Below are 84,473 nucleotides of genomic sequence, written 5' to 3'. Positions count from 1 at the left end.
GGACATCAGTCATTACTTGATGCACCGTTACAACTGGATCAGACCGCATCAATACAACGACGGGCTACCACCTGCGGTGGCCGAAGAAAAACTTAACCCACTGTCCGGGATGGGTTGACCACTACAATTCCGCGAAAAGCAGGCCGATTTACGGACCGAGCACACGCACAGAGGAGGGCATGTTTTCCTTCGTGCAAGCCGAAGGGACGACTCATCGGTCACAGCTGACCTCCCCGCACGGCGCTGGCGTGGCGAACTCCGCACACAGGCGCAGCAAGACAGGATCGATGCTCGTCTGCTTAGGGACGTACAGCACGACGCCGTAGCCGCTATCACTCAGGACGAAGACCATTTCGTAACAGCAGGGATGCTCGTCCAAGTATTCCCAGGCGGGACGGAATGCCCGATGCCCGTATGGGGTGTCCGGGTAGCTACCCGTCCCGATCGCACAACCCGTACGTCGCTCTAGCGCCTCCAGGTTGTCACCAGGCTCGGCCACGACGATGATGCCGATCAGGTCGGGATCGTAGGGTTGGTCGCGGCTCAGCGCCGCGAAGCGCTGATCGACCAGGGCGCGCAGTTCGGCGTCGTCGATCTCCTCGCTCGCGCGAGGGTCACGCAACACTTTCATCGTCGGCCTCTACTGCATCAGTGCGCTCGTCATCAGCCACAGCACTATCGCCGACGTCAGGCGCAGGCGTTCGCCCCTTGCGCTTGCTGGTGGGCTTACCTTGTTTGCTGGGCTCGGCCTCGGGAGCGCCGGCCTTGGCGAATGGAACATAGGCCTCGCCGGCCGCTGAAAGCATCGCCTGCTTCCATTGAGACCAGTCGCCGCTCATCACATGCTGATGTGCGGCCTCCGGGGATGGAGCCAGTAGGCCCTCTGCACGCAGCACGGCCGCCAGAAAGCCCGCATTGTTGGCGGAGCGGCTGATGAAGGCTTGGCGCAATTGCTTGGACAGCAACGGTGCGGACGGATCGTTGATCGCTTCAGCAACCGCCTCGACACGAGCGAAGGGCACGATTTCCGTCGAGAACCAGCCACCGCCCTCGTTGCTAACCAGTGTTAGGTAGAGCTGATCACGCTTCGGGTCGGTAAGGATGCGGTAAGTGATCCTGCCGGCGGCATGCTTTCCGGTCTTGCTGGCCTGGGCCAGTTTCAGGGAGAGGTACGCGGGGGTATCAACCATGAGAGACTCCTGGAATAAGGCGGAAATACAAAAGCCCCCAAGGTCACTGGGACCTTGGGGGCTTCGTTTGTTGGGGTGATTAGCTGATCGCGTTGTCGACACACCGCTTGTCGCGGTGGGGAAGTCAACGAATCGACAGGTTGAACTCGAAGTCGCGCCGCGTGGCTACATAAGCCAGTACGGGCACGAGTACGGTCGCCCAGGGACCCGCAGCAGCGGGCAGAGCGGCCATGCGGATGACTTGAGGCAAAAGGGTAGTAAGCACATGTGACTCCTTGCGGTTCGACAAGAGAAAACGCGGTAGGACGACTGCCTTCGCGCATGCGGTCCTGAGACCAGCAGGATCATATTGAGTCGAGACCCGGGACCATTACGCCAGGAATGGATTGCAGATGGCCAAGGCCTTGTCCGTGCCTGGCTCGGTGAGGACAACAACCGGCGCACGCCCAGGTAGCCGCCATACCCGAACTAGGCCAGCCTGCTCCAGCGAGCGCAGTTTGTCGTAACAGGCGTCACGAGAAATGTTCCAGTGCTCGAGAGATCGGCGGGTCAGCGGAACTGCTGACTTGCCGTAGGTGGCGGCAAGCCAAGAGAGAGCGATACTGAGGTGAAGTGCCTTACCGCTCAACTGGGCAGCTTGCGCCAGCCAGTCGTATCGAGCCGGGCAAGCATTTTTCGGTGAGTGAGGTGCAGGGGCTCGTGGCATAAGTAGTTGGCCGCAGATGATGACAATCTGCTGTTCCCGACAGGGGAGGCTGTTGGCCTCCCCTCCGCCCCCCGCTGGGGGGTAGGGATATCAGGGTAATTAGGGAGCGGCGCCACTGCGATTCCAGCGGCAGATGAATGAGCGAAACCTGTTTCGCATGCCCTTTCCCTGACACCCCTGACTTCCCTTGAGGAGTACGGATAGCCGGCGACCAAAGCCCACGACGAACGAAGTAAATTCGATTATCTATCTTCGTCCTGTTCCCCCTCCGCACTATTCCGCTCTGACCTCGTTTCAGACATCAACCGATCATAATGAATAGTGTAGAAACGGACGCCCTTGAACCCGAGCACGCTCAGAGAGTGCTTCGCCTTCCTGTTCCCTTTCTCGGGTCGATGAAGCAGCCCGTCAGCCTCAAGTTGGCTCAAGGCAGCCTCCTTCGGCACCATGCCACAAGCCTCTTCAAGCTGCCTGTCGGTCAGGAGTATTTTGCTCCTGCTGAAAATCCCTTGCGGGCGACTAACAATAGGCATGCCCGGATCCTCAAGCAACTCATCGTGGTTGATGAATGCGCTGTGATTACGAATCACGTAATCACGGATAGACTCGATTGCACGCTGCCCCTCCGAGATGCTCGATGCACCTGCGAGCCATGCATCTCGAATCGCTCTTACCGCCGACCAAACCTCGTCCACCTCGAAGGGAAGAACATGCTCACATGCCAGCTGCCCGATTAGCCCCACGAGCGCTAGTCGGCGCATAGCGCGAATCTGTGGCGCGGTTAGTTTACGCCCCGCCAGCTGAACTTCCGCGCATAGTCTTTGCTGCTCCTCGTCCAACGCGGCCCGCCAATCACTTAGCAAATCTTCAAAGCTGGTATAGGTTTCAATTACCTCCTGAACAAAAGCCGGCCCAGCAACGCCATAGACTCTTCCGCAAGCCTCTTTGACTTCGTCTATCAGCTGACGCATATCCTCGACGCCGGCTGTTTCGGCTGCCGGCAGTTGGTCGACGGGTACGTCAATGACCCGAATTAGTTCGCCAGTACGTGCTCGCCGCTTTTGATCCGACTCAATTTTGTCCTGGATAGATATCTCGCCGGTAGACAAGACAAAGATGGACCACGTGAGCGCAGTTCTACGCCCTCCGGTCTCGGTCATTCTGGCCTTACCAGCCCCACCGACCAGATTATAGATATCCTGACCAGAACCACTTCCGAGTTCGTCCAAGGCCAGCAGCATATGAGAGTGAGTTGCTGCAACTGTCTCCATTGCATTCGGCGTGCTGTGCCAGCGCTCCATCAGAATCGGCTCGCCAGCCGCTCGCTGCGGATCCGCCCCCCGCCCCCAAATAGAAAGCCCGAGCTGCAAAGCAGTAGTCTTCCCACTGGATGAGCTGCCATAGAAGTTCAGCCCGCCATTCTCAAGCCCGATCGGCGAAACGAAAATCGAGGCGAGCCCGGCGCATATACAAAATACGTGGAGCGGGCTTCCACGCAGTTGTTCTACGTAGCCCTGCCACTCCTGCAATGTTCCGCTCGCATCATAGGCGGCCAGGCTTGGCCCTTCGACTATCGGCCGAAATACGAACTCATTGACGCGCGAGGCCGCATCACCATCAGCCCCCGGTACGAGTATCCGCTTGGGCAACATGAAGCCAAGAGCTTCTGGTTGTGAACTAGTCGCCGGCATACGAAAGAAGCCTAGGCGGCGAATCGTGGTGACTTTCGGAAGAGTGCACTGACCAGCGCACTCAGCCAAATACACTCGGAAGGACCTATCGCTCGCCAACACTACCAGCCCGTTGTCGGCAAACTCTCGGATTACCCCCGTGATCCCATTTCCAGACAGGTTCGTATACGGAATCTCAAGCAAGCGCTCATCCCCGTCTGGGGTCAGCATATGGAAACTCGCAGACCACTGCCCTCCTACCGGGTCCCGCGCCTGGACAGACACCCAGCAAGGAGCCGAGGTCAGCCTAATCCAATCATCCCCATCCTGGCCGTACACGCCATTAATACCAACACGGAATCCCTCCGGCACTAGCCGTGGAGAAAACGAGGCGGGAAGTAGTTCAATACTGCTGGGCATTGGTTGTTTCCTTGGACAAGAGTTGGCGGCCAAGCGAGCCAACGCCAGGCCAAAAAATGAGGTTTCAATGCGCGGAAAGATCAACCACTCCGCCGCCAACACATGCTCGAACATGCTGCGAAACTCTGTCAAACCAACCAAAAATGCAAAAAAAGCAGCAGAAATTCAGGGAATTCAGGGAATTCAGGGAGTCGCTCACCCAGGGGTGCATCGTGGGCGCGGCGTAATCGGATGCGTGCCTGGGAACCCATGGTCCGCCTGGGATTTTTCGACGTCCGCCCTCCGAAGCCAGGCTGGCGCGCGAGTTTCCGGCCTCTGGCGCGCCCAACAGAAGCAGAGAGCACGTCCGAGAACAGCTGATACGCAGCAAACCAAGCGACAGGCGGTCGTTTTTTGGCGACAGATGACATGCGCGCCAGTAGTGCCTAAGCGCCCCATTTCTGCCGCCACTTTCGTTTTCCAGGGAACCAGTCAATATTTCTCGGTTTACGACTACCGAAAGCGTGAGAAGCGAGGTGCGGAGCTTCGCCATGATGCAGCTCACAAAGCCCGTGCCTTCCCTGACTTCCCTGACTTCCCTGCCTTCTCTGCTCGGACCACTTCGCTTGGAGCAGCCCAGAGCGATCCGAGCATCAGCCGGTCCTCTACTGTTCCTCAAAAGCCTACGGCGACCGAAAACTGCCCTTCTACGAGTCGATTTCGCCAAGACCAGACCGGGACTCAGCCGGTCCATCGCTGGTTCCCCGGCGCCGATTGTTAGTTCGGACGGTCCGAACAGGTGCGTCCGACCTCGTCTAAGGCATCGCTCGCCACGTTTTCCAGGCCAATCTCTAAATTCACCAAGCCAGTGCGGCAAATCAGCCCGAACCGGACAGACCTCTAGTGGCCCTGCCCTTCCTCGGCCTCCCTCCAGTCTGCTGAAAGCATCGCGGCCTGCCGGCGTCTTGAAAATCCCCGTGTCGGCGGTTCGATTCCGTCCCTGGGCACCATACATAGCTTTCAGGTAGTGCCAAAACCACCCGAAAGCCTACAAAGAACCCGCCTAGTGCGGGTTTTTTGTTGCCTGCAGTTTTTCTGTTTTTCGAACTCGAACCGGCTTGACGGTTTCGCGCGCGGGCGGAGTCGCGTGACCGCCGATCCGCTCCAGATCGACATGCCCTGCAAGGCGCTGGCCGGCTGCGCGCCGCGCCGATATTGCACCTGCGCGACAGGCAACTGCAGCCAGGCGACAACCGTGACCGCACGAGCAAGCAGTGCCCGGTAAACGGCTTGGCGGTCAGCGAAACGCTATGCTAGCGTGGCGCCATGCCAGGAAGGCCCAGACCACTGCCAGAGCGCATTCGCACACGATAGAGGACCCCCCATGGCCGAGGCCACGCCAGCGCTGGAAATCCGCAACTTGCACAAACGCTTCGGCGACCTCGAGGTCCTCAAGGGCATCTCCCTGACCGCCCAGGATGGCGATGTGATTTCCATCCTCGGCTCTTCCGGCTCGGGCAAGTCCACTTTCCTGCGCTGCATCAACCTGCTGGAAAACCCGCACCAGGGTCAGATTTTCGTCGCCGGCGAAGAGCTCAAGCTCAAGCCTGGGAAGAACGGCGAGCTGGTTGCCGCCGACAGCAAGCAGATCAACCGCCTGCGCAGCGAGATCGGCTTCGTCTTCCAGAATTTCAACCTGTGGCCGCACATGAGCGTGCTCGACAACATCATCGAGGCGCCGCGCCGGGTGCTCGGCCTGAGCAAGGCCGAGGCCGTCGAGCGCGCCGAAGCCCTGCTGGCCAAGGTCGGCATCGGCGAGAAGCGCCATGTCTACCCCAACCAGCTCTCCGGCGGCCAGCAGCAGCGCGCGGCCATCGCCCGCACCCTGTGCATGGAGCCCAAGGTGATCCTGTTCGACGAGCCGACCTCGGCCCTCGACCCGGAGATGGTACAAGAAGTGCTTAACGTGATTCGCGCGCTCGCCGACGAAGGCCGCACTATGCTGCTGGTGACCCACGAGATGAACTTCGCTCGCCAGGTGTCCAGCGAGGTGGTGTTCCTTCATCAGGGCCTGGTCGAGGAACAGGGTCCACCCGAGCAGGTATTCGACAACCCACGCTCGGCGCGCTGCAAACAGTTCATGTCCAGCAATCACTAAATGGAGCTACATCGCATGCAGAAGTATAAGAAGATCCTGCTGGCTGCGGCCGCCACCCTCGCCTTCGGCACCAGTGCCGTCGCCGCAGACAAGCTGAAGATCGGCACCGAAGGCGCCTACCCCCCCTTCAACCTGATCGACGCCAGCGGCCAGGTGGTCGGCTTCGACATCGATATCGCCAACGCCCTGTGCACCAAGATGCAGGTCGAGTGCGAGGTGGTCACCTCCGACTGGGACGGCATCATTCCGGCCCTGAATGCGAAGAAGTTCGACGCCATCGTCGCCTCCATGTCGATCACCGAGGAACGCCAGCAGGCCGTCGACTTCACCGACCCCTACTACACCAACAAGCTGCAGTTCATCGCGGCCAAAGGCAGCGACTTCAAGACCGACGAGGCCAGCCTCAAGGGCAAGGTAATCGGCGCCCAGCGTGCCACCATCGCCGGCACCTGGCTGGAAGACAACCTGGGCGACGTGGTCGACATCAAGCTGTACGACACCCAGGAAAACGCCTACCTGGACCTGACCTCGGGCCGCCTCGATGGCGTGCTGGCCGACACCTTCGTCAACTGGGAATGGCTCAAGAGCGACGCCGGCAAGGGCTTCGAGTTCAAGGGTGACCCGGTATTCGACAACGACAAGATCGGCATCGCCGTGCGCAAGGGCGATCCGCTGCGCGAGAAGCTGAACAAGGCGCTGCAGGAAATCGTCGCCGACGGCACCTACAAGAAGATCAACGACAAGTACTTCCCGTTCAGCATCTACTGAGCAGCCTGCTCTGCGTCGCCCGCCCGGGCGACGCAGGCTTCTGAGCCCCCATGACTTTCGACCTCTACGGATTTGGCCCGGCCCTCGCCGCCGGCACCCTGATGACCATCAAGCTGGCGCTGTCGGCGCTCAGCCTGGGCCTGGTGCTCGGCCTGCTCGGCGCACTGGCCAAGACTTCGCCGTTCAAGCCGCTGCAGTGGCTTGGCGGCACCTACTCGACCATCGTCCGCGGCGTGCCCGAACTGCTCTGGGTACTGCTGATCTATTTCGGCACGGTCAACCTGATGCGCAACCTGGCCGACCTGCTCGGCCTCGATAGCCTGGAGCTCAGCGCCTTCGCCGCGGGCACCATCGCCCTCGGCCTGTGCTTCGGCGCCTACGCCACCGAGGTGTTCCGTGGCGCCATCCTGGCCATTCCCAAGGGCCACCGCGAAGCGGGTCAGGCCCTTGGCCTGTCCAAGGCACGAATTTTCTGGCGCCTGATCCTGCCGCAGATGTGGCGCATCGCCCTGCCCGGCCTGGGCAATCTGTTCATGATCCTGATGAAGGACACCGCCCTGGTCTCGGTGATCGGCCTGGAAGAGATCATGCGCCGCTCGCAGATCGCGGTGACCTCGAGCAAGGAACCCTTCACCTTCTTCCTGGTCGCGGCCCTGATCTACCTGTGCCTGACCATCCTCGCCATGATCGGCCTGCACTTCCTCGAGCAGCGTGCCGGCCGCGGCTTCAGCAGGAGCGACGCATGAACTGGGAAGTGATCATCAAGTGGCTTCCGCGCCTGGCAGAAGGCGCGGCACTGACCCTGGAACTGGTCGCCATCGCGGTAGTCGCCGGGCTGATCCTGGCGATTCCCATGGGCATCGCTCGCGCCTCCAAGCACTGGTACGTGCGCGCCCTGCCCTATGGCTACATCTTCTTCTTCCGCGGCACCCCGCTGCTGGTGCAGCTGTTTCTGGTCTACTACGGCCTGGCCCAGTTCGAAGCGGTGCGCCAGGGGCCGCTGTGGATCTACCTGCGCGACCCTTACTGGTGCGCGATCATCACCATGACCATGCACACCGCGGCCTATATCGCCGAGATCCTGCGCGGGGCGATCCAGTCCGTACCCAACGGCGAGATCGAGGCCGCGCGGGCCCTGGGCATGTCGCGCTGGCAGGCCATGTTCTACATCATCCTGCCGCGCGCGGCACGCATCGGCCTGCCGGCCTACAGCAACGAGGTGATCCTGATGCTCAAGGCCAGCTCCCTGGCCAGCACCGTGACCCTGCTGGAACTGACCGGCATGGCGCGCACCATCATCGCCCGCACCTACCTGCCGGTGGAGATCTTCTTCGCCGCCGGCCTGTTCTACCTGTTGATCGCCTTCATCCTGGTTCGCGGCTTCAAGCTGCTGGAACAGTGGCTGCGCGTCGACGCCTGCCAGGGCCGTTGAACCAAGGGGGCATGCGCCCCCTCGCGGCCAGCCGGTAAATCCCCATGAACGACCAGACGCTAAGCGGCGATGTCTTGCTCCAGCGCTTTCGAGCGCTGGATGAGTTCCTGCACGTCCATCAGGAGCTCTGGCGCCCACGCCCCTTCATCCAGCACCGGCAGCTGCCATGGGAAAACAGCCACCCCGAACTCGGCCGCTGGCTGAGAACGCGCTCCCTGGCGCAGGCCGAAGCCGCCCACGGCCAGCCGCAGCTTCTGCAGCAGGCGCCGCCTCCGTTTCCCGAGCTCGCTCGCCAGTCCGCCAACCTGAGCCTGATTGGCGACTTGCCGCAACGCGCCTCCGCGCCGCCGCCCGCTCGCCTTTCCGTCGACGTACCGGGGCGCAAATGGCAACAGATCCGGGCCTTCGCCGATAGCCTGCAATTTCAGCAGGCTCCACAGCACTGGCTCGATTGGTGCGCCGGCAAAGGCCACCTCGGTCGTCTGCTGGCCCAGGACGGCAACCCGCTGACGTGCCTGGAGCACAACCCGGCGCTGATCGCCGCCGGCCGCCAACTCAGCCTGCGCCAGGGCCTGGCCGCGCAGCACCGGCAACAGGACGTATTGGCCGCCGATGCCATCGAGCAGCTCAAGGAGGAACACAGCCCGGTCGCCCTGCATGCCTGCGGCGACCTGCACGTGCGCCTGATGCAACTGGCCAGCCGCGTCGGCTGCCGGCAACTGGCCATTGCCCCCTGTTGCTACAACCGCATCGACAGCCCCCACTACCAGGCGCTGTCCGGCGCCGCCCAGGCCTCCGGCCTGCAACTATCCCTGGATGACCTGGCCCTGCCGCTCAGCGAGACGGTTACCGCCGGCGCCCGAGTGCGCCGCCAGCGCGACCTGTCGATGGCCAGGCGACTGGGCTTCGACCTGCTGCAGCGCCAACTGCGCAACATTGACCAGTACCTGCCCACCCCCTCGCTGCCGACCGCCTGGCTGGAAAAGGACTTTGCCGACTACTGCCGCGACCTGGCCGCGCTGAAGGAGCTGCCCGCTCCAGCGGCGACCACCGACTGGCCGAGCCTCGAGCGCCAGGGCCAGCAACTGCTGGCCGAGGTTCGCAACCTGGAGCTGCTGCGCGCCCTGTTCCGTCGTCCACTGGAACTCTGGCTGCTGCTCGACCGAGCCCTCTATCTGCAGGAGCGAGGGTACGACGTGCGCCTGGGCCGCTTCTGCTCACACAATCTCAGCCCGCGCAACCTGCTGCTGCTGGCCGAGCGCCCCGCAGTTGCCCACACAATCTGTGGATAACTGTGTTGATAGATTCTGGGCAAAACGCTCCAGCGCCCCGCCGACAGGCGTCTTCAGCGCCTGCCTGTTTTTTATCCAGGCAACAAAGATCAACAAAAACAGGTATTTATAAAATACCGCGACCTGGCGCACAGAATCGTCCGGCGATCAATCGGCCGCCCAATGACTTGTGCATAAGGATTTTCCTAGTCATTCGCCAAACCGCTTAACACGCCTTTACTCGGACACTCGAATGGATATAATGGCGGCCCTCCAGCGCCGGTATAGCTCAGCTGGTAGAGCAACTGACTTGTAATCAGTAGGTCCCGGGTTCGACTCCTGGTGCCGGCACCATCTAAATCTACGACTTAGGCTCACCGCAAGGTGGGCCTTTTTCGTTTTTGCTCAATACTTCTCCGTCCATGACCTCGCTCCGCCGGGCTCATTCGGAAGAAACAACCGGTGCGGTAGAGCCAAATCCATCGGATAGAAGCAAGCAAGGTGCCACTGGGCAGTTGGGTTTCCAGGCAGTGGATGACGCTGAGCTCATCACCGGAAGCCCCGCCAGGGGGTTACATGCGCCACTTAGCGGCCAACTGCTACTGCTACTGCTACTGCTACTGCTACTGCTACTGCTACGACAAAATCATGGTACCGCCTACTACCTACAGTAGAGGCTTCCGGGGTTACGCCCCTAGCCCCAATCAGTAGCCGTTCTGCCTGAGCGTAACCTGGCACGGTGGCGCTCCCTGCTTACGTATGCGCCAGTTTTTGGCTGATCGGCTTGGCCCTGGACGCTCTCGCCTGTTTGCTGGTCGGCGCATTTCTGTTCACGACCACATCCACGCCAAAATGCAAGACGCACCCCAAGACGAGTGAGCCCTGTATCTCAGCCAAGGGCCTCTTCGGCCATAATCGGCCCTCCGCCACAGGACAACACATGACAATTGTTAACAATTGTACGATAATCGCCTCTAGGATTCCGGAGCGGACACCGTAGGCCGGCAGTACCTAGCAACGCATGGCCTGCTGGCACTGCGCATCCAAGGGCTGAAGTTGTAGTCCAACGCTTCCCCCATCTATCTGCCGAGAGATACCAAAGAACATCAACCAAGATGTATTCACCTTTCTACAATCCAGCGGTTGATTCGGCTTACTACAGCCTTTAGTGATTGGAGTTTCCAAATGCCTGCAAGTAGCACGATTTCAAAGCAGAGCTTCGATGTGCAGACGGCCAACATTCTGCGCGAGATGATCGTCTCAGGCAGCCTGGAGGCGGGCTCACGCCTTACCGAAGCCAAACTCACGGAGCAATTCCACGTCTCGCGCGGCACGATCCGCGCTGCATTGCAGAAACTACATAACGAAGGCCTGGTCTCGCAAGTGCCCTACACGGGCTGGCATGTGATCGCTATCGATGCCCAGGACGCCTGGGAGCTGCATAACCTGCGCCGGGTGCTGGACGGCCTGGCCGCTCGCTTGGCGGCCGAGAACCTCAAGCCCGAAGGAGCCCAGCAACTCGAGGCCGCCTACCAGCACCTCTGTAAGCTGTGCGAAACCGATGACGCCAAGGCCATCGCCAATGCCGACTTCGAGCTGCATAAGCTGATCGTGTCGCTGTCCGGCCACCGCCGGCTGCAGGAACACTACAAGCTGACCGAGCAGCAGATCCGTGTCTTCATCGCCTCCTGCGACTCTGAGTTTTCAGACTACCGCAACATCGGTCACCGTCACGCTGCGCTGGTGCAGGCCATTTTGTCCGGGGATGGGGACGCGGCCGAGCGCCTTGCCAAGGAACACAATGCAACCCAGGGCGATGCCCTGATCAGCAGCCTTCGCCAGACAGAACTGCAGAAATAGTCCTCCAGCGGTGCTTCAGCCACCGCCCGCCGCGCGGCCGGAGGCTGAAGTGCAACCGGCCCTGATCAGTCGATCAGGCGATCCGGCCGCTTGCCTTCGCGCTCATAGTGAATCGGCATTGCATATCCGTAGAACTGCTTGGCGCGCTCGGGCCGATTGACGCTTTCGGGGTCGAGAACATAGGTCGGCAGCGCGGTAATCCAAGCTCCCTTGCCCCTGACCTCCGTGACCCGATGCAGCGAATAGCGCCCCTTGAACAATTGCAGGGCGCCTGGCAACCAGATCAGTGTATTGACCCGACTGCGGTCGCCTTGCAGTACAGACCGCACGTCATCGATACGCTCGTCATCGAGTGTGCGCATATTCGGCACATACTCGAACTCCCCGCCATCCTCCGGTTGCTCTACCGAGACACTGACGGTGAATTCATTGCCATCGAAGTGCCAGGGAAAGTAGTGACCGTCCTCCATGATCGCGTAGGGACAACGCGCCAGGGGATCGGCCCACTGATAGATCGGCCAGACACCCACGCACTCTCCGACAAACCGCGTCATCGCATCCCAGTCATAGAGGGCACGCAGGTCTGAGTCGGCTTCGAGGATATCGGAGTTGATGAAGCCACTGGTGCGTCGCTCAAAGAATCGCTTGGGATGATCCAACGGCAAACTGGGGTCATCCTTGGTCATATAGGGGTTGTGGCTATGCTGCGACCAGTAGGTGCGCTCACGCAGGCGGTAGGCTTCGGCACGCATGCGGGCAACGGCTTCGGGGCGGATGAAATCGGGCACGACACTGCAACCGGTCTCATCCAGTTGCTTACGGCACTGGGCAATCAGCGCCTGGGTCTTGGGACTGGCGAGCTCATGGATGGGGTAGCGATCCAGGTCGATGATGCGGGCCATTGCTTCGGTGATTTGCGGGGTGTTGCAGGTGACGGCAGACGTCATGGGGGGACTCTCCAAGGGCCAATGTGTGATACAGCGGCCGGCATCATTCACCCCCCTAGCAAAACCAAGCAAACAAATATAATTGCGCTCATCCATCGATTTTTTAAATACCAACAGACCATCTAAGCCCCCTCTTCCAGCGACCACCCTGCCCCGCTCGCCGCGGTTGGACAGGTGTCAGCCCTGTCTGCCTGACTTGTCCATATCCTGGGCAGCCACCTCCTTGAGGATGCCCTTGGCCAGCGTCAGCAACTCGAGATCGAGAGGCTCCTTAGGGTGCAGCAGGTAAACCGGCCGCTGGAAGGTCGGGGCCTTTTCGATCAGGTGCAGTCGCCCTTCCTTGAGCAAGGGCTCAATCGTGCGCTCGGAGAAGTAGCCCGAGCCACCATGCTTGAGCACGTAGTCCAGGCCGATCATGCTCAATCCCACCGATAAACGCGGCGCTCGGGTCTCCGGATAGGCCAGGTTATGTGCTGCGCGGAACTCGGCGCCCCAGTCGACGAATACATAATCCGGCTGCCACTGCTTGGACACCTTGCGCGGGGTGGTAGAGGCCAGCACCAGGGTGTCCTCCATCAGCAATTCGCAGGACAGTCCGGGTTGCTGGCGAGGGATATAGGTCATGGCCAGGTCGATCAGTCCGTCGGAGAGATCGGCCAACAGGTTTTCCGAATAGTCGGCAACCACCCGGGTACCTACATGCGGGGCGGTCGCCTGCATCTGCTCGACCCAGGCCGGCGCGATGCGCTCCCAGTGATTCATCTGCACGCCAAGGGTGACCACCGCATTGAGCGCCTCGGGCAGCGCCACCTCCTGGCGCGCCTGCTCCCACGCCCTGACGGCCGCATGGGCAAAGCGATGAAAGTGGCGTCCGGCCACGGTCAGCTCGGTGCCCTCGCGCTTGCGAACGAACAGCGGACGCCCCAGTTGCGTCTCTAGCACCTTGATACGCGCACTGACGGTCGACTGGGTGACGTGCAAGCGATCGGCCGCCAACTGAAAGCCGCCGCTCTTGGCGACCTCCAGAAAAGCCTTCATATGATTGATATTCAACGACTTTTCCTCTGTGAATCGAATTATTGAATAGGGGACCGCAAATAAAATCGTTTTTCTAATGTAAGCATTTTCCAGATGATCCGGCCATGCGCCAAGCGCGCCGCAACCCCAACGACTTTTGCCCGGAGACACCGCCATGACTCAAGCCGCACAAGCCCTCGCCGACGCCGCCAGCCGCCCCGCGCTGGAGGCGATCGTCGACCTCGACCGCTACCCGATTCACCAGCCCGAGAACCCGCTGACCATGGCGCTTGTTGCACAGTGCCGTGCAGAACTCGATGCGGTGGGTTGCTGCTGCGTGCGTAACTTTGTGCGTCCCGAGGCGATCGCCCGCATGCTCGCCGAGGCCGAGCGTCTCAAGCCGCAGGCCTTCTGGTCCGAGACCACCAACAACCCTTATATGACCAAGGACGACCCCTCCTTGCCCGAGGACCACCCGAAGCGCATCTTCAACAAGCGCAACAATGGCTTCATCAACTCGGACATCCTCGAGGAAACTTCCGACCTGCAGGCGGCCTACGACTCCGACGAGATGCTGCGCTTCGTCTCCGAGTGCCTGGGCGTCGCACCGATCTACCGCTGGGCCGACCCGCTGGGGCGCAACCCCTACAGCGTGATGGAGCCGGGCCATGAGTTCGCTTGGCACTTCGACGGCAACGAATTCACGGTCAGCATCCTGGTTCAGGGCGCCGAGAAAGGCGGACTGTTCGAGTACTGCCCGGACCTGCGCACCCCGGAGGACGAGAACCTCGAGGCCGTCACCAAGGTGCTGCGCGGTGATCGCGGTCCCGTACGGGTGCTGGATCTTCAGCCCGGCGACCTGCAGATATTCAAGGGCCGTTTCTCCATGCACCGGGTGACCCCGATCGAAGGCAACCGCACCCGCTACATCGCCCTGCCGACCTACGTACTCGACCCGCACAGCGTCAACCGCCCGGAGCGGGCCAAGCAGTTCTATGGCCGCGCCGAGCCAATTCACTACGAGCGCGAAGCTCAACGCCCGGATCGCCTGCTCGACTGATTCGCATCGCTCCCCTTAAAGCGCCCTCTGCGAGACCGGTCGGCGCTTTTTTTTTGACTGCCCGCAGCTGACACGCCAGCCCCCGACTCAGGAGCATCTACATGAGCAACGCCGACATGATCCGCCTGGCCCATACCTCTCCGGTCATGCGTTTGACCGATACCGAGGCGCAAATCGACATGCGCCGCCTACGCGGCTATCGCCTCGGGCGCATCCGCGAGCAGTTGGTCGCCCGCGACTATGGCGCCTGCGTGCTGTTCGACCCGATCAGCATCCGCTACGCCACCGGCTTTCGAAACTACTCGCTGTTCCAGATGCATATCCCCTGCAACTACCTGTTCATCCCGGCGCAGGGCCCGGTGATCCTCTATGAATCCGAGTCGGCCTATCACATCGCCAACGGACTGGAGACCATCGACGAATGCCGCCCGGCCCTGCAACTCAACTACTTCTTCGGTGGCAGCCGGCAGCAGGAGTGGGTCAGCCAATGGGTCGGCGAGATCGCCTCGCTGCTGCATGAGCACGGCGGTGGCAACCGGCGCCTGGCCATCGGCCGCACCGACGCGCGCATTCCATTGGCGCTGGCCACTAGCGGCTACACGCTGTTCGATGCCCAGGAGCTGGTGGAGGCCGCGCGGCTGATCAAGTCCCGCGAGGAAGTCCTGTGCATGAACCACTCGCTCACCGTGGCCGAGGTCGGCATCGCGCGCATGCGCGAAGCCCTGGTGCCGGGCATGAGCGAGATTCAACTGTGGTCGATCCTGCACCAGACCAATATCGCCATGGGCGGCGAATGGATCGACTGCCGCCTGCTGTCTTCCGGAGACCGCGCCAATCCCTGGTTGCAGGAGGCCAGCGAACGGATCATCCGCCCGGGCGAACTGGTGGCCTTCGATACCGACATGATCGGCCCCTTCGGCTACTGCGCCGACGTCTCTCGTACTTTCCATTGCGGCCCCGGCAAGCCCACTCCTGCCCAGCGCCGGCTCTACCAACTGGCCCGCGACGAGATCTATCACAACCTCGAGCTGATTCGCCCCGGGGTCAGCTTCCGCGAACTCTCGGAGAAGGCCTTCAAGCCGCCAACCGAGTTCATCGCCAACCGTTACCCGTGCATTGCCCACGGCATCGGCATGTGCGACGAAAACCCAAGCATCTTCTATCCCCAGGACTTCGAGCAGCACGGCTACGATGGCGTGATCGAGGAGAACATGACCCTCTGTGTAGAGAGCTACATGGGCGCCGAGGGCGGTTTCGAGGGCGTCAAGCTGGAGCAGCAGGTGCTGGTCACCGCCAATGGCTGCGAAGTGCTGTCGCGCTATCCGCTGGAAGACGACCTGCTGGCCTGAGGCAGACCCGGCCGGTGAGCCTGCCCAGGCCCACCGGCCTTTCAGTCCGACTAGAAATGCTCGATATCCGGACGCAGATCCAATTCGAAGGTCCAGGCCGAGCGATCTTGCTGGATCAAATGCAGGTAGCTGTCGGCAATGGCCTCGGCCTTGAGGGTGGTCGCGGGGTCACCGCCAGGCGCGAAGATCACCCCGTCGATGATCACGTGAGCGACATGAATGCCCAGGGGACCCAGTTCGCGAGCCATGGCCTGGGCCAGGCCGCGCTGGGCCGACTTGCTCGAGCCGAAGGCGGCGAAGTGTGCACCCGGTTTCACCGCCGAGGTGGCGCCAGTAAAGATGATCGTGCCCCTGCCTCGCGGTCGCATGCGCAACACCGCCTGCTGGGCACAGAGCATCGCCCCCAGGCAGTTGACCCGCCAGAGCGCCTCGAAGTCCGCGGCCGTGGTGTCCAGCAGCGGTTGGCTGAGGAAGGCGCCAGCGGTGTAGACCATGACCTCAGCGGCACCGAGATCGCGCTCGATGGCCCCGAATGCCTGACGCAATGCCGCCTCGTCGGTCAGGTCGCAGCCATACATGCGCATGCGGCCTCCAGCGTGGCCGATCTCCTGGGCAAGCCGCTCGCCGACCTTCGGGTGTCGAGCCAGGCCGGCTACGGCATAGCCCGCCGCTGCCAAACGTCGACAGAGCGCACTGCTCAAGCCGGGGCCGACTCCGGCTACCACGGCGACGGCTTGCTCACGGCTCATGGGTCACCTCCTCCGGCGCTAGCAGGGCTAGCTCCAGTTTAGGTCGCTCAGCAGAGGTTGCCGCCGCTGAAGGCCTGGCCCTTGGGGATATCGCGGTACTCGGCGAAGACCTGCTCCAGCGGCACCCGCAGTGCCTGCGCCACCACCATGGCCGTGGCCTTCAGTACCGCCGCCTTGAGCTCGGGGGTACGCCCCTCCAGGGCGGTGATCGAGATCAGCGGCGCGGCGCGCCCAGCCTCCGACGCGCTCCAGACACAGTCGCCTTCGGCGTAGGTTCCCGGGGCTACCGGCTGGAAGATCGCCCAGCAGTAATTCTGCGGGATGCCCAGAGCATCGGCGGCGGCGGCCGTGCAGCGGGTCAACAGCTGACCGATCTCGCAGCTTGCAGGGGCGATGGCCTGGATTCTGATGGTCGGCATTCGAACTACTCCTCGTTGGTGAGTTGCAACAACTATTTATTTACGTGCGCCCCTGCACATAGGGCGCGTGAGCGGTCAGGCCGCCGTCGAGTACGTACAGCTGGCCCGTGGCAAAGGACGCCTCGTCCGAGGCCAGCCAGGTCGCCAGGTTGGCGATGTCCTGCGGGCGGCCGAGGCGGCCGACCGGATGTTGGGCGATCACGGCCTCTTCGGCTTCGCCCGGGTCTGCCTGACTCTTGAGGTAGGCGTCCATCATCTCGCTACGAATCCAGCCCGGGCAGATCGCGTTGCAGCGAATGCCATCGCGGCCGTAATCCACCGCGATCGCCTTGCTCAGCGCGTGTACGCCGCCCTTGGAGGCGCAATACGCTGCAAGGTCCGGATCGGCGGCGAAGCCATCGTAGGAGCCGATATTGAGGATGAGCCCGCCGCCGGCCTGACGCATGGGAACCAAGGCCGCCTTGGCGCAGAGGAACACCCCCTTTAGGTTGATGCCCATCAGCCAGTCCCACTCGGCCTCGCTGGTCTCACCGATGGGCTTTTCCAGCTGCACCCCCGCGCTGTTGACCAGCAGGTCGAGGCGACCGAAGCGCTCGACGGTAAAGTCCACCAGCGCCTGGACGTCTGCGGCTTTGGCCACATCCGTAGGACAGAACAGCGCGCCACCGGCCAGCGGCGGATCGGGCTCGCTGCGCCCGGCCACCACCACTTGCCCCCCCTCGGCGACGAAGCGCTCGACGATGGCCCGACCGATGCCACGGCCACCGCCGGTGACTATCGCGACCTTGCCCGTCAGCCTGCCTGCCATTTTCCACCTCCAGCCGTCAGTAACCCCTGACAGGGTCGTAGATCGGAAAGGGTTGTTCGCCGGCCTGCACCCGCTTGATGTTGTCGGCCATCAGCCTGGCGGCCGAGTGGGCGTAGTTGATGCCGGCGATATGCGGGGTGACGAAGACCTTGGGGTGGCTCCACAGCGGACTTTCCGCCGCCAGGGGTTCGCTGCGAAACACATCCAGCGCCGCCGCTTCCAGGTGACCGCTGTCCAACGCTTGCACCAGGTCCTGTTCCACCAGGATCGGCCCGCGGCTGATATTGATCACGCAGGCGCCCGCCGGCAGCAGGGCGATACGCTCGGCGTTGAGCAGATTCTCCGTGGCCGGGGTGAGCGGCAACACATTGATCAGGATGTCGGTACGCTGCAGAAACTCGCGCAAGCGCTCATCGCCCTGGTAGAACTCGACGCCCTCGACGCTGACCGGATCGCGCCCCCAACCGGCGACGTCGAACCCCAGGTCGCGCACGAACTTCGCCGCCACCGCGCCCATGGCGCCCATGCCGAGAAAGCCAACCCGACGCTGCGCAGGATCGCGATGGGGATGACGGCGCCAGAGTTTCTTCGGCTGGTCCTGCTGATAGCGGTGGTAGTTGCGGTGAAAGTGGATCACCCAGTGCACCGCGTGCATGGCCATGTCGCGGACCACCAGATCGTCCACCAGACGCACGATAGGCACGCCCGTCGGCAAGTCCGGGTCGCGGATGATGTGCTCGACACCGGCGCCGAAGGACAGGATCGCCTTGAGGTTCGGGTAATTGCGCAGATCGCCCACAGGATGCATCCACAGGGCGACGAACTCGATTTCGGCCGGATCGCCGACCTCGGGAAAGACCCTGAAATTCAGATCGGGAAGGTGCTTGGCGAACTCCTGGCGCCAGGACTCGGGGTTCGCGCCTGCGTAGCTGAACAGCAATGCCATGGTGGCCTCCGCTAGGGATTAGGGGGTGGGTCAGCGAACGCGGAAGCGGTCCACGGCATCGGCATCGAAGCTGAAGCCCAGTCCCGGGCGCTGGGGAATGGCAATCAGGCCATCCTTGATCTCAATCTGTTCCCGGTACAGCGGCGAGAACCAGGACACGTGCTCGACCGAGATGCAATTGGGCGCCGAGCCGGCGATGCTCAGGCTCTGCTCGGTGAAGATATGGGTGGAGACCGGCATGTTGTGGGCCGCGGCCAGACTGGCCGTGCGGCGAAATTCGGTGAGCCCGCCGATGCGCTGCAGGTCGGGCATCAGGATGTCCGCCGCCTTGGCATCGATCATCGCGCGTATGCCGTGGCGGGTGTACTCGGTCTCCCCCGAGGCGATCGGCATATCCAGCGCCGCCGCCACGGCGGCATGGCCCTGGTGATCGTAGGAGGCCACCGGCTCTTCGAACCAGCCCAGGTTGAAGGGTTGCAGCATCCGCCCCAAGCGAATCGCCTGGTAAGGCGTGAAGGCCTGGTTGCCGTCGGCCAGCAGTTCGATGTCCGCGCCGATCGCCTCGCGCACCGCCGCCACACGGGCTACGTCGTCCTCCATGCGCGCCTTGCCCAGGCGGATCTTCATCGAGCGAAAACCCTGGGCAATGAAACCGCGGGCTTCCTCGACCAACTCGTCGATGCTCTGCGACAGCCATAGCCCGCTGCTGGCATAGGCCTTGACCGAATCGCGGTAGGCGCCGAACAGCTTGTAGACCGGCTGCCCCGCCGCCTTGCCGATCAGGTCCCAGCAGGCCGTGTCCAGCGCCGACATGGCGCCGATGGTGATGCCCTCGTGGCCGATGGGGTTGATCTCGCGCCACATGCCGTCCCACATCCGCTCCACATAGTGCGGGTCCTGCCCCACCACATGGTGGGCCAGGCTCTTGATCATGCTGTCGAAGATGCCGAGGCGCGCGCTGTTGAGGGTGAAGATGTAGTTCTCTCCAGTCAGGCCGCTGTCGGTATCCAGATAGACCAGCAGGCAACCCACCGAGCGTGTCTCGTGAATGGCCGTGATCAGCGGTTTATCCAGGGGCACCTCGACTTGCACGGTACGCAGATTCGTAATCTTCATTTGCATCGTTCCCGATTCACTTGATTTGAGCGCCTCGCCGAGGCTCGGCACTTGCCATGCAAGGGGCTCGGGCATCCGTTACCGCGACGCCAAGGAGCAAACCCTGCTGCTTGCGGTCACAGCATAGTGCCGTTGATGATGGTTGACAATCATCAATTATCGATCTACAAAGAGCACACGTTGCTACCGAACCTCGTCGATCGAAGGCACTGAACGCTCAACCCGGACGCTGGAGTTGCTTGTGAAAATTACCCGCATCTCGATCTACCGAAAGCCGCTCAGCTATGAGAGCGGCGCGTTCGCCTGGGGGCGCGGCAATGTGATCGAGTCGAGTTCATCGACGATCGTGGTGGTCGATACGGACGCAGGGCTGAGCGGCGTTGGCGAGTTTTGCCCGTGCGGAGAGAACTATATGGTGGCGCACAGCGAGGGCACCGAAGCCGCTGCTCGCCTGCTGGCACCGCGCCTGATCGGCGAAGATCCGCGCCAGCTATCGCGCATCGAGCGTTTGATGGACGGCGTGATTCTGGGACATGGCTATGCCAAGGCGCCGTTCGATGCCGCCTGCTGGGACATCCTCGGCAAAGCCACCGGACAACCCGTATGGATGCTGCTTGGCGGCAAGCTAACCGACGGCGCGCCCATGTACCGCTCGGCGCCCCAAGGGGCCGCGGCGCAGATGGCCGACGATCTCGAGCGCCTGCGCCACAACGGCTACCACCAGTATCAGATCAAGGTCGGTAACGACTGGAAGGCCGATGTGGAGCGCATCCGCGCCGTGGTACCGCTGCTCCAGAGCGGCGAAAAGGCGATCGCCGATGCCAATCAGGGCTGGTACATGGATGAGGCCATTCAGGTGGCCCGCGCCACCCGCGGACTCGACTTCATCATCGAGCAGCCGTGCCACAGCTACGAGGAATGCCTGCAGGTCCGCCGCTATTTCGATCAGCCGATGAAGCTGGACGAATGCATCACCGACCTGCGCATGGCCGAGCGGGTAGTGGCCGACCGGGCCTTCGAATACGTGTGCCTGAAACTGTCCAAGCAAGGCGGGCTATCCAAGGCCAAGCGCATGCGCGACTACCTGATCGACCACGGCATCAAGGTCGTGAGTGAGGACACCTGGGGCGGCGAAATCGCCACCGCGGCCGTGGCGCACTTCGCCGCCTCGACGCCGGCCGACTTTCTTCTCAACACCACCGACCTGCATAGCTACAACAAGGAGCGCACGGGTTCTCCGGCCCCTCGGGTGGCGCAAGGCAAGCTCTACGCCAGCGATATGCCAGGCCTTGGTGTGGAGGCCGATCTCGAATCGCTCGGCGCACCGGTCGCCGTTTATGGAAGGCAGATATGAGCGCCGAGGCTATGAGGTCGAAGAGGCCGGCGCCTTACTGAACCGCCGATTGCAGCGGTTCCACTCCCCAGTCGCTGTTATCGAGCTATGCATGGGACCCCGTGCCAAAAACGCGTCAGGCCCAGTGATAGTCAATAGAAAACAAGTACAAGAGGTAAATCATGAGCACATCCATCAAAACCCTCAGCGCGCTGGCCGCCTGCATCCTGTCCGCCAATGCGCTCGCGGCTCAAGGCAAATGCGAAATCGACGAGACGATCCAGATCGCCGATATGAGCTGGGCCTCGGCCTCGACCATTGCTCATGTGGAGTCGAAGATTCTCGAGCATGGCTTCGGCTGCAAGACCGAGTTCGTCCCAGGCGAGACCGTCACCACCGCCACCACCATGGTCAAGAAGGGTCGCCCGCACATCGCCCCGGAACTCTGGAGCAGCAATGCCAAGAAGCTGCTCGCCGAAGGTGAGCAGAAAGGCACCGTCAGCGTAGCCGGCCAGGTGTTTGCCGACGGCGGCGTTGATGCCTGGTGGGTGCCCGAATACGTCGTGGAGCAGTACCCGGACATCAAGTCGGTACAGGACATGGCCCGCCATGCCGAGCTGTTCAAGGCGTCCGGCTCGGACAAGGGGCGCTTCTACAACAGCATTCCCGGGTGGTCCAGCGAAGCGCGCAGCAGCAACCTGATGAAAGCTTATGGCCTGGATGAGCAGTACGACGTCTACTCGGCCGGCTCCGGTGCCGCTCTCGATGCGGCCATCGTGTCGAACTACAAGCGCAAAAAGCCGATCTTCTTCTTCTACTGGGCGCCCTCGGCGGTTCTCGGCAAGTACGACATGGTCAAGCTGGAGATGGACGCCTATGACCCGGCCAACGACTCCTGCAACGCCGAACCCAATTGCCAGGCACCGGCCAAGAGCGGCTTCCCTGTGGTTGAGGTGAACACCGTGGTGGCCAGCAAGATCAAGAACGACGCGCCGTCGATCTATCAGTTCCTGAGCAGCGTCCAGTTCGAGAACGACACCGTGAACAAGCTGCTGGCCTGGGGTGAGGACAACAGCGCCGACCCCGAGCAGACCGCCGAATACTTTCTGAAGAACCATCAGGACATCTGGACCGCCTGGGTGCCCAAGGATGTCGCCGACAACGTACTTGCCAAGCTCAAGTAACCACCAGCCACCCGGCGCGACGGCAGTCGCGCCCGACTGACGCGAGGCACTCCGCCATGTTTCCAGAACTGATAGACCCCCGTTACTTCCGGGGCGCCGTCGACGATGCCATCGAGCAATTCGTCATCCAGTGGGCGACCTTCCTCGAAGAGGCGTTCAATCCCTTCCTGCAATTGCTGGACTTCTTCGAGTCCCTGTTGCTGGGCAGCCCCTGGTGGCTGATCGTCGGCCTGGTTTCCGCCGTGGCCTATGCCAGCGCGCGCAAGCTCTCCCTGACCGTGGGGATCGTCGCCGCCATGCTCGCCATCGGCTTTCTCGGCCTCTGGGAAGACGGCATGCGCACCCTGGCGCTGATGCTGGTATGCACCCTGGTGGCCACCGTCATCGGCATTCCGCTGGGCATCCTGATGTCCTGGTCCAACCGCTTTCGCGCGCTGATGCTGCCGGTGCTGGACATCATGCAGACCATGCCCAGCTTCGTTTACCTGATCCCGGCCATCATGCTGTTCGGCCCTGGCAAGATTCCTGCGGTACTGGCCACCGTGGTCTATGCGGTGCCGCCGCTGATCCGCCTGACCGACCTGGGCATTCGCCATGTCGACGGCGAAATCATCGAGGCGGCCCAGTCCTTCGGCGCCAACCGCCTGCAGAAGTTGTTCTGGGTACAGATTCCCCTGGCCCTGCCGAGCATCATGGCCGGCATCAACCAGGCCACCATGATGGCCCTGTCGATGGTGGTGATCGCCTCGATGATCGGCGCCCAGGGCCTGGGCTTTCAAGTGCTGCAGGGCATCACCCGCCTGGAAGTGGGCCGCGGCCTGGTGGCCGGCCTGGCCATCGTCATCCTGGCCGTGGTCTTCGACCGCATCACCCAGGCCTTTGGCAAGCGCGCTCAGGCGCACCTGCACACCAACAGCTGATTGGGTAGGACTATGAGCAGCAATTACAAGATCGAGATCAAGAACATCTACAAGGTGTTCGGTGCGGATCCGACCGCCGCCATTGCCAAGATCAAGGGCGGCGCCAGCAAGAGCGAGATCCTCAAGCAGACCGGCAACGTGGTCGGCCTCAACGACGTCTCGATGGCCATCGAAGCCGGGCATATCCATGTGATCATGGGCCTGTCCGGCTCGGGCAAGTCGACCCTGATCCGCCACTTCAACCGCCTGATCGAGCCGACCAGCGGCCAGGTCCTGGTGGATGGTCAGGACGTACTGAAATTCAGCAAGAAGGAACTCGAGCACTACCGCCGGCACAAGGTCAGCATGGTGTTCCAGCGGTTCGGCCTGTGCCCCCACGACACGGTGCTGGCCAACGCCGCCTTCGGCCTCAAGGTACAGGGCGTGGCCCGCGCCGAACGCGAGGAAAAAGCCTGTTACTGGCTGGAGCAGGTCGGTCTGGCTGGGGTCGAGAAGCACTACCCGCGGCAACTGTCCGGCGGCATGCAGCAGCGCGTCGGCCTGGCCCGGGCGCTGGTCAACGACCCCGACATCCTGCTGATGGACGAGGCCTTCAGCGCCCTCGACCCGCTGATCAAGAGCGAGATGCAGGATCAGCTGCTGGTCCTGCAGAAGAAGCTGAACAAGACCATCGTGTTCATCACCCACGACCTCGACGAGGCGCTGAAGATCGGTGACCGCATCGCCATCCTCAAGGACGGCGAGCTGGTTCAGCAGGGCACCCCATCAGACATCCTGATGCGTCCAGCCACGGACTACGTCAAGGAGTTCATCGGCGGGGTCAATCGCTACAAGGCGATCCGCGTCAGCCACCTCGTGCGCAAACCGGCGCTGAGCATGGTCAATGCAGGCGATAGCGCCATTCCGCGCCGCGCCCCTGCTCAGCATGTGCTCCTGAACCAGTCGCTGGACGATGTGTTGCCGCTGATGATGCAGAGCGATGACGCCCTGGCGGTGCAGAACGACAAAGGCACGCTGGTCGGCTACCTGGACAAGGCCGATGTGATGGCCGCACTCAACCGCTGAGCATTCCGCTGCGCCAGCGCGCAGAGCGGCCGGGCCGTTAAAACCAGCCCGGCCAACATTCCCCAAACCAATTGGCAGCCAGCGCCCGCTGGCCGCCTCGGGTGCATCCGGCAACACCGCAGTACCGCAACATTCGTGAATACATCTACAACAACTAGAGGTGAAGCATGAATACACGCGCGAAAAAGCTCTCGTTCCTGGCCGCGTCTCTGCTCTCGGCCGGCGCGCTGAGTGCCCAGGCAGCCTGCCCGGTTGCCGAGACGATCCAGATCGCCGACATGAGCTGGGCCTCGGCCTCGGCGATCGCTCAGATCGAATCGAAGATTCTCGAACTCGGCTATGGCTGCAAGACGGAGCTGATTCCCGGCGAAACCGTCACCACCGCCACCACCATGGTCAAGAAGGGTCGGCCGCACATCGCACCGGAGGTATGGAGCAGCAACATTGCCACGCTGCTGGACGAGGGCGTGCAGAAGGGCACCGTGAGCATCGCTGGCAAGGTCTTCGCCGGCGGTGGAATGGACGCCTGGTGGGTGCCCAAGTACGTGGTCGATCAATACCCCGACATCAAATCTGTTCAGGACATGGCCCGTTACAGCCACCTGTTCAAGAGCCCGAATGGCGACAAGGGACGCTTCTATAACAGCCTCCCCGGTTGGTCCAATGAAATCAGGAGCACCAACCTGTTCCGCGGCTATGGCCTGGACCAGCAGTACGAGATCTACTCGGCAGGTTCCGGCGCCGCGCTGGACTCGGCAATCGTGTCCAACTACAAGCGCAAGAAGCCGGTGTTCTTCTACTACTGGGCACCCTCGGCCATCCTGGGCAAGCACGACATGGTCAAGTTGGACATGAACCCGTACGACCCGGCTAACGACTCCTGCAACGCCGAAGCCAACTGCCAGAACCCGAGTGCAGGCGGCTATCCGGTGGTCGACGTCAACACCCTGGTGTCGAGCAAGCTCAAGGATGGCGCGCCGGAGCTCTACCAATTCCTCAGCAAGGTCAGCTTCGAGAACGATACGGTCAACAAGCTGCTGGCCTGGGGCGAGGACAACAAGGCCGATCCCGAGGAAGTCGCCCGCCACTTCCTCAAGAACCAGCAGGATATCTGGACATCCTGGGTGCCGAAGGAGGTGGCCGAGCAAGTGATCGCCGGCCTCAAGTAAGACACAAACGACGGGCGCGACCCAGGTCGCGCCCGTCATTTGCCCTATGCCCTGACTCGCCTCACCACCCGACCTCCTCTTGCCGCTCGCTCTCGATGCCGTCTTCCCTCCATTCGATCATTGGCCTTGACCCTGCCTAGGGCGGGCTCACCTTCCTCTGCCGGTGCCCGATCGGGCAGCTACTCACTACATCCTGTATGCCGGCATAACGTCGCGCCCGAGCCACTGCGGCGAAACAATGAGCGCCTCATACAGCGCCGGTAAAATTGGCTGCGGCCACGACAACAGCGACCCTGATGCAATTGGCATTGGCCGCTGCCCGATGATGCGACACGAGTTACAGGTAGCCGCCGATGTGGCCGCTCGGGTGTACCCAACAGCCTGGCCAAGCTCCGTAACGCGACAGGCGTGCGGGGCCCAGCGTCAAGGCTGCGCCTGGCGTGTAGCCTCTGCCTGCCCGGCAGCGGCAGGTGTCTCTTGCTGCGCCGCAGGCTGGCCGCCCGCGGCCTCCTGAGCCATGGCCAGCACCACCTGGCTGGCCGCGGAGGCGAGCGGCACGCAGGTCCCCTGCTCGTCCAACGGCACGGGACGGCGCCGCGTCATGCGGTAGAGGGTGAACAGGCCGATGAGCAGGTGCACCGCCGCCAGGTAGAGGTAGAAACCATCGGCGCCGAGGCGCCCCATGCAAGCCGCCGCCAGGCTCGGCCCCAAGGCCGCGCCGACGCCGAATGCCAGCACCAGGTGACTGCTCGCCGCCACCATCTGCCGCGGAGTCAAGGCGTCGTTGGTATGGGCCACGCACAGTGAATAGAGCGGAAACGACAGGCCGCCGAAAAGGAAGGCGACAGCCAGCTGCGCCGACAAGCCAGTACTGGCCAGCGCCAGCAGCGCCATGGCGGCCGACAGTCCGCTCACCAGCAGGATCACCCGGCGCCTGTCGAAGGCATCCGAGAGGCGCCCGATAGGCCACTGCAGCGCCACACTGCCGACATAGACCAGACCCATGTACAGAGCGATGTCGTCCAGCCCCAGGCCGATCTGCTCGGCGTAGATAACCCCCATCCCCATAACCGCGCCGGTGGACAGGCCGGTGCCGACACAGCCGAGCAGGCCCAGGGGCGAGCGCCGATACAGGGCTCGCAGATTGAGGTGTTCGGACGCGGCAAAAGCCGGTGCCGGGCTGACGCTCAGCAGCACCGGCAACAGCGCCAGCGACACCAGCACGGTAATCAGGATGAACAGGTCGAAGCGCCCAGGGTCCGCCAGTTTGAGCAGCATCTGGCCGCCGGCCATGGCCGCCATGGTCACCACCATATAGAGCGACAGCAGGCACCCGCGCGTGGCGTTGCTGGCCACGTCGTTGAGCCAGCTCTCGGCGACGACGAACAGCCCGGCGATGCAGAAGCCGCTGACCAGGCGCAGGCCGCACCACAGCCAGGGGTCGATGAACAGCGGATGCAGCACCACCGCGCTCGACGCCAGGGAGGCCAGCGCGGCGAAGACCCGTACATGGCCGACCCGCGCGACCATCCTGGGGGTTAGGGTCGAGCCGGCCAGAAAGCCCATGAAGTAGACGCTCATCAACAGCCCGGCGACCTGGGTAGAGAAGCCCTCCAGGGAGGCGCGCAGGGCGATCAGCGACCCCTGGAGGCCGTTGCCCATCATCAACAGGCCCATGCTCAGCAACAGTGCCCCAGCCGCCCCCGCCCGCGTACTCATCGCCTTCTCCTGTCGCCCGGCCTCACCGGCCCATGGGATAAAAAAAGCCCTGGAATCCAGGGCTAAAAGCACCGAAGTGCCACTATGTCATTCATGAGCGAGCGCTGGCGCCCGCTCTGCGCTCACGCACGCAGGGGCTTGTCGTTGGCCTGCTCCAGCAGCTTGACCGCCATCAGGTGCGGCGCCTTGCCACCGAACTGATCGACCGCCTGGGCGTAGATCTTCTCGACCTGCTCGCACATCGGCAGTTCGGCCGAGACCTGGCCGGCCAGCTCCAGGGTCAGGCGCATGTCCTTGAGGGCCAGGCCCAGCTCGAAGGTCGGGTCGTAGTCGCCATTGAGGATGCTCGGGCCGTAGCGGTCGGCCACATAGCTGCGCCCGGTGCTGTTCTGGATAATGGCCAGCATCTTGTCCGCCGGCACCCCGCCCTTGACGCCAAGCATCAGCGCTTCGGAGAGGGCCACCGAATGCAGGTAGCAGAGCACCACTTGGGCGATCTTGGCGACATAGCCGGCACCGGCCTCGCCCAGATAGTCGATACGCTTGCCGATGGCCGCAAAAATCGGCTGACACTGCTCGAAGGTTTGCCGATCGCCCCCCACCAGCACCGTCAGGGTGCCGGCCGCCGCGCCCTCGGCACCGCCGGAGATGGGCGCATCCAGGGTGCGGATGCGCTTGGCGTCAGCCAGGGCACGCACTTCGCGCCAGACCTCCAGATTGTTGGTACTAAGCTCGATCCAGGTCGCGCCCTCGCGCATCAGCGCGATCAAGCCGTCTGGCGAGGCGGCAACCTGCTTGATCACGGCCGGGGACGGCAGCGAGGTCATCACCACATCGGTCTCGCTGACCGCCGCCTCCAGGCTCTCGGACCAGTGAGCACCGGCCTCGACCAGAGCCTTGGCCTTGTCCGGATCGACATCGTGGACATTCAGGTCGAAGCCGGCCTTAACCAGGTTGGCGGCCATCGGCGCACCCATGTTGCCCAGACCAATAAACGCGATCTTCATTACTCGTTCTCTCCCAAATCAGACAGTCAACTGTTTACGTAAAGGACTTGCGCCTATTGCATAGAGGCCACCGGCGACCACCAGCGCAGCACCGGCCAAGGTCCATGCATCGGGAAACTCCCCGAACACCAGCAAGCCAATGAGCATGGCGAACACCAGCAAGCTGTAGTTAAAAGGTTGCAGGACCGCGGCCGGGGCATACGCCAGCGCCTTGATCAGCAACAGGTGAGCGGCAATGCCGCTGACCGACAAAATGCCCATCAACCCCCACTCCTCAGGGGCGGGGTCCCGCCAGGCCGGCAGGCCGAAGGCACTGGAAGCCAGCGCACCGACCACGGCCATGTACAGCATGTTGGTGGTGAAGCCGTCCGTTTGGCTGACCCGGCGGGTAACCAGGTTGTAGACGGCGAACGACAGAGCCGCCGACAGTGGGATCAACGCGGCGGGCTCGAACAAACCGAGCCCCGGGCGCAGGATCACCAGGGTACCGAGGAAACCGACCGCCGCCGCCAGCCAGCGGCGCAGGCCGACAAACTCCCCCAGCCACAGCCGCGCCAGCGCCAAGGCCAGCAGCGGAAAGATCGCAAAGAGCGCGTGACTCTCGGCCAACCCCAGATAACGCAGGCCCAGGCTAAAGATGGCGATCTCGCCCACGGCCAGCAACGAGCGCAACAGCTGCAGCCAGGGGAGACCGCTGCGCCATGCCGCGCCCACACCGCCGTGCCAGTGGCAGTAAACCAGGGCGAAAACGACGAACAACCAGTAGCGCAGCATGACGAACTGGGCGACGGCAAATTCCTGCACCAACACCTTGGTGATGGCGTCCTGACTGGCGAATACCAGCATCGCCAGCAGGCACAACCCGATGCCACGGGCCACACCGGGCTCCGTGCCATCAGCCCGCGCCTTCACCAGTGCTTCGCTCATCGCTACTCTCCCACGCGCCTGTTGCGCTCGCCATTCGGTTACCCGCCTGCCGGATCAAGGCCAATGACTCAGGGGGCTGCCTTACGACGGCCCCTAGGATCACTGACGCGGATAGAGGGTTTCCGTGTGCCCATCGACGCCGACGATCTGACCCGAGACGTGCCGGCCATAATCGGAGCAGAGGAAGCAGATCATGTCGGCGATCTCCTCCGGGTCGACATAGCACTGCATGGACACGCCGATGCCATAGAGCCGGCGGACTTCTTCGGGATCTATCCCTTCCGCCTCGGCATGGGCCTTGATGACCCGCTCCATACGCTCGCCGTTGACGTTGCCCGGCACGATACCGTTGACCCGAATGTTGTCCGGGCCCAGCTCCATGGCCAGGGTCTTAGTGAAGCCGGTGACCGCCCACTTGGCCGCCACATAGGGACTGCGATTGGGGAACCCCATGATTCCGGCGGCCGAAACCAGATTGATGATCACCCCGCCCTTCTGCTGGCGGAACACTGGGACGGCGCGCCGCGCGCAATAGAACTGCGAGTCGATGCACACGCCCATGGTGGCGCGCCACTCCTCATTGGTGACCTTCTCGACCGGCTTGGTCGGCCCGCCGATGCCGGCGTTGTTGACCAGAATGTCGAGACCGCCTGGCAGGATCTCATCGAACATGGCATCGACTGCGTCCGGGTTCGAAACGTCGGACACGAAGGTCTTGATGCCATCGGGCAGGGTCGACAGCGCCTGCTCGTCGACGTCGCAGGTGAACACCTGGGCGCCGAGCTTGTGCATGGCCAGCGCCGTGGCGCGGCCCATGCCGGCACCGCCGGCGGTAATGAAGGCGCGCTTACCTTGTAGGGAAACGTGCATATCGGACTCCGATCAGGAAATGGCTGGGCTCAGTACTTGTAGGACGGATCGATGCGGTCGACCTGGCGCAGCAGCGCCGGCCACTCGTACTTGCCGGGAACGAAGGCTTCATACTGCTTGGCCGCCTTTTCCCACATGGCCGGGTCGGTCTCGGCCAACGGCAGACCGGTAGCGCAGGCCTGCAGCATGTTGGCGCAAGCGCGCACCAGGTAATGCATGTTCATGAAGGCCTCGCCGGCCGTCTCGCCTACGGTGAGGAAGCCGTGATTGCGCATGATCAGGCACTTGTTCCGGCCCAGGCTCTCGGCGATGCGCAGGCTTTCGTCGGTGTCGACCGACAGACCTTCCCACTCGTGGTAGCCGATCTTGCCGTAGAGCATCGAAGAGTCCTGCACCAGGTGCACGACGTCTCGAATCGCAGTGGCAGCCAGGCCGGCCGGGGCATGCGAGTGGAATACAAACAGCGCGTCGGGGATGGTCATGTGGATGCCACGGTGAATCACGAAACCGGCGGTGTTCACCTCGGGCGGGCCGTCCAGCACGTTGCCGTGCTCGTCGATCTTGATCAGATTGGAAGCAGTGATCTCGGTGTTATGCAGGCCAAAATGATTCATCAGGAAATGATGATCGGTGCCAGGCACGCGCGCGGTGATGTGGTTCCAGACGATATCGTCGTAACCGTAGACATTGGCCAGGCGATGCATCGCCGCCAGGTCGACACGGACATTCCACTCGTCCTGGGTAAAGCGCGGCTTGGCCGAAGTGGCCCGTTCGAATTCTGCCATCTGTAAATCCTCCGCTAACTGTCACTGCATTGGGGAATCCGCACTCGCTTGGCGGCATGGGCAAAAACTACCACCATGGTTAATGGTTGACAATCATTTATTAACAAGAAGAGTCTCGCCCTTGCGCTATGCCCTTGGCGCACCGCGATCACGGCACGAATAGCGGTCCACGAAACGGAAAAGAGGGTGTCCGATTTTTTGTGTAACCGGCTCATGAGCGACACTCCCTAGGTGGCACGATCTGATTCGATGGCTTTGCTGAGTCTGTGGTCGGCGCATTGGCTCCCCGCTGCGGCCTGCAGGCTTCGCCATTTCGCACTGCGGAATGGAAGGGCTGAATGCCAGGGTAGCGAGGCTTAGGCAGTTTTTGCGGCATGCGCGGGATTCCAGGGCATGCTGACCTGCTTCATTAGCGCCGCTGAAGGTAGGCGAGCCCTCCGGTTGTGACTCGCACCAGCAGCATGCCTCGGTAGTGGTGTCGGCGCGCCTCAACCACTGCCGAATCCGCACGCTGACTGTTTCTTGTTCAGTGATAGTGGCGGCTGCGGCGGCGAGACCAAGGCAAACAGATGAGTACCCATCTGAGTACTTTTTGATGTTTTACAAAAAGATAGCGCCTTTATTTGCAGGGCATATGGGCTATCGGTTCGACTCCTGGTGCCGGCACCATCCAAATCTACGACTTAGGCTCACCTCACGGTGGGCCTTTTTCGTTTCTGAGGCGCTTTCGTATCTGTTTGCTGCCTATCAAGGCAGTAAGCAGGCAATAGCGAAGCGGCACCCAACAGACTCGCAACGACTTGAGCGGATCTCCCCGGTAGAGCTGGTGATCACCGTCCAGGAAGACTACGAACAGGAACTCTGGCCGCCTGCTTCATCGAACGACGCTGCACGCGCAAGGCCTATCGCCAGGTAGACAACCGCCGGGATTGCCATGGCTGCACCACTGCAACTGCCACCAGCCTCCCGCCAGCCTCGTCAACCCGCCAATCAGCCGCGTGGGGCGATGGCATGCTTGTGCAGCTTGCGGTAGAGGGTGTTGCGGCTGATGCCCAGCTGTTTGGCGCTGCGCGTCATGTGCCAGCGCTGACCCTCCAGCACCGCGAGCAGGGCGCTGCGCTCGGCATCCTCCAGCGGTGTGGCGGGCGGGTTGACTGCGCCCGGATCGGCCAGGGCCGGCAGCCGGCGAATCTCCGCCGGCAGCTCAGCATGGCCGATCAGCCCTCCCTCGCACAGCGCCACCAGGGTGCGCAGTACATTGCGCAGCTGGCGCACGTTGCCCGGCCAGTGGTAGTCGAGCAGCGCCTGGCGGGCGCGTTCTTCCAGGCGCAGCACCTGGTCACGGGCCTCCTCGTCGAGCAGGTGCTGCAACAGCTGGGCCTTGTCGCTGCGCGCGCGCAACGGCGGCAAATCGATGGCCAGGCCGTTGAGGCGGTAATAGAGGTCCTCGCGGAACTGCCCGGCGGCGACCTGCTGGCTCAGGTCGCGGTGGCTGGCGCTGATCACCCGCACATCGATCGCCTGCGCCACCCCGCCGATGGGCTCCACCTGGCGCTCCTCGAGCACGCGAAGCAGGCGCGTCTGCAAGGCCAGCGGCATGTCGCCGATCTCGTCGAGGAACAGGGTGCCGCCGTCGGCCTGCTGCAGCTTGCCGCGCATGCCCTCCTTGCGCGCGCCGGTAAAGCTGCCGCCGCGGTAACCGAACAGTTCACTCTCGATCAGGCTCTCGGGAATGGCCGCACAATTGAGGGCGACGAAGGGCTTGCCGCCACGCGAACCAGCCCGGTGCACGGCCTTGGCGAAAGCCTCCTTGCCACTGCCGGTTTCGCCGCCGATCAGCAGCGGCACGTCGCGCTCGTAGACCCGCAGGCTGCGGCGGAAAGCCTCCTGCAGCGCCGGGTCGGCCAGGCACAGGCCGGGCGCGACCACCGCCCCCGGCGCGCCCGCCTGGGCGCTGCGCCGCGGCTGCCCTCTGAGCATGGCGAACAGGGCCCGGCCCTGCTGGCTGTACAGCGGCCAGCTGGCACTCGGCTGCGCCGAGGCACGGCCGAGCAGCTCATCGAGGCGGCAGTCGAACACCTCTTCCAGGCTGCGCCCGAGCAACTGGCTGCGGTCCAGGCCGAGCAGGTTGATCGCGCTCTGGTTGACCGCGCGCACCCGGCCATTGCCGTCGAAGGCCAGCAGGCCCTCGCTGAACAGGCCGATGTACTCGGCCTGGGCATGGAAACGCAGCAGCCACTCGCCCTCGAAGCTGCGCAGGAAGTAGCAGCCCTCGATGGCCTTGGCCGACAGGTTGACCAGGGCCATGGTGTGGAACTGGCTCTGGCGCGAGACATCGTGGCGCGCCGAGGACACGTCGAGCACCGCCAGCAGTTCGCCATGGGGATCGAACACCGGGCTGGCCGAGCAGGTCAGCCCGGTGTGGCGGCTGCGGAAGTGCTCGTCCTGATGGATGGTCAGTGGCTGGCGCTCGACCAGGCAGGTGCCGATGCCGTTGGTGCCCTCGCAGGCCTCGCTCCAGTCGGCGCCGAGCCACAGGCCGGCCTGCTCGAAGGTGCGTTGCTCGGCCTGTTCGGTGACGCAGTTGAGGATCACCCCGCGGGCATCGGTGAGCAGCACCGCGTGGCCGGAGCCGGCCAGCTGGCGGTGCAGGCTGTTCATCTCGCCATTGGCGATCTCCAGCACCTGTCGGGAGCGCTCGCGGCATTCGAGCATGCGCGCATGCTCCAACACCGCCGGCGCCATCGACTGCGCGGGGTCGAGGCGATGCTGCTGCAGGCAACGCAGCCAGGAGCGTGCCACCGAGGGGTCGGCAGCCGGACCGGCCAGCTGCGCCTTGCCTTGTGCCAGGGTCAGCACCTGCTGAACGTGGCGGTTCAGGGCGTTGTTCATTGTTATTGTTCTCCACCGCGTCAACGGCTACGTCGGCCAGCATCCATCAGGCCGCGGCACATTGCAACGACGGCCAGGGCCGCACCAGGCGGACTGTCCCGCGTAGGTGACAGAGTGTCACCCGGGGTTGTCCCCGAACCGCGACAGTGCCCTCCCGGGAGCACCCGGGGAGCCGGCCGAGGGGCTGCAAACGGGCGATATGGCAACCTGGCCCAGCCCTTGCTCTTGGCAGATCAAGCGCAACAGCGCGTACTCCCTACAAGCACAAGAGCCAGGAGATTCACCATGCGTTATGCCCAACCCGGCACCCCCGGCGCCGTCGTGTCCTTCAAGTCCCGCTATGGCAACTACATCGGTGGCGAGTTCGTCGCCCCGCTGGGCGGCCAGTACTTCACCAACACCTCGCCGGTCAACGGCCAGGCGATCGCCGAATTTCCGCGTTCCGCGGCCGCCGACATCGAGCTGGCCCTGGACGCCGCCCATGCCGCCGCCGATGCCTGGGGCAAGACCTCGGCCCAGGAGCGCTCGCGGGTGCTGCTGAAGATCGCCGAGCGCATCGAGGCCAACCTCGAGCTGCTGGCCGTCACCGAGACCTGGGACAACGGCAAGGCCGTGCGCGAGACGCTGAACGCCGACATCCCCCTGGCCGCCGATCATTTCCGCTATTTCGCCGGCTGCATCCGCGCCCAGGAAGGCAGCGCCGCCGAGATCGACGAGCACACCGCCGCCTACCACTTCCACGAGCCGCTGGGCGTGGTCGGGCAGATCATCCCGTGGAACTTCCCGCTGCTGATGGCCGCCTGGAAACTGGCCCCGGCCCTGGCCGCCGGCAATGCCATCGTGCTCAAGCCTGCCGAGCAGACCCCGCTGGGCATCACCGTGCTGCTGGAACTGATCGGCGACCTGCTGCCGGCCGGCGTGCTCAACGTGGTCCACGGCTTCGGCAAGGAGGCCGGCGAGGCCCTGGCCACCAGCAAGCGCATCGCCAAGATCGCCTTCACCGGCTCCACCCCGGTGGGCTCGCACATCCTCAAGTGCGCCGCCGAGAACATCATCCCGTCCACCGTCGAGCTGGGCGGCAAGTCGCCGAACATCTTCTTCGAGGACATCATGCAGGCCGAGCCGGCCTTCATCGAGAAGGCCGCCGAAGGCCTGGTGCTGGCGTTCTTCAACCAGGGCGAGGTGTGCACCTGCCCATCCCGCGCGCTGGTGCAGGAGTCGATCTACCCGGCGTTCATGGACGAGGTGATGAAGAAGGTCCAGCAGATCAAGCGCGGCGACCCGCTGGACACCGAGACCATGGTCGGCGCCCAGGCCTCCGAGCAGCAGTTCGACAAGATCCTCGGCTACCTGGAGATCGCCCAGCAGGAAGGCGCCGAGCTGCTCACCGGCGGCAAGGTGGAGCAACTCGGCGGCGACCTGGCCGGCGGCTACTACATCCAGCCGACCCTGCTCAAGGGCAGCAACCAGATGCGCGTGTTCCAGGAGGAAATCTTCGGTCCGGTGGTCGGGGTGACCACCTTCAAGGACGAGGCCGAGGCCCTGGCGATCGCCAACGACACCGAGTTCGGCCTCGGCGCCGGCCTCTGGACCCGCGACATCAACCGCGCCTACCGCATGGGCCGGGCGATCAAGGCCGGCCGCGTGTGGACCAACTGCTACCACCTGTACCCGGCCCACGCCGCCTTCGGTGGCTACAAGAAGTCCGGGGTCGGCCGCGAGACCCACAAGATGATGCTCGACCACTACCAGCAGACCAAGAACCTGCTGATCAGCTACGACATCAACCCGCTCGGCTTCTTCTAGATCACCTGAGCCACACAGCGCCGCCTTCGGGCGGCGCTTTCGTTTGTGCCCGGCTCAGGCGTCGCGCCACTGCCGCGGACTCACCCCGAACCAGCGGCGGAAGGCGCGCGAGAAGGCGCTGGTTTCCGAGTAGCCGAGCAGGGTGGCCAGCTCGGACACCGGTCGACTGCCCTGGCGCAGGTAGTGCAGCGCCAGCTCGCGGCGGGTCTGCTCGACCAGCTGGGTGAAGCTCAGGCCGGCGTCGCGCAGGCGCCGCTGCAGCCCCAGGGCGGTCAGGCCCAGCTGTTCGGCGATCTGCTCCAGCACCGGCTCGCCGCGCACCAGCGCCAGGCGGATCTGGGTGCCGGCGTCCTCGACCAGGCTCGGCCCGGCATCCTGCTCGCCCAGGCGGCGAATCACGTCCTGCACCAGGAACAGCAGGTTGGCATCACGCTCGGGCATCAGCCGGCCCTGCAGATCGCCCTTGGACACCAGCAGCGAGTTGCACGGCCGACCGAACTGCACCGGCGCGCCGAACACCTCGGCATGCTCCTGCCACTGCTCCGGGCGGCGGTGCTCGAAGGTCAGGGCCCGCGGCGCCCAGCCTTCGCCGAGCACATGGCGCAGCAGGTTGGTGACCATGCCCATGGTCAGCTCGGCGTCCTGGCGGCGATCGAGAATGGCGTCGTGCTGCACCTGGTAGTCGAAGCGGTAACACTCGCCGCAGTCGACCAGGCGGATCAGGCTGCTGTGCTGGTGAAAGGGGAAGGCCGCGGCGAAGTTGCGCAGGGCGTCTTCCAGGGTCTCAGAGCACAGCCCGACATAACCCAGCAGGCCCAGGGCCCGGGGACGAAACTGCTGGCCGTAGCGCAGGCCGAAGTTGTCGCAACCGGACTGCCGCGCCGCCTCTTCCAGCACCTGGCAGTAGCTGGTCAGCGGCAGGCTGAGGGTGGGATGGCGCAGCTGCTCCGGGTCGATGCCGGTCCGGCCGAACACCCGGTCGAGGTCACCGCCCTGATCGGTGATGAACCCCTCCAGACCGCTGGCGGCGGCCGACAACACACCGACATTGCTGGCTGGGGCGAGGCTGGCACTGGCAAACAGGGACTGGCTCATGGCGGCGACCGGCTGCTGGCTAAGGGTGAAGCACTCAAGCAAATCCCGTGCCTTGGCCCTCGCCTGCGCCCCGCCAATGCCTCCTCGGCGCCCCTGCCTCGAAGCGGGGCAAAACGCGCAGGCCGCGCCCCGTCTCGGCGCGAGCAGATTTGACCGCAGGCAACCGTCACGGTCAGCCAGGGTCAAGTTTCGCCGTCCGCCTCGTCCTACCATCGACCTCAGCCAACCGTGCATGCCTTTGGGCAGAGGAATGAGAAAAATGACTACGCAACTGAAACCGACATTGGGAACCTTGCACCTCTGGGGCATCGCCGTCGGCCTGGTGATCTCCGGCGAGTACTTCGGCTGGAGCTACGGCTGGGGCACCGCCGGCACCCTGGGGTTCCTGATCACCGCCCTGATGGTGGCGGCCATGTACACCTGCTTCATCTTCAGCTTCACCGAACTGACCACCGCCATTCCCCACGCCGGCGGCCCCTTCGCCTACAGCCGCCGGGCCTTCGGCGAGAAAGGCGGTCTGATCGCCGGCATCGCCACCCTGATCGAGTTCGTCTTCGCCCCGCCGGCCATCGCCATGGCCATCGGCGCCTACCTCAACGTGCAGTTTCCCGAGCTGGATCCCAGGCATGCCGCCGTCGGCGCCTATCTGGTATTCATGGGCCTGAACATCCTCGGCGTGAGCATCGCCGCCACCTTCGAGCTGGTGGTCACGGTGCTGGCGGTGGCCGAGCTGCTGGTGTTCATGGGCGTGGTCGCCCCGGGCTTCAGCTTCAGCAACTTCGCCCTCAACGGCTGGGCCGGTGAGAACAGCTTCAGCAGCGCCTCGATCGCCGGGATCTTCGCCGCCATTCCCTTCGCCATCTGGTTCTTCCTGGCCATCGAAGGCGCGGCCATGGCCGCCGAAGAAGCCAAGGACCCCAAACGCACCATCCCGCGCGCCTACGTCAGCGGCATCCTGACCCTGGTGTTCCTGGCCATCGGCGTAATGATCATGGCCGGCGGCGTCGGCGACTGGCGCGAGCTGTCGAACATCAACGATCCGCTGCCGCAGGCGATGAAGGCGGTGGTCGGCGAGCACTCCAACTGGATGCACATGCTGGTGTGGATCGGTCTGTTCGGCCTGGTGGCCAGCTTCCACGGCATCATCCTCGGCTACTCGCGGCAGTTCTTCGCCCTCGCCCGCGCCGGCTACCTGCCGCGCGGCCTGGCCAAGCTGAACCGCTTCCAGACCCCGCACCGGGCCATTCTCGCCGGTGGCGTGGTGGGCATCGCGGCGATCTACAGCGATGGCCTGGTCAACCTGCAGGGCATGAGCCTGACCGCGGCGATGATCACCATGGCGGTATTCGGCGCCATCGTCATGTACATCATGAGCATGCTCAGCCTGTTCCGCCTGCGCAAGATCGAGCCGCACCTGGAGCGCAGCTTCAAGGCCCCGGGCTACCCGGTGGTACCGGCCATCGCCCTGGGCCTGGCCCTGGTGTGTCTGGTGGCGATGGTCTGGTTCAATGCGCTGATCGGCTTGATCTTCCTCGGCATCATGAGCGCCGGCTATATCTACTTCCAGTTCACCGCCCATCATCGTGCCAATGCCCCCGTGGATGCGCTGCTGAGCCAGGCGTAAGTACCACTGCCCCGCTGCGGCGCGAGCCCGGCGGGGCATTTCCGTCCCCAGGAGTATTCCTCTGTGAGCAGTTTCTCCCATGCCGTCGGCGGCCTGACCTGGCGTTTCGACAGCCTCAAGGAAGTCATGGCCAAGGCCAGCCCGGCCCGCTCCGGCGACTACCTGGCCGGTATCGCCGCCAGCAGCGACGGCGAGCGGGTGGCGGCGCAGATGTGCCTGGCCGACATCCCCCTAAAGCACTTCCTCGACGAGGCGCTGATCGCCTACGAGGACGATGAAGTCACCCGCCTGATCATCGACAGCCACGACCGCGCCGCCTTCGCCGCCGTCAGCCACCTGACCGTGGGCGGCTTTCGCGACTGGCTGCTCGGCGAGGCGGCCGACGAGTCCAGCCTGCGCGCCCTGGCCCCCGGCCTCACGCCGGAGATGGCCGCCGCGGTGTCGAAGATCATGCGCGTGCAGGACCTGATCCTGGTGGCGCAGAAGATCCGCGTGGTCACCCGCTTTCGCAACACCGTCGGCCTGCGCGGGCGCATGTCCACCCGCCTGCAGCCGAACCATCCGACCGACGAGCCGGCCGGGATCGCCGCCAGCATCCTCGACGGTCTGCTCTACGGCAACGGCGATGCCATGCTCGGCATCAACCCGGCCAGCGACAGCATCGCCGCCATCTGCGAGATGCTGCGCATGCTCGACGGCATCATCCAGCGCTACGAGATTCCCACCCAGGCCTGCGTGCTGACCCATGTCACCACCTCGATCGAGGCGATCAACCGCGGCGTGCCGCTGGACCTGGTGTTCCAGTCGATCGCCGGCACCGAGGCGGCCAACGCCAGCTTCGGCATCAGCCTGAAGATCCTCCAGGAGGGCTACGAGGCCGGCCTGTCGCAGGGTCGCGGCAGCCTGGGCAACAACCTGATGTACTTCGAGACCGGCCAGGGCAGCGCCCTCTCGGCCGGCGCCCACCACGGCGTCGACCAGCAGACCTGCGAGACCCGCGCCTATGCGGTGGCGCGCCACTTCAAGCCATTCCTGGTCAACACCGTGGTCGGCTTCATCGGCCCGGAATACCTGTACAACGGCAAGCAGATCATCCGCGCCGGCCTGGAGGATCACTTCTGCGGCAAGCTGCTGGGCCTGCCGATGGGCTGCGACGTCTGCTACACCAACCACGCCGAGGCCGACCAGGACGACATGGACACCCTGCTGACCCTGTTCGGCGTGGCCGGGATCAACTTCATCATGGGCATCCCCGGCTCCGACGACGTGATGCTCAACTACCAGACCACCTCGTTCCACGACGCGCTCTACGTCCGCCAGAGCCTGGGCCTGAAGCCGGCACCGGAGTTCGAGGACTGGCTCGCGCGCATGGGCATCTTCACCCAGCTTGATGGCCGCCTGCGCATGGGCAGCCAGTTGCCGCCGGCCTTCCGCCAGGCGCTGGCCCAGCTGCGCTGAGCGCGCCCGGAGGATATTGCCCATGAACGACGACGCCCCGAACATCGACAACCCCTGGCAGGAACTGCGCCGCCTGACCCCGGCGCGCATCGCCCTGGGCCGCGCCGGCACCAGCCTGCCGACCCGCGCCCAGCTGGATTTCCAGTATGCCCATGCCCAGGCCCGCGACGCCGTGCACCTGGCGTTCGACCACGCGGGCCTGAGTACTGGCCTGAGCGACCAGGGACACAGCAGCCTGACCCTGCACAGCGCCGCCGCCGATCGCGACACCTACCTGCAACGCCCGGACCTGGGCCGCCGGCTCAGCCAGGCCTCGGTCGAGCGGCTGCGCCGCCAGCGCGACGAGCACCCGGGCGGCTATGACCTGGCCGTGGTGGTCGCCGATGGCCTCTCGGCCCTGGCCGTGCATCGTCACGCCCTGCCCCTGCTCGCGCGCATCGACGAACTGGCGCGGGCCGAGGGCTGGTCGCTGTCGCCGGTGGCCCTGGTCAGCCAGGGCCGGGTAGCGGTGGCCGACGAGGTGGCCGAGCTGCTCGGCGCGCGCATGGTGGTGATCCTGATCGGCGAGCGCCCCGGGCTCAGCTCGCCGGACAGCCTCGGCCTGTACTTCACCTATGCACCCAGGGTCGGCCTGACCGATGCCTACCGCAACTGCATCTCCAACATTCGCCTGGAAGGCCAGAGCTACGGCATGGCCGCCCACCGCCTGCTGTACCTGATGCGCGAGGCCTGCCGGCGGCAGCTGTCCGGGGTCAACCTGAAGGACGAGGCCGAGGTGGCGACCCTCGAGCCAGGCGCCGCGGCCGCCATCGGCCGCAACTTCCTGCTCGGCGAACCGGACAGGCTCGCCGAGGCGGCCAGCTAAGCTATTAGTCTTCATCTGCACTGCCGGCCCCTTGATGGCGGCCGGTCCATCACGGCGACGACCCAAGGCAGTTGTACAGGAACTTCGGCAGCAACCTGTCGCTGCTGGGCTGGCTGTTCGCCACCCTCTCCGTCACCATGCGCGGGCCCCAAACCATCCCGCTGGGCCGCGGCGAGGGCGGCCAGGCGCCTGACCTGACGCCCTACGCGGACAGCGGCCGGCGCGTGCGACTGGCGCAAGCCCGCGCGATCGTGGTCTGCCGTGGCGAAGCACTGCCGCTTGCAGCCGCGGCGCGCGCGTAACAAGCTAGCGTCATGCGTCCAGTAGCCGGCATGGCGGGCGAATCAGCACGGCTCGGCCAGCGCAATGGACTGATCGAGCCAGACTCCCCCGCCAGCGGGCATCGACCAAGAGGACAACTTCTCCATGCGCATACTGGTCACCGGCGGCGCCGGCTTTATCGGCTCGGCGCTGATTCGCCATCTGCTCGACGGCAGTGAGCACCAGGTGCTCAACCTCGACAGGCTGACCTATGCCGGCAATCTCGAGTCGCTGGCCGAGGTGGCGGACCATCCGCGCTACCAGTTCCTGCGGGCCGATATCGGCGACCGGACCAGCGTCGCCGCCGCCCTGGCGCGCTTTCAACCCGACGCCATCATGCACCTGGCCGCCGAGTCCCATGTCGACCGCTCGATCGACGCCCCGGCGGATTTCATCCAGACCAATATCGCCGGCACCTACCAGCTGCTGGAGGCCGTTCGCGCTTACTGGCAGGGCTTGCCTCAAGGGCGCCGGCAGGCGTTTCGCTTCCTGCAGGTGTCCACCGACGAGGTGTACGGCGACCTCGCCAGCGACGCGCCGCCCTGCGCTGAAGACACCGCCTATGCCCCCAGCTCGCCCTACTCGGCGAGCAAGGCGGCGGCCGATCACCTGGTGCGCGCCTGGCAACGCACCTATGGCGTGCCGGTGCTGCTCAGCAACTGCTCGAACAACTACGGCCCCCGCCAGTTTCCGGAAAAGCTGATTCCGCGGATGATCCTCTGCGCCCTGGCCGGCGAGCCATTGCCGGTGTATGGCGACGGCCAGCAGGAGCGCGACTGGCTGTACGTCGAGGATCACGCACGGGCGCTACTCAGGGTGGTAAGCGCAGGCAAGGTCGGTGAAACCTACAATATTGGCGGAGACAACCCGCAGAGGAACCTGACGGTGGTGCACAGCCTCTGCGCCCTGCTCGACGAGCTGGCGCCCCGCCCCCAAGGCCGCCCCTACCATGAGCTGATCGGTTTCGTCGAGGACCGCCCCGGTCACGACCGGCGCTATGCCATCGATGCAGGCAAGATCCACCGCGAGCTGGGCTGGGCGCCGCAGGAGAGCTTCGCCAGCGGCCTGCGCAAGACCGTGCAGTGGTATCTGAAAAACCAAGAATGGTGTCGCCACGTGCAGGACGGCAGCTATCGCGGCGAATGCCCGGGGGCGCCGCGATGAAGGGCATCATCCTCGCCGGCGGCTCCGGCACCCGCCTGTGGCCGATCACCCTGGGGGTGTCCAAGCAGCTGCTGCCGGTCTACGACAAGCCGATGATCTACTACCCCCTGTCGGTGCTGATGCTCGCCGGCATCCGCGACATCCTGATCATCTCCACGCCGCACGACCTGCCGCAGTTCGAGCGCATGCTCGGCGCCGGCAGCCAGTTCGGTGTGCGCTTCAGCTATGCCGAACAGCCCGCGCCCCAGGGCCTGGCCCAGGCCCTGCTGATCGGCGAGTCGTTCATCGGCGCCGACCCGGTGTGCCTGATCCTCGGCGACAACCTGTTCCACGGCCAGCACTTCAGCGAAATGCTCCGGCGTGCGGCCGCTCAGCCCAGCGGCGCCACGGTGTTCGCCTACCGGGTCAAGGATCCGCAACGCTTCGGCGTGGTCGAGTTCGACGCCCGCGGCCAGGCCCTGTCGATCGAGGAAAAGCCCCTGCAGCCGAAGTCCGGCTACGCCGTCACCGGCCTGTACTTCTACGACAACCAGGCGGTGGCGCTGGCCAAGACGTTGCGCCCCTCGGCCCGCGGCGAACTGGAAATCACCGACCTCAACAATGCCTATCTGGCGCGCGGAGCACTGCGCGTCGAGCGCTTCGGCCGCGGCTTCGCCTGGCTCGATACCGGCACCCCGGACAGCCTGCTGGAGGCTTCGCAGTACGTGCAGACCATCGAGCATCGCCAGGGCCTGAAGGTGGCCTGCCCCGAAGAAATCGCCTACCAGCAGGGCTGGCTCGACCGCCAGCACCTGCTCGCGCAGGCCCGCGCCCATGGCTCGACCGAGTATGGCCGGTATCTGCTCGATCTGGCCGAGGAGCCGAGGTGAACGTCATCCAGACCGAACTGCCCGAGGTGCTGCTAATCGAGCCCAGGGTATTCAGCGATGAACGCGGTTTCTTCTTCGAGAGCTTCAACGCGCGTCGCTTCGAAGAGGCGACCGGTCTCAGCCGCGACTTCGTCCAGGACAACCACTCGCGTTCGCGCCACGGCGTCTTGCGCGGCCTGCACTACCAGCTGCAGCAGCCCCAGGGCAAGTTGATCCGGGTCGTCGCCGGCGAGGTCTACGACGTCGCGGTGGACATCCGCCGCCACTCGCCGAGCTTCGGCCGCTGGGTCGGCGTGCACCTGTCCGCCGAGAACCGGCGCCAGCTCTGGCTGCCCGAAGGCTTCGCCCACGGTTTTCTGGTGCTCAGCGAGTTCGCCGACGTGCTGTACAAGACCACCAACTATTACGCGCCGGCCCACGAGCGCTGCATTCGCTGGGACGACCCGAACCTGGCCATCGGCTGGCCGCTGGCCGGGACCCCGCTGTTATCGGCCAAGGACCAGGCCGGCGTCAGCCTGGCCGACGCCGAGTTGCTGCCGTGAGGATCCTCCTGCTCGGAGAGCGGGGACAGCTCAGCCGTGAGCTGCAACTGCGCCTGAGCGGGGCCAGCGAACTGCTGATCGCCGGACGCCAGCGCCTCGACCTGGCCGATACTGCAAGGATCCGCCGGTACGTGCGCGCGCTGTGCCCGCAGCTGATCATCAACGCCGCCGCCTACACGGCCGTCGACCGGGCCGAAGGCGAACCGCAACCGGCCTTCGCGCTCAATGCCACGGCGCCAGGGGTGCTCGCCGAGGAGGCGGCCAGGCTGGGCGCGCCGCTGATCCACTACTCCAGCGACTACGTGTTCGACGGCTGCAAGCCGGCGCCCTATGTCGAGACCGATGCGCCCAACCCGCTCAACGTCTACGGCCGGAGCAAGCTGGCCGGCGAGCAGGCGATCCAGGCGGTCGGCGCCGCCCACCTGATCCTGCGCACCAGTTGGGTGTATGCCAGCCACGGGCATAATTTCCTGCTGACCCTGCAGCGCCTGCTGCGCGAGCGCGACGAACTGCAAGTAGTCGACGATCAGCTGGGCGCGCCGACCTGGGCCGGCAGCATCGCCACTGCCACCGGCCAGCTGATCGATCAGTGGCGTCGCGGTCGGGCCGGCCCCTGGGGCCTGTATCACCTCTGTTGCCAGGGCGAAACCTCCTGGTTCGGCTTCGCCAGTGCCATCGCCGAACAGCTGCGCGGCAAGGGCCAGACGGTCGCCCGCCTGCTGCCGATCCCCAGCAGCGCCTACCCGACGCCGGCCCGGCGCCCGCTCAACTCGCGCCTCGATTGCAGCCGCCTGCGGCGCGACTGGCAGATTCAGTTGCCGGACTGGCACGACGCCCTGCTGGAGTGCCTGGCGAGCCCGCGACGGGCCGCCCCAGCTAAGCCTTGAAGCGCTGCACCTGCTGCTGCAGGCTGCTGGCCAACTGCGCCAGATCGCGACTGGCGAGCTCGCTCTGCTCGGCGCCACTGACCACGCCCTGAATGCTGTCGTTGAGGCTGCTGATGTTCTCGCTGATCTCGCTGGCCACTGCCGTCTGCTCCTCGGTGGCGCTGGAAATCTGCGCGTGCCATCGGCGATACCCTCGATGGCTCCGGCGATATGCGCCAGCACCTCACCGGACTGGCGCGCGTGCTCGACGCTTTGCTGGGCCTGCTCGCGCGCCTGATGCATGGCGCCGACCGCCTGGCGCGCGCCGTTCTGCAGCGCATCGATCATGCCGCGGATCGACTCGGTCGCCTGCTGGGTGTTGCTCGCCAGGCTGCGTACCTCATCGGCCACCACGGCGAAACCGCGCCCGGCCTCGCCGGCGCGCGCCGCCTCGATGGCCGCGTTCAGCGCCAGCAGGTTGGTTTGCTCGGCAATGCTCTGGATGACCCCAAGCACCTTGCCGATTTCATCGCTCTGGTTGTGCAGGCGATCGATCACCTCGGCCGCCTGCTGCACCGACCGTGACAACTGCTCGATGCCCTGCAGGTTGGCCTGTACCAGGGTGCTGCCCTGGCGCGCGTCCTGGCTCGCGTCGGTAGCCGTGCGCGCGGTGTTCAGTGCCGTGCGCGCCACCTCCTGCACCGCCACGCTCATCTCGTGCACGGCGGTGGCGACCATGCCGGTCTGCTGGCCCTGCTCGGCTGCGGTACCAGTGACCTGGGCACTGATCGCATTCATCTCCTCGGAGGACGCCGCGAGCTGGGTCGCGGCATCGCCGAGGTGACGGATCAGCCCCTGCAGATGCTCGAGCAAAGTGTTGAAGGCCTGCGCCGTGACGGCCAGCTCATCGTGCCCCTCGACCCGGGCCCGCAGGGTCAGATCGGAGGAACGCTGCACCTCGCCGATCAGCGCGCTCAAGCCGCGCAGCGGGCGGATGATCGACAGACCGATCGCCAGCGCCGCGCCCAGCACCAGCAGCAGTGCCACCCCGGCCAGCATCAGAAAGCTGCTGCGCATGCCGGCGTACTGCTGCACTACCCGTTCATTGAGCTGCGCCCCCTCATCCAGCTGCAGCTTGATCAGCGCCTCCAGCTCACCGCTCAAGGGATCGATCACGCCATACAGGCGCTCGCTGAACGCCTTGGGCTCCTGGGCGCGCAGCTGGCCATTGTCGACTTCGCCGAGCAGCTGGTCGGTCAGCCGGTTGGCCTGGGCGAACATCGGCTCGATGCGCCGGACCCGCGCGCGCTCGTCTTCGGTCAGGTGGGTCGCGGTGTAGGCGGCCCAGGCCTGATCGGTGCGCTGGCGCGCATCCTTGAAGTTCTGCCGCAGGGTAGTCGCATCGAAAGCCCCCGCCCGGTACTTGTGCGAGGCATCGACGATGCTCACCGCATAGGCATCGGCAATGGTCTTGATCTGGCTGATTGGCTGCATCCGGTCGGTGAACAGCTCCTGGAAGCGCTGATTGAGCTGGCCGGCATTGGTCAGGGCCAGCAGCAACATCAGCAGCGGTATCAACGCCAGGATCAACAGGCGGACGCGAACGCTGAGTCGATTGAGCATCGCGGGACCTCCACAGGGTCAGGACTGCGCCGGTCGATCCCTGTGCTGCGCGGGCAGACTCACGTACGCACGCGGCGTCACTGCCTGAGTCCGCTTGCAGTATGGCGTATATATTGCGGCTTGCCCGGCGCCCGCAATCCGGCCAACCTAGGCTCAACAGCGCCATCCCGATAGAGCCATCGCCGCCATGCCCTCATTGCCACCCGTCCCACGCCGCCCTCGCTGGCGCAACCTGGCCCTGCTCGCCCTGCTGCTGATGCCTCTGCTCCTGCCCTTGCAGCACATGGCCGAGCGCTACTACCGGGACGCTCTGACCGAGCAGAACGGCCAGACCCTGGACCTCTATGTGGCCAACCTGCTCGGCACCCTCAACCGCTACGAGGTGCTGCCGCCGATCCTCAGCCAGTTGCCGAGCCTGCGCCAGCTGCTCCAGCACCGCGACGACGACCAGCGCCGCGACCGGGCCAATCGCCTGCTGGCCGGCCTGCAGCAGCAGACCGGGGCCGACGTGATCTACCTGATGGCCCCCGATGGCCAGACCCTGGCCGCCTCCAACTGGAACCAGCCCGACAGCTTCGTCGAACGCAACTTCTCCTATCGGCCCTATTTCCGCGAGGCCATGCAAGGCCGTCCCGGGCGCTTTTTCGGCCTCGGCACCACCTCCGGCAAGCGTGGCTACTTCTTCGCCGCCGCGGTGCGCGAAGGCGAGCAGATCCTCGGGGTGATGGTGGTCAAGGTCGATCTCGACCATACCGAGACCCTCTGGGGCAATCGCCCGGCCCAGCTGCTGGTCACCGACAACTACGGCGTGGTGATCCTCACCTCGCAGCCGGAGTGGCGCTTCCATGCCACCCGCGAGCTGGACATCGCCGAGCGCGCGGCGATCGCCGATACCCAGCCCTATCGCATCCAGTCGCCTCCGCCGCTGCAACTCGAACCCGGGGCCTGGCTGCGGCAGAGTCGCAACCTCGAGGATATCGGCTGGACCGTCAGCACCCTCACCCCCCAGGCCCTGCTCGACCGCTCGGTGCGCACCGCCGTGGCCTCCGGCGGCGCCGCGCTGCTGATGTTCCTGCTGCTGCTCGGCCTGCTGATGCAACGCCGGCGCCATTACCTCGAACGCATCGCCCTGGATGCCCGTGCCCGCCAGCAGCTGGAGCAGCGGGTACTGGAGCGCACCCACGACCTCGAACTGCTCAACAGCCGGCTGCGCCAGGAGGTGCTGGAGCGCGAGCAGGCCCAGCAGGAACTGGTGCGCGCCCAGGACGAGCTGGTCCAGGCCAGCAAGCTGTCGGCACTGGGCACCATGAGTGCGAGCATCAGCCATGAGCTCAACCAGCCGCTGGCGGCGATCCGCAGCTATGCCGACAACGCCGGCGTGCTGCTCGACCACCAGCGCAGCGAGGACGCCCGCGGCAACCTCAGGCTGATCAGCGAACTGACCGAACGCATGGCCTCGATCATCGCCCACCTGCGCGCCTTCGCCCGCCGCGACCGTCACGCGCCCGAAAGCGTGGCCCTGCAACCGGCGATCGACGACGCCCTGGCGCTGCTGGCCAAGCGCCGGCGGGCCATGCAGGTCGAGCTGATTCGCGACCTGCCGGAGGCGACGCTGTGGGTTCAGGCCGGCGAAACCCGGTTGCGCCAGGTGCTCGGCAACCTGCTGGCCAACGCCCTCGATGCCCTGAGCGAGATCGCCCCGCCGCGGCGCATCTGGATCAGCGCAGAAACCAGCGCCGAGGGCGTCGACCTGCACCTGCGTGACAACGGCCCGGGCTTCTCCGAGGCCGCCCTGCAGCGCGCCCGCGAACCCTTCTTCACCACCAAGACCAGCGCCCAGGGCCTGGGCCTAGGTCTGGCGATCTGCGACAGCCTGATGCGCGCCCTCGGCGGTGAGCTGCTGTTTGCCAACCACCCCGACGGCGGCGCCCAGTTGACCTTGCGCCTGCGCGCCGCCGAACATGGCCTGCATCACGCACGCAAAGATGTCGCCAGCGAGAGCTAGCCAGGCATGAGATGTGCAGTACGCACCGACTCATACCCGCCTGCAGAGGACTTGACCCCATGACCACCGCCGATGCCCGCACCCAGGTCCTGCTGATCGACGACGATCCGCACCTGCGCCAGGCCCTCAGCCAGACCCTCGACCTGGCCGGGCTGAAGGTGGCCAGCCTGGCCGATGCCCGCGGCGTGGCCGAACGCATCGGCCGTGACTGGCCGGGGGTGGTGGTCAGCGACATCCGCATGCCCGGCATCGACGGCCTGCAGCTGCTCGAACAGCTGCACGCGCAGGACCCTGAGCTACCGGTGCTGCTGATCACCGGCCATGGCGACGTGCCCCTGGCGGTCCAGGCGATGCGCGCCGGCGCCTACGACTTCCTCGAGAAGCCCTTCGCCAGCGAGGACCTGCTCGACAGCGTGCGCCGTGCCCTGGCCCTGCGTCAGCTGGTGCTGGAAAACCGCAGCCTGCGCCTGGCCCTGGCCGATCGCCAGCAGCTGTCGGCGCGCCTGATCGGCCAGTCGCCGGCCATCCAGCGGCTGCGCGAGCAGATCGGCGCCCTGGCCAATATCGGCACCGATGTGCTGATCCTCGGCGAAACCGGCGCCGGCAAGGAGGTGGTGGCGCGTGCCCTGCACGACCTGTCCAGCCGCCGCGGCGGCCCCTTCGTCGCCATCAACGCCGGCGCCCTGGCCGAGTCGGTGGTCGAGAGCGAGCTGTTCGGTCATGAGCCCGGCGCCTTCACCGGCGCGCAGAAGCGCCGCATCGGCAAATTCGAGTTCGCCAACGGCGGCACCCTGTTCCTCGACGAGATCGAGAGCATGAGCCTGGAGGTGCAGGTCAAGCTGTTGCGCCTGCTGCAGGAACGGGTGGTCGAGCGCCTCGGCGGCAACCAGCTGATCCCCCTGGACATCCGGGTGATCGCCGCGACCAAGGAAGACCTGCGCCAGGCCGCCGATCAGGGCCGCTTCCGCGCCGACCTCTACTACCGGCTGAACGTCGCGCCACTGCGCATCCCGCCGCTGCGCGAGCGCGGCGACGACATCCTGCTGCTGTTCCAGCACTTCGCCGACAGCGCCAGCGCCCGCCACGGCCTGCCTGGCCGCGAACTGCAGCCGGCCCAGCGCGCCCAGTTGCTGCGTCACCCCTGGCCGGGCAACGTGCGCGAACTGCAGAACGCCGGCGAGCGCTTCGCCCTCGGCCTCGACCTGGACCTCGGCCAGGAGGCGTCCAGCGCCGCCCCCACGCAGGCGACGCCGCTCGCCGGCAACCTCAGCGAGCAGGTGGAAGCCTTCGAGCGCGCGCTGATCGCCGCCGAACTGACGCAGGCGCACAACTCGCTGCGCAGCGTGGCCGAGGCCCTGGGCATCCCACGCAAGACCCTGCACGACAAGCTGCGCAAGCACGGACTGAGCTTCGCCGATGCTGGCGGAGGCTCGCCAGAGGACCTCGAGTAGCTGGCGGATTTCCGCCAAGCCCGCCGCACTCCACCCGCCCCAGGCCCGCTCGTGGCCACCGCGCCGCATCCCCGGCGCCACCCGAAAGGCCGTGCCGGCAAGGCCTGGGTACGCTTTGCCAACTTTGCGTCGGGATCCTTGCCCCGGCCTGGCATGGCGGTTGCTCTAGCTACCTGCAGGCGATCCTACAAGTACAAGTCCAGGCCTTCGCTGCCCAGCGCCCGTCGTTTTCCGGCAGGCCGCCTAGACTTGCTCTTGTTCGCCCGTACCCGGCGCCGCGGCGCTCACTGCGATAAACACAACAAGAGGAAGCACTCGTATGTTCAAGTTCACTGCCAAGGCGCTGGCGTGCGCCCTGTCCCTGACCATCGCCGGCCTGGCTCAGGCGGCCGATCCTATCGTCATCAAGTTCTCCCACGTGGTGGCCGAGAACACCCCCAAGGGCCAAGGTGCGCTGCTGTTCAAACGTCTGGCCGAAGAGCGCCTGGGTGACAAGGTACGGGTCGAGGTCTACCCGAACTCCTCGCTGTTCGGCGACGGCAAGGAAATGGAGGCCCTGCTGCTCGGCGACGTGCAGTTGATCGCCCCGTCCCTGGCCAAGTTCGAGCAGTACACCAAGCAGCTGCAGGTGTTCGACCTGCCGTTCCTGTTCAATGACATCGCCGCGGTCGACCGCTTTCAGCAGAGCCCCGCAGGCCAGGGCCTGCTGACCTCCATGGAAGGCAAGAACATCACCGGCCTGGCCTACTGGCACAACGGCATGAAGCAGCTGTCGGCCAACAAGCCGCTGCGCGAGCCGAAAGACGCCCGCGGCCTGAAGTTCCGCGTACAGGCGTCCGCCGTGCTGGAAGAGCAGTTCAAGGCCGTGCGCGCCAACCCGCGCAAGATGAGCTTCGCCGAGGTCTACCAGGGCCTGCAGACCGGCGTGGTCAACGGTGCCGAGAACCCCTACTCGAACATCTACAGCCAGAAGATGCACGAGGTGCAGAAGTTCATCACCGAGTCCGACCATGGCGTGCTGGACTACATGCTGATCACCAACACCAAGTTCTGGGACGGTCTGCCGGCAGACGTACGCAGTGAACTGGAGAAGATCAACGTCGAGGTGACCGCCGAGGTGAACAAGCAGGCCGACGCGCTGAACCAGGAAGCCAAGCAGGCCATCCTCGCCGCCGGCACCACCGAGATCATCCAGCTGACCCCCGAGCAGCGCGGCCAGTGGCGCGACGCCATGAAACCGGTGTGGAGCAAGTTCGAAGGCGAGATCGGTGCCGACCTGATCAAGGCCGCCGACGCCGCCAACCAGTAGGACGGGCCAGCCGCGTTGCGGCCTGACCCAGCGGCAGCGGCGGCGCCCAGCCCCGCTGCCGAACCCTTGCGGCAGGGCATGCCTGCCGGGTCTGCCCCATTGCCTCCCCCCCTGGAGATGTTATCGATGAACGCCTTGCGGCGCGTCTGGGACCACTTCGAGGAAGGCTTCATCGCCTTCCTTCTGGGAATCATGACGCTAGTGACCTTCGTCTACGTGATCCTCAACAACCTCTACACCCTGTTCTACACCCTGGGTGACTACTTTGGTGGCAACGAAACGCTGCTCGCCATCGGCGACAGCGTGATCGAGATGGCCCAGGCCATGACCTGGAGTATCGCCCTGACCAAGGCGCTGTTCGCCTGGCTGATCTTCTTCGGCCTGGCCTACGGCGTGCGCACCGCCGGGCATATCGGCGTGGACGCCCTGGTCAAGCTGTGCAGCCGTCCGGTGCAACGCATCATCGGCCTGATCGCCTGCCTGTGCTGCCTCGGCTACGCCGGCCTGATCAGCGTGGCCAGCTTCGACTGGGTGCGCACCCTGCTGGTCGCCGACATCGGCGCCGAGGACCTCGGCCACTACGGCATCCAGCTGTGGCATATCACCCTGATCGTGCCCTTCGGCTACGCCATGGTGTTCATCCGTTTCCTGGAAATCTTCGTGCGCATCCTGCGCCACCAGCAGACCGGCCTCGGCCTGGCCGACGAGGCCGCCGAAGCGATGAAACTGACCGAGCACGAGGAGCCCAAGCAATGACCATCCTGTTCCTCTTTATCCTGCTGTTCCTGCTGATGTTCATCGGCGTGCCCATCGCCGTGTCCCTCGGCCTGGCCGGCTCGGTCACCATCATGCTGTTCAGCCCCGACTCGGTGCGCTCGCTGGCGATCAAGCTGTTCGAGACCTCCGAGCACTACACCTTGCTGGCGATCCCGTTCTTCCTGCTGTCCGGCGCCTTCATGACCACTGGCGGCGTGGCCAAGCGCCTGATCGACTTCGCCAATGCCTGCGTCGGCCATATCCGCGGCGGCCTGGCGATCTCCGCGGTACTGGCCTGCATGCTGTTCGCCGCGCTGTCCGGCTCCTCGCCAGCGACCGTGGCGGCCGTGGGCTCGATCGCCATCGCCGGCATGGTCCGCTCCGGCTACCCGCAGGCGTTCGGCGCCGGCATCGTCTGCAACGCCGGCACCCTGGGCATCCTGATTCCGCCCTCGATCGTCATGGTGGTCTACGCCGCCGCCACCGAGCAATCGGTGGGCAAGCTGTTCATGGCCGGGGTGATGCCCGGCGTGCTGCTCGGCGTGGCGCTGATGACCGCGATCTACATAGTCGCGCGCAAGATGAACCTGCCGGCCATGCCGCGCGCCAGCCTGCGCCAGTTCCTCGCCACCGCCCGCGAGGCGATCTGGGGCCTGCTACTGATGGTGATCATCCTCGGCGGCATCTACTCGGGCATGTTCACCCCGACCGAGGCCGCGGCGGTGGCGGCGGTCTATGCCGGCTTCGTGGCGCTGTTCGTGTACAAGGACATGCCCATCCGCGAGTGCCCCAAGGTGCTGCTGGAGTCCGGCAAGCTGTCGATCATGCTGATGTTCATCATCGCCAACGCCATGCTCTTCGCCCATGTGCTGACCACCGAGCAGATCCCCCAGACCATCACCGCCTGGGTGATCGAGATGGGCCTGCAACCCTGGCAGTTCCTGCTGGTGGTGAACATCGTGCTGCTGATCGCCGGCGCCTTCATGGAGCCTTCGGCGATCATCCTGATCCTCGCCCCGATCCTGTTCCCGATCGCCGTGCAACTGGGTATCGACCCGATCCACCTGGGCATCATCATGGTGGTGAACATGGAGATCGGCCTGATCACCCCGCCGGTGGGCCTCAACCTGTTCGTCACCTCGGCGGTGACCGGCATGCCGCTGACCCAGGTGATTCGCGCGGCCTGGCCGTGGCTGATGCTGCTGCTCGGTTTCCTGATGGTGATCACCTACATCCCGGCCGTGTCCATGGCCCTGCCGAACTGGCTGGGCATGAACTAAAGACTGCTACTTCGGTACCTTTGTACCTTTCAGCCCGGCCGGAGTGCCGGGCTTTTTTCTGCCTGGCGAAACGCCAGAGACGCCGCATGCGGCGCCTCTGGCGGCTCCTGCGGGCCTCAGGCCGCGCTCTGCCCCTCCTGGGCCAGGGCCCTGGCCTGTTCGCGCAGGACGAACTTCTGCACCTTGCCGGTACTGGTCTTGGGCAGGGCGGTGAAGACCACGCAGCCGGGCACCTTGAAGCGCGCCATGCGCTGCTGGCAGAAGGCGATCACCTCCTGCGCGCTCAGCTCGCACCCCGGCTTGGGCGTGACGAAGGCGCAGGGCGTCTCGCCCCACTTGTCGCTGGGCATGGCCACCACCGCCGCCTCGAGGATCTGCGGGTGCCGATAGAGCACGTCCTCCACCTCGATCGAGGAGATGTTCTCGCCGCCGGAGATGATGATGTCCTTGGAGCGGTCCTTGATCTCGACGTAGCCGTCCTCGTGCCACACCGCCAGGTCGCCGGAGTGGAACCAGCCACCGGCGAAGCACTCGGCGGTGGCGCTGGGGTTCTTCAGGTAGCCCTTCATCACCACGTTGCCACGCATCATGATCTCGCCGATGGTCTCGCCGTCCTTGGGCACCGGCTGCAGGGTTTCCGGGTCGGCCACCATCAGGCCATCGAGCAATGGCGCGCGTACGCCCTGACGGGACTTGAGGCGTGCGCGCTGCTCGGGGCTCTCGGCGTCCCACTCGGCCTTCCACTCGCAGGCCACGCTGGGCCCGTAGGTCTCGGTCAGGCCGTAGACGTGGGTGACGCGAAACGCCAGGGCCTCCATGGCTTCGATCACCGCGGCCGGTGGCGCGGCGCCGGCGGTCAGCACCTTGACCGGCTGGGTCTTCAGCGCCTTGAGCTCGTCGCTGGCATTGGCCAGCATGTTCAGCACGATGGGCGCGCCGCAGAAGTGGTCGACGCCGTGCTCGGCGATCAGCGGGTAGATGGCCTCGGCGCGCACCTGGCGCAGGCACACGCTGGTGCCGACATAGGCGGCCAGGGCCCAGGGGAAGCACCAGCCGTTGCAGTGGAACATCGGCAGGGTCCACAGGTACACCGGGAAGCGACTCATGTCCCAGCACATGGCGTTGGACAGCGCATTGAGGTGGGCGCCGCGGTGGTGATAGACCACCCCCTTGGGATTGCCGGTGGTGCCGCTGGTGTAGTTGAGGGCGATGGCCTGCCACTCGTCGGCCGGCAGCTGCCAGGCGTAGTCCGGGTCGCCTTCGGCGAGTAGCGCCTCGTAGTGGAACTCGCCGATCAGCTGGCCACCGGCGTACTCGGGATCGTCGATGCCGATGATCAGCGGCCGCTTGGGCAGGTGGCTGGTGGCGCGCTGGACCAGTTCGCCGAACTCCTTGTCGACCAGCAGCACCTTGGCCTCGCCATGCTGCAGGATGAAGGCGATGGCCTCGGCATCCAGGCGGGTATTGATCGCGTTGAGCACCGCGCCGCACATGGGCACGCCGAAGTGCGCCTCGAACATCGCCGGGCCATTGGGCGCGACCACCGCCACCGTATCGCCCAGGCCGATGCCGCGCCGAGCCAGCGCCGAGGCCAGGCGGATGCAGCGGCTGTAGGTCTCGCTCCAGGTCTGCCGCGCGGCACCGTTGATCAGGGCGAGGCGGCGCGGGTAGACACTCGCCGCCCGCTCGATAAAGCTCAAGGGGCTGAGTGCCTGGAAGTTGGCCGCATCGCGCGGCATGCCGTATTCGTAGGGGTTGACGCTGTGCATTGTTGTTCTCCAGGTCACGATTGCGCTGGAGAAACCCTAGCAGGAGTATGGTCTTGGGTAAGCGCTACCTTGGTCGAAGCAGTGACTCGTAGGTCATAATTCGCGTCAGCATAGGCATCCGAACAGTCGAGCCGACGCTCACTCCGTGGGTCTTCCCCACGCTAGAGGGCGCACGGCCCACGTGACAAGCCCCTGCCAGCGTCACCCCGGCTTGTCCTGGCGTACTTATTTGAAGGAGTTCCCGCGTGAAGTCTCGTTTACCCGTGATTGTTGGTTTTGGTGGCTACAACGCAGCCGGCCGCAGCTCCTTTCACCATGGCTTCCGCCGCACCGTGATCGAGTCGATGGACAGCCACGCGCGCCAGGAAACCCTCGCCGGCCTGGCGGTGATGATGAAACTGGTGCGGGTGGTCGACGGTGCCTACCAGGCCGCCGACGGCAGCGCCCTCAGCCTGGCCGAGATCGACAAGCGCTTCGCCGAACAGATCCTCGCCTCCACCCTGGTGCGCCGCATCGAACTGCAGCACCTGGATGTCGAAGCCGCCCACTGGCAGAAGAGCATCAGTGTCAGCGCCGTCGCTGGCAGCCCGCTGAGCTTCGTCAGCAACCGCAAGCAACTGCCCGAGCCGCTGCCGGCGAACTGGTCGGTGGAGCCGCTGAACGCCACCGAGGTGCGCGTCACCCTGCACGACAGCTGCGAATTCAAGGTCGACAGCTACCGCGCCCTGCCGGTGAAATCCGCCGGCCAGTTGCCCACCGGCTTCGAGCCGAGCGAACACTACAACTCGCGCTTCCACCCGCGCGGCCTAAGCATGGCCATCGTCGGGGTGACCGACGCCTTGCGCTCGATCGGCCTGCCCTGGCAGTCGATCGTCGACCGGGTCGCGCCGGACGAGATCGCGGTGTTTTCCAGCTGCATCATGAGCCAGCTCGACGAGAACGGTTTCGGCGGCCTGATGCAGTCGCGCCTCAAGGGCGGGCGAGTCACCGCCAAGCAGCTGGCCCTGGGCCTGAACAGCATGTCGGCGGACTTCATCAACGCCTACGTGCTCGGCAGCGTCGGCACCACCGGCAGCATCACCGGCGCCTGCGCCACCTTCCTCTACAACCTGCAGAAGGGCATCGAGCAGATCGCCACCGGCAAGGCCCGGGTGGTCATCGTCGGCAGCAGCGAGGCGCCGATCAATCAGGAATGCATCGAGGGCTATGGCGCCATGGGCGCCCTGGCCACCGAGGACGGCCTGCGCCAGATCGAGGGCCGGGACGAGGTCGACTTCCGCCGCGCCAGCCGCCCGTTCGGTGATAACTGCGGCTTCACCCTGGCCGAGGCCTGCCAGTTCGTGGTGCTGATGGACGACGAACTGGCCCTGGAGCTGGGCGCCGACATCCACGGCGCAGTACCGGACGTGTTCATCAATGCCGACGGCTTCAAGAAATCCATCTCCGCTCCCGGCCCGGGCAACTACCTGACCGTGGCCAAGGCCGTGGCCAGCGCCGTGCAGCTGCTCGGCATCGACGCGGTGCGCCAGCGCAGCTTCGTCCACGCCCACGGCTCCAGTACCCCGGCCAACCGGGTCACCGAGTCGGAATTGCTCGACCGCATCGCCGCCACCTTCGCCATCGAACAGTGGCCGGTCACCGCGGCCAAGGCCTTCGTCGGCCACTCCCTGGCCGCCGCCAGCGGCGACCAGGTGATCTCGGCGCTGGGCAGCTTCAAGTACGGAGTGATTCCCGGGGTCAAGACCATCGACACGGTGGCCGAGGACGTGCACCAGCAGCGTCTGAGCATCGCCACTGCGGATCGCCAGGTCGGCACGCAGGCGCTGGACGTGTGCTTCATCAACTCCAAGGGTTTCGGCGGCAACAACGCCAGCGCCCTGGTGCTGGCACCCCATGTGGTCGAGCGGATGCTGCGCAAACGCCACGGCGAGGCCGCCTTCGCCGACTACTGCGCGCGCCGCGAGCAGACCCGCGCCAACGCCCAGGACTATGACCAGCAGGCGCTGCTCGGGCAACTGCAGATCATCTACAACTTCGGTCATGACCTGATCGACGATGCCGCCATCGAACTGGGCAGCGAGGGGCTCAAGGTGCCGGGCTTCAACCAACCGCTGCGCTTCAAGGCAGACGATCGCTACAGCGACATGCTCGACTGAGCCAAGCGCCCACCCTCGCCATCCAGGGTGGATGGCGCCGTTTACATCCGCCGTCAGACGGCGGATCGATGACGCGCGATCCAGCCTACGGACTTGTCGTCAGTCCAGCGCGCGTGCCAGCTGGATCAGCTCGGCGCGCCAGGCGGCTGCCGCCGGCAAGGCCAGGAAATAGGGGTTGAGCAACGACTCGCGCGCCTCGTAGCTCAGCACCTCGCCCGCCAGGGTCAGCACTTCGCCCCCGGCGCCTTCGAGCACGCCCTGGGCCGCGGCGGTATCCCACTGCGAGGTCGGCGCCAGGCGCGGGTAGCAATCGGCCAGGCCCTCGGCCAGCTGGCAGAACTTCAGCGAACTACCGACGCTGGCCAGCTGCAGGTCGCCGAAGCGTTCGCTCAAGCCCTCCAGCAGGCGTTCCTGGGCCAGGCTGGAGTGGCGCCGGCTGGCGACCACGGTGAAGGCGTCTTCCGGCGCCAGGCGCACGCTGATGGCCTCATCGGCACCGCCGGCCTCGGCGCGCCAGGCCCCAAGGCCAGCACCGCCGTGGTAGCAGCGCCCCGTGGCCGGGATGCCGACCACGCCGAACACCACCCGGCCGCGTTCGATCAACGCGACGTTGACGGTGAACTCCTCGGAGCCGGCGATGAATTCCTTGGTGCCGTCCAGCGGGTCGACCAGCCACCAGCGCTGCCATTGCGCGCGCTCGCCCAGGGCGATGTCGGCGTCCTCCTCGGACAGCACTGCGATGCTCGGATCGAGGGCGCTCAGGCCGGCGGCGAGGATGTGGTGGGCGGCCATGTCGGCGGCGGTCACCGGCGAGGCATCGGCCTTCTCGGTGACGGCCACGCCGGCACGCCAGTAGGGCAGGATCGCCGCGCCGGCCTCGCGCACCAGTTGCACCACGGCGGGGATCAGCGGATGGCTCACAGGCTCAGGTCTCCGCGCTGGGTCAGCAGGTCGCGCGCCAGGTACAGCGCCGCCAGGGCGCGGCCCTCGCTGAACTGCGGGTGCTGGACCAGGCTCGACAGCTCGCGCAGGTTGACCCTGTCCACCCGCATCGGCTCCGGCTCGTCGCCGGGCAGGCTTTCCGGATAGAGGTCGCGAGCCAGCACCACCTGGATCTTCTGGCTCATATAGCCGGGCGACAGACTCAACTCGGCCAGCAGCTCCAGCTGCCTGGCGCCGAAGCCGGCCTCCTCCTTGAGCTCGCGCTCGGCCGCTACCAGCACGTCCTCACCCGGCTCGATCAGCCCCTTGGGCAACGACAGCTGGTAGTCGTCGGTGCCGGCGCAGTATTCCTCGACCAGCAGCACATGCTCGGCATCGGCCAGGGCCACTATCATCACCGCCCCGTAGCCGCGGCCCTTGCCCACCAGCCGCTCGTAGGTTCGCTCCACGCCGTTGGCGAAACGCAGCTGCAGCTCCTCGACACGGAACAGGCGACTGCTGGCGACTATCTCACGAGCGAGTACGGTGGGCTTCTGACGCATGGGACGGCTCCTGGCAGCAGTGAGGCGAGTTATCATACCCTGCCTGTCCCGATTATCCCTGCGGCAGATTGTGCGATGACGACGGTTGCTAACCGAATCGCGACAACTGCCACAACCTGCGCACAAGAAGCCACCATGCCGCCATTGCCCTGGAGCGAGATCGATACCGTCCTGCTGGATATGGACGGCACCCTGCTCGACCTGCATTTCGACAATCACTTCTGGCTGCAGCACCTGCCGCAACGCTACGCCGAGCACCACGGCATCAGCCGGGCCCTGGCCGAGGCCGAGCTGCTGCCGCTGTTCCGCGAGCACGCCGGCCGGCTCAGCTGGTACTGCACGGATTTCTGGAGCCGCGAGCTCGTGCTTCCGATCCGCGAGCTCAAGCGTGAGGTCGCCCACCTGATCGCCCTGCGCCCCGACGCCGACACCTTCCTCCAGGCCGTGCGCGCCGCCGGCAAGCGGGTGGTGCTGATCACCAACGCCCACCGCGACTCGCTGTCACTGAAGCTCGAGCGCATCGAGCTGGCGCCCTACTTCGAGCGCATGATCAGCTCCCACGACTACGGCTTCGCCAAGGAAGACCAGCAGTTCTGGTTCGCCCTGCGCCAGGACCTGGATTTCGAGCCGCCACGCAGCCTGTTCATCGACGACAGCCTGCCGGTGTTGCGTAGCGCGCGCACCTTTGGCATCGGCCATCTGCTCGCCGTGCGCCAGCCGGACAGTCGCCAGGGCCCCAAGGACACCGAGGAGTTCGCCGCGGTCGAGGACTATCGCGCACTGTTACCTTGAAGCCTATCGATGGGGCAAAAGCGACCCGAGGTTAGCCGGATTCGGCATGCCCCTACGCAGCATTAGACGCCTGCGCCCCAGGGGCTTAGGCTAGCTCCACAACCACCGGAAAGCCCTCAGACATGCCGCGTCCCACCGCCAAACCCAACGTCGATACCAGCCCCGCCAGCCCGGTGCACGAGCACGGCTACGTCGAGCTGGACCCGGCGGCGCAACCCGGCCAGGCGGCGCTGGCCGAGGAATGCGCCCTGGCGATCGCCTACAACGGCATCAATCACGCGGTGATGATGGTCTCGCCGACCGACGTGGAGGACTTCATCGCCGGCTTCAGCCTCAGCGGCGGCCTGGTCGATTCCATCGACGAGATCTACGACATCCGCCTGCAGCGCATCGGCGCCGCCATCAATGCCGAGGTGGACATCAGCAGCCGCGCCTTCTGGGCGCTCAAGCAACAGCGTCGGCAGCTGGCCGGCACCAGCGGTTGCGGCCTGTGCGGCGTCGAGGCGCTGGAACAGGCGCTGCCCAAGCTCGCGGCGCTGAGCGCCAGCCCACTGCCGCCGCCCGCGCACCTGGATGCGTTGCGCGATCGCCTGGCCGACGCGCAACGCCTGGCCCGCCATAGCGGCGCCCTGCACGCCGCGGCCTTCATCGATGGTAGCGGCGCGCTGCGCCTGTGCCGCGAGGATATCGGCCGGCACAACGCCCTGGACAAACTGATAGGCGCGCTGCTGCGCGAACAGCTGGACCCGCGCCAGGGCTTCGCCGTGGTCACCAGTCGCTGCAGCCTGGAATTGATTCACAAGTCGGTGCGCGCCGGCATCGGCACCCTGCTGAGCCTCTCCGCACCGACCGACCTGGCGGTGGACTGGGCGCGGCGCCATCGGCTCAACCTGATCCACCTGCCACATCGCAGTGCGCCCAGGGTCTACAGCCCGGCGCCACCGCAAGCAGACGCAGAGGCCTGAGCGAGGCAAACAGGCCGGCCCCTTTCGCCAATGGCCCTTGGTGGCCGCCAGGCTGAACCAGGCCCCTGTCCAGAAGCCGGATGGCCATCAGGGTGGGCAGCGGCCTGGTCTTGGGCGCTATGCAGGCGCCTTAATAACAGTCAGCAGGCAGGTGCGGCGATGCGCTCGACGGTTACGTTCATGTTAAGCAACTCGACCGGATCGCCGAACTGCGTATAGATGGCCACGTCGGCCGCGTCGCGACCATAGGCGACGGCAATCCTTCCCCCCCGCCCATCATCCTGGGTTGGATCGAAGGTATACCAGCGCCCGCCTACGAAAGCCTCGAACCAGGCATGCAGGTCCATCGGCTGCAGGTTTTCAAGATAGCCGACGACCATCCGCGCCGGAATCGACAGCGCACGGCAACATGCAATTCCCAGATGCGCCAGGTCGCGGCAGACAGCCTCTGACCTCTCGTTGACCTCGCAGGCACTGATGATCTGCTGACCCGATCCGGGCGTATAGGCGATCGTCCGGCGAATATAATCCACGATCGCGCTGCATTGATCGTATCCGGGGGAGCATCCAGCAACGATGGAAGCAGCCAGCTGGGTGCAGCGATCAGACTCGCAGAAGCGACTGGGCAACAGGAATGGCAGGGTTTCTTCGGGTAGCCGCTGCACCTCGACAAACTGGGCGCCGGGCGCGGAGTCAGAGGCCTCGGCTACATCGACATCAAACGAGGTGTTGACGGTGAATGGTCCGGCTGGCGCCATCAAACGCTGACACAGGTTGCCAAATGGGTCGGTGAACTCGATCGCCGACACGCTGGGCGTCAACAGGTATTGTTCGCGGCCGATCCACTGCTGCCAGCCGCTGCGCGGTCGCAACATGAAGATAAACGGCGTCGCAACCAGATTGTTGAATTCAAGCAAACAGGTAGCACGCATCCACATATAAAGCCTCTACCGTTGCAGAACATCAGATTAACCAGCCACCGGCGGTGAGTATCATCCATTGCGCGGCTGAACGCCTTACCAGGACTTCATTGCCCCATATCCACAGGTGGGTGAGCTGCCGACTCGCGCCGGCAGGTGACGGCGCCCGGCGCAAGGATCCTCGCCCGGCTCGCCCAGAACCGCGCATCGTCCCTCGCCGAAAACAATCGGCCCGCAGGGTGCGGGCCGATGGTTAGGCGCTGCGCCTGACCGAGGTCAGAACGCCGATCAGGCACGCTTGGCCGTCGGCTCGATCTGCCCGCGCAGGCCTTGCAACGTCGCCAGGACAAACTCGCTCAAGTCTTCGCCGCCACCGGCATCGACATGGGCGTAGAGCGCGGTGCGCATCTGCGGGTCCCATTGGCGCCTGAGGTGCTGGGCGAACTCCTCGCGCGCCTGCTCGGGGTTGGGTTGGGAGGCGAAGAAGGCGCCGATCTGGTTGGCCATCTTGATCAGTTGCGTGGCATTCATGCCCATCTGCACACCTCGATGCGCTGAAGAGAAAACGGGAAGCGCCGGCGGGCCACAACGGCCCGCCGGCGGGTTTTACAGCTGGGTGACCTTGATCCGCGGCAGGAACTCGACCTGCTCCTTGGTGAAGGCCTCGAACTCCTGCTGCCACTCCGAAGGCACCTCGACCTTGCGCACCTGCACCGCGGTGACCTTGTACTCCGGGCAGTTGGTGGCCCAGTCGGAGTTGTCGGTGGTGATCACGTTGGCGCCGGATTCCGGGTGGTGGAAGGTGGTGTAGACCACCCCAGGCTGCATGCGCTGGGTGACCTTGGCGCGCATCACCGTCTCGCCGGCGCGGCTGTTGATACCGACCCAGTCGCCATCCTTGATCCCGCGGTCCTCGGCATCCACCGGGTGCAGTTCGAGGATGTCCTCGGCATGCCAGGCCTTGTTCGAGGTCCGCCGGGTCTGGGCGCCGACGTTGTACTGCGAGAGGATGCGGCCGGTGGTCAGGATCAGCGGACGCTTGCGCGAGGTGCGCTCGTCGCTGGCGATGTACTCGGTGACCATGAAGCGACCCTTGCCACGCACGAAGGCGTCCTCGTGCATGATCGGGGTGCCTTCCGGCGCCTCCTCGTTGCACGGCCACTGGATGCTGCCCATGCGCTCGAGCTTGGCATAGCTGACCCCGGTGAAGGTCGGCGTCAGGCTGGCGATCTCGTCCATGATCTGCGACGGATGGGTGTAATTCATCGGGTAGCCCAAGGCATTGGACAGGGCTACCGTCACCTCCCAGTCTTCCTTGCCGGCCAGCGCCGGCATCACCTTGCGTACCGGCGAGATGCGCCGCTCGGCGTTGGTGAAGGTGCCGTTCTTCTCCAGGAACGAAGCGCCCGGCAGGAACACATGGGCGTACTTGGCGGTTTCGTTGAGGAACAGGTCCTGCACCACCACGCATTCCATTTCCTTCAGCGCGTCGGTGACGTGCTGGGTGTCCGGGTCGGACTGGGCCGGGTCCTCGCCCTGGATGTAGATACCCTTGAAGGTACCGGCATGGGCGGCGGCGAGCATGTTGGGGATGCGCAGGCCCGGCTCGTCGAGCAGCTTGACGCCCCAGGCGGCCTCGAACTGCGGACGCACCACAGGGTCGGAGACGTGGCGATAGCCCGGCAGCTCATGGGGGAAGGAGCCCATGTCGCAGGAGCCCTGCACGTTGTTCTGCCCGCGCAGCGGGTTGACCCCGACGCCGGTGCGGCCGATGTTGCCGGTGGCCATGGCCAGGTTGGCGATGGCCATCACGGTGGAGGAGCCCTGGCTGTGCTCGGTGACGCCCAGGCCGTAGTAGATCGCCGCGTTGCCGCCGATGGCGTACAACCGCGCGGCCGCGCGCACCTCGGCGGCCGGCACGCCGGTGGTGGCTTCCAGTGCCTCGGGGCTGTTGCGCGCCTCGCTGACGAAGCTGCGCCATTGCTCGAAGGCCTCGGCCTCGCAACGCTCGGCGACGAAGGCCTCGTCGACCAGACCCTCGCTGACGATCACATGGGCCAGGCTGTTGAGCAGGGCGACGTTGGTGCCCGGGCGCAGCTGCAGGTGGTGATCGGCCTTGATGTGCGGGCTGCGCACCAGGTCGATGCCGCGCGGGTCGGCGACGATCAGGCGGGCGCCCTCGCGCAGGCGGCGCTTGAGCTGCGAGCCGAACACCGGGTGGCCATCGGTGGGGTTGGCACCGATCACCAGCACCACGTCGGCGGCCAGCACCGAGTCGAAGTCCTGGGTCCCGGCCGACTCGCCGAGGGTGACCTTGAGGCCGTAGCCGGTCGGCGAGTGGCAGACCCGTGCACAGGTGTCGACGTTGTTGTTGCCGAAGGCGGCGCGTACCAGCTTCTGCACCAGGTAGGCCTCTTCGTTGGTGCAGCGCGAGGAGGTCAGGCCGCCGACCGCGTTCTGCCCGTACTGGGCTTGGATGGCCTTGAAACGCTCGGCCGCATGGCCGATGGCCTCGTCCCAGCTCACCGGGCGCCAGGCCTCGTGGATGCTGTCACGGATCATCGGCGTCTTGATGCGGTCCGGGTGGGTGGCGTAGCCCCAGGCGAAGCGGCCCTTGACGCAGGCGTGACCGTGGTTGGCGTGGCCGTCCTTGTTCGGCACCATGCGCACCACTTCGTTGCCCTTGACCTCGGCCTTGAACGAGCAGCCGACGCCGCAATAGGCGCAGGTGGTGATCACGCTGCGCTCGGCCTGGCCCATCTCGATCAGCGACTTCTCCATCAGGGTGGCGGTCGGGCAGGCCTGCACGCAGGCGCCGCAGGACACGCACTCCGAATCGATGAAGTCTTCGTCCTGGCTGGCGGCCACGCGCGAGTCGAAGCCGCGGCCGTCGATGGTCAGGGCGAAGGTGCCCTGCACCTCCTCACAGGCGCGCACGCAACGGTTGCAGACGATGCACTTGGCCGGGTCGTAGCTGAAATAGGGGTTGGATTCGTCCTTGGGCTCGGCCAGGTGGGTCTTCACCGGGTCGTAGCGCACTTCGCGCAGGCCGACTACGCCGGCCATGTCCTGCAGCTCGCAGTTGCCGTTGGCCGAACAGGTCAGGCAGTCCAGCGGGTGGTCGGAGATGTACAGTTCCATGGTGCCGCGACGCAGTTCGGCCAGCTTCGGGCTCTGCGTGCGCACCTTCATGCCCGGCTCCACCGGGGTGGTGCAGGACGCCGGGAAACCGCGGCGGCCTTCGATTTCCACCATGCACAGGCGGCACGAGCCGAAGGGTTCGAGGCTGTCGCTGGCGCACAGCTTGGGCACGGCGATGCCGGCTTCCTGGGCGGCGCGCATCAGCGAGGTGCCGGCCGGCACGGTGATCGGGTTGCCGTCGATTTCCACCGTCACCGGGGCGCCGGTGCGAGCGGGGGTGCCATAGTCGAGTTCACGATACAGGGCCATGAGGACGCCTCCGGATCAGCGGGCTTCGGTGGCGTCTTTCGACACCCCGAAGTCCTCGGGAAAGTGGTTGATGGCGCTCATCACCGGGTAGGGAGTCATCCCCCCCAGGGCACAGAGCGAGGCGCCGAGCATGGTGTCGCAGAGGCTTTTGAGCAGTTCGATGCGACCTGGCTGCGGGCCTTCGGAACGGGCGACGATGATCTGCTCGAGCAGCTCCTCGCCACGGGTCGAACCGATCCGGCAGGGCGTGCACTTGCCGCAGGATTCCACCGCGCAGAACTCCATGGCATAGCGCGCCATGTCGGCCATGTCGACGGTGTCGTCGAACACCACGATGCCGCCGTGGCCGAGCACTGCGCCGAGGGCGGCGAAGGCCTCGTAGTCCAGCGGGGTGTCGAACTGCGACTCGGGCAGGTAGGCGCCCAGCGGGCCGCCGACCTGCACCGCGCGGATCGGCCGGCCGCTGGCCGAGCCGCCGCCGTATTCATACAGCAGCTCGCGCAGGGTGACGCCGAAGGCCTTCTCGATCAGGCCGCCGCGGGCGATGTTGCCGGTCAGCTGGATCGGCAGGGTGCCGAGCGAGCGGCCCATGCCGTAATCCTTGTAGTAGGCGCCACCCTTGTCGAGGATGATCGGCACCGAGGCCAGCGAGATCACGTTGTTGATCACCGTCGGCTGGCCGAACAGGCCCTCGATCGCCGGCAGCGGCGGCTTGGGCCGCACGGTGCCACGCTTGCCCTCGACGCTCTCGAGCAACGCGGTTTCCTCGCCACAGATGTAGGCGCCGGCGCCGCGGCGCAGTTCCAGGTGGAAGGCCTTGCCGCTGCCGAGCACATCGTCACCCAGGTAGCCGGCGGCGTAGGCGCTGGCGATGGTTGCCTGCAGCGCGGCCTCGGCATGCGGGTATTCCGAGCGCAGGTAGATGTAGCCCATGGTGGCGCCGACGGCCAGACCGGCGATGGTCATGCCCTCGATCAGCACATAGGGGTCGTCTTCCATCACCATGCGGTCGGAGAAGGTGCCGGAGTCGCCTTCGTCGGCGTTGCAGACGATGTACTTCTGCTCCGCCGCGCAGCCGAGCACGGTGCGCCACTTGATCCCGGTGGGGAAGGCCGCGCCGCCACGGCCGCGCAGGCCGGATTCGGTGACTTCGGCGACGATCGCCTCGGGGGTCATGCCCAGGGCGCGCTTGAGGCCACGGTAGCCGTCGTGGGCGATGTAGTCGTCCAGCGACAGCGGGTCGGTGATGCCGGCGCGGGCGAAGGTCAGGCGCTCCTGGCGCTTGAGGTAGTCGATCTCCTCGGTCAGGCCATGGCCCAGGGCATGTTCCTTGCCTTCGAGAAAACCGGCGTCGAACAGCCCGGCAACGTCCTTGGCCTTGACCGGACCATAGGCCACGCGGCCGGCCGGGGTGGCGACCTCGACCAGGGGCTCGAGCCAATGCAGGCCGCGCGAGCCGTTGCGCACCAGCTTGATCTCCAGGTTGCGCGCCTTGGCCTCGGCGGCGATGGCCTGGGCCACCCGGTCGGCGCCCAGGCTCAGGGCGGTGGCGTCGCGCGGCACGTAGACGGTCAGGGTAGTGTTATTCGCCTGGCTCATGCGCCGGCCTCCTGTTCTTCCAGCAGGGCCAGCAGGCCCTCGGCATCGACACGGCCATGCAACTCACCGTTGAGCATGGCATTGGGCGCGCAGGCGCAATTGCCCAGGCAGTACACCGCCTCGAAGGTCAGGCTGCCGTCCTCGCGGGTCTCGCCCAGCTGCAGGCCGAGTTTGTCCTGCAGCTCGGCGGTCAGCGCCTTGACCCCCATCGACTGGCAGGCCTCGGCCTGACACAGCTTGAGGTGCTGACGACCCGGCGGGGTGGCGCGGAAGTCGTGGTAGAAGCTGACCACCCCGTGCACTTCGGCGCGCGACAGGCAGAGCTCCTCGGCGATCATCGGCAACAGCTCCGGCGGCACGGCGCCGAGGCGGTCCTGGATGTCGTGGAGGATGGGCAGCAGGGCGCCCGGTTGCCCGCGGTGCGCGGCCAGTACCTCACGGGTAACAGCCTGGCACTGCTCGGGGTCGAAGCGCTGGGGAAGAGTGGCCATGTTCGAAACTCCAGCCGGCGCAGAGAGCCGGTACTGTCGGGGAGATAAACCGAACCACTCACGGCTGATGGTCGGCTTATCTCGGGCGCTCCGCTGAAGGGTCGCCATATATGAAGTAAAGTTCTTATACTCGGGCGCAGAAACGCCAGATAAGGCAAGTTATCATGGGCTATTCCGCGATCAAATATGAAGAGCTGTGCACATGATCCGTATTGAAATTCAACCGCACTGGCGTTTCCACCAGAGCGACGGCAGCACCCTCGACCCCCAGGGCCTGGACCTGCTGCAGGCGGTGCATGAAACCGGCAAGCTGACCGAGGCTGCCGCCCGGGTCGGCTACTCCTACCGTCACGCCTGGAACCTGCTGGCCAAGTGGCAGGAGTTCTTCGGCAGCCCGCTGATCGCCCTGCAACGCGGCAAGGGTGCCCAACTCACCAGCTTAGGCGAAAAGCTGCTGCGCGCCGACCAACGCATCAGCGCGCGTCTGACTCCGCAGCTGGACAACCTCGCCGGCGAGTTGGAGATCGAGCTCAACCGTGCCCTGCAGGCCACCCGCCCGGGCCTGCGCATCCATGCCAGCCATGGCTTCGCGGTGGCCGCGCTGCGCGAGTGGCTGGAGCAGGACAACCGCTGGCAGTGGGAGCTGCAGTTTCGCAGCGGGGTCGAGGCGATGCTCTCGCTGCAGCGCCAGGACTGCGACCTGGCCGGGCTGCACGTGCCGGCCGGGCCGCTCGGCGCGCTGAGCATGAGCCGTATCCAGCCCTGGCTGCGTCCGGAACACCGGGTCATCACCTTCGTCGTGCGCACCCAGGGCCTGATTCTGGCGCCGGGCAACCCGCAGCAGATCTCCCGCCTGGCCGACCTGCAGCGTGCCGGCCTGCGCTTCGTCAACCGTGAGCGGGGCTCGGGCACGCGCATGCTGCTGGAAAGCCTGCTGCAGCAGGCGCGGATCGAAAATGCCAGCATCAACGGTTTCTACAACGAGGAGTACACCCACGCCGCGGTGGCCGCCTATGTCGCCAGCGGCATGGCCGACGCCGGCTTCGGCGTCGAGGCGGCGGCGCGCATGTTCGGCCTGGCCTTCGTTCCCCTGGCCCGCGAGCACTACTGCCTGCTCTGCCACGAGGACAGCCTGGCGCTGCCGGCGATGGCCGCCCTGCTCGAGGTGCTGCAGCACCCCGAGTTCCAGGCGCGCATCGGCCAGCTGCCCGGCTACTCGCTGAGCCGGCCCGGCGAGGTGCTGCCGCTGGCCCACGCCCTGGACCTCTGGGGCAAGGAGAGCCTGCTCTAGGAGCGGGCAGCACGATGGCACTATCTATGTGTTCGGCCTCGCGCCCACGCCTGCTCGCCGCCGCAGCGCTGCTCGCCGGCCTGTTCGCCGGCGTGGCCTGGGCAGAACCCGATCTGCGGGTCTGTCAGCATCAAGCGGAGAAATATGCCTACCGCATCGAGCTGAGCAACCTGCTGCTGGCCCGCACCGCCGAGCGCTATGGCCCGCGGCGGATTCAGCCCAGCAGTACGCCCGACCCCACCCAGGAGCGCTGCCTGGAGTTGCTGCGCGACGGTCAGGTGGATCTGGCCTATGTGCCGCCGACCGAAGCGCGCCTGCGCGACTTCCGCATGCTCCCGGTGGACCTGCACAAGGGCATGCTCGGCTATCGCGTGCTGTTGATCCACCAGGCCGACGCCGTCCGCTTCGCCCGGGTCAACAGCCTCGCGGACCTGCGCCAGCTGCGCGGCGGATTTGGCAGCCAGTGGGGCGACTTCGCCCTGTTCGCCCGCAATCGCCTGCCGGTGGTAGGCATGGCCAATCCCGACAACCTGCTGCCGATGCTCGCCAGGCGTCGCTTCGACTACTACCACCGCGGCCTGCACGAGGCCTGGCGGGAGCTCGAGGCGCAGGCCGAACGCTACCCGCAGCTGATGGTCGAGCCACACCTGGCCCTGGTCTACAACCTGCCGGTGTATTTCACCTTCAAGCGCGAGGACGAAGCCCTGCAGCGGCGCTTCGCCGAGGGGCTGGCCATGATCGAGGCCGACGGCAGCTTTCGCGCCCTGTTCCTGCGTCACTTCGGCGACCTGGTGGAGCGGGCGCGACTCGACCAGCGCACCCTGATCCCGATCGATTACCCAACGCCGGCCGGTTTGCCGCCCCGCGACACCCGCCTGTGGCTGAACCCCTGAAGCCCGTCGCCGGCCGGCTGTGAAGCGCCTCGCAGGGCCGACCACTGACACTTGCCGGCCACCGCGCGACCGGTCAGCATCGGCGCCCTCATCACCTGCCGCGGTAGCCTGAAACATGAAGTACGCCTCGATCCTCCTGTTGTCCCTGAGCCTGACCAGCGGCGCCGCCCTGGCCGGCAACACCGAAGCCGGCGTCGGCGGCGCCATCGGCGGCGTGCTCGGCACCATGGTCGGCCAGCAGGTCGGCGGCGATACCGGTGCCACCATCGGTGCCGGCGTCGGTGGCGCGGCCGGCAGCGCGGTCGGCGCCGATCGCGGCAGCCGTACCGAAGCGGCCATCGGCGGCGGCCTCGGCGCCGCCGGCGGCCAGGTGATCGGCAGCCGGGTGGGCGGCCAGACCGGCGGCCTGATCGGTGCCGGGGTCGGCGGCGCGGCCGGCGGCGCCCTGGGCAACGCCTATGGCGACGGCGATGGCGGGCGCCGCGAGGGTGACCGCTACTATGACGGCCACCGTGGTGACGGCCACCGTGGCGACGGCCATCCCGGTCTCGCCCTCGGCCACAAGAAGCACAAGTGGCACAAGAAATACCGCTAACGGGCCCTAGCGCCTGCGCCCGGCCAGCTTGTGCAGGTACATCTGGCGGTCGGCCTCATCCAGCAACCCGGTCAGATCCAGCTCGCCGCTGCCTGGCCGGGCGATGCCGACACTGGCGCCAACCCGCAGCTCATGCCGATCGACCTTGAACGGCGCCTGCAGCGCCTCGACCAGGCGGGCCTTCAGCTCCTCGGCGTGCAGCGCCGACTGGCCGCTGGCGAGAATCACGAACTCATCGCCGCCCAGGCGCGCGACCACGTCGCTGTCGCGGCACTGCTGGGATAGCCGGCCGGCAACCTGGATCAGCAGTTCGTCGCCGATGCGGTGGCCGTAGCCGTCATTGATCGCCTTGAAGTAGTCCAGATCGAGAAACAGCAGGGCGAAGCCCTGCGCCGGATCGCGATGAAAACAGGCGCAGGCCTGCTGCAGGTGCTGCATCAGGGCGGCGCGGTTGAACAGCCCGGTCAGGCTGTCATGCGAGGCCTGATAGAGGATCTCGGCCTCGCTGCGCTTGCGCTCGCTGACGTCCCGGGCGATGGCATAGAGCAGGTCGCTGTCCGGTGGCGGCGCCGGCGTGCACCAGGCCAGCCAGACATAGCTGCCGTCGCTGCAGCGATAGCGGTTCTCGAAATTGATGGTATCGATACCACCGGCCAGCTTGCGCAGCTCCTCGAGCGTGGAGGCCACATCGTCAGGATGAACCCACTCGATGAACGGCCGCTGCAGCAGCTGCTCCTTGCTGTAGCCCAGCACCCGCAGGAACGCCGGGTTGACGTCGACGAAGTAACCCTGGGTGTTGGCGATGCAGAGCATGTCCAGCGACAGCTCGAAGAACTCCTGCCAGCGCCGCACTCGCTGCTGCGCCTCGCTCAACTGGCGGCTGAGGTCGCTGTTGGTGGCGGCCATGGCCCCGGCCAGGCGCTCCACTTCGGCCAGCTTTTCCCGCAGGTGACCATACTTGGCCACCTTTCGCCGCAACGAATCGAGCGTAGCCTGAATCGGCGGAAGGTTCTCCATAGGCCTCCTGAACACTGCCTGGGCTGTCCCGGCAACAGGCTCGATGGGTATGCAACGCTGCAGATGCCCAGCGGTGTAAGTCTAGTCGCGCCGCTTCAGCCCGCCAGCAGCAGCCGCTCGGCCTCCTCCAACTGTTCCAGCAGCAGCCCTCGCGCCTGGTCGCGCAGCGCGACTATGGCGCGCCAGTCGTTGCCCTGTGCGTGCAGGGGCGCGCAGACGCTGACGCGCAAGACGCTGCGCCGGGGGAACCACTGGCCGCCGCGCAGAGCCGTACGCGTGCCGCCAAGCGCCACCGGCAACAGCGGCACCGCCACGCGGCTGGCCAGGGCGAAGGCGCCGAGGCGGAACGGCAACAGGCCCGCCTCGCGGGTCAGGGTGCCCTCGGGAAAGAACACCAGCGACTGCCCGCCTTGCAGCACGGCGGCCAGGCGCTCGGCATCCTCGCTGCTGCGCTGCGGGTCGAAGCGCTCGACGAAGCAGGCGCCGAGCTTGCGCAGGAAACGCCCGGCGATGAACTGCTCGGCCAACTCGCGCTTGGCGACGAAGCCGAAGCTCGGCGGCAATACCGCGCACAGCACCAGCCCATCCAGGTAGCTGGCGTGATTGGCAATCAGCACGCGCACCTGCGTGCCCTGCAGCCACTCCAGGCCCTCGGCACGCACCGGCATGCCGACCGCGCGCAGAAACAACCGCGCCGCCAGGCGGGCCACCCGACGGCACCAGTCGCGACGCGGCAGCAGCGCCACCGCCAGCCAGGTCAGGCCGGCGATGGGCAGCAGCAAGGCCCAGAAGTAGCCGGCATAGAGCAGGGCGCGCAGGCGCCGCGCCGCGCGACCGAACTGACCCCGCGCCGCCCCCAGGGCCAGGTGTAGCAGTTGCTGCCAGACCGCGCGTCCTGCCTGGCCGAGTTCGCCGCGCTGGTACAGCTCGCGGCTGGCGGCGCGGCGGATCTTGCCGCTGGAGGTCTTCAGTACGCTGTGCGGCGCTGCCAGGACGATATCGTCGGGCTGCACGCCGCCGACGGCCAGGGCCACCCGAGCGATTGTCTCGCGTAGCCGTTGACGGACGCCCTCGTCGCGCTCATGGGTTTCGGCCAGCACCACCAGGCGCTCGCTGGCGCCGTCGGCCCCGCTGCTGCCGAATACCGCCACGCAGCCCTTGCGCAACCCCGCCAGGTTGCCGATGGCGACCTCCAGGTCGTACGGATAGATATTGCGCCCGCCACGGATGATCAGGTCCTTGACCCGCCCGCTGATGTACAGCTCACCGTCGGCCAGGTAGGCCAGGTCGAGGGAGTCGAACCAGTCGCCATGGCGCACCCGCCGTCCCTCCTGGGGGTTGCGGAAATAACCGCGCGTGGTGGACGGCCCCTTGAACTGCAGGTGGCCCTCGGTGCGCTCGGGCAGTTCGACATCGCTGCCATCGACGATGCGCACCTGATGCCCGGGCAGCGGCCGTCCGCTGCAGACGAAGCGCAGCACGTCGTCGGCCGCGGGGGCGGCGGGCAGCGCCTGGCCGCTGCGCTGGAAGGCATCGCGCCGGACCCGGTCGACCCGCGGCCCGCGGCCCAGCGGCGGGAAGGCCACACCCAGGGTGCCCTCGGCCAGGCCGTACACCGGCATCAGCGCCGTCGCGGCCAGACCATAGGCGGCGAATCGCTCGGCGAAACGCCGCAGGGTATCCGGGTTGACCGGCTCTGCGCCGTTCAGGGCCAGGCGCCAGCTGCTCAGGTCCAGGCCCTCCAGAGCGGCGGCGTCGACCTTGCTCAGGCACAGCTCATAGGCGAAGTTCGGCGCCGCCGAGATGCTCCCGCGATAGCGGTGGATGGCCCACAGCCAACTGGCCGGACGGGCCAGGAAGGCCAGCGGCGACATCAGCACCAGCGGGAAGCCGACGTACAGGCTGCCGAACCAGGCACCGATCAGGCCCATGTCGTGGTACATCGGCAACCAGCTGACGAACACGTCCTTGGCACTGACCTCCAAGACCTGGCGCATCGCCCGCAGGTTGGTCAGCAGGTTGGCGTGGCTGACGATCACCCCCTTCGGCTGGCCGGTGCTGCCCGAGGTGTACTGGAGGAAGGCGATGTCCTCGGCCTGCCGCGGCGGCACCACCAGGTCCGCAGGGTTGGCCGACAGCTCGGCAACCGTGACGATCGCATTCAGGCTCGGCACCTGCGGCTTGAGCAGGCGGGCGAACAGCCTGGCCTGCTCCAGGGTGATCAGCACCACCGCCTCGGCATTGCCGAGTATCCCGGCCTGGCGCTGCAGGTGTTCCTCGATCTGCGCCAGACGCATGGGCGGGTAGATCGGCACCGGCACGCCGCCGGCCAGGAAGATGCCGAACATGCCGCAGAGAAAGTCGCGGCCGGTTGGCAGCATCAGCGCCACCCGCTCACCAACGCGCAGGCCACGCCGCTGCAGGCCGGCGGCCACAGCGCTGGCGCCGGCATGCAAGGCGGCGTAGCTGATGTCTTCGCAACGCTCATCCTCGCCCAGCAGGCGCACATGGATGCGCTCGGGGTGGACCTGCAGGTGCCAATCGAGCACCTCGATCAGGGTCTGTGCCTGCTCCGGCGGGCGCCGTTCATCGGCCATCGGCGGCCAGTGCTCATCGAATGCTGCGGGCAGTTCGTCCGCTGCGCCGAGCTGGGGCAGATTGCGCAAAAGCGCCGCGAGAATATCGCCGGGGGTCTGCGCCTCGGCAAACAGCGACTGCGGCAAACGCACGTCGAACTCACGCTCGATCCGCGACCAGAGCTCGACCCTGGTCAGGCTGTCCAGCCCGAGGTCGCGGTCGAGCGCGCTGTGCAGGCCGATCCGGCCCTGCTTCATGGCCTGCGGGTGCACTTCGGCCAGGGTCTGACCGATGATGCCGAGCAGCCTGCGCGCGACCTGGGCCGGGTCCGATTGACTGTCATCAGGCGGATGCGACATGGGCGTCCCCTGCATGAACGGGCAGCCCGAACGGCCGCCCCGTTACTTTTCACCATAGGCCCTCGCGGCCCGCAGCGGTAGCGGGCGCACGAGACGGCCAGGCCGGCTAGGCTTGTGGCCAAGTCGCACGGAGGTAGCCGCATGACCGCCAGCCTCGCTCCCGGGGTCCGCCGCCGCGAAGCCTGGGCCTGGGCGATGTACGACTTCGCCAACTCCGGTTACACCACGGTGGTGATCACCGCGGTGTTCAACGCCTACTTCGTCGCCGTGGTGGCCGGCGGCGCAGACTGGGGCACCCTGGCCTGGACCAGCACCCTGGCCATCTCCTATGCCCTGGTGATCCTCAGCGCGCCGCTGCTCGGCGCCTATGCCGACGCCCACGCCTGCAAGAAGCGCCTGCTGCTGCTCAGCACCCTCGGCTGCGTCGCCGGCACCGCCGGCCTGGCCCTCGCCGGCCCGGGTGCCCTGGGTATCGCCATGCTGTTCGTGGTGCTGTCGAACTTCTGCTTCGGCAGCGGTGAAAACCTGATCGCCGCCTTCCTTCCGGAAATTGCCCGCGAAGGGGCCATTGGCCGCGTCTCCGGCTGGGGCTGGAGCCTGGGCTATCTCGGCGGCCTGCTCAGCCTCGGCGCCAGCCTGGCCTATGTCGGCTGGGCGCAGGCCCGCGGCGACACGGCGGCGCAGTTTGTGCCGGTGTGCATGCTGCTCACCGCCGGCCTGTTCGCCGTGGCCAGCCTGCCGACCTTTCTGCTCCTGCGCGAGCGCAGCCAGCCACAGGCCCCGAGCGGTGCCGGCGCGCGGGTGGCCTTCGCCCGCTTCGCCCGCACCCTGGGCGAGGCCGGACGCTACCGCGACCTGCTGCGTTTCCTGGCCTGCACCCTCTGCTACCAGGCCGGCATCGCCGCGGTGGTGACCCTGGCCGCGATCTATGCCGACCAGGCCATGGGCTTTTCCACCCAGGATACCCTGCTGCTGATCCTGCTGGTCAACCTCACCGCCGCCCTGGGCGCGCTGGCGTTCGGCTATGTGCAGGACCGCCTCGGCCACCTCGCCACCCTGCGCCTGACCCTGTGCGGCTGGCTGCTGATGGTCGCCCTGGCCTGGGCCGCCGAGGGCCCGCCGCTGTTCTGGCTGGCGGCCAATGTCGCCGGCCTGTGCATGGGCGCCAGCCAGTCGGCCGGGCGCGCCATCGTCGGCCTGCTGGCGCCGCCGACGCGGCTGGCCGAGTTCTTCGGCCTGTGGGGCCAGGCGGTGAAGCTGTCGTCGATCCTCGGCCCCATGACCTATGGCCTGACCAGCTGGCTGAGCGCCGGCGACCACCGCCTGGCGATCCTGCTCACCGGCAGCTACTTCGTCCTCGGCCTGCTGATCCTGGCCGGCGTCGACCTCGAACGCGGTCGCCGCGCGGCCCTGGGCGACTAGCCGGCGGCGACCAGCAGTTCGGCCAGGGCCGCGCGCAGGCGCGCGGGAATCGGCACCGGTCGGTTGTTCTGGCGGTCGACGAACACGTGCACGAAGCGCCCGGCCGCGCAGGCCTCCGGCTCGCCGGCCTTGAACACCGCCAGCTCGTACTGCACCGAGCTGTTACCCAGCTTGGCGACCCGCAGGCCGACCTCGATGCGCTCGGGGAAGGCGATGGAGGCGAAGTAGTCGCAGCTGGAGCTGACCACGAAGCCGACCACCTCGCCCTGGTGAATATCCAGGCCGCCGGCGTCGATCAGGTAGGCATTCACCGCGCTGTCGAAGTAGCTGTAGTAGGTGACGTTGTTGACGTGACCATAGAGGTCGTTGTCGTGCCAACGGGTGGTGATCGGCTGGAAGTGACGGTAGTCGCTGCGCAGGTGCTGAGGTGGGTTCATCGAGGTTCCTTGAATCATGGGGCGGTTACCCGATCGCGGCTCAAGCCGCCGCCATCGCTGCCTCTCATTGTCCGATGGGAGCGTTCTCGCCGCGCTGGGTCGTCAGTAGGCCGACTGGTAGATGGCCAGGGCGTGGGCCTCGGTCATCTCGCGCGGATTGTTGACCAGCAGGCGCTGCTGCAGCATGGCATCTGCCGCCAGTTGGGCGAGGCTGTCCTGCGGCACCCCGGCATCACGCAGGCGGGTCGGCAGGCCGCTGCGCTCGGCGAAGTCGGCCAGGGCGCCGATGAACTGTTCGGTCTGGCTCATGGCATCGCCGGGACGCAGTCGCTCGCCAAGCACCAGTGGCGCCAGCTCGGCATACAGCGGGGCGGCATTGGCCGCATTGAAGCCGAGCACGTGGGGCAGCACCAGGGCATTGCTCAGGCCGTGGGGGATGTGGAAGTGCCCGCCCAGCGGATAGGCCAGCGCGTGCACCGCAGCCACCGGCGCGTTGGCGAAGGCCTGACCGGCCAGGCAGGCGCCGAGCAGCATGGCCTGGCGCGCCTCGCGATTGGCGCCGTTGTGCACCGCCTCGTCGAGGTTGGCGGCCAGCAGACGCAGGGCCTCGCGGGCCAGCAGGTCGGACAGCGGGTTCTTCTTCAGCGCGCTGGTGTAGGCCTCGATGGCGTGGACCATGGCGTCGATGCCGGTGGCGGCGGTGACCGCCGGCGGCAGGCCGAGGCACAGGTCGGCGTCGAGCAGGGCCACATCCGGCAGCAGCAGCGGCGAGACCACGCCCATCTTGCTGGTGGCGCCGGTGGTGACGATTGCCACCGGGGTCACTTCCGAACCGGTGCCGGCGGTGGTCGGCACCTGGATCAGCGGCAGGCGCCGGCCGCGGGCGGCGCCGACGCCGTAGATATCCTGCAGGCGCTGGGCGCACTCGGGATGGGCCAGCAGGGCGACCAGCTTGGCCACGTCCATCGAGCTGCCGCCGCCGAAACCGATCACCAGCTCGGCCTTGAGCGCCCGGGCCTGCGCCACCGCATCCAGCACCACCGCCTCCGGCGGGTCGGCCAGCACCTGATCGAACACCTGGGCGGTCACGCCCTCCTGAAGAAAACCGGCGAGCACCTCGGCCAGCAGGCCGAGCTTGGTGATGCCGGGGTCGGTGACAATCAGCACCGAGCGGGCGCCGCGCTCGGCGCACAGGGCCCCCAGGCGCCGGGCCGAGCCGGTTTCGCAGATGATCTGCGCGCAGGTGGCGAAGCTGAATGGGTGCATGTTGCCGCTCCTCTTGTTGTAGCCCGGATCCCGGGTGGAGAACGCTTCGCGGTTTTCCACCCCATGGGGTTTCTAGAACGCGAAGCTGTCCTCCGGCATGGCCATCATGCACCCGGCGCCGCCCTGCAGGGCCTCGCGGTGACCACTGGCCCGCGGCAGCACGCGGCGCAGGTAGAAGCGCGCGCTGTGCAGCTTGGCCTGGTAGAAGGCCGCCTCGTCGCTGCCCTGCTCCAGCATATCCTGGGCGCGGGCCGCGGCCTGCAGCCACAACCCCGCCAGCAACACATAGGCCGAATACTGGAGGAAGTCCACCGAGGTGGCGCCGATTTCCTGGGCATCACGCTGGCAGGCGGCGATCACCTCGGCGCTCAGCTCGCGCCATTCGCCCAGGCGCGCCTGCACGGTCCTGGCCTGTTCGGCCAGGGCCGGGCGACCGAGCTGCGCATCGCACAGTTCGCTGAACTCGGCCTGCAACGCGGAGAGCTCCGCGCCGCCGTCACCGAGCAGCTTGCGGCGAATGTAGTCCAGCGCCTGGATGCCGTTGGTGCCCTCGTACAGCTGAGTGATGCGGCTGTCGCGCATCAGCTGCTCCATGCCCCATTCGCGGATGTAACCGTGGCCACCATAGACCTGCACGCCGAGGCTGGCGACCTCCTGGCCCATGTCGGTGAAGAACGCCTTGACCATCGGGATCAGCAGTGCCGCTCGCCGTCCGGCCGCCTGGCGCGCGCGCGCATCGCCCTGACCGTGCTCCAGGTCGAGCTGGCGCGCGCAGTAGGCGGCGAGCATGCGGCTGCCCTCGACCAGGGTCTTCTGGGTCAGCAGCATGCGCCGCACGTCCGGGTGGTGGATGATCGGGTCGGCCGGTTTGTCCGGCTCGGCCGGGCCGCTCAGGGACCGCGACTGCAGGCGCTCGCGGGCATAGCGCAGGGCACCCTGGAAGGCCGCCTCGGCGATGCCCAGGCCCTGCAGGCCGACCTGGAAGCGCGCGTCGTTCATCATGGTGAACATGCAGGCCAGACCCTGGTTGGCCTCGCCGATCAGCCAGCCGCTGGCGCCGTCGAAGTTCATCACGCAGGTGGCGGCGCCCTTGATGCCCATCTTGTGCTCCAGCGCGCCGCAGCTCAGGGCGTTGCGCGCGCCCGGCGTGCCGTCCGGGTTGGCGACGAACTTGGGCACCAGCAGCAGGCTGATCCCCTTGACCCCGGCCGGGGCATCCGGCAGGCGCGCCAGCACCAGGTGGACAATGTTCTCGGACAGATCCTGCTCGCCGCCGCTGATGAAAATCTTGCTCCCGCTGACCTTATAGCTGCCGTCCGCCTGGGGCTCGGCACGGGTGCGCAGCAGCGCCAGGTCGGTGCCGGCCTGGGGCTCGGTCAGGCACATGGTGCCGGCCCACTGGCCGCTGACCAGTTTTTCCAGGTAGGCATCTTTCAGCGCGGCACTGCCATGCCTATGCAGCGCCAGCACCGCGCCCTCGGTCAACCCGGAGTAGACCCGGAAGGACAGCGAGGCGCCCATCAGCATCTCGTGGAAGGCGCACGCGAGCAGCTGCGGCAGGCCCTGGCCACCGTACTCACCGGGCCCGGTCATGCTCGCCCAGCCGTTGTCGACGTACTGCCGGTAGGCCTGGCGGAAGCCGTCGGGGGTGCGCACGGCACCGTCGACCAGGGTGCAGCCCTGCTCGTCGCCCTGGCGGTTGAGCGGCGCGACCACCTCGGCGGCGTAGCGCGCGCCCTCCTCCAGCACGCCATCGATCAGCTCGCGGTCCAGGCCTTGGCCGAGCGTCTCGCAGTGGGCGGTGACGTCGAACAGCTCATGGAGGACGAAGCGCATGTCGCGCAGCGGCGCCTGATAGCTCATGCCCGGCCCTCCCGCACGTCGGACACCCGCACGTCGGCAAACCGCTTGCCGCTGGCGGCCAGGGACTCGATCAGCGCGGCGGGTCGCCAATGCTCGCCGAAGCGCGCCTGCAATGCCTGCAGCCGCGCCAGGATATCCGCGGCGCCCTGGTCGTCGGCCCAGGCCATGGGCCCGCCCTGGTCGGCCGGGAAGCCGTAGCCGTTCAGGTACACCCGATCGATGTCGTGGCTGCTGGCGGCGATGCCCTCCTCGAGGATTTTCGCCCCCTCGTTGACCAGCGCCAGCAGGCAGCGCTCGAGGATCTCCTCGGCGCCGACCGCGCGGCGGGCGAAGCCCAGTTGCTCGGACACCTGCTGTACCAGGGCGTCCACCTCGGGGTCATGTTCGGCCTGGCGGCTGCCTTCGGCGTAGCGGTAGTAGCCCAGGCGTGCCTTCTGGCCGAAGCGGCCGAGCCCGCACAGGCGGTTGTCGACCTGTACCGCCGGGTCGTCCTGGCCCTTGCCGGCCAGCTCGCGGGCGCGCCACTCCAGGTCGATGCCGACCACGTCGTACATGCGGAACGGCCCCATGGCGAAGCCGAAACCCTGCAGCGCGGCGTCCACCTGGTGCGGGTAGGCGCCTTCGAGCAGCAGCATGCGCGCCTCGCGCACGTAGGCGTGGAGCATGCGGTTGCCGATGAAGCCGTGGCAGTTGCCCGCCACCACCGCCACCTTGCCGATGCGCCGGCCGAGCTCGAGGGCGGCGTCCAGCACCGCCGGGGCGGTCCTGGCGCCGCGGACGATCTCCAGCAGCTTCATGATGTGCGCCGGGCTGAAGAAGTGCAGGCCCAGCACGCTTTCCGGCCGCGCGGTGACCGCGGCGATGGCGTCGATGTCCAGTGCCGAGGTGTTGCTGGCGAGGATCGCCCCGGGCTTGAGGGTGGCGTCCAGGGTACGGAAGATCTGCTGCTTGAGCTCGAGGTTCTCGTACACCGCCTCGATCACCAGGTCGACCTCGGCCAGCGCCGGGTAGTCGCTCACCGGGGTGATGCAGGCCAGGCGCGCGGTGGACTCCTGCTCGCTGATGCGGCCGAGGCGGACGTTGTGCGCATTGGTCTCGGCGACCACGCCCAGGGCCTGTTCGAGCATCTGCGGGTTGTTGTCCAGCCACAGCACCCGGATGCCGGCGTTGGCCAGGCTCATGACGATGCCGCGGCCCATGGTGCCGGCGCCGATTACGGCGGCGCGGTCAATGCTGCAAGCGTTGCTCATGCCAAACCCTCTTCTCGATAGCCGAACAAAAAAATCGCCATTCACCTTAAGCAAGGCGCTACTATTTTTGAAATTTAGTCTTGTGATAAGTCGTATTTAGCTTATGAATATCTTGACCTTCGATCTCAACCTGTTGCGGGTGTTCGATGCGCTGATGCGCGAGCACAACGTTTCGCGCGCCGCCGAACGCCTGGCCCTGAGCCAGCCGGCGGTGAGCAACGCCCTAAACCGCCTGCGCGAACTGCTCGACGACCCGCTGCTGGTGCGGGTCGGTCGCAGCATGCAGCCGACTCCACGGGCCCAGGCCCTGGAAGCGCCGATCCGCGCCGCCCTGCAGCAGATCGAGCAGAGCCTCAGCGCCGGCGAGCGTTTCGACCCGGCCAGCAGCAGCCAGCGCTTTCGCATCGCCGTCACCGACTACGTCGAGCTGATCTGCATGCCGCGCCTGCTCGAGCAGCTCAGCCGCCAGGCGCCGGGCATCCGCCTGGACATCCGCCACCTGACGCCGAGCCTGCCGGTCGATGCGCTGGACAAGGGCGAGCTGGACCTGGCTCTGGGCCGCTTCGAGGAGGTGCCCGCCCGCTTCGCCCGCCGTCACTGGATGAGCGAAACCCTGCAGCTGGCCCTGCGCCGGGGCCACCCGCAGGTGCACGGCAAGCTGGACCTCGACACCTTCCTCGGGCTGCGCCACCTCTGGGTGCACGGTGGCCAGACCCGCGGCATGGTCGACCAGTGGCTCGGCGAGCAGGGTCTCAGCCGCGAGATTCTCTACACCACGCCCAATTACCTGCAGGCCGCGCATATCGTCGCCAGCAGCGAACTGGCCGCGGTGCTGCCGACCCAGCTGGCCCGCCACTTCGCCGCCCTGCTGCCGCTGCAGCTGTTCGACCTGCCCATGCCGATCGGCTCCTTCCACCTGGAAATCGTCAGCCCGGCCCAGCGCCAGCGCGACGCCGCACTGCAGTGGCTGATCGAACAGATGGTCGCCATCGGCCAGCGCTGAGCGGGCCGGCGCCGCCCGAGCCAGGGCCATCGGCGGCTCGCACCTAGTGCGCGAGGAAATAATCCCGGCAACAGGGAACGGACACAATAACCGGCTACCCTTGCTCTGACGGACCGATTCCAGGAGGTTTGCGCATGATGCCGATACTTCGCCGCCTGCTTGCCCTGGCCGCCTGCCTGCTGATCGCCCAGGCCAGCCAGGGCGCCACGCGCCAGTTGCTGATCCTCAACTGGTCCGATTACCTGGACCCGGCGCTGATCGAGGCATTCGAGCGTCAACGGGACGTCAAGGTCATCGAGAGCTACTACAGCACCGACGAAGCGCGCACCCAGATGCTGCTGGAGAATGACGCCGAGGGCTACGACCTCATCCTGACCTCCGGCAGCGATCTGGCCGCCTATGCCAAGCGCCGCTGGATCGCCCCGCTGGAGCATGCCCGCCTGGCCAACTTCAGGCATATCGACCCTTACTGGCTGCGGGCCTTTCCCGCCGCGCAGCGCTATGGCGTGCCCTACTTCTGGGGCACCCTGGGCATCGCCTACCGAAGCGACCTGGTGAACGCGCCCATCTCCACCTGGCAGCAACTGTTCCGCCCGGCGGCGGAATTGCGCGGCAAGATCGCCATGATCGACGACACCCGCGACCTGATCGGCATGAGCCTCAAGGCCCTGGGCTATTCGGCCAACAGCAGCGACGCCGGGCAGCTCAAGGCCGCCCAGGCCCTGTTGCTGGCGCAGAAGCCCCATGTGCGCAGCTACAACTACATCTCCCTCGACGAAACCTCGCCGATCCTCAGCGGCGAAATTGTCGCCTCCATGATGTACAGCGGCGATGCGCTGATGCTGCAGGCGCACAACGAGCACCTGCGCTATGTCCTGCCAAGCGAAGGCGGCAACCTCTGGATCGACTATTTCGCCCTCGGCTACAGGGCGCGCAGCCCCGACCTGGCCTATGCCTTTCTCGACTTCATCAACGTGCCGGCCAATGCCGCGCAGCAGGCCCAGTACGTCCACTACGCCACCCCCAACCGCGCAGCGCAGGCGCTGTTGCCCGAGGACTTGCTGGCCGATCCGGTCATCTACCCCGATTCCGCCAGCCTGGCCTCATCCGAGTTCTATTCCCCCTTGCCGGCCAGGGCGCTGCGCCTGCGCAACCAGATCAGCGCAAGCATCCTGCGCTAGACGATGCGCGCGCGCCGCCACGCCCGATCAATGCCGAGGACACCATGAAGCTCAGTACCCGCCTGCCCTTGCTGGTCGTGCCGCTGATCACCATACCGCTGCTGATGGCTGGGCTGCTGGCGTTCTTCGAGCTCAAGAACAGCTCGCAGAAAAGGGGCGAGGAGCAGATCCATCTGCTCCTCGCCCGCCTCGACGGCCAGCTGCAGCAGATGATCAACACCGCCGGCGCCAACGTCGCGCTGCTTGCCGAAGATCCCCTGCTGCAGAAATACCTGCTGACCGAGGAAGCCGAAGAGCGCTACATGCTGCTGCAGCGCCCCCTGCAGAACAGCCTGATCAACATTCAGCGGGTCTTCCCTCAGTACTACGAGATCCGCGTGCTGCTGCCCGACGGTTACGAAGACCTGCGCATAACGGCCGGCGAGCTGCCCAATCAGAGCGAAGAAGAGGCGCAGAGCGCCACCTTCCTGGCGATGCAGGCCTCCGCGCTCGCCACCTCGAGCCGCATCGCGGTCAACCCCGACAATCGACAACCGGCGCTGTATGTCTCCCGCGCGATTCGCCTGATCGACCCGGCCCTGGACTCCTATAACGCCCAACCGCAGCTACGCGGCTACCTGAGCCTGACCGTCAGCCTTGACGCCCTGATCGACACCCTGACGCCCTCGCCCTGGCCACGGGGAGGCCTGCTGCTCAGTGACGAACAGGGCCAGTTGCTGGCCGCCTCCCGGTCGCTTGAGCGCTCGCCATTGCTCGAGCAGGTGGCGCTCGCCCCGATCACCGCCGGCCCGCCGGGCGTGCACCGCAGCCTGTTGGGCGAGGAAGCCTACCAGCACCACGCCAAGCGCCTGGCCGAGGGGCTCTGGGCGCACCTGCTGATCCCCGAGGACGTGCTGCTGAGCCAGTCACGCAGGATCGGCGTGCTGGTGCTGCTGATCTGCCTGGCGGCCATCGCGCTCTCGGTTCCGCTGCTGCTGGTGGTGATCCGCAACCGCCTCCTGCGACCAGTCGAGCGTCTCAACCAGGCGCTGGCCAGCCTCGGCCAGCAACGACAACTGGTCCAGGTCCCGCTGCCGATGCAGAACGACGACGAGATCAGCGAATTGAACCGCTCCTTCAACCAGATGAGCCTGGCCCTCTACAAATCCAATGAGCGCATCCGCAACCTGGCCTTCAGTGACAGCCTGACCGGCCTGCCCAACCGGCATATGTTCATCAAGACGCTACGCCGCGAGATCGAGACGGCGCGCCTGAACCGCGGCAAGCTGGCCCTGTTGTTTCTCGACCTGGACAACTTCAAGCATATCAATGACACCAAGGGCCATCCCGCCGGCGACCAGTTGCTGATCAAGGTCAGCGAGATTCTCCAGGCCCACCTACGTGACCATGACTACCTCAGCCGCACGACCGATCACGACGTGCGCCATGACATGGCCCGCCTGGGCGGCGACGAGTTCACCCTGCTGCTGCATCAAGCCAATGCCGATCACCTGGCCGGCCCGATAGCCGAGCGCATCATCACGGCGCTGGGCGAGCCCATCGCGTTGGGTGACAGCCACTGCTACGTCGGCTGCAGCATCGGTATCGCCATCTACCCGGAAGACGGCACGGATGTGGAAACCCTGGTCAAGCACGCCGACCTGGCGATGTACCACGCCAAGATGCGCGGCAAGAACAACTACCAGTTCTTCTCGCAGAGCATCGCCGAACGCTCGCACCAGCGCATCGAGCTCGACCAGCACCTGCACAGGGCCGTGGAGACCCTGGACTTTCACCTGGTGTACCAGCCCATCGTCGACAGCAAGACCCTGCGCATGATCTCCGCCGAGGCGCTGATTCGCTGGAACGACCCGCAGCTGGGACTAGTGCCCCCCGACAAGTTCATTCCCCTGGCCGAGGAAAATGGCCTGATTCTGCCGATCGGCCAGTGGGTCATGGAAGCGGCGGCGCGTCAGGTCGCCGCCTGGCGGCGGGCCGGCCTAGCGCTACGGGTCGGCATCAACCTGTCCAGCGTGCAACTGAGCCAGCCCGACATCGCCCGACAGATCGGCACGCTGCTGGACAAGCACAGGCTCGATGCCGACGACCTCTACGTCGAGCTGACAGAGACGGCCCTGCTGCAGGGCCACGAGCAGGTCCTGAAGAACCTGCAGCAACTGCGCACGCTGGGGGTTCAGATTGCCCTGGATGATTTCGGCACCGGCTACTCTTCGCTCAGTTACCTGCAGACGTTGCCGATCGACATTCTCAAGATCGATCGCAGCTTCATTCTCGACCTGCAGGAGCGCAACAACGGGGTGATTCTCTCGGCCATCATTACCCTGGCCCATTCCCTGGGCATCAAGGTGATCGCCGAGGGCGTGGAGAACCATGACCACCTGAGCTTTCTGCTGAGCGAAGGCTGCGACCTGATGCAGGGCTACCTGTTCAGCAAGCCCTGCTCGGCCGAGGAGATAGAAGCCTTGATCAGGGCCGCCAGCGCCGAGGTGATCTAGTCGCCTCAGCGCGCACCTGCAGCCGTTGCATGGGCGCCTGTGCTGGCTGCGGCGCTGCCCCCGCCTAAAGGGGCCGCCCGCACGGCGGCAGCGGTATCGGGGACGAAGCGGGCGCTGTTAAACGGAGGTCGAGATGACGCTGCAAACCTGGGAACTGCTGTCCTATATCGTCACGGTAGTGGCCTTGCCATTCGCGATCGGGGTGTTCCTATTCGAACAGCGCAAGGAACGCGCGAACGAGGAGGAGGCCACCTGGCAGCTGATTTGCGACGCCTACATCGACTTCCTCGAGGTGGTGCTGGCCAACCCCGACCTGAAGCTGCGCAGTCAGCCGGCCACCCCCGATCTCAATGAGGAACAGCATGAACGCATGCTGCTGATCTTCGACATGCTTATCTCGCTGTTCGAGCGCGCCTATCTGCTGGTGT

General features: G+C 65.8%; 70 protein-coding genes, 1 tRNA gene and 1 pseudogene (1 of these 72 running past the window's edge). 39 read left to right on the top strand and 33 right to left on the bottom strand.

Annotation, left to right across the window (positions count from 1 at the left end):
- Positions 1-211 precede the first annotated feature (211 nt).
- The 3 genes from AB5S05_RS13115 to AB5S05_RS13105 form a co-directional block, all read right to left on the bottom strand.
- On the bottom strand, positions 212-631 hold the full coding sequence (locus AB5S05_RS13115) for a hypothetical protein (protein WP_369287976.1): 420 nt from the start codon (positions 629-631) through the stop codon (positions 212-214).
- Positions 615-1,190, bottom strand: a complete 576-nt coding sequence (locus AB5S05_RS13110) for a hypothetical protein (protein WP_369287975.1) — start codon at positions 1,188-1,190, stop codon at positions 615-617. The genes AB5S05_RS13115 and AB5S05_RS13110 overlap by 17 nt, the downstream gene beginning before the upstream one ends.
- A gap of 948 nt (positions 1,191-2,138) precedes the next feature.
- Positions 2,139-4,100, bottom strand: coding sequence for a DUF927 domain-containing protein (locus AB5S05_RS13105; protein ID WP_369287974.1), 1,962 nt, complete (start codon positions 4,098-4,100; stop codon positions 2,139-2,141).
- Positions 4,101-5,349: 1,249 nt separating this feature from the next.
- Between AB5S05_RS13105 and AB5S05_RS13100 the strand changes: the two genes are divergently transcribed.
- The 7 genes from AB5S05_RS13100 (at position 5,350) to AB5S05_RS13070 (ending at position 11,454) form a co-directional block, all read left to right on the top strand.
- A complete protein-coding gene (locus AB5S05_RS13100) occupies positions 5,350-6,123 on the top strand; it encodes an ABC transporter ATP-binding protein (RefSeq protein WP_369287973.1) in 774 nt (257 codons plus the stop codon).
- Positions 6,124-6,138: 15 nt separating this feature from the next.
- On the top strand, positions 6,139-6,891 hold the full coding sequence (locus AB5S05_RS13095; protein WP_369287972.1) for an ABC transporter substrate-binding protein: 753 nt from the start codon (positions 6,139-6,141) through the stop codon (positions 6,889-6,891).
- A 50-nt stretch (positions 6,892-6,941) separates the two neighbouring features.
- On the top strand, positions 6,942-7,637 hold the full coding sequence (locus tag AB5S05_RS13090; RefSeq protein ID WP_369287971.1) for an ABC transporter permease: 696 nt from the start codon (positions 6,942-6,944) through the stop codon (positions 7,635-7,637).
- Entirely contained in the window at positions 7,634-8,323 is a 690-nt protein-coding gene (locus AB5S05_RS13085) for an ABC transporter permease (protein WP_369287970.1), read from the top strand. Before AB5S05_RS13090 ends, AB5S05_RS13085 begins: the two co-directional genes overlap by 4 nt.
- Positions 8,324-8,367: 44 nt before the next feature.
- A complete protein-coding gene (locus AB5S05_RS13080; RefSeq protein WP_369287969.1) occupies positions 8,368-9,615 on the top strand; it encodes a methyltransferase in 1,248 nt (415 codons plus the stop codon).
- A gap of 257 nt (positions 9,616-9,872) precedes the next feature.
- Positions 9,873-9,948: transfer RNA gene (locus AB5S05_RS13075), tRNA-Thr, on the top strand.
- Positions 9,949-10,779: 831 nt separating this feature from the next.
- Positions 10,780-11,454 (top strand): GntR family transcriptional regulator, encoded by a 675-nt coding sequence (locus tag AB5S05_RS13070; RefSeq protein WP_369287968.1) that lies wholly within the window; start codon positions 10,780-10,782, stop codon positions 11,452-11,454.
- 65 nt (positions 11,455-11,519) lie between these two features.
- On the opposite strand, the gene AB5S05_RS13065 is transcribed toward AB5S05_RS13070, so the two are convergent.
- Both AB5S05_RS13065 and AB5S05_RS13060 read right to left on the bottom strand, forming a co-directional pair.
- Entirely contained in the window at positions 11,520-12,401 is an 882-nt protein-coding gene (locus AB5S05_RS13065) for a HalD/BesD family halogenase (RefSeq protein WP_369287967.1), read from the bottom strand.
- A gap of 177 nt (positions 12,402-12,578) precedes the next feature.
- Positions 12,579-13,454: a LysR family transcriptional regulator gene (locus AB5S05_RS13060; RefSeq protein ID WP_369287966.1), complete on the bottom strand. Its 876-nt coding sequence runs from the start codon at positions 13,452-13,454 to the stop codon at positions 12,579-12,581.
- A gap of 139 nt (positions 13,455-13,593) precedes the next feature.
- Here AB5S05_RS13060 and AB5S05_RS13055 point away from each other — a divergent pair, with 139 nt between their 5' ends.
- Entirely contained in the window at positions 13,594-14,478 is an 885-nt protein-coding gene (locus tag AB5S05_RS13055) for a HalD/BesD family halogenase (RefSeq protein WP_369287965.1), read from the top strand.
- Positions 14,479-14,579: 101 nt separating this feature from the next.
- Positions 14,580-15,827, top strand: a complete 1,248-nt coding sequence (locus tag AB5S05_RS13050) for a M24 family metallopeptidase (RefSeq protein ID WP_369287964.1) — start codon at positions 14,580-14,582, stop codon at positions 15,825-15,827.
- A 50-nt stretch (positions 15,828-15,877) separates the two neighbouring features.
- On the opposite strand, the gene AB5S05_RS13045 is transcribed toward AB5S05_RS13050, so the two are convergent.
- Genes AB5S05_RS13045 through AB5S05_RS13025 form a run of 5 tightly spaced genes read right to left on the bottom strand, consistent with a single transcriptional unit; the run spans position 15,878 to position 19,865 of the window.
- Positions 15,878-16,576 carry an SDR family NAD(P)-dependent oxidoreductase gene (locus AB5S05_RS13045; protein ID WP_369287963.1) on the bottom strand — a complete coding sequence of 233 codons (699 nt, stop codon included), beginning with the start codon at positions 16,574-16,576 and terminating at the stop codon, positions 15,878-15,880.
- A gap of 47 nt (positions 16,577-16,623) precedes the next feature.
- The gene (locus tag AB5S05_RS13040; protein ID WP_369287962.1) at positions 16,624-16,995 is read right to left on the bottom strand and encodes a tautomerase family protein; all 372 of its coding nucleotides are present in this window, start codon (positions 16,993-16,995) and stop codon (positions 16,624-16,626) included.
- 40 nt (positions 16,996-17,035) lie between these two features.
- The gene (locus AB5S05_RS13035) at positions 17,036-17,803 is read right to left on the bottom strand and encodes an SDR family NAD(P)-dependent oxidoreductase (RefSeq protein WP_369287961.1); all 768 of its coding nucleotides are present in this window, start codon (positions 17,801-17,803) and stop codon (positions 17,036-17,038) included.
- A gap of 16 nt (positions 17,804-17,819) precedes the next feature.
- Positions 17,820-18,749: a 2-hydroxyacid dehydrogenase gene (locus AB5S05_RS13030; RefSeq protein WP_369287960.1), complete on the bottom strand. Its 930-nt coding sequence runs from the start codon at positions 18,747-18,749 to the stop codon at positions 17,820-17,822.
- Between the two features lie 30 nt (positions 18,750-18,779).
- On the bottom strand, positions 18,780-19,865 hold the full coding sequence (locus AB5S05_RS13025; protein WP_369287959.1) for a mandelate racemase/muconate lactonizing enzyme family protein: 1,086 nt from the start codon (positions 19,863-19,865) through the stop codon (positions 18,780-18,782).
- 142 nt (positions 19,866-20,007) lie between these two features.
- Between AB5S05_RS13025 and AB5S05_RS13020 the strand changes: the two genes are divergently transcribed.
- The 5 genes from AB5S05_RS13020 to AB5S05_RS13000 all read left to right on the top strand — a co-directional run bounded on the left by AB5S05_RS13020 (position 20,008) and on the right by AB5S05_RS13000 (position 25,536).
- The gene (locus AB5S05_RS13020) at positions 20,008-21,219 is read left to right on the top strand and encodes a mandelate racemase/muconate lactonizing enzyme family protein (RefSeq protein ID WP_369287958.1); all 1,212 of its coding nucleotides are present in this window, start codon (positions 20,008-20,010) and stop codon (positions 21,217-21,219) included.
- A 161-nt stretch (positions 21,220-21,380) separates the two neighbouring features.
- On the top strand, positions 21,381-22,382 hold the full coding sequence (locus tag AB5S05_RS13015; RefSeq protein WP_369287957.1) for an ABC transporter substrate-binding protein: 1,002 nt from the start codon (positions 21,381-21,383) through the stop codon (positions 22,380-22,382).
- Between the two features lie 56 nt (positions 22,383-22,438).
- Positions 22,439-23,302, top strand: coding sequence for an ABC transporter permease (locus tag AB5S05_RS13010; RefSeq protein WP_438943577.1), 864 nt, complete (start codon positions 22,439-22,441; stop codon positions 23,300-23,302).
- A 12-nt stretch (positions 23,303-23,314) separates the two neighbouring features.
- Positions 23,315-24,367 (top strand): quaternary amine ABC transporter ATP-binding protein, encoded by a 1,053-nt coding sequence (locus tag AB5S05_RS13005; protein WP_369287956.1) that lies wholly within the window; start codon positions 23,315-23,317, stop codon positions 24,365-24,367.
- A 167-nt stretch (positions 24,368-24,534) separates the two neighbouring features.
- Positions 24,535-25,536 carry an ABC transporter substrate-binding protein gene (locus tag AB5S05_RS13000; RefSeq protein ID WP_369287955.1) on the top strand — a complete coding sequence of 334 codons (1,002 nt, stop codon included), beginning with the start codon at positions 24,535-24,537 and terminating at the stop codon, positions 25,534-25,536.
- Positions 25,537-25,959: 423 nt separating this feature from the next.
- Here the strand turns inward: AB5S05_RS13000 and AB5S05_RS12995 are convergent, their stop codons facing one another.
- The 6 genes from AB5S05_RS12995 to AB5S05_RS12970 form a co-directional block, all read right to left on the bottom strand.
- The gene (locus AB5S05_RS12995; protein WP_369287954.1) at positions 25,960-27,255 is read right to left on the bottom strand and encodes an MFS transporter; all 1,296 of its coding nucleotides are present in this window, start codon (positions 27,253-27,255) and stop codon (positions 25,960-25,962) included.
- Between the two features lie 122 nt (positions 27,256-27,377).
- A complete protein-coding gene (locus tag AB5S05_RS12990) occupies positions 27,378-28,262 on the bottom strand; it encodes an NAD(P)-dependent oxidoreductase (RefSeq protein WP_369287953.1) in 885 nt (294 codons plus the stop codon).
- Between the two features lie 18 nt (positions 28,263-28,280).
- On the bottom strand, positions 28,281-29,189 hold the full coding sequence (locus AB5S05_RS12985) for a DMT family transporter (RefSeq protein WP_369287952.1): 909 nt from the start codon (positions 29,187-29,189) through the stop codon (positions 28,281-28,283).
- A 99-nt stretch (positions 29,190-29,288) separates the two neighbouring features.
- On the bottom strand, positions 29,289-30,059 hold the full coding sequence (locus tag AB5S05_RS12980; protein ID WP_369287951.1) for an SDR family oxidoreductase: 771 nt from the start codon (positions 30,057-30,059) through the stop codon (positions 29,289-29,291).
- 29 nt (positions 30,060-30,088) lie between these two features.
- The gene (locus tag AB5S05_RS12975) at positions 30,089-30,844 is read right to left on the bottom strand and encodes a class II aldolase/adducin family protein (protein WP_369287950.1); all 756 of its coding nucleotides are present in this window, start codon (positions 30,842-30,844) and stop codon (positions 30,089-30,091) included.
- A 990-nt stretch (positions 30,845-31,834) separates the two neighbouring features.
- Complete coding sequence (locus AB5S05_RS12970) at positions 31,835-33,736, bottom strand: sigma-54-dependent Fis family transcriptional regulator (RefSeq protein WP_369287949.1); 1,902 nt, start codon at positions 33,734-33,736, stop codon at positions 31,835-31,837.
- A gap of 285 nt (positions 33,737-34,021) precedes the next feature.
- Between AB5S05_RS12970 and exaC the strand changes: the two genes are divergently transcribed.
- A complete protein-coding gene (gene exaC / locus AB5S05_RS12965; RefSeq protein WP_369287948.1) occupies positions 34,022-35,542 on the top strand; it encodes an acetaldehyde dehydrogenase ExaC in 1,521 nt (506 codons plus the stop codon).
- A 54-nt stretch (positions 35,543-35,596) separates the two neighbouring features.
- On the opposite strand, the gene qhpR is transcribed toward exaC, so the two are convergent.
- Positions 35,597-36,637, bottom strand: coding sequence for an AraC-like transcriptional regulator QhpR (gene qhpR / locus AB5S05_RS12960; protein ID WP_369287947.1), 1,041 nt, complete (start codon positions 36,635-36,637; stop codon positions 35,597-35,599).
- Between the two features lie 250 nt (positions 36,638-36,887).
- On the opposite strand from qhpR, the gene eat reads away from it, so the two are divergent.
- The 8 genes from eat to rfbD all read left to right on the top strand — a co-directional run bounded on the left by eat (position 36,888) and on the right by rfbD (position 44,367).
- Complete coding sequence (gene eat / locus AB5S05_RS12955) at positions 36,888-38,261, top strand: ethanolamine permease (RefSeq protein WP_369287946.1); 1,374 nt, start codon at positions 36,888-36,890, stop codon at positions 38,259-38,261.
- Between the two features lie 63 nt (positions 38,262-38,324).
- Complete coding sequence (locus tag AB5S05_RS12950; protein WP_369287945.1) at positions 38,325-39,719, top strand: ethanolamine ammonia-lyase subunit EutB; 1,395 nt, start codon at positions 38,325-38,327, stop codon at positions 39,717-39,719.
- Positions 39,720-39,741: 22 nt separating this feature from the next.
- A complete protein-coding gene (gene eutC / locus AB5S05_RS12945) occupies positions 39,742-40,584 on the top strand; it encodes an ethanolamine ammonia-lyase subunit EutC (RefSeq protein WP_369287944.1) in 843 nt (280 codons plus the stop codon).
- Between the two features lie 71 nt (positions 40,585-40,655).
- Positions 40,656-40,886: a hypothetical protein gene (locus AB5S05_RS12940; protein ID WP_369287943.1), complete on the top strand. Its 231-nt coding sequence runs from the start codon at positions 40,656-40,658 to the stop codon at positions 40,884-40,886.
- A gap of 124 nt (positions 40,887-41,010) precedes the next feature.
- Positions 41,011-42,069 carry a dTDP-glucose 4,6-dehydratase gene (gene rfbB, locus AB5S05_RS12935; RefSeq protein WP_369287942.1) on the top strand — a complete coding sequence of 353 codons (1,059 nt, stop codon included), beginning with the start codon at positions 41,011-41,013 and terminating at the stop codon, positions 42,067-42,069.
- The gene (rfbA, locus tag AB5S05_RS12930) at positions 42,066-42,938 is read left to right on the top strand and encodes a glucose-1-phosphate thymidylyltransferase RfbA (protein ID WP_369287941.1); all 873 of its coding nucleotides are present in this window, start codon (positions 42,066-42,068) and stop codon (positions 42,936-42,938) included. The genes rfbB and rfbA overlap by 4 nt, the downstream gene beginning before the upstream one ends.
- The gene (rfbC, locus tag AB5S05_RS12925) at positions 42,935-43,480 is read left to right on the top strand and encodes a dTDP-4-dehydrorhamnose 3,5-epimerase (protein WP_369287940.1); all 546 of its coding nucleotides are present in this window, start codon (positions 42,935-42,937) and stop codon (positions 43,478-43,480) included. The genes rfbA and rfbC overlap by 4 nt, the downstream gene beginning before the upstream one ends.
- Entirely contained in the window at positions 43,477-44,367 is an 891-nt protein-coding gene (gene rfbD / locus AB5S05_RS12920; protein WP_369287939.1) for a dTDP-4-dehydrorhamnose reductase, read from the top strand. Before rfbC ends, rfbD begins: the two co-directional genes overlap by 4 nt.
- Here the strand turns inward: rfbD and AB5S05_RS12915 are convergent.
- Positions 44,357-44,506 (bottom strand): hypothetical protein, encoded by a 150-nt coding sequence (locus AB5S05_RS12915; RefSeq protein ID WP_369287938.1) that lies wholly within the window; start codon positions 44,504-44,506, stop codon positions 44,357-44,359. The two genes, rfbD and AB5S05_RS12915, sit on opposite strands and share 11 nt — an antisense overlap.
- Positions 44,507-44,607: 101 nt before the next feature.
- Positions 44,608-45,909, bottom strand: a pseudogene (locus AB5S05_RS12910) (methyl-accepting chemotaxis protein); the annotation flags it as partial.
- 247 nt (positions 45,910-46,156) lie between these two features.
- On the opposite strand from AB5S05_RS12910, the gene AB5S05_RS12905 reads away from it, so the two are divergent.
- The 5 genes from AB5S05_RS12905 (at position 46,157) to dctM (ending at position 52,770) form a co-directional block, all read left to right on the top strand.
- Positions 46,157-47,974, top strand: a complete 1,818-nt coding sequence (locus AB5S05_RS12905; RefSeq protein WP_369287937.1) for a sensor histidine kinase — start codon at positions 46,157-46,159, stop codon at positions 47,972-47,974.
- An 11-nt stretch (positions 47,975-47,985) separates the two neighbouring features.
- Positions 47,986-49,425 carry a sigma-54-dependent transcriptional regulator gene (locus AB5S05_RS12900; RefSeq protein WP_438943576.1) on the top strand — a complete coding sequence of 480 codons (1,440 nt, stop codon included), beginning with the start codon at positions 47,986-47,988 and terminating at the stop codon, positions 49,423-49,425.
- Positions 49,426-49,744: 319 nt separating this feature from the next.
- Positions 49,745-50,734 (top strand): C4-dicarboxylate TRAP substrate-binding protein DctP, encoded by a 990-nt coding sequence (dctP, locus tag AB5S05_RS12895; RefSeq protein ID WP_369287935.1) that lies wholly within the window; start codon positions 49,745-49,747, stop codon positions 50,732-50,734.
- A 126-nt stretch (positions 50,735-50,860) separates the two neighbouring features.
- A complete protein-coding gene (locus tag AB5S05_RS12890; RefSeq protein ID WP_369287934.1) occupies positions 50,861-51,490 on the top strand; it encodes a TRAP transporter small permease in 630 nt (209 codons plus the stop codon).
- Positions 51,487-52,770: a C4-dicarboxylate TRAP transporter large permease protein DctM gene (gene dctM, locus AB5S05_RS12885; RefSeq protein WP_369287933.1), complete on the top strand. Its 1,284-nt coding sequence runs from the start codon at positions 51,487-51,489 to the stop codon at positions 52,768-52,770. The genes AB5S05_RS12890 and dctM overlap by 4 nt, the downstream gene beginning before the upstream one ends.
- A 116-nt stretch (positions 52,771-52,886) precedes the next feature.
- Here dctM and AB5S05_RS12880 read toward each other — a convergent pair whose 3' ends face one another.
- Complete coding sequence (locus AB5S05_RS12880; RefSeq protein ID WP_369287932.1) at positions 52,887-54,539, bottom strand: acyl-CoA synthetase; 1,653 nt, start codon at positions 54,537-54,539, stop codon at positions 52,887-52,889.
- A gap of 245 nt (positions 54,540-54,784) precedes the next feature.
- Between AB5S05_RS12880 and AB5S05_RS12875 the strand changes: the two genes are divergently transcribed.
- Entirely contained in the window at positions 54,785-56,695 is a 1,911-nt protein-coding gene (locus AB5S05_RS12875; RefSeq protein WP_369287931.1) for a beta-ketoacyl synthase, read from the top strand.
- A 99-nt stretch (positions 56,696-56,794) separates the two neighbouring features.
- On the opposite strand, the gene cysQ is transcribed toward AB5S05_RS12875, so the two are convergent.
- Positions 56,795-57,616 (bottom strand): 3'(2'),5'-bisphosphate nucleotidase CysQ, encoded by an 822-nt coding sequence (gene cysQ, locus AB5S05_RS12870; RefSeq protein WP_369287930.1) that lies wholly within the window; start codon positions 57,614-57,616, stop codon positions 56,795-56,797.
- A complete protein-coding gene (gene nudE / locus AB5S05_RS12865; protein WP_369287929.1) occupies positions 57,613-58,179 on the bottom strand; it encodes an ADP compounds hydrolase NudE in 567 nt (188 codons plus the stop codon). Before nudE ends, cysQ begins: the two co-directional genes overlap by 4 nt.
- Positions 58,180-58,314: 135 nt before the next feature.
- Between nudE and yrfG the strand changes: the two genes are divergently transcribed.
- Together yrfG and fdhD are read left to right on the top strand one after the other, a co-directional pair.
- A complete protein-coding gene (gene yrfG / locus AB5S05_RS12860; RefSeq protein ID WP_369287928.1) occupies positions 58,315-58,971 on the top strand; it encodes a GMP/IMP nucleotidase in 657 nt (218 codons plus the stop codon).
- 122 nt (positions 58,972-59,093) lie between these two features.
- A complete protein-coding gene (fdhD, locus tag AB5S05_RS12855; protein WP_369287927.1) occupies positions 59,094-59,936 on the top strand; it encodes a formate dehydrogenase accessory sulfurtransferase FdhD in 843 nt (280 codons plus the stop codon).
- Positions 59,937-60,076: 140 nt separating this feature from the next.
- On the opposite strand, the gene AB5S05_RS12850 is transcribed toward fdhD, so the two are convergent.
- The 5 genes from AB5S05_RS12850 to AB5S05_RS12830 all read right to left on the bottom strand — a co-directional run bounded on the left by AB5S05_RS12850 (position 60,077) and on the right by AB5S05_RS12830 (position 66,396).
- Entirely contained in the window at positions 60,077-60,874 is a 798-nt protein-coding gene (locus tag AB5S05_RS12850) for a transglutaminase-like domain-containing protein (RefSeq protein ID WP_369287926.1), read from the bottom strand.
- Positions 60,875-61,144: 270 nt separating this feature from the next.
- On the bottom strand, positions 61,145-61,387 hold the full coding sequence (locus AB5S05_RS12845; protein ID WP_369287925.1) for a formate dehydrogenase subunit delta: 243 nt from the start codon (positions 61,385-61,387) through the stop codon (positions 61,145-61,147).
- A gap of 75 nt (positions 61,388-61,462) precedes the next feature.
- The gene (gene fdhF / locus AB5S05_RS12840; RefSeq protein ID WP_369287924.1) at positions 61,463-64,306 is read right to left on the bottom strand and encodes a formate dehydrogenase subunit alpha; all 2,844 of its coding nucleotides are present in this window, start codon (positions 64,304-64,306) and stop codon (positions 61,463-61,465) included.
- 15 nt (positions 64,307-64,321) lie between these two features.
- Positions 64,322-65,905 carry a formate dehydrogenase beta subunit gene (locus tag AB5S05_RS12835; protein WP_369287923.1) on the bottom strand — a complete coding sequence of 528 codons (1,584 nt, stop codon included), beginning with the start codon at positions 65,903-65,905 and terminating at the stop codon, positions 64,322-64,324.
- Positions 65,902-66,396 carry a formate dehydrogenase subunit gamma gene (locus AB5S05_RS12830; RefSeq protein ID WP_369287922.1) on the bottom strand — a complete coding sequence of 165 codons (495 nt, stop codon included), beginning with the start codon at positions 66,394-66,396 and terminating at the stop codon, positions 65,902-65,904. Before AB5S05_RS12830 ends, AB5S05_RS12835 begins: the two co-directional genes overlap by 4 nt.
- Positions 66,397-66,598: 202 nt before the next feature.
- Between AB5S05_RS12830 and AB5S05_RS12825 the strand changes: the two genes are divergently transcribed.
- The 3 genes from AB5S05_RS12825 (at position 66,599) to AB5S05_RS12815 (ending at position 69,175) form a co-directional block, all read left to right on the top strand.
- Positions 66,599-67,687, top strand: coding sequence for a substrate-binding domain-containing protein (locus tag AB5S05_RS12825; protein WP_369287921.1), 1,089 nt, complete (start codon positions 66,599-66,601; stop codon positions 67,685-67,687).
- 14 nt (positions 67,688-67,701) lie between these two features.
- A complete protein-coding gene (locus AB5S05_RS12820; protein ID WP_369287920.1) occupies positions 67,702-68,580 on the top strand; it encodes a substrate-binding periplasmic protein in 879 nt (292 codons plus the stop codon).
- 115 nt (positions 68,581-68,695) lie between these two features.
- Positions 68,696-69,175, top strand: coding sequence for a hypothetical protein (locus tag AB5S05_RS12815; RefSeq protein ID WP_369287919.1), 480 nt, complete (start codon positions 68,696-68,698; stop codon positions 69,173-69,175).
- A gap of 6 nt (positions 69,176-69,181) precedes the next feature.
- On the opposite strand, the gene AB5S05_RS12810 is transcribed toward AB5S05_RS12815, so the two are convergent.
- Both AB5S05_RS12810 and AB5S05_RS12805 read right to left on the bottom strand, forming a co-directional pair.
- The gene (locus AB5S05_RS12810; RefSeq protein ID WP_369287918.1) at positions 69,182-70,192 is read right to left on the bottom strand and encodes a diguanylate cyclase domain-containing protein; all 1,011 of its coding nucleotides are present in this window, start codon (positions 70,190-70,192) and stop codon (positions 69,182-69,184) included.
- Between the two features lie 95 nt (positions 70,193-70,287).
- On the bottom strand, positions 70,288-73,128 hold the full coding sequence (locus AB5S05_RS12805; protein ID WP_369287917.1) for an AMP-binding protein: 2,841 nt from the start codon (positions 73,126-73,128) through the stop codon (positions 70,288-70,290).
- 141 nt (positions 73,129-73,269) lie between these two features.
- On the opposite strand from AB5S05_RS12805, the gene AB5S05_RS12800 reads away from it, so the two are divergent.
- The gene (locus tag AB5S05_RS12800; protein WP_369287916.1) at positions 73,270-74,550 is read left to right on the top strand and encodes an MFS transporter; all 1,281 of its coding nucleotides are present in this window, start codon (positions 73,270-73,272) and stop codon (positions 74,548-74,550) included.
- On the opposite strand, the gene AB5S05_RS12795 is transcribed toward AB5S05_RS12800, so the two are convergent.
- The 4 genes from AB5S05_RS12795 to AB5S05_RS12780 all read right to left on the bottom strand — a co-directional run bounded on the left by AB5S05_RS12795 (position 74,547) and on the right by AB5S05_RS12780 (position 79,366).
- Entirely contained in the window at positions 74,547-74,987 is a 441-nt protein-coding gene (locus tag AB5S05_RS12795; protein WP_369287915.1) for an acyl-CoA thioesterase, read from the bottom strand. The two genes, AB5S05_RS12800 and AB5S05_RS12795, sit on opposite strands and share 4 nt — an antisense overlap.
- Before the next feature lie 102 nt (positions 74,988-75,089).
- Positions 75,090-76,253 (bottom strand): iron-containing alcohol dehydrogenase, encoded by a 1,164-nt coding sequence (locus tag AB5S05_RS12790; protein WP_369287914.1) that lies wholly within the window; start codon positions 76,251-76,253, stop codon positions 75,090-75,092.
- A gap of 72 nt (positions 76,254-76,325) precedes the next feature.
- Positions 76,326-78,116, bottom strand: a complete 1,791-nt coding sequence (locus AB5S05_RS12785) for an acyl-CoA dehydrogenase C-terminal domain-containing protein (RefSeq protein ID WP_369287913.1) — start codon at positions 78,114-78,116, stop codon at positions 76,326-76,328.
- A complete protein-coding gene (locus AB5S05_RS12780; RefSeq protein WP_369287912.1) occupies positions 78,113-79,366 on the bottom strand; it encodes a 3-hydroxyacyl-CoA dehydrogenase in 1,254 nt (417 codons plus the stop codon). The genes AB5S05_RS12785 and AB5S05_RS12780 overlap by 4 nt, the downstream gene beginning before the upstream one ends.
- Positions 79,367-79,469: 103 nt before the next feature.
- Between AB5S05_RS12780 and AB5S05_RS12775 the strand changes: the two genes are divergently transcribed.
- From AB5S05_RS12775 to AB5S05_RS12760, 4 genes are all read left to right on the top strand, one after another.
- Positions 79,470-80,369, top strand: coding sequence for a LysR family transcriptional regulator (locus tag AB5S05_RS12775; protein ID WP_369287911.1), 900 nt, complete (start codon positions 79,470-79,472; stop codon positions 80,367-80,369).
- A gap of 134 nt (positions 80,370-80,503) precedes the next feature.
- On the top strand, positions 80,504-81,550 hold the full coding sequence (locus AB5S05_RS12770) for a polyamine ABC transporter substrate-binding protein (RefSeq protein WP_369287910.1): 1,047 nt from the start codon (positions 80,504-80,506) through the stop codon (positions 81,548-81,550).
- Positions 81,551-81,594: 44 nt separating this feature from the next.
- On the top strand, positions 81,595-84,045 hold the full coding sequence (locus tag AB5S05_RS12765; protein ID WP_369287909.1) for a putative bifunctional diguanylate cyclase/phosphodiesterase: 2,451 nt from the start codon (positions 81,595-81,597) through the stop codon (positions 84,043-84,045).
- Between the two features lie 133 nt (positions 84,046-84,178).
- Positions 84,179-84,473 carry the 5' portion of a hypothetical protein gene (locus AB5S05_RS12760; protein ID WP_369287908.1) on the top strand. 179 nt of this gene lie beyond the right edge of the window, so the window shows 295 of its 474 coding nt (coding positions 1-295); its start codon is at positions 84,179-84,181; the stop codon falls past the right edge of the window.

The sequence above is a fragment of the Pseudomonas zhanjiangensis genome, from assembly GCF_041027545.1.
Lineage (GTDB): Bacteria > Pseudomonadota > Gammaproteobacteria > Pseudomonadales > Pseudomonadaceae > Aquipseudomonas > Aquipseudomonas zhanjiangensis.
The sequence above is the reverse complement of the archived record's forward strand: the minus strand, read 5'-3'. Positions and strand labels throughout refer to the sequence as shown.

Excerpts from the sequence above, each read along its gene's own strand:
- AB5S05_RS13115 (WP_369287976.1), bottom strand. The coding sequence starts at position 631 with ATGAAAGTGTTGCGTGACCCTCGCGCGAGCGAGGAGATCGACGACGCC.
- AB5S05_RS13110 (WP_369287975.1), bottom strand. The coding sequence starts at position 1,190 with ATGGTTGATACCCCCGCGTACCTCTCCCTGAAACTGGCCCAGGCCAGC.
- AB5S05_RS13105 (WP_369287974.1), bottom strand. The coding sequence starts at position 4,100 with ATGTTCGAGCATGTGTTGGCGGCGGAGTGGTTGATCTTTCCGCGCATT.
- AB5S05_RS13100 (WP_369287973.1), top strand. The coding sequence starts at position 5,350 with ATGGCCGAGGCCACGCCAGCGCTGGAAATCCGCAACTTGCACAAACGC.
- AB5S05_RS13095 (WP_369287972.1), top strand. The coding sequence starts at position 6,139 with ATGCAGAAGTATAAGAAGATCCTGCTGGCTGCGGCCGCCACCCTCGCC.
- AB5S05_RS13090 (WP_369287971.1), top strand. The coding sequence starts at position 6,942 with ATGACTTTCGACCTCTACGGATTTGGCCCGGCCCTCGCCGCCGGCACC.
- AB5S05_RS13085 (WP_369287970.1), top strand. The coding sequence starts at position 7,634 with ATGAACTGGGAAGTGATCATCAAGTGGCTTCCGCGCCTGGCAGAAGGC.
- AB5S05_RS13080 (WP_369287969.1), top strand. The coding sequence starts at position 8,368 with ATGAACGACCAGACGCTAAGCGGCGATGTCTTGCTCCAGCGCTTTCGA.
- AB5S05_RS13070 (WP_369287968.1), top strand. The coding sequence starts at position 10,780 with ATGCCTGCAAGTAGCACGATTTCAAAGCAGAGCTTCGATGTGCAGACG.
- AB5S05_RS13065 (WP_369287967.1), bottom strand. The coding sequence starts at position 12,401 with ATGACGTCTGCCGTCACCTGCAACACCCCGCAAATCACCGAAGCAATG.
- AB5S05_RS13055 (WP_369287965.1), top strand. The coding sequence starts at position 13,594 with ATGACTCAAGCCGCACAAGCCCTCGCCGACGCCGCCAGCCGCCCCGCG.
- AB5S05_RS13050 (WP_369287964.1), top strand. The coding sequence starts at position 14,580 with ATGAGCAACGCCGACATGATCCGCCTGGCCCATACCTCTCCGGTCATG.
- AB5S05_RS13045 (WP_369287963.1), bottom strand. The coding sequence starts at position 16,576 with ATGAGCCGTGAGCAAGCCGTCGCCGTGGTAGCCGGAGTCGGCCCCGGC.
- AB5S05_RS13040 (WP_369287962.1), bottom strand. The coding sequence starts at position 16,995 with ATGCCGACCATCAGAATCCAGGCCATCGCCCCTGCAAGCTGCGAGATC.
- AB5S05_RS13035 (WP_369287961.1), bottom strand. The coding sequence starts at position 17,803 with ATGGCAGGCAGGCTGACGGGCAAGGTCGCGATAGTCACCGGCGGTGGC.
- AB5S05_RS13030 (WP_369287960.1), bottom strand. The coding sequence starts at position 18,749 with ATGGCATTGCTGTTCAGCTACGCAGGCGCGAACCCCGAGTCCTGGCGC.
- AB5S05_RS13025 (WP_369287959.1), bottom strand. The coding sequence starts at position 19,865 with ATGAAGATTACGAATCTGCGTACCGTGCAAGTCGAGGTGCCCCTGGAT.
- AB5S05_RS13015 (WP_369287957.1), top strand. The coding sequence starts at position 21,381 with ATGAGCACATCCATCAAAACCCTCAGCGCGCTGGCCGCCTGCATCCTG.
- AB5S05_RS13010 (WP_438943577.1), top strand. The coding sequence starts at position 22,439 with ATGTTTCCAGAACTGATAGACCCCCGTTACTTCCGGGGCGCCGTCGAC.
- AB5S05_RS13005 (WP_369287956.1), top strand. The coding sequence starts at position 23,315 with ATGAGCAGCAATTACAAGATCGAGATCAAGAACATCTACAAGGTGTTC.
- AB5S05_RS13000 (WP_369287955.1), top strand. The coding sequence starts at position 24,535 with ATGAATACACGCGCGAAAAAGCTCTCGTTCCTGGCCGCGTCTCTGCTC.
- AB5S05_RS12995 (WP_369287954.1), bottom strand. The coding sequence starts at position 27,255 with ATGAGTACGCGGGCGGGGGCGGCTGGGGCACTGTTGCTGAGCATGGGC.
- AB5S05_RS12990 (WP_369287953.1), bottom strand. The coding sequence starts at position 28,262 with ATGAAGATCGCGTTTATTGGTCTGGGCAACATGGGTGCGCCGATGGCC.
- AB5S05_RS12985 (WP_369287952.1), bottom strand. The coding sequence starts at position 29,189 with ATGAGCGAAGCACTGGTGAAGGCGCGGGCTGATGGCACGGAGCCCGGT.
- AB5S05_RS12980 (WP_369287951.1), bottom strand. The coding sequence starts at position 30,059 with ATGCACGTTTCCCTACAAGGTAAGCGCGCCTTCATTACCGCCGGCGGT.
- AB5S05_RS12975 (WP_369287950.1), bottom strand. The coding sequence starts at position 30,844 with ATGGCAGAATTCGAACGGGCCACTTCGGCCAAGCCGCGCTTTACCCAG.
- AB5S05_RS12970 (WP_369287949.1), bottom strand. The coding sequence starts at position 33,736 with ATGAACAACGCCCTGAACCGCCACGTTCAGCAGGTGCTGACCCTGGCA.
- exaC (WP_369287948.1), top strand. The coding sequence starts at position 34,022 with ATGCGTTATGCCCAACCCGGCACCCCCGGCGCCGTCGTGTCCTTCAAG.
- qhpR (WP_369287947.1), bottom strand. The coding sequence starts at position 36,637 with ATGAGCCAGTCCCTGTTTGCCAGTGCCAGCCTCGCCCCAGCCAGCAAT.
- eat (WP_369287946.1), top strand. The coding sequence starts at position 36,888 with ATGAGAAAAATGACTACGCAACTGAAACCGACATTGGGAACCTTGCAC.
- eutC (WP_369287944.1), top strand. The coding sequence starts at position 39,742 with ATGAACGACGACGCCCCGAACATCGACAACCCCTGGCAGGAACTGCGC.
- rfbB (WP_369287942.1), top strand. The coding sequence starts at position 41,011 with ATGCGCATACTGGTCACCGGCGGCGCCGGCTTTATCGGCTCGGCGCTG.
- rfbA (WP_369287941.1), top strand. The coding sequence starts at position 42,066 with ATGAAGGGCATCATCCTCGCCGGCGGCTCCGGCACCCGCCTGTGGCCG.
- AB5S05_RS12905 (WP_369287937.1), top strand. The coding sequence starts at position 46,157 with ATGCCCTCATTGCCACCCGTCCCACGCCGCCCTCGCTGGCGCAACCTG.
- AB5S05_RS12900 (WP_438943576.1), top strand. The coding sequence starts at position 47,986 with ATGTGCAGTACGCACCGACTCATACCCGCCTGCAGAGGACTTGACCCC.
- dctP (WP_369287935.1), top strand. The coding sequence starts at position 49,745 with ATGTTCAAGTTCACTGCCAAGGCGCTGGCGTGCGCCCTGTCCCTGACC.
- AB5S05_RS12890 (WP_369287934.1), top strand. The coding sequence starts at position 50,861 with ATGAACGCCTTGCGGCGCGTCTGGGACCACTTCGAGGAAGGCTTCATC.
- dctM (WP_369287933.1), top strand. The coding sequence starts at position 51,487 with ATGACCATCCTGTTCCTCTTTATCCTGCTGTTCCTGCTGATGTTCATC.
- AB5S05_RS12880 (WP_369287932.1), bottom strand. The coding sequence starts at position 54,539 with ATGCACAGCGTCAACCCCTACGAATACGGCATGCCGCGCGATGCGGCC.
- nudE (WP_369287929.1), bottom strand. The coding sequence starts at position 58,179 with ATGCGTCAGAAGCCCACCGTACTCGCTCGTGAGATAGTCGCCAGCAGT.
- yrfG (WP_369287928.1), top strand. The coding sequence starts at position 58,315 with ATGCCGCCATTGCCCTGGAGCGAGATCGATACCGTCCTGCTGGATATG.
- fdhD (WP_369287927.1), top strand. The coding sequence starts at position 59,094 with ATGCCGCGTCCCACCGCCAAACCCAACGTCGATACCAGCCCCGCCAGC.
- AB5S05_RS12850 (WP_369287926.1), bottom strand. The coding sequence starts at position 60,874 with ATGTGGATGCGTGCTACCTGTTTGCTTGAATTCAACAATCTGGTTGCG.
- AB5S05_RS12845 (WP_369287925.1), bottom strand. The coding sequence starts at position 61,387 with ATGAATGCCACGCAACTGATCAAGATGGCCAACCAGATCGGCGCCTTC.
- fdhF (WP_369287924.1), bottom strand. The coding sequence starts at position 64,306 with ATGGCCCTGTATCGTGAACTCGACTATGGCACCCCCGCTCGCACCGGC.
- AB5S05_RS12835 (WP_369287923.1), bottom strand. The coding sequence starts at position 65,905 with ATGAGCCAGGCGAATAACACTACCCTGACCGTCTACGTGCCGCGCGAC.
- AB5S05_RS12830 (WP_369287922.1), bottom strand. The coding sequence starts at position 66,396 with ATGGCCACTCTTCCCCAGCGCTTCGACCCCGAGCAGTGCCAGGCTGTT.
- AB5S05_RS12825 (WP_369287921.1), top strand. The coding sequence starts at position 66,599 with ATGATCCGTATTGAAATTCAACCGCACTGGCGTTTCCACCAGAGCGAC.
- AB5S05_RS12820 (WP_369287920.1), top strand. The coding sequence starts at position 67,702 with ATGGCACTATCTATGTGTTCGGCCTCGCGCCCACGCCTGCTCGCCGCC.
- AB5S05_RS12815 (WP_369287919.1), top strand. The coding sequence starts at position 68,696 with ATGAAGTACGCCTCGATCCTCCTGTTGTCCCTGAGCCTGACCAGCGGC.
- AB5S05_RS12810 (WP_369287918.1), bottom strand. The coding sequence starts at position 70,192 with ATGGAGAACCTTCCGCCGATTCAGGCTACGCTCGATTCGTTGCGGCGA.
- AB5S05_RS12805 (WP_369287917.1), bottom strand. The coding sequence starts at position 73,128 with ATGTCGCATCCGCCTGATGACAGTCAATCGGACCCGGCCCAGGTCGCG.
- AB5S05_RS12800 (WP_369287916.1), top strand. The coding sequence starts at position 73,270 with ATGACCGCCAGCCTCGCTCCCGGGGTCCGCCGCCGCGAAGCCTGGGCC.
- AB5S05_RS12795 (WP_369287915.1), bottom strand. The coding sequence starts at position 74,987 with ATGAACCCACCTCAGCACCTGCGCAGCGACTACCGTCACTTCCAGCCG.
- AB5S05_RS12790 (WP_369287914.1), bottom strand. The coding sequence starts at position 76,253 with ATGCACCCATTCAGCTTCGCCACCTGCGCGCAGATCATCTGCGAAACC.
- AB5S05_RS12785 (WP_369287913.1), bottom strand. The coding sequence starts at position 78,116 with ATGAGCTATCAGGCGCCGCTGCGCGACATGCGCTTCGTCCTCCATGAG.
- AB5S05_RS12780 (WP_369287912.1), bottom strand. The coding sequence starts at position 79,366 with ATGAGCAACGCTTGCAGCATTGACCGCGCCGCCGTAATCGGCGCCGGC.
- AB5S05_RS12775 (WP_369287911.1), top strand. The coding sequence starts at position 79,470 with ATGAATATCTTGACCTTCGATCTCAACCTGTTGCGGGTGTTCGATGCG.
- AB5S05_RS12770 (WP_369287910.1), top strand. The coding sequence starts at position 80,504 with ATGATGCCGATACTTCGCCGCCTGCTTGCCCTGGCCGCCTGCCTGCTG.
- AB5S05_RS12765 (WP_369287909.1), top strand. The coding sequence starts at position 81,595 with ATGAAGCTCAGTACCCGCCTGCCCTTGCTGGTCGTGCCGCTGATCACC.